The following is a 115,285-nucleotide window of genomic DNA, read 5'->3' on the forward strand; positions in this document are numbered from 1 at the left end:
GTTGCCGCTGACGTCGAGATAGGTCGGGGCGAGCGCGCCGGGATTCAGCTCTCCGGTGCCCGGATCCAGCGCGTAAGCCAGGGCGGCCGTCGACGACGCGAACAACGGCGCGTTCGCGGATGCCAATGCCGCGCCGCGGGCCAGCGCCATGTCCGGCTCTTCCGGCGCTATCACGTCCAGCGCAGTTTCCGCGTCGAGCACGGTCTTGATTCCGACAATGTCGACCCCACAGCCGACGATGAAAACGCCGTTCGCTCGCGGGTCCGTTGTGTCCAGGCCGGCGACCATCGCCGCCAGCTCGGCCGCGACGGCGTGCCGGCGGCCGGGTTCCCCCGTTCCCGGCACGGCCCGTCGGTGCAGCTCGACGATCGAGCCGTCGCCGATCTCGACAACGGCCAGCGTCGCGCTGTCGTGCTCGACGAACAGCAGCGCGATGCGCTCGTAGTCGATCGAAGAACCCACCGTCTGCGCCAAGGCAGCCGCGGCGAGCAGCGGGGAGACCAGCATGACGCCGCCGACGTCGCAGCGCGCGAGCGCATCGCGCAGCCCCGCGACCTCGGCGGGGTCCGTCCAGGTCACCCCTGTCGATGTCAGCCGATAGCCGCCCTCGGCGGCGCCTTCGCGAGTGCCGACGATGGCGCCGATCACCTGGTCGGCCACCCCGGAGGCCGCCGAGTCCGGTCCCGCAATCACGTCGAAGGCGTCCTCGTCGACGGTTACGCCGTCGCAGGCCTGCCCCTCGATGAGGATCATGCGGACCGTCGTGGGAGCCATCGACACCCCGAGAACGATCTCCAAATTGAGCCTCCAAGTCCTCCGCTGCCTCTCGACGACGCATCGGCACGACGGCATCTTCAAGAGGGCATTCAAAAGACAGCCCCTGGCCCGAATCGGGGCTTCTTCAACGCTACGCGCGTGCTGCCGGGCGCGCCGCTGGAGTGACTCGGTTCAAAGATCCTTGCTAGTAACCGGGGCTCAGGTACGGGTTCTGGGCGCCACCGCCACCCGAATAGTCCGGGTACTGCTGCGGGTATTGGGGGTATTGCGGGGCCTGCGGGGTCTGCGGCGCCTGATTCGCCGGAACCGGCACCGGGATGGGCACCGGTAGCAGCGGAACGTGGATCCACTGGGTGGTCATCGGCACCGTCGTGGTCGTGGTCGTGGTCGTCGGCTCGGTCGACGTCGGAGGCGCGGTCGTGGTCGTCGTCGTAGGCGGCGGCGTCGTGGTCATGGCCGTGGTGGTCGGCGGCTGCGTCGGCGGCGGCGGCGGCGGCGCCGGACGATGCGTGGTGACGACCGGGGGCTGCGTGGTCACGACCACCGGCGGCGGCGGCGGCGACGGTGGCTGCGGTGGCGGCGGCGGCACGGTGGTGGGCACCGGTTGCGCGCTGGGCGGTGGTGGCACCTCGGTGGGCGGCGGGGGAAGCGGCCTCGGCACCAGGGGGCTGACGACCGGCGGCGCCGGAGCGACGCTGGGCGCGGGCGGCGCCTGCCGGTGTTCGATGCCCGTGAGCGAGTAGGCCACGCCGCCGACCGCGGTCATGGCCACCAGGGCGGACAGCCCAATGATCAACTGGGACAGCCGGAATCGCCGCCAGGTTGGTTCTGGAGGCGGTTCGATCACGTTGAGACGCATCGACCAGCCGGACGGGCCGTCCTCGTCGTAGGCGGCCGGTGTATACGGCAACCGCACATCGCCGGGATATTCCGTTTGAGACCAGGCTAATTCGCGATCCGTCATCGCGTCGTGATCGATCACGAGCACGTCGCCGGCCGCGAGTTCGGTGACGTCGCCGCCGGCAGCCGTGGTGAGCAGGCCGATGGATGTGCGCGTGCGGAGGTCCCGTTCTTCACCGCGGGAAGCCAGCATCAAAGCGCCGACGGCAGCGGCGAGCGCCGGCTGCGACGGTGTGACGACCGGTCGGCGGGAATGTACCGAAAGGCGCTCGGTGACAAGCGGAATGCTGGCGCCGCCACCGACGGTGACCACCGCCGCGAGGTCCGTCCAGCTCTTGCCCTGCCGGGCCAGCATGTCGTCGAACGCATAGATGAAACCGCTCAGGCGATCCTGTATCAGGTCGCCCAGCTCGTCGCGCGTGAGCGTCATGCTGCATCGGCGGCCGCCGAGCTCGGCGGCGAATTCGGTCACCGTGTCGGTGGATAGCCGCTCCTTGGCCACGCGGCATTGCTCGCTGAGCAGGCCGAGCTGCCCGACAGCCGCCGTGCTGGCCGGGTCGATACCGCTGCCGTGTCCGAGTTCCTCGAAGACCCGAAGCAGCAGCGCTTGGTCGATCTCGTCGCCGGAGAACTCCGCGTAACGCAGTGTGGGGCTGACCGGCTCGAAATCGCCGGCGATGCTGACCAACGTCGCGGACGTGCCCGAGCCACCGAAATCGAGCAGCCCGACCACGCCGGTCGCCGCGAGACACAGCTCGGCGTTCGCGGCCGTCAACGACGCGATCGTGTCCGAGACCAGCCGGGGCGCCACTCCGCTGCGGACGAAGCCCAGATGCGTTCGTAGCCCGTCGCGCAGCGCCTGCACCGTCGACGGCTTCCAGTACGCCGGAACGGCAATGGAGATCTCCGAGGAGGCCGCGTCCGCGCCGGCGGCGAGCACCATCGCATCCAGGGCCTCGACCATCAGCAGGTCTGGGTCGTGAGCGGACCCGTCGGTGGAGATGAGCGGCACCGAATCACCAACGCGCTCCACGAAGCCGCGCATGAGCACGCCTTGTTCACTCAACGGCAGATTGTCGTCGAGCAGGCCGATTTTCGGCGCGCAGTGCGGATACAGAGTGAGCACGGCGCGGCGTGCAACCGGTGGGCTTCCGTTACTGGCGGCGACCAGGTTTGTGGTCCCGATCGACAACCCGAGCGGGTCGTACATAGATCGAAAACTTTCGTCTATAGGGGTCGGTGGCCAGCGTTAACCATAGTCGTGGACACGCTCAAAGCAGATGGCTTGCAATGCCATTGGTATCCGGTCGATGCGGTTGTGACACCGAAGCGGTACCGAAAACCCCTTGACAAGGGGCAGGACGTCACACCACGGTCAGCGGCAGCGAACGCCTCGGCTCGAACTCGAATGACGATCCGCGGCTGACTTTCGCCACCGATACCTCTGGCAGTTCGGCTGCGGGCGTGTCGGTTTCGATCAGTTCCGCGGTCCAGTCGGTATCGGTGCCGCAAACCTCAACGGCGAGCCGCGGATTCACGGCGGTCGCGATCGCTTGCAGCGGCTGCACGGATTCGGGCGAGCACAGCGATATCCACGCGCCGTCGGCGTGTGCCGGCGAGGCGTGCACGACTAGGCGGTTGGCCTCGGTCTCCGCCACGACATAGCCGGCGGGGTTCAGCAGCGGGTGCAGCTCGAGAACCCGCATCGCCCCGTCGATCCCGTTCGGTAAGCCGAGTGCGCGATGAATCCGCTCCGCGGCCAGCCCGGCCAGGCCGATCAGGCCGCGGGTGCCGATGGAGACGGCTTCGGCGTCATCGGCGGCGCGTGCCCGCACCGCGACCGCGAACGACAGGTACAGCAGGTGCATCTGCAGGCAGATCTCGTCGGCCATCCGGACCAGCGCCGAGTGGGAGAACGCGGCGAAGTCGAAGTCGGAGAGCAGCGGACCGGAGTAGTCCGACTGTCCCTCGTCGGATCGATCGATGGCGTCGAGTTCCCATGTCGCAGCGCGGGTTTGACGGACGATGTCCAGCGCCGGAATGCTCTGTGCCTCGGGATAGGACTCGTCGATGATCACCGTCCACGCGCAATGCGGATGCCGGTCCGCGGGAACCCGCGGCGGCCGGTGGATGGGGCGCATCTGCGCGCGGGGGTTGGTCGCCACCGCGGTGGCGTCGAACGTCGGGTCCTCGATGGTGTGGCACATCCCGAACACGTATTCCTCGCCCATCGGCTCCACGTCGAGCAGGGCGCCGCAGTGGTCGAGTTGAAATTCGCCGTGCCAGCGGTCGTGGACGGTGTAGCGGAAATCCATGAATTGCGGCGGCGCGCCGATGTCGAGCTGCAGGCCCTTGAAGATGGTGGGCACGTCGTCGCCCTCGTAGTTCAGCGCCCGCTGCATGCGCTTGGTGTAGATGGGGCTGGCGCCCGCCCACTCCTCGATGGCGATCTGCACCATCTCCTCGCGGCCGAACGCATTGATGCACCAGGCCATCCCGGAACGGTCAATCATGTGCCCGATCAGCAGCAGCTCGGGAACCAGGACGGTCAGCTGCTCGCGCGACAACTGCGCGTATCGGGATCCGCTCATCGCCCAAAAATAGACTCGACTATGTTATACAGTCAACAATGTCCATTGCCGCAGGCCAGACACCCGGGCGCACGGTCGGTCCCACCCGGCGCACCACCGCGCCGCGCAAGCGCGGCGACGATACCCGCGCCAAGATCATCGACGAGACGGTCCGCTGCATCGTGGAGGAGGGCTTCGCCGCCGCCACCGCCAAGCACGTGGCCGAACGCGCGGGCGTGACGTGGGGGGTCATCCAATACCACTTCGGCGACCGCCACGGGCTGTTGATGGCCGTCGTCGACGACGGAGTGGACAGACTCATCGAGAGCCTGTCGTCGGCGGACGTCAGCGAGCTGCCGCTGCGCGAGCGCATCGAAGTCGTCGTCGACACCGCGTGGAGCTGCTACAGCAGCCCGACCTCGATGGCGGCCTTCGAAATTCTGCGGGTGACGCGCGGCGGCGCGGGCGAATCCTCGCGGCGCCATCTGCTCGAGATGAACTCGGCGATCGGCCAGCTTGGCCGGCTGATCACCGAGGATCCCGCGAATGCCGGTGTGGCCGAGGTGATTTGGGCCGCGCTGCGGGGCGTGGTGCTGGCGCAGATGATCGCCGGGACGCCCATCGATTGGAGCCTGGAACGACGCGCCCTGATCGACATGGTCACCCGTGTGCTGCAATGACGGTCATGACCCCTCAAGACTTCGCGGACATCGAAGCCATCAAGCAAGTCAAATACCGCTACCTGCGCGCGTTGGACACCAAGCACTGGGACGACTTCGCCGACACGCTGGCCGAGGACATCACGGCCGACTACGGCCCGTCGATCGGCAACGAACTGCACTTCACCAACCGCGCCGACCTGGTCGAGTACATGCGTACGTCGCTGCCGGGCAACGTCATCACCGAGCATCGGGTGACCCATCCGGACATCACCGTGGACGGCGACACCGCAACGGGCAGCTGGTATCTGCAGGACCGGGTCATCGTCGCCGACCTCAACTTCATGCTGATCGGCGCCGCGTTCTACCGCGACACCTACCGGCGCACCGACGCCGGTTGGAAGATCAGCGGAACCGGTTACGACAGAACCTACGACGCGACGATGTCGTTGGCGGGCATGGACTTTAAGATCAAGCCCGGTCGCGCGCTGGCCTAACGCCCCGGAATCAGGCCGCGACCGTGAATGTCACGACGCGACACGCCGAGATCCCGTCGTATCTTTCACACTCGGGACCAAGGGCTATTTCGTAATCGCGATCACCGCGCCGGGCTGCAGCCACTTCATGATCGACACCAGCTGCGCGTCGTCGATCGCGACGCAGCCCTCGGTGGGGGCACCGTCGGTGGTGTGGAAGAAGAACGCCGCGCCCCCGCCGGGAACCTTGTTCTTGTTGACGCCCATCACGACCGCGTGCTTGTACTGCGGGATTTCCAGGTTCTCGCTGTCGGCCGTGTTGAACGGGCACTGCGACTTCTGGCAGACCTGCATGGAGTTGAACGTGGGGCTGTGGTCGTCGCCGCTCCACCAGTGGTTCGGCCCGACCTGCGTGTACGGCAGACCGGTGCCGGGATTCGGCGCGGTGCCGAAAGCGGAGTCGAGGGAGTAGACGCCCATCGGGGTGGCCGGAACCCCGCTCTTGGCCTGCGGCGCCATGCCCGCCGAGCCGACGTGGGTGGGAATGCCGCTCCGCAGGTCCTGCCAGCCGGCGCCGGTGCGCTGCCAGATGTCCATCGTCGCGTTCGAACCGCCGGTGCTCACCACCGAAACCACTTGTGTGGCATTGCCAACCGAGTTGGCGAACCAGGGGGTGGCCGCGCCGCTTACCGGCGCAAACAACACGTACGCACACATCACGCACGCCGCGGCGCACAGCAAACCCAGCAGTCGGCGCATGGAGTCAATGGTCAGGTGACGACAACCCCAGGTCAAGTTAAGTTTTGGGCCCGGTTGTGTCACCGTGGCGTGATCAACCGACGCCGAGCATGGCCCCAGCAGCCAAGCCGTCTCAGGCATACCGAGTCATACTGGCGTCATGGCGGTCTTTGTCCGGAGATTGTTCGGCATCGGCAAGCTGCCCGACGACCTGCACGCCCAGGTCGAAGCGGAGGGCCTTCTCTATCTCGCCGACTACGTCGCGGTGACCCGGCGGTTCAGCGGCGTCATACCGGGCGCGCGGTTGCCGCACAGCGTGGCCAGCTACTCGGGCTCGCTGGTGTTCACGTCGGAGCGGGTGCTCGCGACGTTGTCGATGCTGCCGAAGCTGGCCGGTCCGACCGTCGATGTGCGCTGGGACGTTCCCCAGACGGGCGCGGCGAAGGCAGAGATTTCGGCGACCGGACTGGAGGTCAACCTCGACGTCGCCGAGGTCGACCCGAAGTTCAGCGGCGAACTCGAGCTGCACTACAAGGCGACCATCCCGGACGACGTGCTCGACATGCTGCCGCTGCGGTCGCTGGCCTTCGACGTGCCGCCCGAATACGTCATTCGGGCCGTCGGCGTCACTTATAGTCCGTGAGCGTGATCCGGGGCCAGGGCGGCTGGCGGAGCACCGCCAAGCTGCCGATCACCGCCGCCAGCAGGCCGGTCAGCACGCCGATCAGCGCGACCCGGTTGCCATCCACGGCCGCCACCCAGCGCGCCTCACCGCCGCGGATCACGAAGACGCCGACCGGTTTGGAAACCGGGATCACGGTGGCGCCGTCGGCCGTCTGGTACGGCTGGCCGTAGCTACCTGCGACGCTGCCGTCGGTGGGCAACTGCTCGAATGCGGGGAAATTACCGGAAAGCTTCACGCGACACTCCCTTCGTGACGGACCGCTCTGAAGCATTTTCCTCCGCGGCGATTCTTACGATGGCCGTGTGAGTGATCACGCATTCAATCCGCAGGAGCGCCGTGCCGTGTACCGGGTGATCTCCGAGCGACGCGACATGCGCCGGTTCGTGCGGGGCGCCGTGGTACCCGACGACGTGCTGGTGCGTTTGCTGCAGGCGGCGCACGCCGCGCCTAGTGTCGGCCTCATGCAGCCGTGGCGCTTCATCCGGATCACCGATGACCTGCTGCGGAGGCGCATTCACGCACTCGTCGACGAGGAGCGCCCGCGCACCGCCGAGGCCCTGGGAGAGCGGGCCGAGGAATTTCTGGCGCTCAAGGTCGAGGGCATCCTGGACTGCGCCGAGCTTTTCGTGGTGGCGCTGGGTGACGACCGCACTCGGCACGTCTTCGGCCGGCGGACGCTGCCGCAGATGGATCTCGCGTCAGTGTCCTGCGCGATCCAGAACCTGTGGCTGGCGGCCCGGTCGGAAGGTCTCGGCATGGGCTGGGTCTCCCTGTTCGAGCCGCGCCGGTTGGCGGACCTGCTGGGGATGCCCGACGACGCCGAACCGGTGGCCATCCTGTGCCTGGGGCCCGTGCCCGAATTCCCCGACCGCCCGGCGTTGGAACTCGACGGCTGGACCGTCGGGCGGCCGCTGTCGGAGTTCGTCTCCGAAAACCACTGGGGCCAGCCGGCGCGGGACAACGGCGCGGTGACGATGTGACGGAAACGACGGGCGAGAACGTCCTGATCGTGCATTGGCACGACCTCGGACGCCACCTCGGTGCCTACGGCAACCCGGATGTGTCCAGTCCGTGCCTGGACAAACTTGCCGCCGAGGGCATCCTGTTCACCCGTGCCCACGCCACCGCACCGCTGTGCTCCCCGTCTCGGGGATCGCTGTTCACCGGGCGCTACCCACAGAGCAACGGGCTCGTCGGCCTGGCCCACCACGGCTGGGAATACCGCAGCGGAGTCCGCACCCTTCCCCAGATATTGTCCGGATCGGGTTGGTACTCAGCGCTTTTCGGTATGCAGCACGAGACGTCGTATCCCAAACGCCTCGGCTTCGACGAATTCGACGTGTCGAACTCCTACTGCGAATACGTGGTGGACAGGGTCCGGGACTGGCTGCACCAGGGCGCGCCGGTGCTGTCCGAGCAACCGTTCCTGTTGACGGCCGGGTTCTTCGAAACCCACCGACCCTTCCCGCGCGATCGCTATGAGCCGGCCGATCGCGCAGCCGTCGAGCTGCCCGACTACCTGCCGGACACCCCGGAGGTGCGCCAGGATCTCGCGGATTTTTACGGATCCATCGCCACCGCGGACGCCGCGGTGGGCGAGCTCCTGGACACGCTGGCCGAGACCGGACTGGACGCCAACACCTGGGTGGTGTTCCTGACCGATCACGGCGCCGCGTTCCCGCGCGCGAAATCCACGCTGTACGACGCCGGAACGGGCATCGCCATGATGATCCGCCCGCCCACCAACCGGAACATCGCGGCCCGGGTCTACGACGAGCTGTTCAGCGGCGTGGACCTGGTCCCCACCCTGCTGGACCTGTTGGGCCTCGAGATCCCGGCCGAAGTCGACGGCGTTTCGCACGCGCACGCCCTGCTTACACCGGACAACCACGCCGACCCGGTGCGCGACCACGTCTACACGATGAAGACCTATCACGACTCCTTCGACCCGATCCGCGCAATCCGCACAAAGGAATACAGCTACATCGAGAACTACGTGCCGCGGCCGGTGCTGGACCTGCCGTGGGACATCGAGGAAAGCCCGTCCGGCATCGCCGTCGCACCCTTCGTCAAGGCGCCGCGGCCACAGCGCGAACTCTACGATCTGCGCGCGGACCCCACCGAGACGGTCAACCTGCTGACCGGCGGCGGCACCGGGATGGAGGTGATCGCGGCCGATCTGGCTGTGCGCCTACATGATTGGCGCCAGCGAACCGGGGACGTCATTCCGTCGGACTTCGCCGGCACCCGCATAGCGCAGCGCTATACCGAGACCTATCTGCGGATCCACCACAGGGCACCCACCAGCCGCTCGGCGATCGCCGTCGACCGCGGTGTGGAGGAACAGGCAGTGCCGCCCGAGCAATAGTTGCGTTCAGCGTGAAGCTAATTCGCGGCGATTCTGCCGCAATGAGTTGCGCGGTAGGCTAATCCGATGGCCGCGACGTCCTATCTGGTCCTCGCCACACAGCGCAGCGGCAGCACACTGCTGGTGGAATCGCTTCGCGCGACCGGATGCGCCGGGGAACCGCAAGAGTTCTTCCAATACCTGCCGTCCACCGGCATGGCGCCCCAGCCCCGGCAGTGGTTCGCCGACGTCGAGGACGAGTCGATCTTGCGGCTGCTCGATCCCCTGGTTCCCGGCACCCCGGACCCCGCGACGCCGGAGGCGTGGCGCGAGCACATCCGTAGTTCCGGCCGTACGCCCAACGGCATCTGGGGCGGCAAGCTGATGTGGAACCAGACGCCGCTGCTGCTCGAGCGCGCGGCGAAACTGCCGGACCGCTCGGGTGACACCCTGGGCGCGGCGATCCGCGACGTGATCGGCAGCGAGCCCGTGTACGTGCATGTCTATCGACCGGACGTGGTGTCGCAGGCGGTGTCGTTCTGGCGCGCCGTGCAGACCCAGGTGTGGCGCGGCCAGCCGGACGCCGAGCGCGACTCGCGGGCCGACTATCACGCCGGCGCCATTGCGCACATCGTCAGGAACCTCCGCGGCCAGGAAACCAGCTGGCGCGCTTGGTTCGACGAGGAATCCATCGAACCGATCGACATCTCCTACCCGGTGCTGTGGCGCAACCTGACGTCGATCGTCGCCGACATTCTCGTCGCGCTCGGGCAGGATCCGAAGCTGGCTCCCCCGCCGATGCTGGAACGGCAGGCCAACCAGCGCTCCGACGAGTGGGTCGACCGTTATCGGGAAGAGGCGCCGACGTTGGGGCTACCCACCTGAGGGTTGCGAGCCGCCGACCTGGGCGACGATGAACACCCGCCGGAACGGGAAGATCGTCGTCCCGTCGGACCGGGCCGGATAGGCATCGTCGAGCAACGGGATGAGTTCCTGGCGAAATTCCTCCCAGCCCTCGTCGTCGAGGCGCTCGCGGACCGGTACCAGCGCGGTGCCGGTGATCCATTCCAGCACCGGGTGTTCACCGGTCAGCTGGTGCAGATACGTGGTCTCCCAGACATCCACCCGGCATCCGGCGTCCATCAGAAGATTGGCGTAGTGCGTCGGTGACTGGACCACCGCACCAACACGAAATGGTATGTCGCGCATGGTTTTTGCGTAGTGCTCACGGCGAGCCACCGCCCGCACCGCGGCATGCGACGGCGTGTCGAAGTTGGCGGGGATCTGGGCGCCGATCCAGGATCCCGGCACCAGTTCGCCGGTCCAGCGCAGCAGCAGGTCGGCGTGTTCGGGCACCCAGTGCAGCGCCGCGTTGCTGATCACCACGTCGGTGTCGGGCTTGGGCTTCCAGTCCCGCAAGTCACCGGTGGTGGCGTCGATGCCGCGCTCCCGGGCGGCCGCGACCATCTCCGGTGAACTGTCCATCGCCTCGATCACCGCACCGGGCCAACGCTTGGACAGGTACTTGGTCAGGTGGCCGGGGCCGCAACCGAGGTCGACGACGCGGCGCGCGCGCTCGGCACCTACCCGCGAAAGCAAGTCGTAGAACGGGCGGCTGCGATGGTCGGCAAATGCCAGGTAGACGTCGGGATCCCACATGGCGGTCCTCCTGATCGATACCGTCGCTAGTCCGCTGATAGACAAAACCGTATTACCGTATGCGCTCCCGGCGCCGCCCGAGTGGGCCCCATTCCACAGAGCCGATTCGAAACGGCCAAACGCCGCAGCCCGGCGGGCTAGCATCGGCGTTCGTGACGTTCGATCCCACGCCCATCCCCCTTCCCGACGCTCCCGGCGCCGACGTCCCGCCCGGCGCCGAGGGATTGCCGCCGCGCTCCGCGTTGTCGTCTCGCGATCGGATGGTCGTCGAGGCATCCGCTGTCGGGGATCTCGCGCTGCGCACCTGGGTCTCGTCGGTGTTGGCGACCACGGTTGCACCGGTGGTTCTCGCCACCTCGGTGCGCCAGGCCGCGTCCACCGAACGCGACAACCTGAACTTCTACGCCGAGCTGGCGGCCGAGCACGATCCGGTGGTTTCGTTTCCGGCGCCCACCGATCTGCCGCGGGTGTCGTCGCGGCCCGCCAGTCGGCTCGCGGAGTGGATTGCCCGCGGCACCGTGGACAACATCGCGTTCCCCAGCAGTTTCACGGCGATCAATCCGGCCATGCGCCGGCAATGGAGCGCGTGGGGGTCCAACAACATCGTGCGTGCGCAGCATTGGCGCCACGACGACGGACCGCGCCCGACGCTGTGCGTCATCCACGGTTTCATGGGCTCGTCGTATCTGGCCAACGGGCGATTCTTCTCCCTCCCTTGGTATTACCGGTCCGGCTACGACGTCCTGATGTACACGCTGCCGTTTCACGGCCGGCGGGCCGAGAGGTTCTCGCCGTTCAGCGGATTCGGCTATTTCGCCGGCGGCCTCAGCGGCTTCGCGGAGGCGATGGCCCAGGCCGTGCACGACTTTCGGTCCATCGTGGACTATTTGCGCCACACCGGCGTCGAGCGCATCGCGCTGACCGGAATCTCGCTGGGCGGTTACACGTCGGCGCTCGTGGCCTCCGTCGACGACCGGCTCGAGGCCGTCATTCCCAACTGTCCCGTCGTCACTCCCGCGACGATGTTCGATCAATGGTTCCCCGCCAACAAACTCGTCGGGCTCGGCCTGCGGCTGTCCCACATCAGCCGCGCGGAGTTAAACGCCGGGCTGTCCTATCACTGCCCCTTGAACTACCGGCCGCTGGTCGACCGCCGGATGATCATCACCGGCCTGGGTGACCGGATGGCCCCGCCGGACCAGGCCGTGATGCTGTGGCACCATTGGGATCACTGTGCGCTGCACTGGTTTCCGGGCAGTCACGTGCTGCACATCAGTCAGCTCGATTATCTGCGGCGGATGACCAGTTTCCTGCACGACTTCATGTTCGACTGACGGCCTCGGTCCGCGGTTCCCGGTGCTTCCCGGCCGCGGCGCTGGGCCAGCGCAACCGCGTCAGCAGGTCGGCGGGCGCATCCGTGTGCCCGTCGAGGCGTTGCGTGGACAACAAATCCAGCGCCGCCAATGCCGGCTGGTGGTTTCCGCGTTGCGGCGTCAATCCGTCCACCGGTGCACCGCTTCTCGGCGGGGCCTCGGTGAGGAATGCACATGCGGCCGCGATCGTGGTCCGGTTTCCCGGCCCGGAGGCGGCGATCTCCAGCGCCGTGCACGTCTCGCGCGCCGGATAGGACCGGATCGCGTCCAAGGTGTCCGCCAACCCGTCGTCGACGCTGACTTGGTATGCCGCAATGTGATCCGAGCCACCGCGCTGCACACCACGCCACGTCTCCCGGACATTCGGGGTGAGCAGCCGCGGCACGTCGTCGGGCCCGACCGTGCCCGCCTCCCAGCCGAGCTCACGAAGATGATCTGCGAGCCGGCGCACCGCGACCTCGGCCGTCTCCTGCAACGGGATCCGCGCCGAGCGGGCCTGCAGCGCCGTCAGGTTGTCGGCGGCCGATACCGTGAGCCCGATCCACGTCTCCCGGCGTGACACGTCGGATTCGTTGCCGCGGCTGGTGATTCGGATCTTGTCGGCACGAATGCCGTAGCGGTCCAGATACCCGGCGATCACCGGCAGCGGCAGCACATCCGAATCGCCGACCGGGGCTCCGATGCGCAGTAGCGCAGTGGTCTTGGTGGGCGGGCCGGACCGCGGCACGACCCCGCTCCGGCGCCCGATGATCGCCAGGCGGCGGCCCACGAGGGTGGTCAAGTACAGTCCACGCGACCAGCTGAACAGCACGAGCACCGCGAACACGGCGACACCGAGCAGCCAGTAGTCGCGGGTGGAGTGCCAGGGGTAGGCCAGCACCGCGGGCACAACGGCCAACGCCGCCAAGGTGATTCGGCCCCTTCCTGGAGTAGGTAGCGCACTCACGGGGTGGTCTCCTTTCGTCGGACGATCGCGGCGATGCCGGCGACGGCCGCGACGAGCAAAGCCAGCGCGGCGGTGCCGACGAACGCGACGGTCCGTGGTGTGTTGTCTCTCGGCGCAGGTGCCGGCGGTACGGCCACCGGCTTCGCCGCCGCCGCGCCGGGCCCGTTGCCGGCGGGCAGCTCCCAGGTCAGGGCCGCCACCGCGTCGACGCTGCCGGCGCCCACGACGTTCGACGGCGCGCGCGCACCGTTGTGCGCGGTCGCGGTGATGCGGTGGATTGCCTGGGAGGCCGTCAGATCCGGGTACTTGCTACGAACCAGCGCCGCGACGCCCGCCACATAAGCGGTCGCATAGCTGGTGCCGCTCAGCGCGATCTGCTGCTGGTGGTCGTCGGGCAGGCCGTTGGCGAGGCCGCCGCCGTCCCGGTTGCTCACCGACGCGATGTTTTCGCCCGGTGCCGCGATACCCACCCACGGTCCGGCCATCGTGAATTTCGACGCCTGGCCATCCGGTGTCAGCGACGCCGCTGACAGCACATACGGCTGCCACCACGACGGGATGGAAACCGACGCGACGCCGGCCCAGTTCCGCGGATCACCGGGACGGCCCAGGTCGGTAAGCGGGTTCGATTCGCAGGACGTTCCGCCGCCCACCGATCCGGTCGCCCCGGTGTTGCCCGCGGCGGCCACGATCACCGCGTCCTTGTCCACGGCGGCGTAGCGGATCGCCGCGCCCAGCGCGGCCTGGTCGACGGGCCGGTCGGCGGGCAGGCAGGTCACGGTCGAGATGTTGATCACCTTCGCGCCGAGGTCGGCCGCATGCACGATCGCGCGCGAAAGCGTCGCGACGTCGACGGCGGCGCGCGCCAGCATCGGATCCCCGCCCGCAGTCCTCGGTGAGAACTTGGCGGACATCGCGCGCAGCGACAGCACCCGCGCCGCGGGGGCGACCCCCGAAAAGCCGTCTTCGGCGACGGGCTGGCCGGCGATCAGGCCGGCGACCAGGGTGCCGTGCCCGTCGCAATCGGTCAGGCCGTCGGTCGTCTCCACATAGTCACCGCCGGGGTCGACGTTGGGCAGCCGCGGGCCGCGGCGCACCCCGGTGTCGATGACCGCGACCAGCTGCCCTTCGCCGCGGGAAAACTGCCAGGCCGCAGGCAGATTCAGCATTGCCTGGCTGCGCGTCACCACGCCGGGATCGGTGCCGGGGATGACACCGGAGGTGCTGCACGGGCCGCGCTGCTCCATCGGCTCCCCGGGTCCCGGCGTGCCGCCGGGCGGCGCCACGCCGGGGTCGACCGCCGGCGGACTCACCGCGAACGCGGGCGCAGCGGCCCACACCGCAACGGCCAGAGCCGTTGTGGCGCAGGCTAATCCGGATCGGATCATCGATTGAGCACCCAGCCGAACACACCCACCAGGTACGCCATGACCGGGATCAGCGAACCATCGAGACCGGCCGCGAGGAAGCCCAGCAGCCGGCGCGCCGGCAGCGAATAGCTTTCCGGCGACGCGATGCCCGGGTTCAGCGCGACGACCACCCACACGAGCATGAGCGCGGTGAGCACGAGCACCGCGCCCAGCGCGGCGCCGTAGCGTCCCGTCGCGGCGTAGAACACGACGAGGACGCCGGCCGCCAGATACGGCTGGGCGAGCAGCCAGGCCTTGCACGCGGCCGAATCCCACACTCGGGCACGCAGGACCGATGCGGCCGCCGTCGCGGCCACCACGTACCAGCCCACGCCGCTCAATGCCTCCGGGCGCAGGGCGATCGCCACCGATCCCAGGACGCTGAGCAGCACCGCGGCGGCTATGAAACCGCTCTGATGGGCGTCGCCTATGCGGACGCGGCGCGGGAAGTCCTCGAGCACCCGCAGGGACGGGGCCGACGGGGTTGGGTCGCCCGGCGCCGGGATGACCGGCAGCGGGAAGCGCGCCCACACCGCGGACAGCTGAGCCGCCTTGATGGTGACCAGCAGGGCCGCGACGATCAGGCCGCAGCCGATGGTCAATATCGGTAAGCGCCAAATCAATTCGGCACCGGACGCCAGCAGCACCCCGGCCCCGACCACCGCGGTGGCGGTGAAGAAACCGACGATCCGCTCGCGCTCGGCGCTCGGAACCACGAGGGCGATCAGCGACCACGCCGTGACGCCGGCCGCGACCAGCATCAGTTGTGCCGCTCCGAATTTCCCGGGCACCGCTAACGCCAGCGCCGCGCCGATCGGCGCCAGCGCCGTGATCGAGAGCGCCGTCCCCGTCCCCCGGGGCCTGACCAGCAACCCGGCCAGCGCGGTGAGGGCCGCGATCACACTGACCGCGATCAGCCCGCCCAGCGCGCCGGTCGCAAGCCGGTAAGCGACTCCCAGGCCGGTCGCCAGCAAGGCCACGGTGATCACCGCGGCCAGCGCGCCACGCTGGATGTGCGCTGTGCCCCAAGGCTTTAGCCGCGAGGCCGAGAAGATCATGGCGGCGTCCGCGATGTCCTCGACGATCCCCGGCGCGGCCGGCCCGACGGGCACCGGCTGCAACGCCAGCAGATCTCCGTCGACGACCCCGACGGTGTCGAGGCTGGCGTCCAGGCTGAACGGCGCCCCACCCACCGGGGCGAGGCTCAGCTGGGAACCGGCCTGGATGTCGCCGGCCTCCTCGGACTCGTCGTCAGTCGCCGCGGGAACCACCAAACGCTGTACCGCTGGCAGGATTTCGCGCAGCGGCAACTCCGCGGGCAGGGCCATCTCCGTCAACCTACTGTCCGCGAGGATGGCCACGCGGACGATGGGCATGACGGTGCCGGACGTCACTGGACCCTCGAATACTGGGGCCGTTCCTGGGACATCGTGCTCTCTTTCTATCTAGTTGCTGCTATGAGTACTGGGCGGAAAAGTCTCGGGACAGCCGCTGGCCGGGGAACCACTGGCCGTCCGGCAGCTGGGCGGTCAGCTGTTCGACCGCGCAGGCGATGGCAAAGGGCGTTCCCGGGCTGAAGGTCGAAACCCACTCGCCGTCGAACGCGCGCGACGGGCTGACCAGAACCCGGCCCTCGGCGGTGTCGACGATGCTCATTCCGACGTCGGTGGTGGCGTGCTGCCCGTCGCGGCGGCAGCCGGCGACGATCTCGACATAGCTGCGTGGACCGGCGAACACCGACTCCACCATGCGTCGTGCCGAGCCCGGGATGCCAAGGTAGTCAAGGACTTCGGCCAGCGGCGCGCCGGACCGCAGCCGCTCGTCGGCCCGGGCTCCCACGCGCGCCGGCATGCTGAACTCCTCGAAGCGGGCCGGCGGCCGCCCCGCCAGCCCGACGCCGAGGACCGGGACCAGTGCCCGGGGATCGTCGATGTCCATTGCGGTAAACGTGATCAACTGCGCGGTGCGCAACGCGACGATGGTTTTCGAGCCTGCGCCGGCGCGCTGCGCGACGACGCCGCGCAGCAGCTCGCCGGTGCCTGTGGCCGCACCGGGGCCGATATAGCGCAGGTCCAGCCACCGGTCCGGGAAGCACACCGCCCTGATCCAGTCCGCCACCGCCGGGTTGACGATGCCGGTCTTGGAGCCGTCATCGGTCACCAGACCCATGCGGGTCAGGTCGGCCCTTTGACGTTCGAGGAACGCGTCGCGTTGCGCGGCATCACGATACGGCGTGGTGATCGCCAGCACCCACGGGAAGCTCCCCGCCCCAATGCTTTCGGCGATGAACCACGCGTGATCGACCGTCAACTCGACGGCGTTGGGTTCGACGCTCATCTAGTCGGAACTAACCGCCCCATTTGGCGGCTTCGGCGGTGTCGCGAGCCAGCATGGCCATGGTGTTGGATTCGTGCGTGGTGGACATCGCCTGGTAGGCGCGCACGAGGTCTTCCATGGCCTGGTTCCACTGTGCCTGCCAAGCCTGGTAGGTCAGCCCGGTGTCGCCCTGCCACGCGTTCTGCAGCGCGGCCTGTTCGGTGGCGATATCGGCGCCCAGCCCCTGCAACGTGCCGGCGTAGCCCGACATGTCGCCGGCGTGGGCCAGCATTGCCGGGTAGTTGTACATAATCTGCGACATCACAAGTCCTTTCGTGTTGGTCGGTGGGATCAGAACCCGGTGTAGCTGGAGGCCGCCGCGGCGTCGGTGGCCACGTAGGTGCCCGCGGCGTCGCCGAGGTTAGCCTGGGCGATGTCGAGCAAGGTGTTGACGCGGGCCGCGACTTCCACGAAGCGGGCGTGGGCGGCCTGGAACGCGGCCGAGGCCTCGCCTTGGTGGAACGCCTGCGCCGACAGCGCCTCCTGCTCGGCCTGGCCGATTGTGCTGCGCATCAACGCCGTCTTGGCGCCGAACGCCGATTGCGCGGCCACCAACTGAGGAATATGAGCATCCAGAAGACTCATAGTGATTTCTCTCCCTTCGGATTTCGGTTACTGACTCCTGCTAGCCGTCTCGTGAACTATGTCGGCCCCCTTCCCCGTTGGGTTCGCTCGGGGCGTCGTGTTCCCAGGTTCCGGGCACCATCGGCATCCGAGGGCCGCCGCCGAACTCGTCGCCGGCCAGCTTGGCCAGCCCCGCCGCCTGCAGCGCCTCGTCCTTGCGCGCGGTCCCGGCAAACCCCATCCGTCCGGCGCCGTTCCCGGAGGCGATTGCGGCGGCGAGCCGCTCGTCGTCTCCGTAATCGGGAGGGACGCCGATGTCTGAATCCATGTCCGCGTATTCGTCGCCGTACTCGCGCATGGCCGCCCGCCGGCGCCGCCGCGCCCGTGCCTCGGCGCGGCTGGGCACCGCGGCGGCCGCTGCCGGGACGGTCGCCGCCGGCGCCTTGACGCCACCACGGCCACCCAGCGTTGGTCCGAGCCCGGTTTCGGGATCACCGCCGCCACCGACGATGTAGGCGAAGCTTCCGGTCGCCGCTACCGGCGCCGGCGCGCCCGCTGCAGCGGAACTCGCGGCGGCCGTGGATGCCGGTGCCCCAGCGGGACTCGCTATCGGCGATGCCATAGCCGCCGCCGGCAACACCGAGGAACCCTTGGGCGCCACGACTGCCGGCGCACCACCGACGCCCGCGGCGACCGGCGCGAGCTCGGGACCCATCAACAGGAAATAGCCGATGCCGATCGCCAGCGGCAGCACGAACGGGGCGCTCAGGATCATGGCCCACGTCGGCCAGCCAAGCAGGTTGGTGATCACCTCGTAGGCGACGAAGAAGAGGAATGGGAAGCCCCCCAGGGCCCCCGCCGGATTCGTCAGGAAGTTCTGCAGCAGGTTGATGAAATCTTGAACGACATCTTGGAGGAATTTGAACAGCTGCCGCAGCAGGTTGGTCAGCCAGGAAAAGGGGCCGTCTTGCGTGGCGGTGACCGCGGCGTCGTTGGTTTCACCGGCACCGGGATTCACCACGTTCGGCGCCGGTGCGGTTCGCGGCGCCGACGCCATCGCCAGTCCCGAGGCGGCCTGATACGTGCTCATCACGGTCGCGGCCTGACTCCACATCCGCACGTAGTCCGCCTCGTTGAGGGCGATCGGAATCGTGTTGATCCCAAAGAAATTCGTCGCCACCAAAACGCCGTGAATCATGTGGTTGGCGGCCAGCTCCGCCAGTGTCGGCATGGCCGCCAGAGCGGCGACGTAAGAGGCCGCCGCGACCTCGTGCTGCGCGGCCACACCCGCGCTGTCGACGCTGGCCTGCTCGAGCCACGCCAGATACGGCACGTGCGCGGACACATACCGCTCCGCGCTCGGGCCCTGCCATGCGGCGGCCTGCACCGCCCCCACCAGCCCACTGAGTTCGGCTGCCGCCGAAGAGTATTCGGCGCTGAGCGCGGTCCACGCGCCGGCGGCCGCCAGCAGCGGCCCCGGTCCAGGACCGGCGCTCAGCAGCGCCGAATGCACTTCCGGCGGCGAAGCCATCCAGATGGGCGAGGTCATTGTCAGCCGCCCGTAACCCCGTACGTAGCGGCCGCCGCGGCGTCGCCCGCGAGATAACTCGCCCCGGCTTGGCCGACGCCGACACCGGCACGGCCCAGTTCCTCGACACCCTGGGCGGCGACGGCCTCGTGCTCCTGGCCCTGGGCGCTGAACCCGGCGGCCGTCTGCAGGGACACCGGATCCGCCGCCGGCGGTACCACCGCGGTGATCGCCGGTGCGGCGGCGGCGTGGGCGGCCGCCAGCCGCGCGGTCAGCGCCTCCACCGCCGCGCTCGCCGCCGCCAGCCCCTCAGGAACCACTTGCAACGTCATGGCTACTCCTGTCCTCTCGTTTCACTAACCATCAGTGGGCGAAGCCGTCGCTGCCGCCCTCGATCACGGACTCGGCGACCAGCGGGTTGACCAGCTGCACATAGGCCGGAGTGTCGCTGTCGCCCAACAGGATTGCCCGCCCGGCGGGCAACCGGGCAAACCGCTGACCCCGGATCTTGCCGCTGTCCTGCGGGTTACCCGCGAGCATCAGCGTGGTCGCCTGCAAGTCGTTGAAACGGCGCAGCAACGGGTTGGTCATGAGCCCGTGCCCCGACCCGGTGGCACGTGCCGTGACGATCACCCGCAGCCCCAGATCCGCGGCCTGCGCGAGCTGCCCGATCAGCGGAGTCCACGGCCGCTGCCCGAGGTAGGGACCGCTCATCGCGGGGGCATCCGGCACCTGGTCGACGTCGTCGATGATCAGGTAGTGGGTGTGGCCTTCGAAGCGCCAGCGCGCCAGCTCGGCCGGCGACAGTCCCGCGGGCGGGCGGCGCGAATCGATGAGCTGGGACAGGCCCAGCATCGCGGGGATGATCCGGTCGATGTTGGCGGTGTATTCGTTGTCCGGGAACAGCGGTTCGTCGACCAGGTGCAGCCGCCGGTCCAGCACGGTGAATGCGACCTGGTCCGGTGTGGAGTTCTCGCGGATGGTGCGGATGATGTGCCGCAGCAGCGTGGTCTTCCCAGACTTGCTGTCGCCGAACACCATGAGCAACGGGTTGTCGGCGAAGTCGAGGACGACCGGTGCCAGGTCCTCCTCGCGCTGGCCGATAACCACCCGCTCCGGGCCTCGGTAGAGCGCCCCGACCGCCTCGGGAGTCAGGTTGGTGGGCAGCAACCGCACCGGCGGCGCGGCCATGTCGGGGTAGCGGGCGTTGATCGCGGCGACCTGGTCCAGCTCGGGAGCCGCGAACAGGAAATGTTCCGCGGCCATCGTCAGCCCGCGGCCCGGCTGGTCGTGCGGCACCGCATCGGCCGGGCGGCGCAGCGCGCCAACCACCCGCACGTTGCTGTCTCGCGCGTCGTGCAGCCTGAGCTCCAGGCGCAGACCCAGGCCGTCCCGCATCGCCAGCGGCACCTCCAGCCAGCTCGGCGTGGTGATGATCACGTGGATCCCGTACGCCAGCCCGACGTTGACCAACTCGGTTACCTTGGCCAGCAACGGATTCCGGGTGTTGAACTGGTCGGTGTTGTCACGGCCGAACGCGTAGAGGTTGTCGATGACCAGGAACACCTCGCCGAACCCGTCGTCGGGCGCCGAGCCGTACCTGTCCCGAAACGCCTCCCGCCGCTGCCGAGACAGCAGCAGCTGCTCGAGTTCGCCGAAGGTGCGGCGGATGCGCTCGGGTTCCAGCGCCGACGCGACGCTGCCGACATGCGCCAGGTCCTCCAGCGCCCGCAGCTGTCCGCCGCCGTAGTCGAGGCAATAGAACGTGACGTCGCGCGGCGAGTGCAGGCTGGCGGCCGACATAATGAACGTTTGCAGCGCGGTCGATTTGCCGGACTTGGCTCCGCCGTGGATCACCATGTTTCCGGCCGACGACGTCGCGTCGAACACCAATGGGTCGCGGCGCATCTCGAACGGTTTGTCGATCTCGCCGAGCGGCCAGCGCCACTCCCGCTGCGGTATCCCGGCCCGGGCCAGCGCCGCGGTGAGCGGGATGGGTTCGTCGAGCGGCGGCAGCCAAAGCTGCGGCGCCCGCGGCCCGTAGCGTGCCAGCTGTTCGCCGATCGTCGCGATCAGCTTGCGTGGCGGCCCGGTCGTCTCCTCGTCCGCGGCCTCGGAGATCACCGTTGTCTGATCCGGCTCCACCCGCGCCGCGGTGAACAGCTTAGGTTCGGGAACGGAGTGCACCACAAGCGCTTTGGCCGTTTGTGGCGGATCGTAGATTCCGTCGACGTAGGTGCTGCGGAATTTGATCGGGGCCGCTCCGGGGGCGGGCACCAGGAAGCCCACGCCCTTGTGTTCCTTGCCCGACTCGATGTGGTAGGCGTCCTCCACGCCGATGATCTGGCGAGAAACGCTGGGACTGGCCACCTTCAACCCGATTCGGTACGAGGTGTTCTTGTCGATGTCCTTGATCTTGCCCACGTCCAGCGTCTGGGACGCGAACAGGATGTGGATGCGGAACGAGCGGCCCTTGCGCGCCACGTAGTCGAACAGCTCCGCGTATTCCGGATGATCGGCGAGCATCAGGGTGAACTCGTCGGCGACCACGAACAGCGTTGGGATCGGCGGCAAGTCATGACCGGCGGCGATGGCGTTCTCGTACTCGACCACGGAGTTGAATGCGCTGCCCTGAACCTGGCGGCCGGCCTCGCGCAGCAGTGACTCGCGGCGGGCGACCTCGCCCCGCAGCGTGTCGGCGAAGCGGTCGGCCAGCGACTTCTTCTCGGCCATGTTCGAGATCACCGCGACGACCTGCGGGAAGTTGCGGAAACTGTCCGCGCCGGCCTCACCCTTGAAGTCGGCGTAGATGACGATCAGCCGGTCGGCCGAGTGAGTTGTCAACAGCGACAACAGAATCGACATCAGCGTCTGCGACTTCCCGGAGCCGGTCATACCGATCATCAGGCCGTGCGGGCCCATGCCGCCCTCGGCCTCGTCCTTGAGGTCGAAGAACAGCGGCTCACCCGTCGCGGTGACACCGATCGGCACGCGCAACTCGTCGTCGCGGCGGCGCGGCGCCCACAGCGTCGGCACGTCCAGCTGCGACGCGTCCGGGATGCCGAGCAGCGTGCTGAAGGTGGCGCCGCGGGTCGCCGCCGAGCGCAACCCGGTGTGGGTTGGGTTGGAATCCCACCGCGACAACTGACGGGCCAAGTGGGCGGCCTCGTCCGTGCTGAGTTGATCGGCGGCGTCGACATAGCGCTGCCAGCCGCCGGTCTGCCAGCGGTCGATGGCTCCGCCCGCCACGCGCAGGATCGGCTTTTCGGGATCCGAATACTGTTCGCGGTGTGGCGGGGTGTCCGAGCAGTGCACGACGGTGACCCCCGCCCGGCCCAGGGCCAGCGTGGAGGCGTTCACGTCGAAGTCGGGATCGTCGACGACAATCAGCAGATGGCGCAACGCATCTGCGGGCCCACCGGTGAAGGCGGGGCGATCGACTAGGGCCGGCCCCAGCAGCGAAATCAGCTCGTCGGGTTTGCTCGACAGGTAGCGCGCGGGGCCGACGCCGTCGAGCTCACCGGGAATGTCGACGTGCGGCAACCACTTCAGCCAGGACCAGTCGCGGCCCTCCGGGTCGCGGGTCGCCAGCGCCACCCCGAGCACGGTCGGGTCGTGCCACGTCACGGCCTGAGCAATCCACGCGCGCAACGCCGCCCGCAGCTCGTCGGCGTCACCCAGCACGGTGATCCGCGAGACCTTCGTCAGATCGATTCCGGTCGGCACGTCGCGGACGGTGCGCTGGGTGTCGAGCAGGCTGCGTAAAGCGCTGTGCGACACCGGTTCCAGATCGATCTCGTCGGCGGTGTCCTTGACTCGCAGCGCGGTCGCGAGCGGCGCCTCGTGCCGGCCCGCCCGCACCACCAGGAAGTCGGCGTCGTGCGGGTCCCGCTCCCACTGACGACGCGATCCGGGCACCGTCGCCAGGGCGGTGGGGTCCGGATGCGACCACTGGGCAGCCGCGCGCTGTTCGGCGGCCTGGGTGCGGATGTTGTCCCGCACCACCGACAGGTAGCGCAGGTAGTCGGCCCGCTCGGCGTCGACCTCTTCGGTGCGGTTCTTGTTGCCGGTGCCGCGATACATCGCGGTGGCCGCCAGCAGCAACACGAACGGGAAGAACAGGGTCTGCGGGGAGATCACCCGCATCCCGGTGGCGAACAACGCGACGACCATGCCGACGATCAGCATCACGATCACGACCGGCATCGCACGCCGCAGCAGCGACGGCGGGATCACCCTGGGCAGCTCCGGCGGCGGCTCGATGCTGATGCTGCCCTTGCGGGTGCTCGGCGGCGCCAGCCTGCGCCGGGCTTCGAAGATCAGTCGGCTCATCGGGGTTCTCCTTCGGCTCCCCGCTCAGCAGCAGCCGGCCGGCCGGGCCTGCTGTCGGGTGGCAAGCCGTCGTGGGCGAGCAGCGCGTCGGCGCGCGATAGCGTGGGGCCGTTCGCGAACAGCGACAGCATCGACCAGGGGATCGGAATGGCGGGCGCGTTGAGGCCAAGGGCTTCAACGGTTTTGCCGTGTCCGGCGGCTCCGGTCGCGGCGTCGGCCTCGTTGTCGATGCCGTAGCGCACCCCGGTATCGGAGACCCAGAACAACGCACCAGTGCCCGGCGACGTCGGGCCGCCGCCCACGGTCTGCGTGAAGTAGCCGGTCCCGGGCGCCAGCGCGACCCGGGTGGCCGTCGCCGGCGAACCGCCGCCGATCAGGTCGAGGGTGCGCACCGCGTCGGGCACCGGCAGCGCCGACCCGGACAGCAGGCTCAGCGAACTGGTGGCAGCGCCGGCCGGTTTGCTCCAGTACGCACACGTGACGGGGTTTTTGGAAGCGTCGACGAGGGCGATCTGGCGGTCGGGATAGCGCGTGGTGTCCAGCATCCGCGACACCGGGAGCTTGGCCACCTCGTCGGCCCCGAGCCGCGGCGGTTGGTCCAGGCCATAGGAATTGGTGTTGCGCAGGATCGCGGCGAGCACCGGCGAGATCGGCTGCAGGCCGTCGGGCAATACCGCGTAGTACCGCGCCGCGCCCGATGGGCTCTGCTCCAGGGCGTACGACACCACCACGGCACCGATCGGGGCGGGCACGCCGAAGTTCGCGGGCGCACCGGCATTGGGGATGCCCGGCGCCGTCAGGGACGGAGCCTCGGGGATCGCATTGAACAACCCCGCGGCGATGGGCCGCGGCGCGGGCAGGTCGGCGGTTCCCAGGCCCAGGGCGTTGGTGACCGCGTGGTTGGCCAGGTCGATCTGGCTGCGCCGGCCGCCCCACAGCAGCCAGGTGCTGCTGCCCTTGTCGTTGGCGAAGTCGACGAGGACCGCCTGCCCGGATTCGAGCGTCGCCGCCCGAGCGCCCCGGCTGTCAGGGGGGCCGGCCATCACGGTGACGCCGGTGCTGTGGGCGGCGTGTCCGCCTTGGGCGGGCTCGCTGACCGCGTCGCACACGGTCCAGTTCGCGTCGTGCGAAGCGTTCTGCACCATGCGTTCCGGGGCGCCGGGAATGCCGATCAGGTTGCCCCGCGGAAACCGGTCCAGCTCAGTGCTTTTCACGGTGGTCGGGTTCACCGGATGGCCGACGATCAGCCGGGCCGACGTCAGGTTGAGCACCGGGTGCAGGTCGTCACCGACTCGCACATACAGCGCTGCGGTGGAGCGATCCGCAAGGACCGCGTTATTGCCCACCTGCCCGTTGGGCCGGATCAACGAGAACACGAAACAGCCCGCCAGGCCGGTGGCCAGAATCAGGACGCCCATCAGCACCGCGCGCGACTGGGTGCGCAGCGGGTCGACGAGCATCCTGGTGTCGTGCAAGGCAATACCGGAGGCGATGCGGCGCATCACGAAACGCCAGCCGGTCACCTGATGACGGGTGACGAAACCGCGGCGGTAGACGACCTGATCGGGGTTGTCGTTGACCGGGGTTCGCGAGGAGAACGACCGCCGCTCCTCTGGTTGCTCCGGATTGGTCATGCCGGCTCCTGCAGACCGAGCCCCTGCAGCAGCGGCTCAACCGAATTGCGCACGTCCTCGGCGGTGATCGTTATCAGCTCCTCATCGGTGAACTCGCCGGTTTCGGCGTGCTGGGAGTGGTCCAGCCGGAATTCGCGTTCCTCTTCGGACTTTTCGACCACGTTGCGCACGAAGCGGCCGTTGCCCGCGATGTCCAGGCCGCGCCGTTCGACGCCGGCCGCGTCGGGTTTCGACGACTCGGCCAGATGCGCGAACAATGCCTCGAGATCCTGCAGCGCGGCCTGGTCGAACGCGCTGTCGCGCTTGGCGGCCATGAAGTTGGCGATCTCTATCAGCTCCGCCGGCTTGTATGACGGGAAGTCGATGCTGCGGGTGAAGCGCGACCGCAGACCCTGGTTGGTGTCAAGGAACCGATCCAGGTCGGCACGATAGCCGGCGACGATGACGACCAGACGGTCCCGGTCGTTCTCCATCCGCGCCAGCAGGGTATCGATGGCCACCAGGCCGAAGTCGTTCTTGGCACCGGTGGCCACCAGCGCGTAAGCCTCGTCGAGGAACAGCACTCCGTCCAGGGCGCTGTCGATGATCGCGTTGGTCTTGGCCTCGGTCTCCCCGATGTGCTGGCCGATGAGGTCGGCGCGGTGCACTTCCTTGATGTTTTCCCGCTTCAAAAGGCCTAGGCCGCAATAGATTTTGGCGACCACCCGGGCGATGGTGGTCTTACCGGTTCCCGGCGGCCCGGTGAAAACCAGATGGTGGGTGCGCTGCGCGACCTCGAGCCCGCGCTGCTTGCGCACCAGCTCCATGGCCACCGCGCTCTTCAACCGGGCCACCTGGTCCTTGACCTTGTCCAAGCCGATGAATTCGTCGAGCTCGCGTTCGGCCTCGTGCAGCAGGACGCGCTTGCGCTCCTGGGCCCCGGGGTCGACGAAATCGCCGGGACTGGGCTCAGTGTCCGGGTCCCATGGGTCGGTACGGGCTTCGATCCGGGCCGCGGTGGTAGTGACGATCCCAAAACTGGTGTCGGACAAGGCTTGTTCGACTTGCTCGTTCTCGGGGTGCGCCGCGTACAGATCCTGCAGCACTTCGGCCGCGGACTCCTCGTCGACGTGGGCCCGGAGCACCAGCGCTTTGGCCAGTGCGCCGTCGAGAGCCGCCACCGCGACGGGCCCCTCGGGCTCCTCGAGATACGACAGGGCCGGCGCGAACATGCCCAGCCGGGCCAGCGCGGTGCCCAGGGTGATCTTCGCCGCGTGGGAGAAGGCGTCGTCGAGGTCGGCGTCGTTGACGATCGGCGTCAAGAGCTTGACGACGTCCGACCATCGTTCGGCGCGGTAGTTGACCACCACCGAGACCCAGCGGGCCTCACGCCAGCTCGGGCGGCGCTCGGTGACGGCCGAAACCAACTTGTCGGCGTCGGCGAATTTCCCGGCGTCGGCCAGGGCCGCCGCGTAGGCGAGGGCGAAATCGTCCGGGTCCGTCGCGCGGAACTGCAAATACAGGCCGGTGTCGTAGCGGAAGCCCAATGCCCCGGGCGCCAGTTCCACTTCGCGCTGCAATACCCCGGCAGTGCTCGCGGTGCGCCACACGGCGTCGAGTACGCGGAGGGACAGGTCGCCGGCGGCGGCCAGCCCCGTCCACGCGTCGCACTGCTCGTGAGCGATCCGGGTCAGCGCGGTGAAGCCCGAACGCGCGGCCACCAGGTCGGCGGGACGCTGCCGTTCATAGATAGAGATGCCGAGCGCCCGGCAGCACGTGGCGAACCGGCTGACGATATCGCCGTCCACCCTCCCGTCGGGCCGGGAGTTGGCGGGCCGAGCCGTCAGCATTCCCGTGTCACCGCGTTCCACGGCAGCTTCCTCGCATTTATGTAGCCTCCCCTAACCTGACCGCCTGAAGTTAGCATTGCATAAGCTAACTGTCGAGGCTTCCGGGCTCCCTTGATTCGCCGCAGAACTGGTGGTCCGGGGGCCATTGATCAGGGCATTCGGCACGATCATCGACCCTCTTCCCGGTTGCGCCCTACTAAGCAGGGCAGCTTACTGAAAATGATTTTCATTAGCAAAACATTCAGGCTGGATCTTTCGGTGCGTCCGATTGCCAGGTACTGGGCACCATCGGCAGCGCCGGCCCATCGCCGAATTCGTCACCCGCGAGCGTGGCCAACCCGGTGGCCGCGCCCATCTCCTTGTGCGCCGTTCCGGCAAAACCCCGTGGCCCCGCACCACGCTCGGACGCCACCGCCGAGCTCAGCCGGCTCGCGTCGGGACCCGCACCCCGTTCGGAGTCCAGATCCATGAATTCGTAGCCGCGGTAATGGTCGTCCATCGTTGCGCGTCGCCGCCGGCGCGCCCTTCGCTCCCCGCGCGCTGACGCTGCGGCCGCCGCGGCGGCCGAGGCGGTATCGGGCTCCGGCGCCTTCCGCCGCGCACTGGTGCTCAGGCCGGTGTCCGTCCCGATCGTGGGTCCGCCAACCAGGTAGGGATAGGCGACGGCCTCGACACCGGTGACCGGCGGCGGCGGTGGGGGTGCGGGTACAGCTGTCGGGGCCGTCGCGGGCGCGGGCGCCGGCGTCGGGGTGGAGGACGGCGCCGGGGCCGCGGCCGCGGGAGCGCTCACGACCGGGGTGGCGGTGACGACGGTCGCGCCGGGCGCTTGGGGCGGCGGTGCGGGCACCGCGGCGGCGGGTGCGGGGGCCACGTCGGGCTGGATCTCGGCCAGCAGGCCGAAGCTTGCGATGCCTGCCCCAAATGCCGCCGGTACCAAGAAGGGAATCGTCGCAAGCTGGGGGAAGGTCTGCAGGGCCTCGCCGAGGTGCTCGAATTCGTCGGCGATGAGCAACGGAATGTCGCGGAACAAATCCTCCAGCGCATCGAGCGGGTCCGTCTGAAATTCCTCCAAATCCCTTCCGATGGTTTGGAATATCTCGAGGATGCGGTTGACCCACCAGCTCAGCTGGGTCGGGTCGCCGCCGTCGTTGTCGACGATTCCGCCGTCATCGTCGCTGTCATCGCCGCTGCCGTCGTCGGCGTGCATGATGACCGGCGCCGGACCGGTTTGCGGTGCAGATGCCACCGCCGCGGTGGACACCGCTTGATAGGTGGTCATCGTGGTGGCCGCCTGGACCCACATGCGCGCGTAGTCGGCCTCATTAACGGCGATCGGGATGGTGTTGATGCCGAAGAAGTTGGTGGCCACCAACACCGCATGGACGGCGTGGTTGGCGGCGAGCTCGGGCAGGGTCGGCATCGCGGCCAACGCCGCGGTGTAGGCGGCCGCCGCGACGTCGTGCTGGGCGGCCGCGGCCGCGCTATCGGCGCTGGCCCGCGTCAGCCACGCCAGGTAGGGCGCGTGCGCGCTGACATACTGCTCGGCGCTCGGGCCTTCCCACGCGCCGGACTGGACGGCCGCCAAGACCCCGGTCAGTTGGTCCGCCGTCTCGGCATAAGCGTCGCTCAGCGAACTCCACGCGCCACTGGCCGCCAGCAGCGCTCCGGGCCCCGGCCCGCTGCTCAGCAACGTGGAATGCACCTCCGGCGGCAGTGCCATCCAAACCGGCGCGGTCATTCGCGGCCTCCCGGGACCCTGGGGGTGAGATCAACGGCCGCCTGGGCTGTGAGGCGGCGCAAGCATCACGCCGCTAGTAGTCGGCGGGCGGCCGGGAAAAGTTCCCGGGCGCGGCCGATTCATCGGAGATTCTTCGCGCGGCCTCAGGCCTTGACGGCACTCACCAGGGTGTTACGGGCGATCATCGGGCCGGATTCGGTGTCCGGTTCGGGCACCGGCCTGCCGACTTCGCGCAGATAGTCGGCCAGCGGCGTGCCGACCGCGGTCCAGCCCCGCCCGCCGAACCATTCGTCGGCCGGCGCGCACCGCTCGTTGTAGACCAACCGGAAAAACAGGCGCTGGTCGCCCTCGGCAGCGGCGGCGCGTTCCTCCTCGACCGCGGCCTCGAACTCGTCGGGCGGCAGCGGCGCCCCGTCCTCGACCGCGACGTGGCTGCCCTGGCCTGCCAGGCCGTCGACGCCGGCGAACAGCTGCTCCTGTGCGTCGGCGGGGAGATAGATCAGCAGGCCCTCGGCAATCCAGGCCGACGGCTTGGCCGGATCAAAGCCGCTGGCCCGCAAAGCTTGTGACCAGTTCTCACGCAGATCGACAGCGACCTCCCGGCGCTCGGCACGCGGCTGCACACCGTGGCTGGTGAGCACCTCACGCTTGAAGTCGAGGACCTCGGGCCGGTCCAACTCGAAGATCGTGGTCCCGGCCGGCCAGTCCAGCCGGTAGGCGCGGGAGTCCAGTCCCGCGGCCAGGATGACGATCTGCCGCACGCCGGCGTCGGCGGCCCGACGGAAATATTCGTCGAAGTACCTCGTGCGAGCGCCCTGGAAGTTGACAAAATGCCGGCCAAACTCCGCGGTCTTCAGCGGGTGGTCGGGAGCCTTACCGTCGAGAACGTCGGCCGCGGGGCCGCCGACGGCGCGGCAAAACAACTCGGCATATTCATCGACCACCAGCGGCTCGGGCTTCTGCGCCTCGAGCGCCCGCGCGGTCGCCACGAACAACGCCGTCGCCCCGACACTTGTTGTGATATCCCAACTATCGCCTTCACTGCGCACCCAACCGACACTACGCGGACGGGCCGTCACGGCCCGTCTCGTCGCCGCAGTCCCAGGTGCCCGGCACCATCGGCATCGTTGGGCCGCCATCGAATTCGTCACCGGCCAGGGTGGTCAAGCCCGCCGCCTCGGCGGCCGCTCGCTTAGGCGCGGTGCCGGCGAACCCCAGATTGCCGGCGCCCCGTTCCGACGCCGCGGTCGGCGGCGACGCATCCCAGTCCGGGTCGACGTCGATGTTCATGTCCATGAACTCGTCGCTGTGGCCACGCTGTCGCGACCGCTGCCGCCGCCGCGCCCGCGCCGCGTCGCGTGCCGCACTCGCTGCGGCCAACGCGGCGGCATCGGGCTCGGAGGCCTTCTTCTTGGCGCTGGAGCTGGCGCCGGCGCCGATTGCCGTGCCGAGTCCGATGCGGGGAGGCCCCACGACGTACGGAGGCACGAAAGCCGTCCCAGTTGCGGCCGGCGGCGCCGACGGTGGCGCGGCGCTGGGCACCGCGCTCGCTGTGGGAGCGGGCGCGGGCGCCGGGGCCGGCGCAGCCGCCGCGGCCGGCGCGGTCACGGGGCCCGATCCGTGCACGGGCACCAAGGCGGGCGGGGCCGCGACAAGTGCCGGGGCCGGCACGACCGCGGGCGCGGGTAGTGCGGCGAGCCCGGCGAGCCCCGCGAAACCGCCGAGGGCCCCAAAGGGCGCCGCCACGATGAGGGCGGGAACCACCAGCAATGCCGGCTGGCTGCCCAACCAGCTGGCGATCTGGGCGAGATGTGTCGGCCAGTCGAACATCTCCAGGGAGACCAGGTACTGAAACGCCAACGCCGGATTCGTCTGGAGGTAGACGAAGAACTGCTGAAAATTCTCGAAGAGCTCGAGGGCGCGGACGACCCAGTAGATCGGTTCTCCCGGATTCGTGTATTCGTCGTAGGGAATGCCATTCACCATCGCGTGGGCGGGGTCCCAATTGATCCCGAAGTTCTTCAGGATGTTGGCGATGAAGTCATCGATCGGGTTGTCGACGGTGGGGTCGGGGAAGGGGTTCTCCCCCGAATCCTGGGTCGAGGCATCGCTTTTCACGATCTGCGGCGCGGGCGCGGTTTGCGGCGTTGCGGCCAACGCCGCGCTGGACACTCCTTGATAGGTCGCCATCGTGGTGGCGGCCTCGACCCACATCCGCGCATAGTCGGCCTCGTTGACGGCGATGGGGATGGTGTTGATCCCGAAGAAGTTGGTGGCCACCAAGACTCCGTGGACGACGTGGTTGGCGGCTAGTTCGGCCAGGGTCGGCATGGCCGCCAGCGCGGCGGTGTAGGACGTCGCCGCCGTCTCATGCTGAGCGGCGGCCGCAGCGCTGTTCGCGCCGGCCTGGGTCAGCCACGCCAGATACGGGGCGTGCGCGGCCACGTAGGACTCGGCGCTGGGCCCGTCCCACGCACCGGCCTGCACGGCGGCCAACAACGTGGTGAGTTCCTGTGCCGCAGAAGCGTATTCGGCACTCAGCGAGTCCCACGCCGCCGCGGCCGCCAGCAGCGCCCCCGGACCGGGGCCACCGCTGAGCAGCGCGGAGTGCACCTCAGGCGGTAGGGCCATCCAAATCGGCGCGGTCACGGCCACCCCTCGGGCTGGAGAGTTTTACCTGACCGACCCGAGCTTAATGAAAATGATTGTCGTTATCAACCGGACGCGCTCGGTGTCAGACCAGCGGGCGCCCCGTCCTGATCCGGCGGTCGACGTCCCACAGCAGGACGTTGAACGGGAACCGTCGAATGAATCGCGGCAACAGCCGGTTGGCCGTCCGCAAGACCGCCATCAGTCGGTCGAACCGCCGCTGCCTGGCGGCATCCCACGGCAACCGCATCTCGTCGCGAAACCGCTGCGGCAAGAACCCCGTCGTGATCAGCAGCGCGAAGTCGTCCGACATGCGTTGCAGCGGACCCGGCAGCGCTACCCCGCGCATCCGGCCCGCGGCGATCGGGTACAGGTAGTCGCGCACCGCGTCGTCGATGTGCACCTTGGCCAGCGACTCCTGCCAGTACCGGTCGAAGGCGGCGCGATCCGGCGGCCACATCTCGGGCGGCACCTGCAACGTGGTGGCCAGCGACATGCCCTCGCGGTAGTGGCGGTCGGCATCTTCGCCGTCCAGCTCACCGATGAAGATGCGGTAGATATCGACCCCGCCCTTGTACAGACACGCCCCCACCCACAACTGCAAATCCACGTCGAAAGCGTTGTATTGCACCGGGCTTTCGGGCGTGGAGTACACCTGCGCATGGGCCCGGTTCACCGCGCGGCGAAAGGCCTCCTTCTGCGCATCGCTGCCCGCGGTGGCCACCGCGAGGTAGGTGAAGGTGGTGCGCGCTCGTTTGATGGGGTGCAGATCGACCCGGCCACTCTCGACGCGACTCTCCAGCACGCCGTAGCCGACGCCGGGTCGCGCCAGTTGCATGATCACGTTCGCCGGCCCAGCCAGCAGTGCCACGCCCATCAATCCCTCGTCGATCCCCAGCGACCGGACGCGCCGCCGCGGCCGCGGACGGGGCGGATCGGCGATCGCCCGCTCGACGTGGCGCTGGTGGACATGCATTGCCAAGGTGAACCTCCTGCGGCCGCCGCCGAGCTAAATGTGAGAACGCTTGTTTCCTGATATTGTCCCCACGCCGCGCCGATGTCAAGATCGTCTTCATGAGCGAGAGCGCACGGCCCTACGGCGGGGTGAAGGCCGCCGAACGGCTTGCGGCTCGCCGCGGCCGGCTATTGGCCGCCGGCCTGGACCTGCTGGGGGCGGAGCGGCAGGACGTCTCGGCCCTGACCGTGCGCGGCGTGTGCCGCCGGGCGGGCCTGGCCGCGCGGTACTTCTACGAAAGCTTCGCGGACAGGGACGAATTCGTCGGCCACGTCTTCGATTGGGTCGTCGCCGATCTGGCCGCCACCACGCAGGCCGCGGTCGCGGCGGTACCCGTGCACGAGCAGACGCGAGCGGGGATGGCCAATATCGTGCGGACTATCGCCGGTGATGCCCGCGTCGGGCGCCTGCTGTTCAGCACCCAGCGCGCCGATCCCGTGATCGTGCGCAAGCGCGCCGAGTCCACCGCGCTGTTCGCCATGCTGCTGGGCCAGCACGCCGGCGACGCCGAGCGGATGCCGGCAAACGACCGCATGAAGGCGGGGGCGCACTTCGCGGTCGGCGGCGCCGGCCAAACGATCAGCGCCTGGCTGGCCGGCGACGTCCGGCTCGAACCGGACCAGCTGGTCGATCAGCTGGCCTCGCTGCTCGACCGCCTCGCCGACCCAAACCTGTACGGCCTCAGGGAAACAGCGGCAGCTGCCAGAGCCGCATCCCGGGCTTCAGCAGCCAAAAACGCATCATCGTAAGCCGCACGACTCGCAGCGCGCCGGTGATCAAAAGGACCGCCACCGGCACCTCGATCCCCAGCGCCGTGATCACCGAGAGCCGCAGGTCGTTGGGTCCGGCGGTCAATAGGTCGAACCATGCGTCGCAGATCAGCAACACGCCGGCGGTGAACGCGGCAAGCACCAGCAGCTGGCGACGCAGGTATCCCAACACGGCCGTGGCCGCCATGAACACGACCAGCAAAATATCGAAACCCACCCAGGTGACCGGCCAGTTGTGCGCGACGTAGTTCTCCGGCAGCGTCATCGAGAGGTAGACGAGCCAGGGGATCATGGCGATCGAGCCACCGATCATGACGCCCAACCGGATACGCCGAATCCGGCTGATCAACTCCGGGTCAATCAACTCGCTCAAGGGTTGCTCAAGACGGGAGATCAGCTCCCGCCGCTGTGCGGGCGTCAACGCCGCGATCTGTTCGTCGGTCAAAACCCCGTCGGTAATCATGGGCGTCCCCCGGGTTGCGCACGGTCTTGCCAGTCAGCCTACGGCCTGGACCCGAGGTCGCCGGTCGGCCGCCGTCTTCGGCACCGCCTGAGCGTCGCCGTCGGTGAATTCCTTTACCCAGCAAGCGAATTCCAGCGTGATGCCGTCGGGATCCTGAAAGTAGAACGAGCGCACGTACACGCCGGGATGCACCGTCGCCGACACCTGCATCTCACTCTCGTCGTGGTTGAGCACCGGGCCCACACGCACGCCCTTGTCCTTGAGTCGTTGCCGGTAGGCGTCGAACTTCTCGGCCGGCACATGAAACGCCAGGTGGTTCATCGTGCTCACCGCGCTGGTGATGTCGCCGATGCCCGGGATGGCGCCCGGCGACGAGATGCCGGGCACCCGGTCGGCCGCGTCGGCGAACCAGAAAAAGGCGACGCAGTCGCCGTTGCCGGCGTCGAAGAAGAAGTGCTGCCCCTGACCACCCGGCAGATCGAGCGATTTGATCAGCGGCATGCCCAGGACGTTGCTGTAGAAGTCCACGGTGCGTGCCATGTCGGAGCACACCAGCGCGACGTGATTGATTCCGCCGAGCTCGAATTCCGTGTTGGTGTTGTGCGGCTTGATCATCTTGCGGCTCCCAATCGAGGTGCAGGCCCTGGCCAAGATTCAGATCTGAATCTAACATCAGATTCAGTTTTGCTCCAGGGAGGTGTGCCACGTGTTGACCGCGGCAGAGCCCAATCGCCGGCCAGGCCAGTCCCCCGACTTCCCGACGCACCGGGGCCGCCGCACCCAAGCGGCGATCGACGCGGCAGCCCGAACGGTCATCGCGCGCAAGGGCATTCTGGCCACGACCATCGCCGACATCGCGACGGAGGCGGGCCGTTCGGCGGCCTCGTTTTACAACTACTACGACTCCAAAGAGGCGATGGTCCGGCAGTGGGCCCTGCGCTTCCGCGACGAGGCCAACCAGCGTGCGCTGACGGTGACCCGGCACGGCCTGTCGCATCGCGAGCGGGCGTACGAGGCCGCCGCCGCGCACTGGCACACCTACCGCCACCGGCTGGCCGAGATGATCGGCGTGTCCCAGCTGGCGATGGTCAACGACGACTTCGCCCAGTACTGGGCCGAAATATGTGCGATTCCAATCTCTTTCATCACCGAGACGGTGCGACGGGCCCAGGCCGAGGGATACTGCGCGGAAGATGACCCGCGGCTCATCGCCGAGGCGATCGTGGCGATGTTCAACCAGTTCTGCTACATCCAGCTCAGTGGGGCACGCTCCGGCGAGCCCGACGATCGGGCCTGCATCCAGACGCTTGCCAACATCTACTACCGGGCCATCTACTCCCCAGGAGAGCCGCTGAAGTGACTCGTCATACTCCTGCAGCTGGCGTTATCCGTGAGTTCGTCGGGCTGCCGTCTCCCACCGCGGGACGCGCCGGCGCGGGTGGCCATCCGTGCCAGGGCCTGTACCACCGCGCGGTCGGGCGCAAGCCGAAGGTGGCGATGATCGCCACGCATTACCAGATCGACTTCTCCGAGCACTATCTCGCCGACTACATCGCGACCCGCGGCGTCGGGTTTCTCGGCTGGAACACCAGATTCCGGGGTTTCGAAAGCAGCTTTCTGCTCGACCACGCCCTGGTCGACATCGGCGTCGGGGTCCGCTGGCTGCGCGAAGTCCAGGGCGTGGATACCGTTGTGCTGCTGGGCAATTCCGGCGGCGGCTCCTTGATGGCCGCGTATCAGTCCCAGGCCGTCGAACCCAACGTGACCCCGCTCGAGGGGATGCGTCCGGCGGCCGGGCTCGGCGAGTTGATTCCCGCCGACGGCTACGTGGCCACCGCCGCCCATCCCGGGCGTCCCGAGGTGCTGACGGCGTGGATGGACGCCGCCGTCGTCGACGAGAACGATCCCGTCGCCACCGATCCCGAGCTCGACCTGTTCGACGAGGCGAACGGTCCGCCGTACTCGCCGGAGTTCCTGGCCCGCTATCGTGCGGCGCAGACCGCGCGCAACCATGCCATTACCGACTGGGCCGAGATGGAACTCAAACGCGTTCGCGCCGCGGGGTTTTCCGATCGACCGTTCACCGTCATGCGAACCTGGGCCGATCCCCGCATGGTCGATCCGAGCATCGAGCCCACCAAGCGCCAGCCGAATCTGTGTTACGCCGGCATCCCGGCCAAGGCCAACCGCTCCGCACACGGCATCGCCGCGGCCTGCACGCTGCGCAACTGGCTGGGCATGTGGAGTCTGCGGGTCGCGCAAACCCGTGCCGAGCCGCATCTGGCCCGCATCTCCTGCCCGGCCCTGGTGATCAACGCCGACGCCGACACCGGCGTCTTTCCGTCGGATGCCCAGCGCATCTACGACGGGCTCGCCGCCACCGACAAGACCCAATGCTCGATCGACACCGACCACTACTTCAGCACCCCGGGCGCGCGCACCGAGCAGGCCGATACCATCGCCAAGTGGATATCCAAGCGGTGGCGCTAAGAATCTCGTGAGAGTACTGGCCCATTTTGTCCCCGGCGACAAGGTCCTTAATTTTGTTGCGCCCGAAGCGGATTGGCTGGACATTCGTTGGTGTGCCGACGATGACGACACCGCCTTCTACCGGGAGCTGCCGGACGCGCAGGTGATCTGGCATGTGCTGCGGCCCCTGTCGGGCGCCGACCTGCGGCGCGCGCCACGCCTGCGGTTGGTGCACAAACTCGGCGCCGGAGTCAACACCATCGACGTGGAAACCGCGACGAAATGCGGTATCGCAGTGGCCAATATGCCCGGTGCTAACGCACCGTCGGTGGCCGAGGGCACGGTGTTGCTGATGCTGGCCGCCTTGCGCAGGCTCCCGACGCTGGATCGTGCGGTGCGCCGCGGCTGCGGCTGGCCGGCCGATCCCGAACTCGGCGAGACCGTACGCGATATCGGCGGCTGCACCGTCGGCCTGGTCGGCTACGGCAACATCGCCAAGCGTGTCGGCGACATCGTCACCGCCATGGGCGCCACCGTGCTGCACACCAGCACCCGCGACGACGGGCGGCCCGGTTGGCGGCGGCTGCCCGAATTGCTGGCAGCCAGCGACATCGTCTCGCTGCACCTACCGTTGCGCGCCGACACCGTCCATCTGCTCGACCGGGACGCGCTGGCCCGGATGAAACCGGATGCGGTACTGGTCAACACGTCACGCGGAGCCGTCGTCGACGAAGACGCGCTCGTCGACGCGCTGCGCGGCGGCCGGCTGGCCGCGGCGGGCCTGGACGTTTTCGACGCCGAGCCGGTCGCCCCCGACAATCCCCTGCTGGGCCTGGACAATGTAGTGCTGACGCCGCACGTCACCTGGTACACGGCCGACACCATGCGGCGGTATCTGGTCGAGGCCGTTGCCAACTGCCGCCGGCTGCGCGACGGGCTTCCGCTGGCCAATGTGGTCAACCAACCCACCGGTTGTTAGCTTGGAAGGCGCTGGCCGAAACACAGAGTGTGGGAAGGCGACCAATGCCGATCGCGATAACTCCTGAGCATCAAGACCTGGCCGATTCGGTGCGATCCCTGGTGGCGCGCGTCGCGCCGTCGGAGGTGCTGCACGCGGCCATGGAAACACCCATCGAGAACCCGCCGCCCTACTGGCGCGCGGCGGCCGAACAGGGCCTGCAGGGGGTTCATCTGGCGGAGTCCGTCGGCGGACAGGGATTCGGCATCCTCGAGCTGGCCATCGTGCTTGCCGAGTTCGGCTACGGCGCGGTACCCGGACCGTTCGCGCCGTCGGCGATCGCCAGCGCGCTGATCGCCGCGCACGACCCGGAGGCAAAGGTGCTCGCCGACCTCGCGTCCGGCACGGCCATCGCCGCCTACGCGCTGGATTCCGGCCTGACCGCCACCAGGCAGGGTGACGCGCTGGTGATCCGCGGTGAAGCGCACGCCGTGCCCGCGGCGGCGCAGGCATCGGTGCTGGTGCTTCCGGTGGCGATCGACAGCGGTGACGAGTGGGTGGTGCTGCGCGCCGACCAGCTGGAAATCGAGCCGGTGAAAAGCGTTGACCCACTGCGCCCGATCGCGCATGTGCGGGCCAACGCTGTCGAGGTCGGCGATGACACGGTGTTGAGCAGCCTGACCATGGCGACCGCGCACGCGCTGATGACCACGCTGCTGTCCGCGGAGGCGATCGGCGTGGCGCGCTGGGCCACGGACACCGCCTCGCAATACGCCAAGATCCGCGAACAGTTCGGCAGGCCGATCGGCCAGTTCCAGGCCATCAAGCACAAGTGCGCGGAGATGATCGCCGACACCGAGCGAGCGACCGCCGCGGTGTGGGATGCCGCGCGCGCCATCGACGAGGCTAGCCAAAATGATTGGGACACAGCAGGTTCCGGAGTCGAGTTCGCCGCCGCCGTGGCGGCGACGCTGGCTCCGGCGGCCGCCCTGCGCTGCACACAGGACTGCATCCAGGTGCACGGGGGCATCGGGTTCACCTGGGAGCACGACACGAACGTGTACTACCGCCGGGCGGTGATCCTCGCCGCGTCGTTCGGACGCCGATCGGAGTACCCGCAAAGGGTGGTCGACACCGCGACCACCACGGGGATGCGTGCGGTGGACATCGACCTGGACCCCGATACCGAAAAGCTGCGGTCCGAAATCCGGGCCGAGGTGGCGGCGCTCAAGGCGATGGACCGCGAGCCCCGCAAGGTCGCGATCGCCGAGGGCGGGTGGGTGCTGCCCTACCTGCCCAAACCGTGGGGCCGGGCGTCGAGCCCGGTCGAGCAGATCATCATCGCCCAGGAGTTCACCACCGGACGGGTCAAACGGCCGCAGGTCGGCATCGCCGCCTGGATCATTCCGTCGATCGTCGCGTTCGGAACCGAAGAGCAGAAACAACGCTTCCTGCCACCCACCTTCCGCGCCGAAATGGTCTGGTGCCAACTGTTTTCCGAGCCGGGCGCCGGGTCGGATCTGGCCGGGCTGACCACCAAGGCGACGCGGGCCGACGGCGGGTGGCGCATCACCGGACAGAAGATCTGGACCACCTACGCGCAGTACTCGCACTGGGGCGCGCTGCTGGCGCGGACGGATCCGTCGGCGCCGAAGCACAACGGCATCACGTACTTCCTGCTCGACATGAAAAGCGAAGGTGTCACGGTCAAGCCGCTGCGCGAGCTCACCGGCAACGCGATGTTCAACACCGTCTACATCGACGACGTGTTCGTCCCGGACGAGTGCGTGCTCGGTGACGTCAACCGGGGCTGGGAGGTCAGCCGCAACACACTGACGGCGGAGCGGGTATCGATCGGCAGCAGCGACGCGAATTTCCTTGCCACCCTGCCGGAATTCGTCGAGTTCGTCCGCGACGGCCAGTTCGACCAGGTCGCGCAACACCGGGCCGGGCAATTGATCGCCGAAGGTCACGCCGCCAAGGTGCTGAACCTCCGCTCGACGCTGTTGACGCTGGCCGGCGGCGACGCCATGCCGTCGGCGGCGATCTCAAAGCTGCTGTCGATGCGCACCGGCCAGGGCTACGCCGAATTCGCGGTGTCCTCCTTCGGCACCGACGCCGCGATCGGCGACCCCGACCAGTTGGCGGGCAAGTGGGACGAGTACCTGCTGGCCAGCCGCGCCACGACCATTTACGGGGGCACGTCGGAGGTGCAACTCAACATCATCGCCGAGCGGCTCCTGGGCCTGCCCCGCGACCCGTAAAAGAATCCATGCCGACCCGAGGCCGGTCTCGGGTCGGCATGGATGCCTTTGGGTGGGGGGTCATGCCGGCCTCGCGGTGGTAGGCCGGCATGACGTTCCCCCCTCAGCGCGGGCGGGTCAACCTAAACGCTCGGCAGGACAAGGCTGACCGCGCCACACGAAGCTAGCGGCTTGGCTCACCACCACCAGTTCCACCAGTGCTCAGCGGGCCCCCACCAGTGCCCGGGAGCCCAGAAGCCGCGACCTGGCGGGATGTTGCCCCAACCGTTACCGGGGTGACCCCACCATCCGACATCGGGACCGTGCCAAACCGGGCCGGGAACCCAACCGGGGCCTTTACCCCAACCGGGACCAGGTCCGTGACCCCAACCGGGGCCGGGGCCAGGACCATGGCCTCCGCCGCCATGGCCACCTCCGCCCCCGCCGGGGCGGTCCGGGATCACGCCGGGACTAAGGGGTGCGCCGCCATGCGGCCCGACGGTGTCGAAGCTCGTCGCTGGAGTGGGCGCTGGCGCGGCTTGCGCCGCGGGAACGCCGCCGACGAGCATGGCTCCGGCGAGCGCGCCGGCGCCTACCGCGCTTGCGGCGGCGTTACGCATGGATCGCAGTGAAATCATTTTTCCGACCTCCCTCCACGATCCGTCCAATCTGATACGTAACAAGACTACCCCAGAAATTCTCAGGCAAACAACAGTTAATTAACACATTCGTGGAAGGATATGCCTGGACGACGTATTTAAGGACATCTCGAAATACTGAGATCAGTAGATTTCTTTTCAACATAAGACTAGGTAAGAGCCCATCTACTGAGGTACTGAGGTACTTATTTCCGACTTTACGTGACTCATGAATTGCGTAGTCAATCAATTGCGGCAGGTAGGCCGACGAGAATCACATAGCAAATTCTAAAATTACATTCTGCGGTGAATGCGGCAGCCGCCCCCCGGCCGGCCGGCGGCGTCTGTGGCTCGCGGCGCGACTCGGGGCGACTTTAGTGACAGAATCGGTAGCAGACACCTACTGATTTACTGACTTGTACCCCACGAAGGGACGGCCGCCGCAGTGAGCTTCAACCCCAGCCGCACACCGGGCACGCCGCCCGATGACGCGACGACGACCGAGCGCCTCACGAGCTTCCGGCAACCGCGTCCCCCACGAATCGGCTCAACCCCTCAGCCACGCGACACAGGCGACCGACCGATCCGCCTCCAGCGGACGCGGCGAACCGTGGATCTACCGGCGGCCACCCACCGGGCGCTCGACATTTGGCAACGGGACGCGGCCGACCGCATCGGGGTCGCGAGGGTAACCGGACAAGAGGTCCTCACCGCGCTGATCGACCGGCTACTGGCAGATCCCAAACTCGGGGCCGAGATCACCCGCGCCATCCAAGATCGGCGCTAGTCGATCTCCATCTCGCGCAGCTCGCGCTTGAGCACCTTGCCCGTCGGGTTGCGCGGCAGCTCGTCGAGGAAGACAACCTCCCGCGGCACCTTGTAGCGGGCCAGGTGGTCGCGCACGTAGTGCTTGACGGTGTCCTCGTCGAGGTCGGCGTCCTCCTTCTTGACGACAAAGGCGCGCAACCGGTGACCCCAGTCCTTGTCCTCGACCCCGATGGCCGTCGCCTCCACGACGTCCGGATGCCCGCTGATCAGATCCTCCACCTCAGCCGGGAAGACGTTCTCACCACCAGAGACGATCATCTCGTCGTCGCGACCGCTGACGTACAGCAGGCCGTGCTCGTCGAAGTAGCCGACATCGCCGGACGACATCAGGCCGTCGATGATCTGCTTGTGGCCGCCACCGGTGTAGCCCTCGAACGGGAAGGCGTTGCCGACGAAGATCCGCCCGACTTCGCCCTGCGGCTTCTCCTTGCCGTTGTCGTCGAGGATCTTGACCTTGACGCCCTTGACCACCGGTCCGACCGTCGCCGCATTCTTTTCCAGGTCCTTGGGACCGGCGATCGTGGCGAACGCGATTTCGGTCGAGCCGTACATGTTGTAGATGACCGGGCCGAAGTCTTTGAGGGCCCGGCTGGCCAGCTCGGCGCCCAGCTGCGACCCGGAGATGAAGATGATCTTCAGGCTGGACAGATCGGGCTTCTTGTCCATCTTCTCGATCGCGTCCAGCAGTCGCGACAGCATCACCGGCACCACGACCATCGCGGTCGCCTTGTGCTTCTCGATGTCCTCCAGCACCAGCGGCGGCTTGAACTTGCGCCGCAGCACCAGCGTCGACCCGAGGAACATCGCGATGGTGCCGTGCAGAAAACCCAGTGCGTGGAACATCGGCGCCGGCAGCGAGGTCACCTCGCCGGCCTTGAACGGAACGTGCGACAGGATGCCGCCGATTGGCGCCAGCGTCGGCGGGGTGCTGCGGTTCGCGCCCTTGGGCGTGCCGGTGGTTCCGCTGGTCAGGATGATGATCGACGCGTGCTTGGACGCCTTCGGGGCGGGTGAGTTGTCGCCGCGCTCGATCAGGTCGGCCAGCGTCTCGTCCTTGCTGCCCGACGGTTCGTCGGCGTCGGGGTTGGAACCGAGGGCGCGCAGGAAGCCCAGTTCCGGCTCCGCCTTGCTCACGGCCTTGGTGTACTCGTCGTCGTAGATGATCAGCTTGGCGCCCTCGCGCTCCGACACCTCCTTGATCTGCGGGCCGGAGAACTCGCTGTTGAGCAGGATGATGCGGGCCCCGACCCGGGCGGCACCGAAGTAGGCGATCAGGAACCAGCGGGTGTTGCGGGCCAGGATGGCGACGCCGTCGCCGCCCTTGATCCCCTTCTCAAGCAGCCCGTTGGCCACCGCGTGCGCGGCCTCGTCGAGCTCGCGGTAGGTGAATTCGCCCTCCTCGTCGATGCAGGCCGCGCGGTCGGGATGACGCCTGGCGTTGAGCGAGGGCAGCATGCCGAACTCGCCCCACTTGTAGATATCCGCGGCCATCGCGGCGTAGTTCTGCGGTGGCTCGATCCGGAAGGCACCGGATTCGAAGATCTTGCGCACGTAATGCAGTTCGGCCGAGCCCCGCTCGAGGTACTGCTGGATCTTGGAGACCGCCTGGCCGGGCAGGCCGATGAGGTTAGGCATGACTTCACCCTATGTGACGCAGGTCGCAATGGGCCGGGAAAATTTTCCCGGAATTACCATGAACCCCATGACCGCTCCGGTGTCACTGGACGTGGCCGGGCGCGAGGTCACCATTACTCATCCGGGCAAAGTGGTCTTCCCCGGCGGCGACGGCGTGGGCGGCTACACGAAGCTGGACCTGGTCCGCTACTACCTTTCCGTCGCCGACGGGGCGCTGCGCGGCGTCGCCGGCCGACCGATGATTCTGAAACGCTTCGTCAAGGGGATCTCGCAAGAGGCGGTGTTCCAGAAGCGTGCGCCCAAGAACAGGCCCGACTGGGTGGACGTCGCCGAGCTGCGCTACGCGTCGGGCACCTCCGCCGAGGAGGCCGTCATCCACGACCCGGCCGGGCTGGCGTGGGTGATCAATCTGGGCTGCGTGGACCTCAACCCGCATCCGGTGCAAGCCATCGACCTCGATCACCCCGACGAATTGCGGGTCGACCTGGACCCGATGCCCGGGGTGTCCTGGCAGCGGATCGTCGATGTCGCGCTGGTGGCCCGCGAGGTGCTGGAGGACTACGGCCTGACGGCGTGGCCGAAGACGTCCGGGTCGCGCGGCTTTCACATCTACGCGCGCATCGCGCCCCGCTGGGGCTTCCGTCAGGTGCGGCTGGCCGCGCAGACCGTGGCCCGCGAGGTGGAGCGGCGGGCGCCCGAGGCGGCGACGAGCCGCTGGTGGAAGGAGGAGCGCGAGGGCGTCTTCGTCGACTTCAACCAGAACGCCAAGGACCGCACGGTCGCGTCGGCCTACTCCGTGCGGGCCACCGCCGATGCCCGGGTGTCGACGCCACTGCATTGGGACGAGGTCGCCAACTGCAAGCCCGAGGCGTTCACCATCGCCACCGTGCCGGACCGGTTAGCAGACCTGGGTGATCCGTGGGCGGGCATGGACGACGCCGTTGGCGACCTGGATCGGCTGCTGATGCTGGCCGAGGAGCTGGGGCCCGCGGAGCGCGCACCGAAGGGATCGGGATCGCGCGGCGACGGCAGGCGTCAGTCCTCGAAGCCGCTCATCGAGATCGCCCGCACCAAAACCCGGGACGAGGCGATGGCCGCGCTGGACACCTGGCGCGGCCGCTACCCCGCCGTCGCCGACCGGCTACACCCGGCCGACGTTCTGGTCGACGGGATGCGCGGGCCGAGCTCGATCTGGTACCGGATCCGGATCAACCTGCAGCACGTGCCGGTCGACCAGCGCCCGCCGCAGGAAGAGCTGATCGCCGACTACTCCCCTTGGGAGGGCTACACGCCGCCGGCTTCCAGACGGGGCGTCGCGGATGCGGGACGATCGCCGCATGCAGGCGACTGAGCCGCCCCTGGGTCTGCGGGAGCGCACGAAAGTGATCAGCCGCCGAATCGGCTGGCCCGCAAGCGATTTCGAGGTCTGTTCGTCGGTGCGGTGACCGGCGCCATGATGGCCGCCTTCGACAATGTGCCGCTGACGGCCGAAACGGTCTATCGGGCCATGGACTTCGTGGATGCCGGCATGCCGCTGGGCTGAGCGGCGAAACCGCGCGGCGACGCAGGTGAGAGGGCGAAACGCGATACTCTCACGCGATGGAGAATCGGCGAGGATTCTTGCGGCTCGCCGGGGCCGCCGCGGCGGTCGGGGTGGCCGCAGTCTCGCCGGGTTGCTCGTCACCCAAGCCGGCGCCGGGTTCCGCTCCCCGCGGATCGGTGACGGTCAGTCACCTGTTCGGCCAGACCGTCGTCAAAGAGCCACCCAAGCGCGTCGTCAGCGCCGGCTACACCGAACAAGACGACCTGCTCGCGGTGGGCGTGGTGCCCATCGCGGTCACCAATTGGTTCGGCGACCAACCGTTCGCCGTGTGGCCGTGGGCCCAGCCCAAACTCGGCGCCGCGCATCCGGTGGTGCTCAACCTCGACAACGGGATTCCGGTCGACCAGATCGCCGGGCTGAAGCCCGATTTGATCGTGGCCGTCAACGCCGGAGTGGACGCCGACACCTATCAGAAGCTGTCGGCGATCGCCCCGACCATCGCGCAATCGGACGGCGACGCGTTCTTCGAGCCGTGGAAGGAGCAGGCCACCGCGATCGGGCAGGCGGTGTTCCAGGCCGACCAGATGAGGTCATTGATCGACGCCGTCGACAAACAGTTCGTCGCGGTCGCCCAGAAGAATCCGCAGTGGCAGGCCAAGAAGGCATTGTTGATGCAGGGCACGCTTTTTCAGGGCACGGTGGTCGCGACCACGGCGGGCTGGCGCACGGACTTCCTCAACCAGATGGGCCTCGTGATCGCCGACAGCATCAAACCGTTCGACACCGATCATCGCGCCGTCATCCCGCGCGACCAGATCAAGACGGTGCTCAATTCCGCGGACGTGGTGATCTGGACGACCGAGAGTCCGGACGACCAAAAGGCGATACTCGCCGACCCCGACGTGGCGGCCTCGCAGGCGACCGCGCAGAGCCGCCACATTTTCACCACCAAGGACCAGGCCGGGGCGATCGCGTTTTCCTCGCCGCTGAGCTACCCGTTGGTCGCCGACCAACTGCCCCCGCAGATCAGCAAGATCCTGGGTTAGATTCCACTGTTTGAGCGTTTGCTAAGGCACCTCTGGCAGTGCTCGAAAATCCCCGGGCATTCCCTCGACCTGCCCGGATTCCGAGGTTACCGTCGAGTAATGAGCGTGACTGACCTCAGCAGCGGCCTATCCCGGGGCCTGCCGACGGAGCTGGTCGGCAACACCGTACTCGACTACGGCGACCGAGCTCTGATGGTGCAATGTGGCAGCACCGCAGAGGTATTGGCGTGGGCCGACGCGTTGCGCGGCGCGGCGCTGCCCGGCGTGGTCGACATCGTCCCGGCCGCGCGCACCGTGCTGGTGAAGCTCGACGGCCCGCGCAACCAAGGGATCATCCGGCGGCGCTTGCGCAAGATGCCGGTCACCGCCACCGAGACCGCGCCCGCGGATCGCCGCGCCGACGTGGTGATCGACGTCGTCTATGACGGCCCGGACCTCGCGGAGGTCGCCAGCCACACCGGGCTGTCCACCGCACAGGTGATCAACGCCCACACCTCCACGCTCTGGCGGGTCGGATTCAGTGGATTCGCACCGGGTTTCGCGTACCTGGTGGACGGCGATCCACGCCTGCGGGTGCCGCGCCGCTCCGAGCCGCGGACCTCGGTGCCGGCCGGGTCGGTCGCCCTTGCCGGCGAATTCAGCGCGATATATCCACGCCAGTCGCCCGGCGGCTGGCAACTGATCGGCCACACCGACGCGGTGCTGTGGGACCTCGAGCGGCCCAATCCGGCGTTGCTGACGCAGGGCATGTGGGTCCAGTTCCGCGCGGCATGACCAGGGAGGGCGCCGTGACAAATCCAGACATCCAGCTCGAAATCCTGCGCACCGGACCACTCGCCGTCGTCCAGGACCTCGGCCGCGCCGGGTTGGCCCACCTCGGCGTCGGACGCTCCGGGGCCGCCGACCGCGGCTCGCACAGACTGGCCAACCGGCTGGTCGCCAACCCCGACGACCGCGCCACCGTGGAGGTGACGTTCGGGGGATTCTGCGCCCGGGTCCGCGGCGGCGACGTCGACATCGCGGTGACAGGCGCCGACACCAACCCCACCGTCGACGGAATCACGTTCGGCACCAACAGCATTCAGCATGTCCGCGACGGCCAAGTGATCTCCCTTGGCCCACCGCGAGCGGGACTGCGGACCTATCTGGCGGTGCGCGGCGGCATCTGTGTCGAGCCGGTGCTGGGCTCGCGCAGCTATGACGTGATGTCCGCGATCGGCCCGTCGCCCCTCGCGGCTGGAGACCGGCTGCCGGTCGGCGAGCACACCGACGACTACCCCGAACTCGACCAGGCGCCCGTGGCGGCCATTACCCGGCATCTGGTGGAACTGCAGGTGGTGCCCGGGCCGCGCGACGACTGGTTCGCCGATCCCGACGCACTGGTGCATACGATCTGGATGGCCTCGGACCGCAGCGACCGGGTGGGGATGCGCTTGGAGGGCCGCCCGCTGCAATATCGCTACCCGGATCGCCAGCTGCCCAGCGAGGGCGCGACTCGTGGCGCAATTCAGGTGCCGCCCAACGGTTTACCGGTGATCCTGGGACCCGATCACCCGGTCACCGGCGGGTACCCCGTCGTCGGCGTGGTGATCGATGAGGACGTCGACAAGGTCGCCCAGGTGCGGCCCGGCCAATACGTGCGCTTCCACTGGGCACGGCCCCGCATTCCGGTTGGTGCCGAGGCGCACGCGAACGAGGTGGGCTTGCAGTTCTCGTAGTACACAGCTATCGACAAGGCTGGTAGACAAGGGGTGTGACCGCCCAGGTCCACACCGCTCGCCTGGTCCATACCGCCGATCTCGACGTCGAGACTCGGCAAGACGTCTGCCAGATGGTCACCACCGCCTTCGCCGGCGACTTCACCGAAAACGATTGGGAGCACGCGCTGGGCGGCATGCACGCCCTGATCTGGCGGCACGGCGCGATCATCGCGCACGCCGCGGTGGTCCAGCGCCGATTGCTCTACCGCGGAACCGCGCTGCGCTGCGGCTACGTCGAGGGCGTCGCGGTGCGGGAGGACTGCCGCGGGCAGGGCCTGGTGCACGCGCTGCTGGACGGCGTCGAGCAAGTGGTGCGCGGGGCGTACCAAGTGGGGGCTCTCAGTTCGTCGACCCGGGCGCGCGGGCTCTACGCTGCACGCGGCTGGTTGCCGTGGCGCGGCCCCACGTCGGTACTGGCCCCGACCGGCCCGACCCGCACGCCCGAGGACGACGAGACGATATTCGTGCTGCCGGTGGGAATCAGTCTGGACACCTCCGCGGACCTGATGTGCGATTGGCGCGCGGGAGACGTGTGGTAAGCGCTATGGGGCGAAAGCCCGTATAGCACACAATGTATTGAACCTCACACCGGATTCCACAGCGGAGCCGCGCCATAGAACATTCGCGAATCCGGTTGTCCTTCAGCGATTTACCAGACAACTGGGATTCAACTGACAGGCGATTTCGGCGGAATCGAGTTGACGGCTTTCGGTCGCGAATGTGAGCATCGAAACCTGCGGCGCAAGACGCGGCCGCCTTACCGCGCCAACCCAAATCCCGTCCACGAAAGGCGAATACCGCATGGGCCGCAGCCACCGCATCACGGACTGGGATCCCGAAGACACCGCGGCCTGGGAGGCGGGCGAGAACAAAATCGCCCGCCGCAATCTGTTGTGCACGATGGCGGGTGACCACGCCGCGTTTTCCATCTGGTCACTCTGGTCGGTGATGGCGCTGTTCATGCCCGCATCCGTCTATGGCTTTTCCGCGGGCGACAAGCTGCTGCTCGGTGCGGTTGCAACACTGGTCGGAGGCTGCGCTCGCATCCCGTACACCCTGGGCATCGCGGCCTTTGGTGGCCGCAACTGGACGACCTTTTCGGCTCTCGTGCTGCTGATCCCCACCGTCGGCACCATCGTGCTGCTGGCCAATCCCGGCCTGCCGCTGTGGCCCTATGTCGTGTGCGCCGCGCTGACCGGACTGGGTGGCGGCAACTACGCGGCCTCGCTGGCCAACGTCAACGCCTTCTACCCCCAGCGCCTCAAGGGCGCCGCTCTGGCGATCAACGCCGGCGTCGGCAACCTCGGCGTCGCCGTGATCCAACTGGTCGGCCTGCTGGTGCTCGCCACGGCCGGTCACCAAGCGCCGTACATCGTGTGCGCGGTCTATCTGGTACTGCTCGCGATCGTCGGCATCGCGGCCGCGCTGTGGATGGACAACCTCGACCACGGCATCGAGGTGCACACGATGCGCTCGGTCCTCTTCGAACGCGACACCTATGTGATCTCGCTGCTCTACATCTGCACCTTCGGCTCCTGGATCGGGTTCGCCTTCGCCTTCGGCCAGGTGCTGCAGGTCAACTTCGTGGCCGGCGGCGAAAGCGCCGCGCAGGCATCGCTGCACGCCGCGCAGATCGCTTTCGTCGGACCGCTGCTGGGATCGCTGGCGCGGATCTACGGCGGGAGGCTGGCCGACCGGCTCGGCGGCAGCCGCGTCACCCTCGGCGTCCTCGCCGGCATGATCCTGGGCGCCGGGTTGCTGGTCACCATCAGCACGCTCGACGACCGCGGTGGCCGCGGCGGTCCGTTCGCGATGATCGGCTACGTCATCGGCTTCGTCGTGCTGTTCATCCTGTCGGGCATGGGTAACGGCTCGGTGTTCAAGATGATCCCGTCGGTCTTCGAGGCGCGCAGCCGCTCGCTCGACGCCGGCGAGGCGCAACGCCGGCACTGGTCGCGCGCGATGTCGGGATCGTTGATCGGCTGGTGCGCCGCGGTCGGCGCCCTCGGCGGCGTCGGGATCAACTTGGCGCTGCGCGAGTCCTACCTGCGCAGCGGCACCGAAACGTCGGCATACTGGTTGTTCCTCGCGTCCTATGTGGTGGCCGCGATCCTGACGTGGACCACGTATGTTCGCCGGCCGGTCACCGCGCAAAGCGTCGCGGGACCGGCGCTCGACGCCGAGCCGGCTCGGGTGTGATCGTGGTCGCAACGAGGGCAATGCGTCAGCAATTGTGCGGTAACGCGGCGGAAACGTCCTAGGCATACACAGTTGATATGGCCCAGCAGTCCTCTGCGCCACTAATCGGTTATCGGATCGCGGTGACTTCCGCGCGCCGCGCCGAGGAGCTGTCCGCGCTACTGCGCCGCAACGGCGCCGAGGTCTTCAGCGCGCCCGCGATCAACATGATCGCGCTGCCCGATGACGATGAATTGCACGGCAACACCGAGGCGTTGATCGCCAAGCCACCCGACATTCTCGTCGCGCATACCGGCATCGGCATGCGGGGCTGGCTGGCCGCTGCCGAGGGGTGGGGGCTGGGCCATCAGCTCGTCGCGGCGCTGGAGTCGGCCCGAATCGTGGCCCGCGGACCGAAGGCGACCGGCGCGCTGCGCGCCGCCGGCCTGCACGAGGAATGGTCGCCGAAATCCGAATCCTCCACCGAGTTGCTGAAATACCTGCTCGAAACCGATGTCTCCGGTATGCGGGTGGCGGTCCAACTCCACGGCGCCGCCGACGCCTGGGATCCGTTCCCGGAATTCGTCGGCGGATTGCGTTCGGCGGGTGCGGAAGTGGTGCCCATCCGGGTGTACCGGTGGAAATCGACACCGCTGGGCGGTGAGTTCGACCAGCTGGTCACCGAGCTCGCGCGACGGCAATTCGACGCCGTCGCCTTCACGTCCGCACCGGCCGCGGCGGCGGTTCTGGAACGCAGCCGCGACTTGGACATCGAGGACCAACTACTGAAGGCCCTGCGCACCGGCGTGCACGCTATGTGCGTGGGCCCGGTGACCTCCCAGCCGCTGATCCGGCAGGGCGTCCCGACGTCGTCCCCCGAGCGAATGCGGTTGGGGGCCTTGGCCCGCCACATCGCCGAAGAGCTGCCCCTGCTGGGCGCGTGCAACGTGAAGGCCGCCGGTCACCGCGTCGACATCCGGGGCACCTGCGCTCTGGTGGACGGTTCGGTCAAATCGCTGTCGGGGTCCGGGATGGCGATCCTTCGGGCGCTGGCGCGACGGCCCGGTGACGTCGTCGCCCGAGATGACCTGCTGCGGGTGCTGCCCGGCAACAGCAACGACCCGCACGCCGTCGACACGGCGGTGCTGCGGCTGCGGACGGCCTTGGGCGACAGGAACATCGTCGCGACGGTGGTCAAGCGCGGCTACCGGCTGGCCGTCGACGAACGGGCGGGGTGGTCATGAACCTGATACTGACCGCGCATGGCACCCGCGCCCCGGGGGGCGTCGCAATGATCGGAGACCTTGCGGCGCAAGTGAGTACGCTGCTGGACCGGACGGTGCAGGTGGCATTCGTCGACGTGTTGGGGCCCACGCCCAGCGAGGTGCTGTCGCAGGCCTCAGATGGGCAGTGCGAGCGCCGCGCCATTGTGGTCCCGGCGTTCTTGTCTCGCGGATATCACGTCCGCACCGATCTGCCCGCCCACGTAGCGGCCAGCGGACATTCGAACGTCATCGTCACCCCGGCACTGGGTCCGAGCGGCGAGATCGCGCGGATAGTCTTCTACCAATTGATGCAATCGGGTTGGCGCCCCGGCGATTCGGTGATCCTCGGTGCGGCGGGCACCTCCGATCACCGGGCGCGCGCGGACCTGCACACCACCGCGACGTTGTTGTCGGCGCTCACCGGATCACGGGTGAGCCTGGGCTTCGCGGCCGCCGGCGGTCCCTATGTGCACGAAGCGGTCGAGCACGCTCGCCGCGACGGCGCCCGCCGGGTCGCGGTCGCCTCCTACCTGTTGGCCGACGGGCTGTTTCAGCAACGGCTGCGCGATTGCGGCGCCGACATCGTCAGCCGACCGCTCGGCACCCATCCGGGCCTGGCGCGGTTGATCGCAAACCGATTCCGTAGGGCCGTGCCGCACCCGACCCAGCGGCCGCGGCTGAGGTCGAAACCCGTGGAGCACAAAGCCTTGCACGCAAGGCGCGCCGAGGCTCGCAACGCTTGATCTTTGCTCGCCGACGGGTGATCCTGGCACCATGTCCCGTCGCGAAGAGCCATCGCGTGGGCTCCTTGACCCGGTCGCCAAGATGCTGCGTTTGCCGTTCGGCACACCGGAGTTCATCGATCGAATAGTCACCGGCGGCGCCAATCAGGTGGGCCGGCGAACGCTGCACATGTTGATCACCACGTGGGATGCCGCCGGCGGCGGCCCCTTCGCTGCGAGTGCGGTCGCGTCGACCGGCATGGCCAAGACCGCCGAAATCGTCCAAGGCATGTTCATCGGCCCGGTTTTCGGACCGCTGCTGAAAATTCTGGGCGCCGACAAGGTCGCCGTGCGGGCGTCGCTGTGCGCCTCTCAGCTGGTCGGCCTGGGCATCCTGCGCTACGGCGTCCGATCCGAGCCGCTGCACTCGATGTCGGTGGACGCGCTCGTCGACGCGATCGGGCCGACGATGCAACGCTACCTGGTCGGGGATATCGACTAGCCGCGATTACGTGTCGACGCGCGCGATCTCGATGAGGCGATCGGTCGTGACGCGCACCGGGTACACCGGAACCGAGACCTCCGGGTCGTCCAGGCAAATGCCGTCGTCGAGCGCGAAAGCCTGCTTGAGGATGGGGGATTGGACGGTGGCGCGACCGCCGCGGTCCCCGACGATGCCGCGCGAGATCACCGCCGCGCCGGAGAACGGGTCGACGTTTCCGACCGCGTGCACCGATCCGTCGTCCAGCCGGAACAGCGCCACCTGCGAGCCGTCGTCGAGCAGCACGCCGACACCGCGACCCGGAATGAGGTGGTCGTAGGCGCAGGCGATGGTCCACACCTGAATGTCGTTGAGAAGTGTCATGATTCCTCCCTCGTCACCCGCGGACCCGCGGCATCCCAATAGGCACAGGTACTTTGCGACCGGCGCGCTCGGTGAACGCCACCGTCGAGTCGACGGCATCCGGGGCATTGACGAAGGACACGAACCGCGACATCTTGTCCGGGTCCTCCAGCACGCCCTTCCATTCGCACTTGTAGTTCTGCACGTGTCGCGCCATCGCGGCCTCGAATTCCTCGGCCAGGCCCAGCGAGTCGTCGCAGACGACCTCGCGCACGTGATCGAGCCCGCCTTCGAGCGATTCGACCCAGGGCGCGGTGCGCTGCAGCCGGTCGGCGGTGCGGATGTAGTACATCAAGAACCGGTCGATGTAGCGGACCAGCGTCTCGGTGTCGAGGTCGCTGGCCAGCAGCTGCGCATGCCTGGGAGTCATGCCGCCGTTGCCGGCGACGTAGAGGTTCCACCCCTGCTCGGTCGCGATGACGCCGACGTCCTTGCTGCGCGCCTCGGCACACTCCCGCGCGCAACCCGAGACGCCGAGCTTGATCTTGTGCGGTGCCCGCAGACCCCGGTAGCGCAGCTCGAGGTCGATGGCCAGCTGCACCGAGTCCTGCTGCCCGTAACGGCACCAGTCGCTGCCCACGCAACTCTTCACCGTGCGCAACGCCTTCCCGTAGGCATGGCCGGATTCCATGCCGCCGTCGACCAATCGCTTCCAGATCTGCGGCAGCTGATCCACCCGGGCGCCGAACAAATCGATGCGCTGCCCGCCGGTGATCTTGGTGTAGAGCCCGAAGTCCTGGGCGATCTGCCCGATCAGGATCAGATGCTCGGGCTTGATGTCGCCGCCGGGGACCCGCGGCACCACCGAGTAGCTGCCGTTCTTCTGAATGTTGGCCAGGAAGTGGTCGTTGGAATCCTGCAGCGATGCTTGCTCGCCGTCGAGGATGTGGTCGGAGCCGGTCGAAGCGAGGATGGATGCGACCGCGGGCTTGCAGATGTCGCAACCCTTTCCGCGGCCGAAGCGCTCCAGCAGGCCCGAGAAGGTCCTGATCTCGGTGGCGGAAATGATCTCGAAAAGTTCGGCCCGCGACTGGCTGAAGTGTTCGCACAGCGCCTTGGACTGTTCCACGCCCTCGGCTTCCAACAGCTGCTTGAGCAGCGGCACGCACGACCCGCACGAGGTGCCGGCGGCGGTGCACGACTTCAGCGAGGGAACATCGGCGCAGCCGTCCGCGATCGCGCACTTCAGATCGCCCTTGGTGACGTTGTTGCACGAGCAGATCTGCGCCGCGTCCGGAAGCGCCCCAACCCCCAAAGTCGAAGCGCCCCCGGCGGATTGCGCCGGCGCGATCAGCGCGAGCGGATCACCGGGCAGCTCGCTGCCGACCATCGGCCGCAGCACCCCGTACGACGAGGCATCGCCCACCAGCACCCCACCCAGCAGGGTCTTGGCATCGTCGGAGAGCACCAGCTTGGCGTACGTCTGGTTCACCGCGTCGTTGATGGCGACCTCGAGGCAATTCTCGGTCGTACCCATCGCGTCCCCGAAGCTGGCGACGTCGACACCCAGCAGCTTGAGCTTCGTCGACAGGTCCGCATCGGGAAACTCCGCGGCGCCGTCCAGCAGCCGGTCCACCACAACCTCGGCGGAGGTGTAGCCGGGGCCCACCAGGCCGTAGCAGCGCCCCTCGATCGCGGCGACCTCACCGATGGCGTATATGTTGGGATCGCTTGTACGACAAGATAAATCGGTCATTACGCCGCCCCGGTCGGCGATCGTCAGCCCGGCCGCCCGGGCCAACTCGTCGCGCGGCCGGATGCCGGCCGCGAAGATCACCAGGCCAGCATCGATGACGTCGCCGTCGCTCAGGCGTACCCGCACGGAGGTCGAGCCGTCCGGATGCTCGATGTTTTCGATCGAGTCGGTGCCCGTGCCGACGTGCACCGCGATCCCGAGCTCGGTGATCATCCGGGCCAGCAGCGCGCCACCGGCCTCGTCGATCTGTTGCGCCATCAGTCGCGGCATCATCTCGATGACGTGTGTCTGCAACCCGAACTGGCGCAGCGCATTTGCGGCCTCGAGTCCCAGCAGGCCGCCGCCGATCACAACGCCCGCCAGGTTGTGAGCGCTGTCACGGGCGCGCTCGGCGCCGGCGCGGATGGCGTCGAGGTCGTCGAGAGTGCGGTAGACGTGGCACGCGGGCAGGTCGTGACCCGGCACCGGCGGCACGAAGGCGAACGAGCCGGTGGCCAGCACCAGGGCGTCGTAGCTGTGCCGTTGGCCGCCCGCGGTGATCACCGACTTTGTCGCCCGGTCGATTTCGGTGACGCGAGTGTTCAGCAACAGGCGCACCCGCTCGTCGCCGGCGTAGTCGTTACCGGGCAGGGCCAGCAGGGCGCGGTCCCAGCTTTCGGTGTACGAAGTCAGGCCGACACGGTCGTAGGCCGCATCGCCCTCCTCGGCCAAAACCGTAACCCGCCAAGACCCGTCGGCGTCGCGGGCACGGAGCGCCTCGACGAAACGGTGCCCCACCATGCCGTGCCCCACCACGATTATGTGGCGGGCGGCACAGTGTGCGGACGGAGTTCCGGCGGAAGCCATGCCAAGAGAGTAGAAGCGAGAAATTAAGGAAACGTCGCCCAATGTGACACTCGTATGACGGCCACCTCACCACCTCACACGGGCGGCTGTGAATGTGTTCTCGCACGGCGAACGGCCAGGTGGAACTTTAGCGTCATCGACTCATGTTTGTACTAGTAGCCGGCCGGCAAGGCGCCGGTCACAGCAAACTCACAACAGAGCTCAAGGAGACGAACATGAGTAACCTCGCATTGTGGTCGCGACCGGCCTGGGACACCGACCGGTGGCTGCGCGACTTTTTCGGTCCCGCCGCGACGGCGGACTGGTTTAAGCCGGTAACCAGTGGGTTTACGCCCGCCGCGGAGATCGTCAAGGAGGGCGACGACGCGGTGGTGCGCTTGGAACTGCCCGGCGTCGACGTCGACAAGGACGTCAACGTCGAGGTGGAGAATGGCCGCCTGGTTATCCATGGCGAACACCGTGACGAGCGCTCCGAGGAGGAGAACGGTCGCACTTTGCGTGAGATTCGTTACGGTTCGTTCCGCCGGTCGTTCCAGCTGCCCGGCCACGTCACCAGCGAGGCCGTCGCGGCTTCCTACGACGCCGGCGTGCTGACGGTCCGGGTCACCGGCGCGTACGCGGGGGCCCAGGCACAGCGCATCGCGATCAGTAAGTAATTCGGGAAATCAAGAGTGAATCCGGCGGGGCCGCAACGGCTTCGCCGGATTCATTGCATTCGGCCAATACCAAAACCTTTGACCGACAACGATTCCCGTTCCTGCGGTCAACTCCAGCGGGCGAGCAGCTCGCGCGCCCTGCCGGCGAGTGCGGCCTGCAGGAACGGGCCGAAGCTGATCCGGCCGACGCCCAGCGGGCCGAATGACGCCGGGTCATCCTGATCGGGCAGCGCGATCGCGTTGATCGGCAGCGGCAACTCGGTGGCCAAGCGCCGCAACGTCTCCGGGTCGTGCCGTCCCACCGGGTAGAGCACATCGGCGCCCGCGGCGGCGGCCTCGGTCAGGCGCGCCACGGCCCTGTCGACGCGGTCGGCGTCGTCGCCGTCCCTGCGCAGGAAGAGATCGGTGCGGGCGTTGATCACGACATGGACCCCGGCCGCGTCGGCGGCCGACCGCAGCGCGCCCACCAGTTCGGCGTGTTCGGCGGCCGACCGCAGCCGCTTGCCCTCGGAGTGCACGGTGTCCTCGATGTTCAGCCCGACGGCGCCCACGCTGAGCAGGCCCTCGATCAGACGCCCGGCCGGCTGGCCGTAGCCCGACTCGATGTCCACCGATACCGGGGCGTCGACGGCCGCGGTGATCTGGGCGACCCGGGTCAGGACGTCGTCGAACGACATGCCCTCGCCGTCCGGTTTGCCGATCGAATCCGCAAGCGGATGGCTGCCGACGGTCAGCGCGACGAATCCCGCGTCCGTGGCGAGGCGTGCGGACCAGGCATCCCACACGGTCGGAAGGATGACCGGGTTGCCCGGCCGATGCAGTTCGAGCAGCGCGGCGGCGCGCCGCGCCAGTGCGGTCTGACCTGTCATGGTGTTTGCCCCCTAGGGCGTGCGGGGTGACCTGCCTCACGTGCGGTCGGCGGGGTGGATAGTATCGGGAGCGTACTGTGATCCGTAACACTCGTCCGCACTAGGAGATCCGTTGTCGAGCCCCGCTGACACCACCGAACTCGCCGAACTTCACGACCTCATCGGCAGTTTGCGGCGGTGCGTGAGCTCCTTGAAGGCGCGCTACGGCGACAGCCCGGCGCTGCGGCGCATCGTGATCGACGCCGACCGGATCCTGTCCGACATCGAACTGCTCGATACCGACGTCTCCGAATTGGATTTGGCTCGCGCCACGGTGCAGCAGTCCGGCGAGAAGATCACCATTCCCGACACCCAGTACGACACCGACTTCTGGCGCGATGTCGACGACGAGGGTGTCGGGGGTCACAGCAGGTCCTGACAACCCAAGCCCCCCGTAAAAGGGAGGGCTCTGTCTGTGTACCCTTCGACCAACAGCCCGTTCGAAGAGGAACACTAGATGAGCGCACCCACGGCGAACCGTCCTGCGTCGGGTGTCTTTTCACCCACGCGCGCCCAGATCGAGCAACGGACCCTACGCACCGACCGGTGGTGGATGTCGCCACTGCGGGTCGACCTGGGCTTCGCCGCGTTCCTCATCTACGCGATAGCGCGGGGGTTGCAGAAGAACTACTTCTTTGTCCCGCAGTACCACTACCTGACGCCGTTCTACTCGCCGTGCATGAGCAAGGCCTGCGGTGCGGCCAGCGAGTTCTGGCCGCAGTTCCTGCCGAACTGGTGGTTCGTGCCGTACGCGGCGATGTCACTGCCGTTCCTGCTGCTGTTCAGGCTGACCTGTTACTACTACCGCGGCGCCTACTACCGCTCGGTGTGGCAGTCGCCCACCTCCTGCGCGGTGGCCGAGCCGCGCGTCCACTACACCGGCGAGACCAGATTGCCGCTGATCATTCAGAACAGCCACCGGTACTTCTTCTATGTCGCCGCCATCATCTCGGTGATCAACTCCTACGACGCGATCGTCGCGTTCCAGTCCGAATCCGGCCCGCACGGCTTCGGCTTCGGGCTGGGCAACGTCATCCTGGTCGGCAACGTCGTCATGCTGTGGATCTACACGCTGTCCTGCCACTCGTGCCGGCACGTGACCGGCGGGCGACTCAAGCACTTCTCCAAAAACCCTGTGCGGTATTGGATCTGGACCCAGGTCAGCCGCATCAACACCCGACACAAGATGTACGCCTGGATCACGCTGGGCACGCTGATGCTCACCGATTTCTACATCGCGCTGGTGGCCAGCGGCACCATCACCGACTTGAGATTTGTTGGCTGAAAAGCCAATTCGCTGATTACTAGACTGAGCGAGGGTTTTCATGGCTGAGGTCGAACGGCACAACTACGACGTCGTCGTCATTGGTGCCGGCGGCGCTGGTTTGCGTGCGGTCATCGAGGCGCGCGAGCGTGGCCTCAAGGTCGCGGTGGTGTCCAAATCCCTGTTCGGCAAGGCCCACACGGTGATGGCCGAGGGTGGCTGCGCGGCGTCCATGGGCAACACCAACCCCAAGGACAATTGGAAGACCCACTTCGGCGACACCATGCGCGGCGGGAAGTTCCTCAACAACTGGCGGATGGCAGAGCTGCACGCCAAGGAGGCACCGGACCGGGTCTGGGAGCTGGAGACCTATGGCGCGCTGTTCGACCGCACTAAGGACGGAAAGATCAGCCAGCGCAACTTCGGCGGCCACACCTACCCCCGCCTGGCACACGTCGGCGACCGCACCGGCCTGGAGCTGATTCGCACGATGCAGCAGAAGATCGTCTCGCTGCAGCAGGAGGATTACGCCGAACTCGGCGACTACGAGGCGCGCATCCGGGTGTTCGCCGAGTGCACGATCACCGAGCTACTCAAAGACGGCGACGTGATCTCCGGAGCCTTCGGCTATTGGCGCGAAAGTGGAAAGTTCGTCGTGTTCGAGGCCCCGGCCGTGGTGCTGGCCACCGGCGGAATCGGCAAGTCGTTCAAGGTGACCTCGAACTCCTGGGAGTACACCGGTGACGGGCACGCGCTGGCGCTGCGGGCCGGCGCGTCGCTGATCAACATGGAGTTCGTGCAATTCCACCCGACGGGCATGGTGTGGCCGCCGAGCGTGAAGGGCATCCTGGTCACCGAAGGCGTCCGCGGTGACGGCGGCGTGCTGAAGAGCTCCGACGGCAAGCGGTTCATGTTCGAGTACATCCCGCCGGTGTTCAAGGGCCAGTACGCCGAAACCGAGCAAGAGGCCGACCAGTGGCTCAAGGACAACGACTCGGCCCGTCGCACCCCGGACCTATTGCCCCGTGACGAGGTTGCGCGCGCGATCAACTCGGAGGTCAAAGCCGGCCGCGGCACCCCGCACGGCGGGGTTTACCTCGACATCGCCTCCCGGCTCACACCCGAGGAGATCAAGCGGCGGCTGCCGTCGATGTATCACCAGTTCAAGGAGCTGGCCGGGGTCGACATCACCAGGGAGCCAATGGAAGTCGGGCCGACCTGTCACTACGTGATGGGCGGTGTCGAGGTCGACGCCGACACCGGCGCGGCCACGGTCCCCGGGCTGTTCGCCGCCGGCGAGTGCTCCGGCGGCATGCACGGCTCCAACCGGCTGGGCGGCAATTCGCTGTCGGACCTGTTGGTGTTCGGCCGCCGCGCCGGCCTCGGCGCCGCGGACTATGCGCGGGCGCTGAGCCACCGCCCTGCCGTCTCCGAGGAGGCCATCGACGCCGCGGCGAAACGGGCGCTCGCCCCCTTCGAGGGACCGACGAACGGCGACACCGCCGAGAACCCCTACACGCTGCAGCTCGAACTGCAGCAGTCGATGAACGACCTGGTGGGCATCATCCGCAAGGCGGACGAAATCTCCCAGGCCCTCGAGCGGCTCGACAAGCTGCGCAAGCGTTTCAAGAACATCCACGTGGAAGGCCATCGCCAGTACAACCCGGGCTGGAACCTGGCCCTCGATCTGCGCAACATGCTGCTGGTCAGCGAGTGTGTCGCGAAGGCCGCGCTGGCGCGCACCGAGAGCCGCGGCGGGCACACCCGCGACGATCACCCGTCGATGGACCCGTCGTGGCGCAAGGTGTTGCTGGTCTGCCGTGCGGCCGGCGGCGATGCCGTCGTTCCCGACGTCGAGATCACCCGCGAAGACCAGGTGCCGATGCGCGCCGATCTGCTGGAGCTCTTCGAGATCTCCGAGCTGGAGAAATACTTCACCGACGACGAGCTGGCCGAGCACCCAGGACGGAGAGGCGAATGACCTACAACGCGACCATGCGGGTGTGGCGCGGCGACGAGGCCGGCGGCGACCTGCAGGACTTCACTGTCGAGGTCAACGAGGGCGAGGTGGTGCTCGACATCATCCATCGCCTGCAGCAGACGCAGACCCCCGACCTCGCGGTGCGGTGGAATTGCAAGGCGGGCAAGTGCGGTTCCTGCTCCGCGGAGATCAACGGCATGCCGCGGCTGATGTGCATGACCCGGATGTCCACGTTCGCCGAGGACGAGATCGTGACCGTCACACCGCTGCGGACCTTCCCGGTGATTCGCGATCTGGTCACCGATGTCTCGTTCAACTACGAAAAGGCGCGCGAGATCCCGTCTTTCACGCCACCCAAGGAACTGCAGCCCGGCGAGTACCGCATGGCGCAAGTCGACGTGCAGCGCTCGCAGGAATTCCGCAAGTGCATCGAATGCTTTCTGTGCCAGAACGTCTGCCACGTGGTCCGCGACCACGAAGAAAACAAGAAGGCGTTCGCCGGGCCGCGCTTCCTGATGCGCATTGCCGAGCTGGAGATGCACCCGCTGGACACCCGGGACCGGCGCAACGACGCGCAGCAGGAGCACGGTTTGGGCTACTGCAACATCACCAAGTGCTGCACCGAGGTCTGCCCGGAGAACATCAAGATCACCGACAACGCGCTGATCCCGATGAAGGAACGCGTCGCCGACCGCAAATACGACCCCGTGGTGTGGTTGGGCAACAAGCTGTTTCGCCGCTGAGCGGCTTCAGGCGCCGAGACGCCGGAACCCGCTGCGGTGGAACACAATCGGCGCCACGTCGGCATCCACCGTCACCTCGCTGACGCGCAGCACCACGATGGTGTGATCCCCGGCCGGGATCATCTGCTCGATCGCGCTCTCCAGCCACAGCCCGGTGCCCTTGATGAAGACCGCGCCGGTGGTGGTGGACACCGTCTCCAGTCCCGCGAACCTGTCGCCGGTCTTGGCGGCCAGGGCGCGCGCGGCTTCGTCATGGGCCTCACCGAGCACGCTGATGCCCAGCATCGGCAGGTCCTTGAGCTTGGGCCACGTCGTCGACGTGTTCTGCACACAGAACGACACCAGCGGCGGGTCCAGCGAGACGGGAACAAAGGTGCTGGCCGCCAGCCCTTCCCGGGTTCCGTTGATCTCGGCGGCAATCGCCACCACACCGGACGGAAAATGTCCGAAGGCCTCACGGAGTGAGGACGGGGTCAGCTTCTTCGTTGAGTTCACCGGAGTTGATTCGCCCCTCGAGCCGACGACGGATTTCTCCTATCCGACCCTACTGGACGAGTATCCGTGCGCGTCAGCCACATCCGGGTGCGCCCGCAGTCTGCTCTTCCACGCGTTGCGGCCGTAAACAGCGAAGATCGGATCCGACGGGTCCGCGCTTGGGGACCAGTGCGCGTCGGTGCGCGCCGCGAGGTCGGCGGGTAGCGACAGCACCGGTATCTGCGCGTCGAGTCGCGGATTGAAGAAGAACGGCACCGAGATCCGCTCGGCCGCCGCCCCGCGCAGACTGACCCGGTGCTCGGTGGCGCGCAGGTAGCCCCCGGTGGCGACCTCGAGCAGCTCGCCGATGTTGACGATGAACGCCCCCTCGAGTGGTGGCACGTCGATCCAGCCGTCGTCGCGTCCCCGGGCGCGCCGCACCTGCAAGCCCGCGCTGCCCGGCTCGGCCAGCAGCAGCGTCAGCACCCCGGCGTCTCGGTGCGCACCCACGCCCTGCGGGCTGGACGCGCGGGCCGGGTAGCGGATGATCTTGATCAGCGTGGCCGGCGTTTCGGCGAAGGCCGCCTCGAACGCATCCGGCGGGCTGCCCAGCGAGGCGGCCCAGTGCCGGAGCAGCGTGCGCGCGACCGAGGAGAGTGCGGCGTCCCACTCGTCGACGATTCCGGGCAACTCGGGCAGCCCGGCGGGCCACTGGTTCGGGCCCTGCAACCATAGGTAGTCCGGCTTGCCCGGTCCCCCGATCGACGGGCGTTCAGGCCCGATGTCGATCTGCTCGCGCCAGTCCACCTCGCCGCGGGTCAGCTCGCCGCCCAGCCGGGTGTAGCCGCGGAAATGCGGGCTGCGGACCATCGCCACGGCGTCTTTGTCGGCCTGCGGCAGCGCGAACAGCTTGCGGGCGGCGTCGAGCACGCGGCGTGCCAGCGCCTGCGGCACGCCGTGGCCGAGCAGATAGAAGAACCCCACCTCGTGGGCGGCCTCGCGCAGGCTGCTGCGAAGTTGGCCGGAAGTGTGTCGCAGGTCCACCACGGGCACCGCCGTGGCGCGCCCCACACCAGTCATCCGTCCACCATAACCGCAGGTAGAAGGGGCACCACAACGCTGCCCAACCAGTTGGTTAATTAGATGGTGAAATCTAGCTCACACTCGCTTGCATCGGGCCGCCCGACCGCTATAGTTTGGCTGTGTTACTGGTGGGTAACTTAAGCCCAAGTACCCAACCACAACGTGGCAATTCTCAACGAGGAGGAGAGTAGTGAGCCACTACAAGAGCAACGTCCGTGACCAGGTATTCAACCTGTTCGAAGTGTTGGGCGTTGACCAGGCATTAGGCCAAGGCGAGTACGGCGACATCGACGCCGAAACCGCCCAGGAAATGCTCAACGAGATCAGCCGGCTGGCCGAGGGGCCCATCGCGGAATCCTTCGTCGAGGGCGACCGCAACCCGCCCGTTTTCGACCCCGCGACGCACTCCGTGACGCTGCCGGAATCCTTCAAGAAGTCGGTCCATGCCGTTCTGGAAGCCGGTTGGGACAAGGTCGGCCTCGACGAGGCCCTTGGCGGCACCCCGCTGCCTAAGCCGCTGCTGTGGGCGCTGCACGAGCACCTGTTGGGCGCCAACCCGGCGGTCTGGATGTACGCCGGCGGCGCGGGTTTCGCGCAGATCCTCTACCACCTCGGCACCGAGGAGCAGAAGAAGTGGGCCGTGATCGCCGCCGAGCGTGGCTGGGGATCGACCATGGTGCTCACCGAGCCGGACGCCGGCTCGGACGTGGGCGCTGGACGGACCAAGGCCATCCAGCAGGACGATGGCTCCTGGCACATCGAGGGCGTCAAGCGCTTCATCACCTCAGGTGACTCCGGCGACCTGTTCGAGAACATCTTCCACCTGGTGCTGGCCCGCCCCGAGGGCGCCGGCCCCGGCACCAAGGGCCTGTCGCTGTTCTTCGTGCCCAAGTTCCTGTTCGACTTCGAGACCGGTGAGATCGGCGAGCGTAACGGCGTCTTCGTCACCAATGTCGAGCACAAGATGGGTCTGAAGGTTTCCGCGACCTGTGAACTGTCGCTGGGCCAGCACGACGTGCCCGCCAAGGGCTGGCTGGTCGGCGAGGTGCACAACGGCATCGCGCAGATGTTCGAGGTCATCGAGCAGGCCCGGATGATGGTCGGCACCAAGGCGATCGCCACCCTGTCGACCGGTTACCTCAACGCGCTGGAGTACGCCAAGTCGCGCGTGCAGGGCGCCGATCTGACCCAGATGACCGACAAGACCGCGCCGCGCGTGACCATCACGCATCACCCCGACGTGCGCCGGTCGCTGATGACCCAGAAGGCTTACGCCGAGGGTCTGCGTGCGCTGTACCTCTACACCGCGACGTTCCAGGACGCGGCGGTCGCCGAGGCGCTGCACGGCGTGGACGCCGAGTTGGCCGTCAAGATCAACGATCTGATGCTGCCGGTGGTCAAGGGTGTGGGCTCCGAGCAGGCCTACGCGAAGCTGACCGAGAGCCTGCAGACGTTCGGTGGGTCCGGCTTCCTGCAGGACTACCCGATCGAGCAGTACATCCGCGACGCCAAGATCGACTCCCTCTACGAGGGCACCACCGCCATCCAGGCGCAGGACTTCTTCTTCCGCAAGATCGTCCGCGACAAGGGTGTGGCGCTGGCCCACGTGTCGGCCGAGATCCAGAAGTTCGTCGACAGCGAGTCCGGCAACGGGCGGCTGAAGACCGAGCGCGAGCTGCTGGGCAAGGCCCTGGCCGACGTCCAGGCGATGGCGGCCAGCCTCACCGGCTACCTGATGGCCGCGCAGGAGGACGTCACCAGCCTCTACAAGGTGGGCCTGGGCTCGGTGCGGTTCCTGATGAGCGTCGGTGACCTGATCATCGGCTGGTTGCTGCAGCGGCACGCCGCGGTGGCCCTGGCCGCGCTCGACGCCGGCGCCAGCGGTGCGGACCGGTCCTTCTACGAGGGCAAGATCGCGGTGGCCGCGTTCTTCGCGAAGAACTTCCTGCCGCTGTTGGCCAGCACCCGCGAGGTGATCGAGACGCTGGACAACGACATCATGGAGCTCGACGAGGCCGCCTTCTAGGTCGCTTCAAACAGGGTCCCCCGTTTCCACAGCGAAGCGGGGGATCCTGTGTTTGCGGGTGTCCGGGGTCGCCCGGGCGCACGAAAAAGGCCGCCGCTGGATCCCCTCACTCCAGCGGCGGCCCTTCTCGTACGCCCGTCGTACGTCTCTGACCGGCGGTCGCCTATGGGATACCCCGTGTTGCCGTCGGGGTCGGGGGGTCAGACCACAACACGGGGTTATCCGGCACATCGGATACCCAGGCGATTGCGTTACTAACCGACTGTGACGAAAATCATTTGCCCTGGCAGGCGCGCTGGGGCCCGGCGCCGGTTTAGCGCGGTCAAGCCTCCAGAATCGCGGCCACGCCCTGGCCGCCGGCCGCACAGATCGAAATCAGCGCCCGCGCCGGCCCGCCGCCGTCCGCCTTCTTCTCGGCGAGCTGCTTGGCCGCCTGGGCGAGAATCCGCCCCCCGGTCGCCGCGAACGGGTGGCCCGCGGCCAGCGACGAGCCGTTGACATTGAGCTTGGAGCGATCGATTGACCCCAGCGCGGCGTCCAGGCCCAGCCGCTCCTTGCAGTACTCCTCGGACTCCCACGCGGCCAGATGCGTCAGCACCACCGAGGCGAACGCCTCATGGATTTCGTAGAAGTCGAAGTCCTGCAGGCTGAGACCGTTTCTCGCCAGCAGCCGCGGCACCGCATACGTCGGTGCCATCAGCAGGCCGTCGCGCCCGTTGACGTAGTCGACGGCGGCGGTCTCGGCGTCCACCAGGTAGGCCAGCGGGGCCAGCGAATGTTCCTCGGCCCATTGTTCGCTGGCCAGCAGGGCCACCGAGGCGCCGTCGGTCAGCGGGGTCGAATTGCCCGCCGTCATCGTCGCGTCTCCGGCCTTGACGCCGAAAACCGGCCGCAGCGTGGCCAGCTTCTCGACGTTGGCCTCGGGCCGCAAGTTGTCGTCGCGGTACAACCCCAGGAACGGTGTGACGAGGTCGTCGAAGAAACCGCGGTCGTAGGCGTCGGCCATTTTGCGATGGCTGGCAACCGCGAGCTCGTCCTGGTCGACGCGCTTGATCCCCATTTGCTTGGCGGTGATGGCGGCGTGCTCGCCCATCGACAGCCCGGTGCGCGGCTCGCTGTTGGCGGGAATTTCGATGCCGAGGGTGGCCGGCAGCGTGCCCACCAGCTTCAGCCGCTGGACGTTGGACTTGGACCGGCGCAACTTCAGCAGGGTGCGACGCAGGTTGTCGCCCAGGCCGATCGGCGGGTCGGAGGTGGTGTCCACGCCGCCGGCGGCGGCGACGTCGTATCGGCCCGCCGCGATGCCGTCGGCGGCGGCGATCGCCGCCTGCAGGCCGGTACCGCAAGCCTGCTGCACATCGAACGCGGGGGTGTACGACGACAGCTCCGAACCAAGCACGCATTCGCGGGTCAGGTTGAAGTCGCGGCTGTGCTTGAGCACCGCGCCGCCGACCACCACGCCCAGCCGCTGGCCGCCCAGCCCGAACCGGTTCACCAGCCCGCCCAGGGCGGCGGTGAACATGTCCTGGTTGGACGCCTCGGCGTAGGCGCCGTCCGATCGCGCGAACGGGATGCGATTGCCGCCCAGCACGGCGACTTTCCGCCTGGCGGGGTTGGATTCAGAGCTTGCAGAGGCCACGTTTATCTCCGGTTATCAGTTTGGGGTCGGCCATTTAGGGCCATCCTACCCACTGTTCTTACCCTCCTTACTCTGCAGTAAGTTCGTCCTCGATACCGTTGGCCTAGACGGCACTGGTCGACCTAAAAAGAAAGCGGAAGGCAGCTCAGTGGCTCCCAATCGTTCGTCCGATCTGTTCTCGCAGATCGTCAATTCCGGACCCGGATCGTTTGTGGCGAAGCAACTCGGCGTGCCGCAACCCGAGCCCCTGCGCCGGTACGCCGCCGGTGATCCGCCGCTGACCGGATCCCTGCTGATCGGGGGTGCGGGCAGAGTGGTCGAGCCGCTGCGGGCGGCGCTGGAACGCGACTACGACCTGGTTGGCAACAACCTGGGCGGCCGCTGGGCCGACCAGTTCGGCGGGCTGGTTTTCGACGCCACCGGAATCACTACGCCGGCCGGACTCAAGGCGCTGCACGACTTCTTCACCCCTCTGCTGCGCAACCTGGGTCACTGCGCGCGCGTCGTGGTTGTCGGCACCACACCCGACCTGGCGGCAAGCACCGACGAGCGGATCGCGCAGCGCGCCCTGGAGGGCTTCACCCGCTCGCTGGGCAAGGAGGTCCGCAACGGAACGACGGTCGCGCTGGTGTACCTGTCGCCGGACGCGAAGCCGGCCGCGACGGGCCTGGAATCCACGCTGCGGTTCCTGCTGTCGGCCAAGTCGGCCTACGTCGACGGGCAGGTCTTCTACGTCGGCGCGGCCGACTCCACCCCACCTGCCGACTGGGACCGGCCGCTGGACGGCAAGGTCGCCATCGTGACCGGCGCGGCGCGGGGCATCGGCGCCTGCATTGCCGAGGTGTTCGCCCGCGACGGCGCCCGTGTGGTCGCGATCGACGTGGAGTCCGCCGCGGAGGCCCTCGCCGAAACCGCCAGCCGGGTCGGGGGCACCGCGCTGTGGCTCGATGTCACCGCCGACGACGCGGTCGACAAGATCACCGAGCACCTGCGCGACCACTACGCCGGGCACGCCGACATCTTGGTCAACAACGCCGGGATCACCCGCGACAAGCTGTTGGCCAACATGGACGATGCCCGCTGGGACGCCGTCCTGGCCGTCAATCTTCTCGCCCCGCAACGGCTTACCGAAGGACTGATCGGCAACGGCAGCATCGGCGAAGGCGGGCGGGTGATCGGCCTGTCGTCGATGGCCGGCATCGCGGGGAACCGCGGTCAGACGAACTATGCCACCACGAAGGCCGGCATGATCGGGCTCACCCAGGCGCTGGCTCCGGGACTCTACGACAAGGGCATCACGATCAACGCCGTCGCACCCGGATTCATCGAAACCCAGATGACGGCCGCCATCCCGCTGGCCACCCGCGAGGTGGGCCGCCGGATGAACTCGCTGCTGCAGGGCGGCCAGCCCGTCGACGTCGCCGAGACCATCGCCTACTTCGCCAGCCCGGCGTCAAACGCGGTGACCGGCAACGTGATTCGGGTCTGTGGCCAGGCGATGCTGGGCGCATAGGTTCGAGGGGAACGCGATGAATCAGCCAAGCGGCCTGAAGAACCTGCTGCGCGCCGCCGCCGGGGCGCTACCGTTGGTGCCCCGCTCCGACCAGTTGCCCAGCCGGACGGTGACCGTCGAGGAACTGCCGATCGACCAGACCAACGTGGCCGAGTATGCGTCGCTCGCCGGCCTGCGCTACGGCAACAACGTGCCGCTGACCTATCCGTTCGCGCTGACCTTTCCCGCCATGATGTCGCTGGTGACCGGGTTCGACTTCCCTTTCGCCGCAATGGGATCGGTGCACACCGAGAACCAGATCACGCAGTACCGGCCGATCGCGGTCACCGATACGGTGGGCGTGCGCGTGCACGCCGAGAACCTCCGCGAGCACCGCAAGGGCCTGCTGGTCGACCTGGTGACCGACGTAAGCGTCGGCAACGAGACCGCGTGGCACCAGGTGACGACCTTCCTGCACCAGCAGCGCACCAGCCTGTCCGACGAGCCCAAGCCGCCGCCGCAGAAGCAGCCCAAGCTGCCCCCGCCGAGCACGGTGCTGCGGATTACCCCGGGCCAGATCCGGCGCTACGCCGTCGTCGGCGGGGATCACAATCCGATCCACACCAATCCGATCGCCGCCAAGCTGTTCGGATTTCCGACGGTCATCGCGCACGGGATGTTCACTGCCGCAGCGGTCTTGGCCAACATCGAAGGCATGCTTCCCGACGCCGTCACGTACTCCGTACGGTTCGGCAAGCCGGTGCTGCTGCCCGCCACCGCGGGACTCTACATCGACAGGGGCGACGACGGCGGCTGGGATCTTTCGCTGCGCAACATCGCCAAGGGCTACCCGCACCTGACCGGGACGGTCCGCGCGCTCTAGCCCGGGTGCGTCGAACCGCGGCCTAACACAAGCACTTTCAGGCCGTGCGCGCCGCAGGCGGTCAGCAGGAAAACGAGGAACAGCCAGAGCGGGGGCCGCGCGAGTTCCCAGACGAAGATCGCGGCCCAGATCGGTGAGCCCTGGGTAACCGCGAGCACGCCCGCGGCGCCGCTCAGCGACACCGCCGGCACATGCAGGTGCGTCCCGGCCAGCCAATTGACCGTCAGCACCAGGACCGCCCCCGCCGCCGCGCCGGTCGCCAGCGACGGAGTGAGCATTCCGCCGGCGCCGCCGGCGCGCAGGTACAGCGCGGTCAGCAGCGGCTTCAGGACCAGGATGACGGCGGCCGCCGACAGCGTCATCCCGCTGGCCAGGCTGACCGTCAGGATGCTGCGGCCGTTGCCGGGCAGCTCGGGCCACCAGTGCGAGCAGATGCCCGTCGCCAGGCCCGCGACGGCGAGGGCGGGGATCAGCACCCAGGTCCGCATCAGGCGGGCCGGGCGCGCGGCGGCCATGAGCCGGTTGAACGCCAGCCCAACCACCATGGCCAGCGGCGCCAACGCCAGCCCGTGCGCGGTCACGAGATACGTCGACTCGCCGACGGGCCACTTGAGGTCGGGTTGATCGCCGGTGAGGGCCGAGCCGATCGCGACCGCGAGGCTGGACGACAGCAGCGCCGCGCCCACCGCTCGCGGATGCCAGGTGTTGAGCATGATCCGCGCCGAGAACAGCGCGCCGGCCAGCGGGACGGCGTAGACCGCACCCAGCCCCGCGCCGGCGGCGCACGCCAGCAGGATCTCGCGGTCGCGCGCCGACAGCCGCCTCAGCCACTCGGTGCCCAAATCGCCTAAGGCAGCGGCAAATTGGCGTGGTGCTCCCTCCCGGCCGAGGGATGCCCCGGAGCCGACGAGCAGCACCTGCAGCATGGCATCGACGCTCCACGACAGGCGCGGAATCCGGCCACCGCCCGCAATGGTTTCCGCCAGCGGTGGCACGTCGCTTCGGCGCCGCAGGATCCACCAGCCGACGGCCGCCAGCACGCCGCCGACCATCGGCCCCACCGCGCGGCGGACGGGGCTGCTGCCCGTGATGCCGGCCAGCAGCGTGCCGAAGCTGTAGTGGTAGGTGACGTGCTCGACGAAGCGCAGCACCTCCGTCGTCGCGAGTCCGGCGAACCCGGCGAGCAGGCCGACGATGACCACCGCGCAAAAGAACTCGAGGTTGCGGCGGCGCAGGGGTTCGGCCACCGCACGAATGTATGTCTAGCCGGCCGCGGCGTTTGAGCCGCCCGCCTCGGCGGCGGCTTCGCGGCCCTCGGGCCCGCCGCGCAGGCCGTGCCAGAACAGGTCGATCATCAGCTGGGCCGCCTCGTCGACGTCGATGTCGCCGGTGGACAGCCGGTTGGCCATCGCTTCGCCCGCGCCCACCAGCGCCACCGCCATCATCTGGTAGTCGGTGTCCGGTCGTGGGGCGCGACTGCCGGCCTGCACCAGCCCGGCCACCAGCTCGATGATCTGCTCGCGTCCCTCGCGCACGGTATGCGCGAACGCCTGCGAGCTGATGGCCTGGGTGTACATCACGATCCACGACGCCCGATTGGCGTCGATGTAGCGCAGGAACGCCCCGATCGTGTTGCGCAGCATGTCCCTTGGGTTTTGCGTGAAGTCGATGTCGGCGCGCACCGCGTCGATGAACCGGCTCAGCTCGCGGTCCAGGCACGCGCCGAACAAGTCCTCCTTGGAGCCGTAATACAGGTACAGCATCGGCTTGGAGATCTCCGCCTCGGCGGCGATGGCGTCCATTGAAGTCTCGTGGTAGCCGTTGACCGAGAACATCTGCACGGCGGCGTCGAGCATCTGCTGTTCGCGGACGGCACGCGGTAGCCGCTTGGTCCCACCTGCCATCGCTAAGCCTCTCTAGCCCTCTGACTCCAGAGTAACGATGCCGTGGCGCGCTAGTGGCCGCACGCCTTATTGGGGCCCTTCATCGTCGCCACCCGCTGGAGCGACTCGTCCACGGCCGGCATCGTCAATTCGCCTGCGGCCACTGCCTTCTCGAGCCGGTCCAGGACTGCGGGCACCTCTTCGATGCTCACCCACAGCGCGACGTCGGTGCCCGCCTGCAGGGTGCGCAGCACCGCGTCGGAGACGCCGTACCGATCGGAGATCGCGGCCATGCTGGACAGGTCGTCGCTGAACACCGGCCCATTGAAGGGCGGCGCGCCGTATCCGGTGCCGGTGCGCAGCAGCTGCACCGCGGCCCGGCTCAGGCTCGCCGGGTCGTCGCCGGTCAGCCCGGGAACCTGCAGGTGACCGATCATGACTGCGACCGGGAGCTGACTCACCAGCGTCCGGTAGGGCACCAGGTCGTTGGCCTCCAGGTCGCTGAGCGGCGGCGTGACGACGCCGCCCTTGTGTGAGTCACCCGAGCCGTGCCCGTGGCCGGGGAAATGCTTGAGCACCGGCAGCAGTCCGGCGTCCCGCAGACCCTGCGCGTAGGCCCCGGCGTACGCGGTGACCGTGCCGGGATCGGCGCTGAACGAGCGGTCACCGATGACGCCGTCCGGGGCGTCAGTGACGTCGACCACCGGGGCGAAGTCGACGGTGATGCCCAGCTCGCGCATCTTTTTGCCACGGTCCAACTCCAGGTCGTGGACTTGCTGCACCGTCATGGTCTGCGCCAGCTGCCGGGCCGAGGGGGCCACCCCGATCAGCGACTTCAACCGCGAGACCCGGCCACCTTCTTCGTCGACACCCACCGCAAGCGGGAGGGGCCCCGCGCTGCGGGCGACCTCGGCCAGCCCGCCCTGGAAAATCGACAGGTCCGTCCAGCCGCCGATGATGATGCCGCCGACGTGGGAGTTGTTGACGACGGTCCGGGCCTCGTCGGCGTTCCGCACGCCCACCATCAGCAGCTGTGCCAGCTTGTCGCGGGTCGACAGCGCGGTCGTCGGGTCGCCGCACACCGGTGGCGCGGGAGCGGCCACCGGCTTGCTGACCGTCGACGAGGGGTGCCCTGCGGGGCCGTGGCCGCAGGCCGCCAGTACCGTCATGGCGGCCAGCACGGCCAGGATGCGCGGAAAAGCCATCGGGACATGTTGTCACGAACGGCGTTTCATCTCCGACGTCAGGGGGCATCAGCGGTACGTTGCCCTTCGACGGGGCCGGTACCCCAGTTGACTGGCAGGGAGGAGCCAGCGATGACCGGGTTCACACTGGCCGTCGCGGCCAGCATCGCGGCGGGCCTCTCGATCGGCGCCGCGGCGACCGTTGGCGTCACCCTCGCCGTGCACGACCACAGCGCGGCGCCCGTGCAAGGCCCACCACCTCCGTCCGCACCGCACCTGGTGAACTACGGCGACCGGTGCTTGCACGGGCATTGCATACCGTGGCCGTGAGGACGACTCGGGCACCGGGGCCGCGGCCGCGCTTCTGCTAGGTTGACGTTTGGGTTGCCCACCGTCCCGACCGCGAAGTCAAGGAGCCATCGATGAACCGGATCATTGCGCCCGCCGCCGCGAGCGTCGTGGTCGGACTGCTGCTGGGCGCGGCCGCGATCTTCGGGATCACGCTGATGGTGCAACAGGACACGAAGCCGCCACTCCCCGGGGGCGATCCGCAATCGTCAGTGCTCAACCGGGTCGAGTACGGCAACCGTAGCTAGCGGCGATCGCAAGCGCGGCGAAGCCGGGCGCAGCGGGTCGCCGCCATCGGACTCTGCGGCGGCGGGTTCGGCACACGCGGAGCCCCCGGAAACGGCGCCGGGCTCGTCGGCGGCGCCGCTGTCGCGCCGGTGGTTGGCGTTAGTCTCCGCGATCGCGCTGGCGCTGACCTTCGCCCAATCCCCGGGGCAGGTGTCCCCCGACACCAAACTCGACCTCACCGCCAACCCGCTGCGCTTTCTGGCCCGGGCGACCAACTTGTGGAACAGCGACCTGCCCTTCGGCCAGGCGCAGAACCAGGCCTACGGCTACCTGTTTCCGCACGGCACGTTCTTTTTGGTCGGCCACTTCCTGGGGTTGCCCGGATGGGCGACCCAACGGCTGTGGTGGGCGCTGCTGCTGACGGTCGGCTTCTGGGGGCTGCTGCGGGTCGCCGAGACGCTGGGCATCGGCAGCCCGACGGCACGGCTGATCGGTGCGGCGGCGTTCGCCCTGTCCCCGCGCGTCCTGACCACCCTCGGGTCGATCTCGTCGGAAACCCTGCCGATGATGCTGGCGCCGTGGGTGTTGCTGCCCACCATCTTGGCGCTGCGGGGGTCGTCCGGCCGCTCGGTTCGGGCGCTGGCCGCCCAGGCGGGCCTGGCCGTCGCGTTGATGGGAGCGGTCAACGCGATCGCGACGCTGGCCGGGTGCCTGCCCGCGGTGATCTGGTGGGCCTGTCACCGGCCGAACCGATTGTGGTGGCGCTACACGGCATGGTGGTTGCTGGCCTTGTCCCTGGCGATGCTGTGGTGGGTGGTGGCGCTGGGGCTGCTGCGCAGCGTCAGCCCCCCGTTCCTGGACTTCATCGAATCGTCCGGCGTGACCACGCAATGGTCGTCCCTGGTGGAGATGCTGCGCGGCACCGAGAGCTGGACCCCGTTCGTGGCGCCGACCGCCACCGCGGGCGCGCCGCTGGTGACCGGGTCGGCGGCCATCCTGGGCACCTGCCTCGTCGCCGCGGCGGGGCTGGCCGGGCTGGCCAGCCCGGCGATGCCGGCGCGGGGACGGCTGGTCACCATGCTGTTGGTCGGCGTGGCGCTGATGGCCGTCGGCTACAGCGGCGGGCTGGGCTCACCGCTGGCCCACCAGGTGCAGGCATTCTTGGACGCCGCCGGCGCGCCCCTGCGCAACGTGCACAAGCTGGACGTGGTGATCCGGATCCCCATCGCGCTGGGCATCGCACAGTTGCTGGGGCGGATACCGCTGCCCGGCAGCGCGCCGTTGCCCGTGTGGCTGCGGGCGTTCGCCCACCCCGAACGCGACAAGCGGGTCGCCGCGACGGTGGTGATCCTGACCGCCCTGGCGGTCAGCACCTCGCTGGCATGGACGGGCCGGCTCGCCCCGCCGGGCACCTTCAGCGCGATACCCCGGTACTGGCAGGAGGCCGCCGACTGGCTCAGCGAACACAATTCGGGTTCGCCGGCCCCGGGGCGGGTGCTGGTCGCCCCGGGGGCGCCGTTCGCCACCCAGGTGTGGGGCACCAGCCACGACGAGCCGCTGCAGGTGCTCGGCAGCAGCCCGTGGGGGGTGCGCGACTCCATCCCGTTGACACCGCCACAGACCATCCGGGCGCTCGATTCGGTGCAACGCCTGTTCGCCGCCGGACGCCCCTCGGCGGGCCTGGCCGATACCCTTGCCCGCCAAGGTATTTCGTATGTGGTGCTGCGCAACGACCTGGATCCCGAGACATCGCGCTCGGCGCGCCCCATCCTGGTGCACCGCGCCGTCGAAGGCTCGCCGGGGCTGCGGAAGGTGGCACAGTTCGGCGAGCCGGTGGGGCCCGGCACGCTCGCCGGGTTCGTCGCCGACAGCGGGCTGCGGCCGCGGTACCCGGCCGTGGAGATCTACCGCGTCGCGGGCGCCGGCACTCCCGGCGCGCCCTACTTCGCCGACGCGGATCGGCTGGCCCGGGTCGACGGCGGCCCCGAAGCGCTGCTGCGCCTCGACGAGCGCCGACGGCTGCTGGGCCGGCCGCCGGTGGGTCCGGTGCTGATGACACCTGATTTGAAGGACGCCCGGGGAGCCGGGCTGGCGGCGCCCCTGGTCACCATCACCGATACCCCGGTGGCCCGCGAGACCGACTACGGCCGCGTCGACCAGCATTCGTCGGCGATCCGGGCACCCGGCGACGCGCGGCACACCTTCAACCGGGTGCCCGATTACCCCGTGCCCGGCGCCGACCCGGTGTTCGGGGCCTGGACCGGCGGCCGCATCACCGTGTCGAGTTCGTCGTCGGACTCCACCGCGATGCCCGACGTCGCGCCGGCAACCTCCCCCGCCGCCGCGATCGACGGCGACTCCGGGACCGCGTGGGTGTCCAACGCGCTGCAGTCGGCCGTGGGGCAGTGGCTGCAGGTGGACTTCGATCACCCGGTGGCCAACGGCGCCATCACCATCACGCCGAGCGCGACGGCCGTCGGCGCCCAGGTCCGCCGCATCCTGGTCGAGACCGCCAACGGCAGCACCACGCTGCGGTTCGACGAACCCGGCAAGCCGCTCGCGGCGGCGCTGCCCTACGGCGAAACCCCGTGGGTGCGGGTCACCGCCGCCGGCACCGACGACGGGTCCCCCGGCGTGCAGTTCGGCATCACCGACCTGTCGATCACCCAATACGACGCTTCGGGATTCGCCCATCAGGTCAGCCTGCGGCACACCGTCCGCGTGCCCGGCCCGCCGCCGGGTTCGGCGATCGCGGGCTGGGACCTGGGATCGGAACTGCTCGGCAGGCCGGGCTGCGCCCAGGCGCCCGACGGCGTGCGCTGCGCGGCGTCGATGGCGCTGACGCCGGAGGAGCCGGTCAATTTCAGCCGCACCCTGACCGTCGCCGCCCCGGTGTCGGTGACGCCGACGGTGTGGGTGCGGCAGCGGCAGGGTCCCAAGCTGGCCGATCTGGTCGCCGAGCCGAATACCACTCGGGCCCAAGGTGATTCGGACGCGGTGGACATCCTCGGCTCGGCGTTTGCCGCCACCGACGGCGACCCGGCCACCGCGTGGACGGCGCCGCAGCGGGTGGTGCAACACAAGTCGCCGCCGACGCTGACCGTCACACTGCCGCATCCCACCGAGGTGGCGGGGTTGCGCGTGGCCCCCAGCCGGTCGGCGCTGCCGGCGCACCCGACGATGCTGGCCGTCAACCTGGGCGACGGCCCGCAGGTCCGGGCGCTCAAGCCGGGTGAGCCGCAGTCCCTGTCGCTGAAACCGCGCCTGACCGACACCGTCACCATCAGCCTGCTGGACTGGGAAGACGTCATCGACCGCAACGCCCTGGGCTTCGATCAGCTCAAGCCGCCGGGCCTGGCCGAGGTGGCGGTGCTCGGCACCGACGGCAACCCGATCGCGCCCGCCGACGCCGCCCGCAACCGATCGCGCGAGATCACCGTCGGCTGTGACCACGGCCCGGTCATCGCCGTCGCGGGGCGGTTCGTACACACCTCGATCCGCACCACCGCCGGCGCCGTGCTGGACGGCGAGCCGGTCGAGGCGATGCCCTGCGAACGCGATCCGATCGCGCTGCCCGCGGGCCAACAGGAGCTGTTGATCAGCCCCGGGGACCAATTCGTGGTGGACGGGGCCCAGCTGATGACCCCGGCGGCCGCCGAAATGCCCAGCGCCTACCCGGTTCCCGCCCAGACCGGGGCGTGGGGTCCCGACCGGCGCGAGGTGCGGGCTCCCGCGTCGGCCACCGCACGGGTGCTGGTCATTCCCGAGAGCATCAACCCCGGCTGGGTGGCGCGCACCGGCACCGGGACCCGGCTGACGCCCGTCGCCGTCAACGGGTGGCAGCAAGGCTGGGTGGTGCCGGCGGGTGACCCCGGCACCATCACGCTGACCTTCGCCACCAACTCGCTGTACCGGGCCGGGCTGGCGGTGGGGCTGGCGCTGCTGCCGCTGCTGGCCGCGCTCGCGTTGTGGCGCACGCGGCGGGGGGGCGACGACGACCCGCCCGCGATGCCGTGGCGGCCCGGCCCCTGGGCGGGGGTCGCGGTGCTGGCCGTGGGGACGGTGATCGCCGGGCCCGCCGGGCTGGTCGTCGCCGCGGCGGCCCTGGGTCTGCGGTATGCGCTGCGTGAGCGGCCGCGCTGGCGCGACGGTGCGACCGTCGCGCTCAGCGCCGGCGGGCTGATCCTGGCCGGGGCCCAGCTGTCCCGGTACCCCTGGCGGTCGGTCGGCGGCTACGCCGGTCATTCCGCGAATGTGCAACTGCTGGCGCTGATTTCGCTTGGCGTGCTTGCGGCCTCGGTGGTGGCCCTGCCCGATCGGACGCCCTCGCGCCACGACGAATGACGACGAAGGAGTTGGCTACCGGTTTACCTGCTGGTTGACTGGATATGCGGGTTGGTGCAATCGCCACCGTCCGAGGAGTTACGGCCATGGGATGGATCTCCGCGCCCGAATACTGGCTGGGCAGGCTGGTGCTCGAGCGCGGCGCCGCGGCGTTGTATCTGATCGCGTTCCTCGCGGCGGCCCTGCAGTTCCGCGCCCTCATCGGCGAGCACGGAATCCTGCCGGTGCCCCGGTTTTTGGCCGGGCAGACGTTCTGGCGGACTCCGAGCATCTTCCATCTGCGCTACTCCGACCGGTGGTTCGCGGGTGTCTCGTGGTTCGGTGCGGCGCTGTCGGCGGCCATTCTTGCCGGCGCGGCCAACCTGGTGCCGCTCTGGGCGGTGATGCTGATGTGGCTGACGCTGTGGGTGCTCTACCTTTCCATCGTCAATGTCGGGCAGACGTGGTACTCGTTCGGCTGGGAATCGCTGCTGCTGGAGACCGGCTTCCTGGCGATCTTTCTCGGCAACGACCGCGTCGCGCCGCCGATCCTGACGTTGTGGATGGCGCGCTTGCTGCTGTTCCGGGTGGAGTTCGGCGCCGGGCTGATCAAGATGCGCGGCGATCCGTGCTGGCGCGATCTGACCTGCCTGTACTACCACCACGAAACCCAGCCGATGCCGGGACCGTTGAGCTGGTTCTTCCATCACCTGCCCAGGCCGCTGCATCGGATCGAGGTGGCGGGCAACCATTTCGCCCAGCTCGTGGTGCCGTTCGGGTTGTTCGCGCCGCAGCCGGTGGCCAGCGTCGCCGCGGCGATCGTGGTCGTCACCCAGCTGTGGCTGGTGGCATCGGGCAACTTCGCGTGGCTGAACTGGGTGACGATCATCCTGGCTTTCAGCGCCGTCGACGATTCGTCGGTGGCGGCGGTGCTTCCGATGCCCGCGCGCCCGGCGCTGTCGGCGACGCCGCAGTGGTTCGCCGCCCTGGTGGTCGCCTTCACCGCGGCGGTGCTGTTCATGACGTATTGGCCAGTGCGCAACATGCTGTCGTCGCATCAGCGAATGAACATGTCGTTCAACCCATTTCATTTGGTGAACACCTACGGCGCCTTCGGCAGCATCGGTCGCGTGCGCCGCGAGGTGGTGATCGAAGGAACCCAAGATGAGCGGCTTACCCCGAACACCGTCTGGAAGGAATACGAATTCAAGGGCAAGCCCGGTTCTGTACGACGGCTGCCCGGGCAGTGGGCGCCGTATCACCTGCGGTTGGACTGGCTGATGTGGTTCGCCGCCATCTCACCCGGCTACGCCCACCAGTGGCTGACGCCCCTGCTGCAGCGGCTGCTGCGCAACGATCGACCGACGCTGCGTTTGTTGCGGCGCAACCCTTTCCCCGAGTCAGCACCCACGTATGTGCGCGCGCAGCTCTACCAGTACCGCTTCACGACGTGGGCCGAGCTGCGCCACGACCGGGCATGGTGGCATCGCGCGCTGATCGGTGGCTACGTCCGGCCCATGGCGCTAGATCACAGCGTCTCGTCCAGCTCGCCGAGCCGGTCGGTCAACCGCAGGTTCTCCGAGTAGTCGACCGGGCAATTGATCAGCGACACGCCGTCGTCGTCGAGCGCGGCCCTCAGCGTCGGCAACAGTTCGTCGGCACTCTTGATCTGATATCCCTTGGCGCCGAAGCTTTCCGCGTAGGTGACGATGTCGGGGTTGGTGAACCTCACGTAGTGATGCTCTCCGAGTTCGAGGTCCATCTTCCATTCGATGAGGCCGTAGCCGCCGTCCTCCCAAATCAACACCACCAGCGGTATCCGTTCCCGAACGGCGGTCTCGATCTCCTGCGAGCTCATCATGAACGCGCCGTCGCCCACGACGGCCAGCACCTTGCACTCGGGTCGCGCCAGCTTGACACCCAGCGCGCCGGGCAGCGCAAAACTCATGGTGGACAAGCCGTTTGAGACCAAACACGTGTTGCATTCGAACGTCGGGTACAGCCGCGCCATCCACATCTTGGTGGCACCGGTGTCCACCAGGACGACGTCGCTGCGGCCCAGCGCGGCGCGGGTGTCGGCGACCACCCGCTGCGGAGCCAGCGGGTAGCGCGAATCCTGTTGTCCCCGAGCGAATTCCTCGGCGAGCAGGCCGGAGCCGGGTATCTCCGGGTCGGCGTCGAAGCGGTGTTCGCCGAGCGCCTCCCGCAGCGCGTCGAGCGAGGCGCTGATGTCGCCGACGATCCCGACGTCGACGGAATAGTGCGCGTCGACCTCGGCCGGGAATCGATGGATGTGGATGATCTTCTTGTCGGCCTTCGGGTTGATCCTGACCGGGTCGAATTCCTGCAGCTCGTACCCGACCGCTATGACCACGTCGGCGTTGTCGAATCCGAAGTTGACGTAGTCATGGCGCATGAACCCCAGCGTCCCGATGCTGTTGGGATGGTCGTCGGGCATCACGCCCTTGCCGTGAAAGGTGTTGGCCACCGGGATGCCGAACTCCTCGGAGAACCGCACGAGGGCCGCCGTCGCGTCGCCGCGGGCCGCCCCATGCCCGGCCAACACCACCGGTCGCTTGGCCTCGCGCAGGATGTCGACCGCGCGCGCGACCTGCCGGAAGGCCGGAGCCTCGGCGCGGACGACGTTGCGCGGCAACGGGGTCAGGTCGTAGTCGGTCTCGTCGGCGTCGATGTGTTCGGGCACCGCCAGATAGACGGCGGCCGGGCGTTCGGCCTCGGCGAGCTTGAACGCCTTGCGGAACATCTCCGGTATGGCGCGTGTGGTCGGGATACCGGCGGCCCACCGGGTGATCGGGGCGAACATCGACACCAGGTCGACGTACTGGTGCGACTCCTTGTACTGGCGGTCCTGGCCCACCTGCGCGGAGATCGCGACCATCGGGGTGCTGTTGGTGGTGGCGTCGGCGACCCCGAGCTGCATGTTGATCGCGCCCGGACCCAGGGTGGACGACACCACCGCCGCGCGGCCGGTGACCCGTCCGTACATCTCCGCCATGAACGAGGCCGCCTGCTCGTGCCGGGTGAGCACGTAGCGGATGTCCGAGGCGGCCAGCGCCTGCACGAAGCGGATGTTCTCCTCGCCCGGTAGCCCGAAGACCACGGAAACGCCCTCGTTTTCCAGGCACTTGACCATCAGCTCGGCGGCTTTAATCATCCGGCACCTCCCTTTGGCCACAGTAGTGGCGGCACCGCGGCTTCAGTCGCGGTGTGGCCCCGTCGGGATCAGCGCGAGGACGGGGATCGTGCGGGTGGTCTTGCGTTCGTACTCCGCGAATCCGGGGTATCGCTTGGCTTGTTCGGCGTATTTCTCGTCGCGCTCGGCGCCGGTGAGTTCGACGGCACGCACGTCGAGGTGTTCGTCGCCGACCTCGATGCTGGCGTTGGGGTTGGCCACCAGGTTCCAGTACCAGGCGGGGTTGCGGTCGGCGCCCGCTGCGGAGGCGAAGACCAGGTAGCGGTCACCGTCGGGCAGGTACATCATCGGGCTGACCCGTTCCTCGCCGCTGCGGGCCCCGACGCTGTGCAGCAACAGGACCGGGGCGCCTTCGAACTGGCCGCCGATCCGGCCGTGGTTGGCGCGAAACTCCTCGATGTTGCGCCGATTGAAGTCACTGACGTCGCTGCCGGTCATGATGCCTCCTGCGGTGGGTGGGGATGTTCATGTCGAAGTGGCAGGCTGGTAGCAGACGCCCCCGCCAACCCACCAGATGAAGGATGCCAACGTGCCCATCGCCACGATCAACCCGGCCACCGGCGAGACAGTCCAGACCTTCACCCCGGCAACCGACGACGAAGTCCAGGCGGCGATAGCGCGCGCCCACGAGCGGTTCCTCGACTATCGGCACTCCACCACCTTCGCCCAGCGCGCGCAGTGGGCCAACGCCACCGCCGACCTACTGGAGGCCGAGGCGGACAAGACCGCCGAGATGATGACCCTGGAAATGGGCAAGACGCTGGCCTCGGCGAAGGCCGAGGCGGTCAAGTGCGCCAAGGGTTTTCGCTACTACGCCGAGAACGCCGAGAGGCTGCTGGCCGACGAGCCGGCCGACGCGTCGAAGGTCGGCGCCAAAAAGGCGTACACCCGCTACCAGCCACTCGGGGTGGTGCTGGCCATCATGCCGTGGAACTTCCCGCTCTGGCAGGCCGTTCGCTTCGCTGCGCCGGCGCTGATGGCCGGCAACGTCGGGATCCTCAAGCACGCCTCGAACGTGCCTCAGTGCGCGCTGTATCTCGCCGACGTCATCGCCCGCGGCGGCTTCCCGGACGGCTGCTTCCAGACGCTGCTGGTTCCCTCCAGCGCCGTGGAGACCATCCTGCGCGATCCCCGCGTCGCGGCGGCCACCCTCACGGGCAGCGAACCGGCCGGCCAATCCGTCGGCGCCATCGCCGGCGACGAGATCAAACCCACGGTGCTCGAGCTCGGCGGCAGCGACCCGTTCATCGTGATGCCCTCGGCAAACCTCGACGAGGCGGTCAAGACCGCGGTCACCGCCCGGGTCCAGAACAACGGGCAGTCCTGCATCGCGGCCAAGCGGTTCATCGCGCATGCCGACATCTACGACGCGTTCGTCGAGAAGTTCGTCGAGCGCATGCAGGGGCTACGGGTGGGCGACCCGACCGACCCGGACACCGACGTGGGGCCGCTGGCCACCGAGTCGGGCCGCGACGAGGTCGCCAAGCAGGTCGAGGATGCCGCCGCCGCCGGCGCGGTAATCCGTTGCGGCGGAGAGCGTCTCGACCGGCCCGGCTGGTTCTACCCGCCGACGGTGGTCACCGACATCACCAAGGACATGGCGCTCTACACCGAGGAGGTGTTCGGCCCGGTCGCCTCGATCTACCGCGTCGAAAGCGTCGAGGAAGCCATCGAGATCGCCAATGCCACGACCTTCGGGCTGGGGTCCAACGCCTGGACCGACGACGAGGCCGAGCAGCAGCGCTTCATCGACGGCATCGAGGCGGGCCAGGTCTTCATCAACGGCATGACGGTGTCGTACCCGGAGCTGCCGTTCGGCGGCGTCAAGCGCTCCGGCTACGGCCGCGAACTCGCCGGCCTCGGGATCCGCGAATTCTGCAACGCCAAGACCGTCTGGGTCGGATAGGCGCTACGCGGACGCGCCCGCCAGCGCCTTCTCGTCCTCGTCGGCGAAGGTGTCCTCCAGCTGCACCGGCGAGTAGTCGAGGTCGATCTCGGCGACCGGTCGCCCGCGTGCACTGTTGATCGTGCCGAACCGCCGCATCCCCTTGTCGGCGGCGTACTGCATGAACTCGTCCACCGACAGGCCGAACGGCATCGGATCGTAAAGGGCGAAGCCCTCTTCGATGAGGCGCAGCCCGAGCGGCATCAGCTCGTTCATGCGGTTTTCGAAGACCTCCCAATTGGAGTCGTCGGCGGCGACGTGGCGCCGGCAGGTGAAGGTGCCCCACGCCATGTGGCGCCGTTCGTCGTCGCCGATGCGCCGGACCAGCTCCTGCATGCCGGGCAGGATGCCGCGTTCCACGCAGATCTTGTGCCAGCCGAAGTAGCCGGTCAGCGCCAGCATGCCCTCGACCATGTGGTTGTAGGTGACGGATGCGCGGACCTGGGCGGCCGGTGAGGGGTCGGTCGTCAGGGCGTTGAGGCAGGCCGGCAGCTCCTCGTAGAAGATCGTGCGGTACGTGGGGACGTCTTCGAGATACTCGTGCAGGTCATCGGTGATGCCGACGGCGTCGAGCCACATCCGGAACACCTGCACGTGCTTGGCCTCCTCGAACGCGAACTGCGTCAGGTACATCTCATCGCCCAACCGGCCCTCGGCGCGCATGGCGGCCATGAACGGCTGAATGTCCTCAGTCACCGCCTCCTCGCCCGCGATGAACTCGGCGCACAGCCGGGTGGCGTAGTGGCGCTCGTCGTCGGTCAGCGCCTCCCAGTCCGCGCGATCGCGGGAGAAGTCGATATCGGCCGGATTCCAAAACTTGGCGTTGCCGCCCGCAAACAGCTTGAGCGGCAAGCTGTCCCAGTTGAGCCCGCCCCGAACCATGGAACCTGAACTCGTGCGTGTCATGTGACCTCCTTGATCTGGACGGCTTGAGGGGAGAACGCGGCGGACAGCACCGCGACGAGCCGGCGCACGGCCAGGGCCGGCTGCTCCGGGGTGGGCTCATCGAGCCCGAGGACCGGGTCCAGGCCGCGCATGTACGGAGCCAGCGCGAGGTGCGGAAAGATCAACAGCAGCAACGACAGCAGCGCGTCGGTGTCACAATCCGCACGCAGGTCGCCGCGCTTGTGCGCGTCGCGCACGAGCGGGCGCATGACATCCAGATAGTGGCGGTGGATGACGTTCTGCACGCTGACGCGGGCCTCGGTGTCAACTTCCAGAGTCGCCGCGGCGTGCAGCGCGCGTTCATGCGGGTGGTCGGCAAAGTAGGCCACCCACGCGTCGAGCCAGTCGGTGAGAAAGTCGAAGAACGGCCGGCTGGGGTCGAGCTCGCGGATGCGGTCCTCCATGTAGGCGCGCACCCGCTGGCTGCCGATGTCGGCGATGAACGCGTAGAGGTCGCGCTTGTCCGCGAAGTACTGGAAGAGGCTGCCCTTCGCGACCCCGGCCTTTCGGGCGATGACGTTCAGGCTGCCCCGGGAGAATCCGTGCGCCCCGAACTCGGCTTCCGCGGCTTCGATGACGGCCGCGCGGCGGGCCGGGTCGACTCGTGCCCATGTCACCGTCGGCAATGTGGCCTCCTCGCGTCGATGACCACTGGTCATTCTACGGTGAGCTAGCTCACAGTCAAGGTGTTTGGTGCACGAGTGTGCGGCCAGCCGCACGCTGGGCGCCGAGCGTGCGGCCAGGCGCACGTTCGGCGGGGCTCGACGTCAGGGGCGCATCGCGTACGCGCCGCTGATCGGCAGCACGTGTTCCTTCCAGATCTGGTCGTAGCGCGCGCGGTCGTGGGCCGGACGGCGGATCATCCGCGTCGCGAAGCGGGCCTGCGCGTCGGTCGTCGAGGGCTTGTCGTTGAGCTCGACCGCGTAGCCGTTGAAGTCGCGGACCAGCACGGCGAAGATCTCGTCGATCAGCGCGTCGTCCACCCCGGACAGCGCCGCCTCTTCGAGGATGAGTTGGGCGTAGGGCACCGTCGCGAAGAGTTGACCGACGGCGAAGGCGAAATCAATGTCCTTCTGCTGCACCGCATCCGGGGTGGCGCTGGCGAGCATGTCGGTGAGCACGTCGATCTGCTCGCGCAGCAGCCCGACATTGGCGAGGTGGGCGAAGCTGTCGAATGACGCGCGCCAATCGTGGAAGCGCACCTTGCCCAGTCCGCCGGTGGGTCCCTGGGCGAACAGGAACGAGTCGTCGGCCGCGTCGTCGCGGCGGCCGATCACGGGGAGCTCGCCGTTGGGGGCGAACAGGAAATTGGGCATGAACTTGGCGAGCAGCCCGATGTTGATGTGGACGGTGCCTTCGAGGCGGGGCAGCAGGCCGATCTCGCGCGCCATCGCCTCGAAGATGGTGTCCTTCTCCACGCCCTTGGCGGCGATGACGTCCCACAGCGCGGTGATCACCCGCTCGCCTTCGCTGGTGATCTTCGCCTTGGTGAGCGGGCTGTACAGCAGGTAGCGGCGATCCTCGGCCGAGGCGCTGCGCATGTAATCGGACGCGCGGGTGGCCACCAGCTTCATGGCGATCAGTCGGACGTAGGCGTCGGTCAGCAACCGCCGCACGTGGCTGAAGTCGGTTACGACGGTCCCGTACAGGTAGCGGTTGGACGCGTGGGTGACCGCCTCGTACATGGCGTGGGTGCACATGCCGACGGCCCCCCAGCCCAGGTTGTACTTGCAGACGTTGACGGTATTCAGCGCCGCGTGGAAGGCGCCGGGCCCGCGGTGCAGGATGTCGGCCTCGGTGACCGGATAGTCGCGCAGCGCGTAGTTGGCGACGAAGTTCTGCGAGTTCACCACGTTCTTGATCAGGTCGTAGCGGTCGTGCTGGGAGTCGGCGGCGAAGAACACGTACTCGTCAGAACCGTCGATCTTGCCGAAGGTGGAGACCATCCGGGCGACGTTGGCGTTGCCGATGTAGTACTTCTCGCCGTTGGCGACCCAACCGTTCTCCGATGGCGTCAGGATCATGTCCGTCTGGTAGACGTCGGCGCCGTGGGTCTGCTCGGACAGGCCGAAGGCGAACACCTCGCCGGCCTCCAGCTGCGCCGCGGCCTTGCGCTTGGCGTCCTCGTTGGCGCTCATCCAAATCGGGCCCAGGCCAAGGGCGGTGACCTGGAACGGATACCAATAGCTCAGCCCGTAGAAGCCCAGGATTTCGGCGAACTCGCTGATCCGATAGGTGTCCCAGCGACAGTCCGGCGCGCCGTACGCGGCCGGCGTCAGCAGCGACGCGAAGATTCGCTCGCGTCCCACGTGGTCCAGAAAGTCGGAGTACCACGTGCGCTCGTGGTCGTCGTGCTTGAGCCGGGCCTTTCCGCGGGACTCGAAAAAGTCGACGGTCGCGGCCATGATCTCGCCCGAGCGACGGTCCGGGTAGCGGCGTTGCAGGTGGTTGGGATTGAGCAACATGCGCTGGACGGTACTGCACTAACGCAGCCGTCGGGGAGCGCCCGGCAAATCTGCGGGCTGACCATCAGCGCGTCGCGCGCGCCAGCAGGTAACTCCGCTCGGGCAGGCTGCGAGTGCGCTGGGCCGCCCGAAGGTAGTACTCGCGCGCAGCCTCTCGGTCGCCGAGCTCATCGAGCAGATGAGCCCGCACGGCATCGACGCGATGATGTCCGCTAAGGGCGGGGTCCGCCGCCACGTCGTTGAGTTCGGCGAGGGCGGCGGCCGGACCACGCACCATCGCAATGGCGACGGTTCGATTGAGCGCGACCATCGGTCCAGGCGCGAGCGCCGCGAGCACGTCATACAAAGCGAGGATCTGCGGCCAGTCGGTCGCGCCGGGGTCGGCGGCCTCGTCGTGCACGGCGGCGATCGCCGCCTGCAGCTGGTAGGGCCCGGGCTTTGCGACTGGCAGCGTTGCCTCGATGATCGCGACTCCCTCGGCGATGGCGGTCCGGTCCCACCGGCGGCGGTCCTGCTCGGCCAGCGGAATCAGCGACCCGTCCGGGCCGGTGCGGGCGTCGCGTCGGGCGTCCGTGAGCAGCATGAGCGCAAGCAACCCGGCGACCTCGCCCTCGTCGGGCAGGCTCACCCGGAGCTGCCGGGTCAATCTGATGGCTTCGGAAGTCAGCTCCACGCGATTCAGGGCCTGGCCCGACGTCGCGGTGTAGCCCTCGTTGAAGATCAGGTACAGCGTGTGCAGCACCGCGGGCAGCCGCTCGTCGCGCTCGCACGCGGTGGGCATTCGAAACTCTGCACCCGTATCGCGGATGCGTGCCTTCGCCCGGCTGATGCGCTGCCCGACGGTCGCCTCCGGCAGGAGCAGGGCGCGCGCGATCTCGGCCGTCGTCAGGCCGCCGAGTGCGCGCAGCGTCAGCGCAACCTGTGACGGGACGGCCAGCTCAGGGTGACAGCACAGGAACAGCAGGGCCAACGTGTCGTCGGACTGTGACACGTCGCCTGGCGCGGGCTCGAGCGCGTACGCGTCTTCGCGGCGCCGACGTGCGGCCTCCTTCCGCCAGATCTCGACCAGCCGCCGCGACGCCGTCGTGATCAGCCAGCCGGTCGGGTTGTTCGGTACGCCGTCGACCGGCCAGCTGACCGCGGCGGCGAGCAGCGCCTCCTGCACGGCGTCCTCGCAGTCGTCGAAGTTGCCATTACGGCGCACGAGCACACCAAGCACGCGTGGAGCGAGCTCGCGCAGCAGGCCGGCGATGGCAGCCTCGCTTGGCGTCACATCTCCCACCCGCTCAAATCGAGCACCGGCCGGACCTCTACGAAACCCCAGACGGCGTCGGGCACCCGCGCCGCGATCGCCAAAGCGCGGTCCTCGCCGTCGCAGTCGACGAGCAGGAAGCCGGCCAGGTGCTCCTTCGCCTCGGCGAACGGCCCGTCACTGATCATGGTCTGGTCGCCCGCGACGGTGACGCGCTTCGCGAGCGCCGGATCCGCAAGACCTTCGCTCGCCACCAGTTCGCCGGACTCGGCGAGCTCGGCGGTCAGCGCGAGGTGGTCGCGGCCGAACCGATCACGCTGCTCCTTCGGCAGTGCCTGCCAGCGCTCGACGAACTGCGGGTTGCTCTGAATCAAGATCATGTATTTCACGACGGCCTCCGGTGAGTTTGGACGAAGTATTGCGCTCCTGTGTCGAAACTGGCTCGCCGGTTTCGTCACCCCTTTAAAGGCTCCGCTTCCTGGAGCCCGGGAGAAGGGATCCAACGATGAAGTCAGACCTCGCAGCGACTCGAGGCGCTGCTCTGCTGTCGGAGGTGGTGGAGGCCCATGGCGGAGCCGCGCGCTGGGCCAAGGCTCAAACTGTCAGCTCACACGTACAGGTGCGTGGGTTGTTGCCGACGTGGAAGTTCCCGGGTCGGCCACTCGAGGACTACCACTACCACCAGCAGGTGGATATTCACGGCCTTCGCAATGTGATGCATGGCTTCCCGAGCCCCGAGCTCACCTGCATCTTCTCCCACGACGAGGTGCTGGTGGAGGCGCACGGCGAGGCAATCGAGCGGCGCACCCAAGCCCGCCGTGGGTTTGGCGGCCTCGGCGCGTTCCGCCGCATCCGCTCGTGGGACGTCATCGATTCGGCCTATTTCGTCGGGTATGCGATGTCCAATTACATGTCACATCCCTACCGCATGACGCAGCCAGGATTTCAGGTGCGACGCGGCGAGGACTGGCGAGGCGACAACGAGATCTGGCGTCGGCTCGAGGTCGAATACCCACAAGGATTTGACTCGCATTGCCACCGCGAGACCTTCTACATCGATGATCGTGGGCTGATACGCCGCCACGACTACTTACCCGACGTGTTCGCCGAAGCGCGGTTGCTCGCCCGGCTGTTGCCGATCCCGCTGAAGGCCGCGCATTTCACCTGCCGCCACCGCGAGGTCGACGGGCTGATTTTTCCGACCTTTCGCCGGGTGATGTTGGCGATGCCCGGGCATCGACCCATCCCCGGGTTGACGATGATTTGTGCTCAACTCAGCGACATTTCAGTGTCATTTGCTGCCGACGAGGACCAAGTATTGCGCTCCCGTGTCGAAACTGGCGAGCCAGCTTCGACATCCGGTTAAAGGCGCCCGTCGTGGTGCCCACGGAGAAGGGATCACACCATGAAGATCAGCCACGCTGGAACCGAAGTTCACGCCGTCCTCGACAAGTTCGCGGCCGCGCATGCGGCGCATGACGCGGACGGCCTGTTCGCGCTCTATGCCGACGATCTGGTGGCGTATTCGCTCGCGCCGCCACTTCAGCAGGGCCCCGGCACGCCGTACGGCACCGTCGACGGTATTCGCGCCTGGTTCGCGGGATTCGATGGTCCGGTCCAGATCACCTTCCGCGACCCGGTCGTGAGCCAAGACGGCGACCTTGCCTTAGCGCACACCCTCACCCAGATGAGGATGACGCCCGTTGGTCAGGATCAATTGATCACGTTGTGGATCCGCTCGACCTTCGGTCTGCGCCGCGTCGACGGGTCGTGGCTCATCACGCACCGACACGACTCGACGCCGTTCTACATGGACGGCTCGTACCGCGCGGCCACCGACCTTGAGCCCTGAGTCGCGCCAAACCACTTACCACAGTCGTTCGCCACGCCCTAGCATCAGTCACGTGTCAGAACTCAATACCGCGCGCGGCCCCATCGATACGGCCGATATCGGCGTGACGCTCATGCACGAGCACGTGTTCATCATGACCACCGAGATCGCCCAGAACTATCCGGAGGCCTGGGGTGACGAGGACAAGCGGGTGGCCGACGCCATCGACCGGCTCAACGAGCTCAAGGCCCGCGGGGTGGACACCATCGTCGACCTCACCGTCATCGGGCTGGGCCGCTACATCCCGCGCATCGCGCGCGTCGCGGCCGCGACCGACCTGAATATCGTTGTGGCGACCGGGCTTTACACCTACAACGACGTCCCGTTCCGCTTCCACTACGTGGGGCCGGGTACGCCGATGGACGGCCCGGAAATCATGACCGACATGTTTGTCCGCGACATCGAGGAGGGCATCGCCGACACCGGCATCAAGGCCGGGATCCTCAAATGCGCCACCGACGAGCCCGGAGTGACCCCGGGCGTGGAGCGCGTGCTGCGCGCCGTCGCGCAGGCCCACCGGCGCACCGGCGTGCCGATCTCCACGCACACCCACGCCGGGATGCGGCGCGGGCTCGAGCAGCAACGCATCTTCGAAGAGGAGGGCGTCGACCTGAGCCGGGTGGTGATCGGCCACTCCGGCGACACCACCGACCTCGACTACCTCGAGGAGCTGATCGGCGCCGGCTCCTACATCGGGATGGACCGATTCGGCATCGACGTGTTCCTGCCGTTCGAGGACCGGGTGAACACGGTGGCCCAGATGTGCGAGCGCGGTCACGCCGACAAGATGGTGCTGTCCCACGACGCCAACTGCTACTTCGACGCGATCCCGGAGGAGCTGTTGCCGGTGGCCGCGCCCAACTGGCACTACCTGCACATCCACAACGACGTGATCCCCGCGCTCAAGGAGCGCGGCGTTACCGACGAACAGCTGCACACCATGCTGGTCGACAACCCGCGCCGCATCTTCGAGCGACAGGGCGCGTACTAAATGACCGAGCCGGTCCCCCCGATCGGTTCGCAGATATCGGCGCTGGCCGAACTCGCTCCCGACGAGCCCGCGGTCACGTGCGACGGGCTGACCATCACCCGCGCCGAGCTCGACCGCTCGACGAACCGGCTGGCCCGCGCCTACGCAGAGCGCGGCGTCGGCGTCGGCGACTACGTGACGATGGTGCTGCCCAACTCGATCGAGTGGATCCAGGCGGCGGTGGCGTGCTGGAAGCTGGGCGCGGTGCCCCAGCCGCTGTCCGCGCGGCTGCCGGACGCCGAGCTGGCGGGCCTGCTGGACCTGCGCCCGCCCGCATTGCTCGTGGGCCGCGAGCGCGCCGGCATCCCAAGCGTGCCAACCGGTTTCGCCCCCAACCCGGCTTTGTCCGACGCCGCGTTGCCGGAGGCGGTCTCGCCGGTGTGGAAAGCGATGGGCTCGGGCGGCAGCACCGGGCGGCCCAAGCTCATTGAATCCGGCGGCGACAGCCGGATTCCGCCGGCCATCGGGTATCCGCTCGGCGCGCAGGAGGGCGACACCACCCTGGTGCCGATCCCGCTGTCCCACAACACCGGCTTCACCACCGCGACGATCGGCTTACTGATGGGCCACCACCTGGTGTTGATGAGCCGGTTCGACCCGCATGGGTTCCTCCGGCTGATCGCCGATCATCGCGTCACGTTCCTGACGGTGGTGCCGACGATCATGCAGCGGGCCCTGCCTGTCTACCACGCCGACCCCGGCTCCTATGACCTGTCGTCGATCCGGCGGTTCTGGCACATGGGCGCGCCGTGCCCGCCGGCCGTCAAGCAGGCGTGGATCGAGTTGCTGGGCCCCGAAGCCGTCTGGGAACTCTACGGCGGCACCGAATTACAGGCTTTGACGTTCATCTCCGGCGACCAATGGCTGACCCACCGCGGCTCGGTCGGGGTGGTGGTCGCCGGGGAGATGAAGGTGCTCGACGACGACGGCAACCCCTGCCCGCCGGGGGTGGTCGGCGAGATCTATATGCGGCCCAGCCCGGGCAGCGCGCCGACCTACCGCTACATCGGCGTGACGGCGAAGTCGCGCGACGGCTGGGACTCGCTGGGCGACCTCGGCTACTTCGACGAGGACGGATACCTCTACCTATCGGACCGCCGCGTCGACATGTTCACCGTGGGCGGCCGCAACGTCTACCCCGCCGAGATCGAGAACGCCCTGTCGGCGCACCCGGATGTGTTGTCCTGCCTGGTCGTCGGCGTTCCCGACCCGAACGCCGGCGACCTGGGTCAGGTGCCATATGCCCTGGTGCACACCGCCGACGGGTCGGCGCTGGACGAAGCATCCGTGAAAGACTTTCTGCGCGAACGCATTTCGTCGTACAAGGTGCCGCATACCGTGGAATTCGTCGGCTCCCCGCTGCGCGACGATGCGGGCAAGGCGCGGCGGTCGGCCGTCCGCGCCGAGATCATGGCGCGATTGCGTCCGCCTCAGCGTCTATGACCCTGGCGTCCGCAGGCTTCTCGCGTTTCTCCCAGCGCCGCAACGCTTCCCGGCAGGGCGACTCGACCAGCCCGTAGCTGACGGCGGCGATCGCCCAACCGAAGATCAGCGTCAACGCCAACACCTCGACCATTCGCCCGGTGAACGGGAAGGTCCCGATCACGGGGAACACCATGGCCAATGCGGCCAGGTGCCAGATGAAAAGCCCGTAGGACCAGCGCCCCAGCGTGACCATGGCGGTGGTGCCCAGCACCCGGTGCGGCGTATCGGGCCGGTCCAGCACCAACGGCGCGACCAGTGCGAAAGCGACGAGGGAACCCGCCGCCGTCTTCACCGCGAACTGCGTGGCGGTGCCCGGAATCAACCCCTCGGGGCCGGCCAGCGGGGAGGCCGCGACCAGGTACGCCAGCGCGGCGATCACGGCCATCAGCACGCGGCGTCGTGCCAGCCGATGCGCCAACCCGACCCCGCTATAGACCAATTCCGCCAGCAGCATGCCCGCGGCGAACCACGAGAAGAACGCCGGCGGCCAGTTCAGCGGATTGATACCGGAGCCGGCATGCGCGAACGGCACCCAGCCCCAGGCCCAGCTGAGCACGCCGAACGCGGCGATCACCGGTATCCGGGCGCCGACCGGGATGCGGCGGGCCAGCAGCGCGAGGACCGGCAACGCCAGATAGAAACCGACCTCGACCGAGAGGCTCCACATCTGGGTCAGGCCGCCGGTCAGGGTGAGCGGCACGTAGATCTGGGTGAGCGTCAGGTTCGCCAGCCACACCGTCGGGCTGGCGTGATCGGAGTCGGGCAGCAGGCACAGGATGACGACCACCGCGACGAGATAGGCCGGCATGATGCGGACCACCCTCGATCGCAGGTAGTGGCCCGTGCGCGGGCGCGATCCCCGATCCCGTGCGGCCGCCGCGTGGCCACGCCACAGCAGGAACCCCGACAAGGCGAAGAACACCGCCACCGCCAGGTCGAAGCGACCGAACAACCTGCCGGTGACACCGCTCGAATGGCCCGTCTGAAAGGCGACGTGCGTGACGACCACACCCATGGCCGCGCACGCGCGCATCCCCTCCACGGCGGGCAGGAAGCTGCGGACGCCGCCCACCTGCTGGTCATCGTTCACGTTGACAGTCTGCCTGTCGCTAGGTTCGTAAGCCGAGACCTTAAATTCTGCTGTTAGGGTCAAACGGGTTTGCCGCTGCTTGGTCAGGCCAGAGGGGGCGGCCGAAGAGTCTGAGAACTTTGAGGACCACTAGGAGGACACAGCAACGTGAACCGAGCAGTCATGTTGCGGTTCGCCGCATGCGGAATCATTGGACTCGGAGCCGCCCTGCTGATCGCCGCCCTGCTGCTGTCGACCTACACCAGCAGCAGGATCACCAAGGTCCCGCTCAATCTCGACACCACCTTGATCAGCGACGGCAACGGCACCGCGCTCGACTCCGCGTCCTTGTCGAGCGATCACCTCGTCGTCAACCAGAACGTGCCGCTGGTGTCCCAGCAGCAGGTCAGCGTCGAATCCCCCGCCAACGCCGACGTGGTCACCCTGCAGGTCGGCACGTCGGTTCGGCGCACCGACAAGCAAAAGGACAGCGGACTGCTGCTGGCGATCGTCGACACCGTCACCCTCAACCGCAGGACCGCGCTGGCCGTCTCGGACGACACCCACACCGGCGGCTCGGTGCAGAAGCCGCGCTCCTTCAGCGACGAGAACCCCCCCACCGCGATCCCGCTGCGCCACGACGGGCTGTCCTACCGGTTCCCGTTCCACACCGAGAAGAAGACCTACCCCTACTTCGACCCGATCGCGCAGAAGGCCTTCGACGTCAACTACGAAAGCCAGGAAGACGTCAACGGCCTGACCACCTACCGCTTCACGCAGAACGTCGGCTACAACCCGGATGGCAAGCTGACGGCTCCGGTGAAGTACCCGTCGCTGTACGCCGGCGACGAGGACGGCAAGGTCACCACGTCCGCGGCGATGTGGGGGGTGGGCGGCGATCCCGCCGAGCAGGTCACCATGACGCGCTACTACGCGGCGCAGCGGACCTTCTGGGTGGACCCCGTATCGGGCACCATCGTCAAGCAGACCGAGCACGCCAACCACTACTTCGCGCGTGATCCGCTGAAGCCCGAGGTGACGCTGGCCGACTACCGCGTCACCTCGACTGAAGACACCGTCGAAGCCCAGGTCAATGCGGCCCGCGACGAACGCGACCGGCTGGCCCTGTGGTCGCGGGTGCTGCCCATCACCTTCACCGCGGTCGGTTTGATCTCGCTGATCGGCGGCGGATTGCTGGCCTCGTTCAGCCTGCGAACCGAAAGCGCGCTGACCGATCCCGGCCTGGACCGCGCCGATCAGGACTTCTTCGGCCGCACCGGGCTGGAGGAACCGGTGCCCGGCGCCGAGGCCGAGACCGAGAAGCTGCCCACCCAGCGTCCCGCCGCGCGCCCGGACGCGGCGGAGCCGGGATCGGACCCTCCGGCATCGGAAGAGCCACCCGATGCCGGGCCGCCGGAACCGCCGGGCGGTCCGCCCGAACGGGCCTAACTTCCCGACGTGCGTTGGACCCGGCCGGGGTACGCGCTCGCCTTGGCGCTCCTGGTGGCCGGGCCGCTGCTGAAGCCCGGATACCTGCTGCTGCGCGACGCGGTATCGACGCCGCGGTCCTACCTGTCCGACGGCGCGCTGGGTTTGACGGCGGCGCCGCGGGCGACGCCGCAAGATTTTGCGGTGGCGCTGGCCTCGCACGTGGTCGACGGCGGCGTGGTGGTAAAGGCGCTGCTCGTCGCCGGGCTGTGGCTCGCGGGATGGGGTGCGGCCCGGCTCGTTGAGACCGCACTGCCCGACGCGGGCGCGGCCGGCCAGTTCGTCGCGATCACGCTGGCGATCTGGAATCCCTATGTCGCCGAACGGCTTTTGCAAGGCCACTGGAGCCTGCTGGTCGGCTACGGCTGCCTGCCCTGGGTTGCGACGGCGATGCTGCGGCTTCGCTTCGCGGGGCGTGCCGCCTTCGGTTTGATTTTCTGGGTCGCGTTGGCCGGGCTGACGCCCACCGGATTGATGTTGGCCGCGACGGTCGGGCTGGTCTGCGTGGCCGCGCCCGGTCCCGGCTGGCCGCGGTGGGTCTGCGCCGCAGCGACTTTGGGTGTTGCGGTGGTGGCCGCGCTGCCGTGGCTGACCGCGGCCGCGCTGGGCCCGTCGTTGAGCGCGCAGAATGCGCTCGGGGTCAGCGCGTTCGCGCCACGTGCCGAGCCCGGTCTCGGCACACTCTTCAGCCTGGCCAGCCTGGGCGGGATCTGGAATGGCGAAGCCGTACCCGCTTCGCGGACAACGCTTTTCGCGGTGTCCTCGGCCCTGGTGTTGCTGGGGATCGTCGTGGCCGGGCTGCCGGCGGTGGCGCGCCGGCGGGCGGTCGCGCCGCTGCTGGTGCTGGCGGCGGTGTCGGTGCTGGTGCCGGCCGCGCTGGCGACCGGTCCCGGCCTGCACGCGCTGCGCGCGGTGGTTGAGGCCGCGCCGGGGTTCGGGGTGCTGCGCGACGGGCAGAAGTGGGTGGCGCTGGCGCTGCCCGGATACGCGTTGGCGGGTGCGGGCTCGGTGCTGACGCTGCGCCGGTGGCTGCGGCCGGCGCAGACGGCGCTGGTCTGTTGCCTCGCGCTGATCCTGGCGCTGCCCGACCTGGTTTGGGGCGTGTGGGGAAGGGTCGAGCCGGTGCGCTACCCGTCCGGCTGGGCCGCGGTCGCGTCGGCGATCAACGCCGACCCACGGACCGTCGCCGTACTGCCCGCCGGCACCATGCGCCGCTTCCCCTGGTCCGGCCCGGCGCCGGTGCTCGATCCGCTGCCCCGCTGGGTGCGCGCCGACGTGCTGATGACCGGGGACCTGGCCATCTCCGGGGTGACGGTTCCCGGGGAGGGCAACCGCGCCCGGGCGGTGCAGGAGTTGCTGCTGGCGGGGCCGGATCGCGCCGCGTTGGCCGCGGCCGGCGTCGGGTGGTTGGTCGTCGAATCGGACAGCGCCGGTGACATGGGTGCGTCCGCCCGCACCCTCGGCGCGCTGACACCGGATTTCCGCAACGACGAACTCGCCCTGTATCGGATCGGCGGCGACACCGCCGGTGTGTCCGCCGGGCGCCGCCGGGCGACGGCGATCGCGCATCTGGGGTGGCTGGCGTTGCTGATCATCGGCGCCGCCGGCGCCGGGGTCCGCCCGGTCAGACGACGCCGCTGACGAACTCGCCGGCGCGCACCGCTTCGAGCACGGTGCGCATCGCATCGGCGCTTTGCGTCCAGGAGAATTCGCCGCTGCGCGTTTGCGCCTTGGCGCCAAGCTGGTCACGCAGCACGGGATCGCAGAGCAGCCGCTCGAGCCGGTCCACCAGCTCGGCCCGAGTGTCCACCAACACCCCGGTCACGCCGTCGACGATTGAGTCGGACAGCCCGCCGGAGGATCGGTAGCCGATGGTGGGCACCCGGTGCTGGGCCGCCTCGACCACCGCCAGGCCCCAGCCCTCCTTGCGCGACGGCAGCACGTGCACCCAGGAGCGTTGCAGCACATGGTGTTTGGTCACGTCGTCGACGTGGCCGTGGAAGGTCACCGCGCCGGAAAGGCCGAGCGCGTGCGCGTGGTCGACCAGTCGCTCCCGCCACCAGCCGTCGCCGAGGATGTCGAGATGCAGGCCCGGGACCCGCGGTCGCAGGGCCGCGACGACGTCCAGCGCGTCCTCGATCTGCTTGTGCGGCACCAGCCGCGACAGCACCACGACGCGCGGCGCGTCCGCGCGGGGCCCGGACAACGACAGCGGCGGGGCCTCGTCGAGACCGTTGCGCACCACCGCGATGCGCTCGTTGTCGACCCCCAGGGCGACCAGATCGCGGGCCGACGGCAGCGACACCGTCACGTACTGGTTGCTGCGGTTCACCCTGGGCGACAACGTCGACTCGACGAACCAGCCGAGCCGGCCGAGCAGCGGCCCGGCCACCGGCCACTGCTCGCGATGGCAGTGGTGCACCAACACCACCACCCTGCGGCCGTAGAGCAGCCGGGCCAGGAACGGCAAGCCGTTCTGGGTATCGACGACCACGTCGGGCCGCACCCGGCGGAGCGGACCGAGCCCGAGCCGGGCCAGCGCCATGGCCAGTAGCGCCCACACATACACCGAGTAGCGGCCACCCGCGCGGCTGATCCGCACCCCGTCGACAACCTCGTGCCGCGGCGCACCCGGATAGCGGGCGGTGCGGAGTGTGACGGCTGTTCCCTGGGCGGCCAGCTGCGCGCCGATGCGCTGCAGGTAGGCCTCGCTGCCGCCGCCCTGCGGGTGGCCGGTGTCGCGCCAACACAGCAGCAGCACGGAGCGGAGGGCAGACATTACCGGTCAGCCTAGCCTGGCGACGACGCTGCGTAGGGTATGGCGGTGGCCGTCACCGACGTTTTCGCGCGGCGCGCAACCCTGGCCCGCTCGGTGCGGCTGCTGTCGGAATTCCGCTACGAGCAGTCCGATCCGGCGCGCTTCTATGGCGCGCTCGCGGCCGACACCGCGGCAATGGTGGGCGACCTGTGGCTGGGCGTCCGCGGCGAACCTCCGGTGGGGCGCACGCTGCTCGACGTCGGCGGCGGGCCGGGATATTTCGCGGCCGCATTCGGCGACGCCGGTGTTCGCTACGTCGGCGTGGAACCCGACGAACGCGAGATGCACGCGGCGGGACCGGCTTTCGGCGGGCACCCGGCGGACACCTTCGTCCGGGCGTCGGGCCTGGCGCTGCCGTTCGCCGACGACTCGGTGGACATCTGCCTGTCGTCCAATGTCGCCGAGCACGTGCCGCGACCATGGCAGCTCGGCGCCGAGATGCTGCGGGTGACCAAGCCGGGCGGGCTGGCGGTGCTGTCCTACACCGTCTGGCTCGGCCCGTTCGGTGGGCACGAGATGGGCCTGAGCCACTACCTGGGCGGGCAGCGCGCCGCCGCCCGCTATGCGCGCAAACACGGCCATCCGGCCAAAAACGACTACGGGTCGTCGTTGTTCGCGGTGTCCGCCGCCGACGGGCTGACGTGGGCGGCCAGTACCGGCGCGGCGGTCGCCGCATTCCCCCGCTACCACCCCCGATGGGCCTGGTGGATGACGCGGGTGCCGGTGCTGCGCGAGTTCCTGGTGAGCAATCTCGTGCTGGTGCTCGTACCTCGATAATGGAACATGTTCTCGTTTTGCGTCGGCTTGGGTAGGGTGGCGCCCATGCCCGCCGGCGACGATGCGGTGGGGGCACCTCCCGCTTGCGGGGGACGGAGCGATGAGGAGGAGCGGCGGAATGACCGACATCAAGACCGAGTACGACAAGCTTTTCATCGGCGGCAAGTGGACCGAGCCGTCGACCGACCAAGTCATCGAGGTGCACTGCCCGGCCACCGGCGAATACGTCGGGAAGGTGCCGCTGGCGGCGGCGGCCGATGTCGACGCCGCGGTGGCCGCGGCCCGCGCGGCATTCGACAACGGCCCGTGGCCCACCACGCCACCGAAGGAGCGCGCGGCCGTCATCGCGGGCGCGCTCAAGCTGATGGAGGAGCGTAAGGACCAATTCACCAAGCTGCTCGGCGACGAGACCGGCCAACCGCCGACCACCGTCGAGACGATGCACTGGATGAGCTCGATCGGCGCCTTGAACTTCTTCGCCGGACCCGCCGTCGATCAGGTCAAGTGGAAAGAGATCCGCACCGGAGGCTATGGGCAGAGCATCGTCCACCGTGAGCCCATCGGCGTTGTGGGCGCGATCGTGGCATGGAATGTCCCGCTGTTCCTCGCCGTCAACAAGCTGGGCCCGGCGCTGCTGGCCGGCTGCACCGTGGTGCTCAAGCCCGCAGCCGAAACCCCTTTGAGCACAAATGCTTTGGCGGAGGTGTTCGCCGAAGCCGGCCTGCCCGAGGGGGTGCTGTCCGTGGTGCCGGGCGGCATCGAGACCGGGCAAGCACTGACGTCCAATCCCGATATCGACTTGTTCACCTTCACCGGCAGTTCGGGGGTCGGCAAGGAAATCGGCCGCCGCGCCGCCGAGGCGCTCAAACCGTGCACCCTGGAGCTCGGCGGCAAGTCGGCGGCCATCGTCCTTGAGGACGTCGACCTGGCCGCGGCAATCCCGATGCTGGTGTTCTCCGGGATCATGAACACCGGGCAGGCCTGCGTCGCGCAGACCCGCATCCTGGCACCACGGTCGCGCTACGACGAAATCGTCGATGCGGTAAGCACTTTCGTGCAAGCGTTGCCGGTCGGCACGCCGTCCGACCCGGCCGCCCAGATCGGGTCGCTGATCTCGGAGAAGCAGCGCGCCCGCGTCGAGGGCTACATCGCCAAGGGCATCGAGGAGGGCGCGCGGCTGGTGTGCGGCGGCGGCCGGCCCGAGGGACTGGACAAGGGTTTCTTCGTGCAGCCCACGGTCTTCGCCGACGTCGACAACAAGATGACGATCGCCCAGGAGGAGATCTTCGGGCCGGTGCTGTCCATCGTTCCCTACGACACCGAGGAGGACGCGATCAAGATTGCCAACGACTCGGTGTACGGCCTGGCGGGCAGCGTGTGGACGTCCGACATCCCCAAGGGCATTGAGATTTCGGAGAAGATTCGTACCGGCACCTACGCGATCAACTGGTACGCGTTCGACCCGTGTTGCCCGTTCGGCGGGTACAAGAACTCGGGCATCGGCCGGGAGAACGGGCCGGAAGGTGTCGAGCACTTCACGCAGCAGAAGAGCGTGCTGATGCCGATGGGCTACACCCTCGACAGCTAGGCACTTGCCGCGAGCGTGCGGCCAGCCGCACGTTGGGGGCCGAGCGTGCGGCTAGCCGCACGTTCGGCGCTGCGGCCCTAGCGGCCGACGAACCGGGCCTGCCGCCTTTCGACGAACGATTGCACGCCCTCGGCGGCGTCCTCGCTGGCGAACAGCTCGGCGACGGCGGACCGTAGCCGACCGACGGCCGCCGCCTCCCCTTCGCGGCGGGCCAGGTGCGCCGAGGCGAGCGTAGCGCGCACCCCCAGCGGCGCGGCGCGGTCGGCGACGGTGTGCGCGATCTCGCGCGCCCGGGCCAACGCCGCCGCCGGATCGTCGGCCACTTCCTGGACCAACCCGATGCGGTGGGCCTCGGCGGCGTCGAACTCATCGCCGGTGAGCAGCCAGCGCATGGCATTGCCCCACCCCGCCTCGCGGGGCAGCCGGATGGTCGCGCCGCCGAAGGGGTAGATGCCGCGCCGCACCTCGAGCTGGGTGAATCGCGTTCCGGCGGCCGCGACGCGGATGTCGGCCGCGAGCAGCAATTCGATGCCCAGCGTCATGCACCAGCCCTGCGCGACCGCGACCAGTGGGGTGGTCCACGCGCCGTCCAGCCGCCAGGGGTCCCGGCCGTCGTCGGGCACCGGACTCTGCCCCGCCGCGATGCCCGGGCCGACGTCGACGAGGTCTAGGCCCGCGGTGAAGTGGTCGCCGTGTGCGAACAGCACGCCCGCCCACACCGACGGGTCGGATTCCAGCACCGCGTAGGCGCGGGCCAGGTCGGCAAGCATCGCCCGGTCGAAGGCGTTGCGTTTATGCGGCCGGTTCAGGCCGATCAGCAGGACGTGCCCGTCGCGCTCGAGGGACACGGTGTCGAGATTTGGTAGCGCCATCGTCACAGTGAAGCGCAGGCGGAGAAATTATGCAATACAGCATAGAAACGCTACGGTTACCTTCCCGTCACAGTAGGCCACTCACGGCTCGCCTACGCCATTAGCCGTGCTGTCGGGTTTATATAGGGAATAAAACTTGCTTACTCGACCGATGTCTTATATGATTCTCAGCATAATCATGGGCCGCACCTAGGCCGGGAGAAAATCATGTGGATTATCGAGCTCAACGTCGCTGGCTATCAGTACACCCGCGAGATGCCTGACCTCAAGCGCCGCTCGTTCCGGTTCAGCCCCCGCAACCTGCACTGGCCGGTACCGCGGCACTCGCACGCTGCATGACGCCGGCCGGAGGAGGTACGGCAGTGCCGACTGTCACCGACCCCATGCGGGGCACCGCTACGACCAAGCGGTGCGACACCAAGAAGAAGATGCTGATCAGCGCCGCTGAGGTGATGCGCGAGCGCGGAGCCGCCGGAGTGACGATCGACGAAGTGCTGGCCCGCAGCGGCGCGCCGCGCGGCTCGGTCTACTACCACTTCCCCGAAGGCCGCAACCAGATTCTGGCGGAGGCGCTGCGGTACTCCGGAGATGCCATCACCGCCATGATCGACGACGCCGCGGGCTGGGGCGCCAAGGCCCTGCTGCGCGAGTTCATCGAGTACTGGGAGCGCCTGCTGACCGACGGTGACTTCACCGCAGGCTGCCCGGTGGTGGCGGCGGCCATCGGCTCGGACGACGACGAACCGAAGCTTTCCGCCGAGGCCGGCGCCATCCTGGACCGCTGGTGCACCGCCATGACCCACGCGTTCGCCAACGACGGCTTCAATGACGACGACGCCGCGTCGCTGGCGGTGATGTCGATCGCCGCCCTGGAGGGTGCGATCGTGCTGTCCCGCTCGACGCGCAGCGTGAAACCGCTGAGCCAGGTTGCCGAGCAGCTCGAATTCCTGATCAAGGCAAGGGAATTCGTCAGCCGCAACGGAATTCCCGGCGCGTAGCCGACTCTCAGTCGCTGGCCGGTAGCGGCTTGACCTCTTTGAGCTGAAGGGCGGTCTGCCCGACGCTCAGGCTGCCCGCGCCCGGCTTGGTCACCAGCACCTCCGCGCCGGTTTCGTCGACGTAGCGCTTGCCCATCACGGTGCCGTCGGAGAACGCCGGGTCGAGTTCGCCCGACCGCTCCGCCCCGATCTCCACCATCGGCACACCCCCGCAACGCAGGTCGTCAAGGCTGTCGGCACTTCTGACGACGATGACCTGGGTGTCACACACCTGACTGGCCAGGCGGGTTCCGTTCTTGATCATGATTTTTCCTCTGCTCACTGCTCGGCCGGTGCGGCACGCAGCTCTTCGACGATCTCTCGGCGAAGCACCTTGCCCGTGGGTGTGGTTGGCAACCCGTCGCGGAAGACTACCCGGTCGGGGGTGCGCGACCCGCGCAACGTTTTGCGGACGTACTCGCGCAGATCGTCGGGATCCGGGACGCTGCCGGGCGCCGGCACCACCACCGCGGTGATGGCCTGGCCCCACTGCGGGTCCTCGACGCCGACCACCGCGACGTCGCGAACGTGCGGGTGCTCGATCAGCACCTCCTCCAGCTCCGCGGGCGCGATGTTCTCGCCGCCGCGGATGATGGTGTCGTCGCTGCGGCCGCCAATGAACAGGTAGCCGTCCTCGTCGAGGGTGGCGATGTCGCGCGTCGGGAACCAGCCGTTCTCGTCGAGCACCGAGCCGATCCCGGTGTAGCGTCCGGAGACCTGCTCGCCGCGCACGAACAGTTCGCCGGTCTCGCCCGGCCCCAGCACCCTGCCGTCCTCGTCGCGGATCTGCAGCTCGATGCCCGGCACCGCGCGCCCGACCGACCCCAGCCGCTTGGCGACGCCGGCCGCCGAGGCGGCCTGGGCCTCGCGGTGGTCGTCGGGGGTCAGCACCGCGATCGTCGAACTCGTCTCCGTCAGGCCGTACGCGTTGACGAAGCCCACCCGCGGCAACAGTTCGAGTGCACGGCGGACCAGCGGCAGGCCGACCTTCGAGCCGCCGTACGCCAGGTTGCGCAGCGACGGCAGGTCGTGGCCGCCGGTTTCCAGCACCGTGACTATTCGGTCCAGCATCGTGGGCACCACAGTCGCGGTGGTCACGTTTTCGGCCTTGATTAGCCGCACCCATTCGTCGGCGTCGAAGTTGGGCAGGTAGACCATCTTGCGGCCGGCGTAGAGGTTTGACAGGGCGGCGCTGATGCCGGCGATGTGATACGGCGGCACACAGATCAGCGCGGCGTCGTCCGGCGCGGCGGACTCGAATTCGACCGTGCCGGTGACGTAGCTGGTCAGGTTGTTGTGCGAGAGTTCGACGGCCTTGGGCGCCGACGTGGTGCCCGACGTGAAGAGCACGATCGCGACGGAATCGGGGTCGGCAAACGCCGCTTCGAAGTCAGCCGCCTCGCGCGCGGCCGTCAGGAAGTCGTCAGTGAGCATCACCCGCCGCGAGGCGTCGCCGAGCATCTCCCGGTAGCGCTCGTCGACGATCACCACCGGATCGGGCAGCCGATCGATCAACGTTTGGATGCCGTCGGCCGAAAGCCGGTAGTTGAGTGGGGTGAAGGGCAGGCCGGCCCGCGCCGCGGCGAAGATGAGCAGCGGCAGCATCGCGCCGCCGGTCCCGACGTAGACGACGTGCCTGGCGCCGGATTCCGCGAGGACTCCCGCGCCGCCGTCGGCGAGATCGCTGAGCTGCTGCGTGGTCAGGCGCACGTCCTCGGAGACGACGGCAATGCGATCGGGGTTGCTCGACGCGGCCATCTCAAGCAGCAACGAAATGCTCATCCTCGATCCTTCTGGGGATCCCCACCCCCTTTACAAACTGAGGCCATAGTGTAACCGACGCCGGGTGGGTGGACGGGATGCGGTCAGGGCGCCAACGCGGTTAACCGCCGGAGCCTGCACCGGACGGAGCCGCGAGAACGGCCGCGGGCGAGCCGGGACCCGCAGGCGCCGGGACGGCGGGAGCCGGTGGGCCGCCGGGAGCCGCAGGGCCGCCGGGACCCGCCGCGGCAAGGTGATCGGCCGCGAAGGCCGCGCCCTGGTCGATAACCGGGACGTTGCTCGAATACGACTTATGCACGTCGAAACTCCCCCCGTCGGAACAGATCGGGTCGCCGGGAGCGCACACCACGATGGTCTTGGCCTGATAAAGCGGGCCGATGACGACCGGCGGCGCGCCGAAAAGGTGCATCGTCTTGTCGCTCGGCAGTGCGTAGAGGACGACCGAGGAGACGTGGTTGGCCACCTCGGGGTCCAAGGGTTTGGGCACGCTCGCCGGATCGATTCCAGCGGGCACGTCGGCCGAGGTGACGAAGCCCATCACGGCCGCGCCTGAGGAGTAACCGCCGAGCACCATCTTGGTGTTGGGGCAGTCGTGCGCCATCGAAACGATATGCGAACTCGCGTCCCTGATTCCGACCTTGGCCGCGTTCGTAAAGTCATACGTCGCGGGGTAGTCGACCGGATATACGTTGAACGACCTTGTGCCGACGCGCGGGCGCAGGGAGTCGAGGAAGGCCTGGCCGGTGGGGCCGACACCGGGAGGATCGTCGGTGCCGCGGGCAAAGACCACCTGAGCATCCGGACACGGATCGGCGGCGGCGAAGGGGATTGCAGACGCCAGGACGGGAGCAGTAGCGCCCGCCGCCGCGACTAACGCGGGAGCAAGGAAACGAAGGACCTGGTGTGGGGGCATGCCTAGAGGTGCCCGCACTCGCGATTTGCTAAACCGCCAGTTCTATGTGCCCGGGGTCCAGGCCGTGATCCGGGGGATCCAGCGCGGGACGTTGCGCCGGTAATCGACGTATTCACTGCCGTAGCGCTCGGTGAGATGGGGCTCTTCCCAGAACCAGATGGCGGTGGCCTGGAAAGCGAAGAAGATCGCGTACCAGGTCAGCAGCCCGCCGGATGCGGTGATGGCCGCCTCCCCGAGCAGGATGCAGAGCACGCCGGTGATCATCGGGTTGCGCACGTGCCGGTAGGGGCCGCGCACCACCAGGTGGACCGGCTCGCCCATCACCTTGCCCAGCCCGAGCGTGCCCTCGCCGACGCGGTCGAACAGCACGTTCGTCCACACCATCAGCGCCAGACCGGCGGCGATCAGCAGGCAGCCGACGGTCACCAGCACCACCGTCAGCGCGGTGCCGAGGTGCGCGGTTCGCACCCCGGCCGGGATCACGATCAGGGCCGGGACGACGAGCGTCACGGTGACCGGGAAGAGCAGGACGGACATCAGGTGTCGCCACCAAAGGCGTCGACCCGCGGTTGTCACCATGTCGGACCTCCTTTACTTCAACCTCCGTTGAAGAACAACGTACGCCGACGCGCGGTATTCATCAACGGTTGTTGAAGTATTGTGACGTCATGGTCGAACCGCGGCGGGCCGGCCGGTGGCGGACCGGTCAACAGAACCGACAGCGAATCCTCGACGCCGCGCGCGAACGCTTCATGCGCGAGGGATACGAGGGGGCCACCGTCCGCGCCATCGCCGCCGACGCCGGCGTGGACGTCGCGATGGTCTACTACTTCTTCGGCAACAAGGAAGGTCTCTTCACCGCATCCACGCTGACCGGACCCGAGCACCCGCTACATCAGCTCGCCGCGCTCCTCGACGAGGGGACCGAGCGGATCGGCCCGAGGCTGGTGCGCCGCTTCCTCGAGCACTGGGAGGAGGGTGCCGTCTTCGAGCCGTTCCTGACGCTGTGGCGTTCGGCGGCGATCCACCCCCAGGCGCGAAAGGTGTTGCACGACAGCCTTGCCGGGCCGATCGCGAAGCGGGTCGCGGCGGAGTTCGGGGTGGCCGACGCCGAGCTGCGCGTCGAGCTGGTGGCCAGCCACCTGGCGGGCCTGGCGTTCGCGCGCTACCAGCTGCGAATCGAGCCGATCGCGTCGGCCGCGATCGACGATGTGGTCGGCTGGCTGGGGCCGACCGTGCAGCGCTACCTGGCCGACCCGGACCCGTAGGACCTACGTTCCGGTCCAGCGCGGCGGGCGCTTCTCCGCGAACGCGATCGCGCCTTCCTTGGCGTCGTTCGACGAGAACACCGGGGCCAGAATCTTGATCTGCTCAGTGAACATGGTGTCTCGGCTCCAGCCCCGGGATTCGGTGATGATCCGCTTGGTGGCGGCCACCGCGAGCGGTCCGTTCGCGGTGATCTTCTCCGCTAACTCGATTGCCGCGTCCAGCGCCTTGCCCGGCTCGGCCAGGACGTTGACCAGGCCCAGCTCGTGAGCGCGCTCGGCCGAGAGGTTATCGCCGGTCAGCGCCAGCTCCATCGCGATCGCGTAGGGAATGCGTTCGGGCAACCGCAGCAGTCCCCCGCCGCCGGCGACCAGGCCGCGCTTGACCTCGGGGATGCCGAACGCCGAGTCCCTGGACGCGACGATCAGATCGGTGGCCAGCGCCAGCTCGGTGCCGCCGGCCAACGCGAACCCTTCCACCGCGGCGATGAGCGGCTTGGCCGGTGGGCGTTCGGTGAAGCCCATGCCGCGGCCCTCGACGACGACGTTCTCGCCGCGGGCGAACGCCTTGAGATCCATGCCGGCGCTGAACGAGCCACCCGCCCCGGTCAGGATCCCCACCGACAGGCCGTTATCGCCGTCGAGCCGATCCATGGCGTCGGCCAACCCGCGGCTGACGGCGGCGTTGACGGCGTTCTTGGCCTTCGGCCGGTTAATCGTGATGATCAGGATTCGATCCCGTTGCTCGACGAGAACTTCGGGTTCGTTATTGGGGGCTTCGTCGCTCACGGTGCTGCGAGTCTCCTTTGAATCGCTGGTGTCCGACCGATGGTAACGGCCGCCGCGCCCGGAGCTTCGACTACCGCCCGTCAGGCCGGCGCCATCGCGGCCTCGATGACCGTCAGCTCTTCGGAAAGCCCTGCGGCCCGGCGTATTTCGATGAAGTCCGCGATCATGGCCTCGGTCACCTCGTGCGGGTCCTTGACGGTGGCACCGTCGGTGAGCACCGAGATGTTGATCTGATCGACGTAGCTCCACACGGTGATGTTGAGACCGCTGCCGGCGGTCAACGGCCCCACCGAATAGATCTCGGTGACCAGGGCGCCGCCCACCCGGCCGCGCTCGCGCGGACCGGGAACGTTCGAGATGTTCAGGTTGAGCACCTTGTTCTGTCCGTCCCGGCCGGACGCCCACCGGAAGAAGGCTTCCGTCCCCACCGGCGGCATGTACGCCGCCCAACGGCTGACCAGCTCCGGGCCCATGAGCTGGTGGCCCTCCTTGGCCGAGATCGCGTTCTCGTGGCTGCACCGCACCCGCTCCAGCGGATCGTCGGCATCGGTCGGGAGTGCGACCAGCATTCCGCTGAAGCGATTTCCGGAGATCCGCTCCGGCGAGAAGTCGAAGCTCACCGGAACGGAGGCCAGCAGGGGCTCGGCCTTGCCGTCGTAGCGCAACAGCAACGTGCGCAGCGCACCGGTCGACATGGCCAGCACCATGTCGTTGATGGTCGCGCCGAGCCGCTTGCCGGTCTCCTTGACGTCGGCCAGCGCCAGCGTCGCGGTCGCGAACCTGCGCTCCGGGGTGATCATGTGGTTCATGAACGTCGGCGGCGGCTCGAAGGGTCGGCTCAGTTCCGGCGAGAGCTTGCGCGAGCTGCGTCGCACCCGGCCGATGCCCTGCGCGGTGTAGCGAAATGTCGCCGGCAGCTTGCCGGCCTGCCGGAGATGGTCGACGAACGCCGACGACAGCAGCTGGCGTTTGGTGGGGGCCGGGTCGTTTTGCGGCGGACCGCCCTCCGGTGTGGGCAGCAGGTCCATGCCGCGCGCCAGCAGGTTGGCCGAGGCGACACCGTCGGCGAGCGCGTGGTGGATCTTGCCGACGACGGCTACCCGGTTGTTGGCCAGGCCCTCGACGAAGTACATCTCCCACAGCGGGCGGTCGCGGTCCAGCGGGGTGCTGGCGATCCGCCCGATCGCCTCGTCCAACTCGCGGCGCCCGCCGGGAGCCGGCAGTTGCCAGGGCCGGATGTGGTATTCCAGGTCGACCTCGCAGTGCTCGCGCCACATCGGATGGTGAAACTTCCACGGGATCTCGACGAGCTGATAGCAAAACGGCTCGAGCTTGTGCAGCCGGGCGCCGATGACGCGGCGAAACGACTCCAGGTCGAGGCTGCGACTCGCCGGGTCCAGCTCGATCACCGCGGCTTTGATGGTGTGCATGTGCACGTTGGGCGTCTCGCTGTACAGAAGTACGGCGTCCCAGCCGCTCAGCCGTTTCACCGCTGCCCCTTGCTCATAGAGGGGACCCTACTCAGCGGGAGGAGCTCAGATAACCTCTTTGGCACCGATTGTCTTGGCGCGGTAGACCTGATTGAGGAACAGCGATGTCGCGTGGGCCGCCACGCCCGCCCGCTCACCGTCGATGAGGTCGAAGCCGTGGCCCGCCCCGGGCAACTCCAGGTAACCGACCATCGAATGCGAGACGGTCCGCAGCCGCTCGACGAAGGCGCGCGCCTGCTCGACGGGGATGACGCTGTCCTTGCTGCCGTGAATCACCAAGAACGGCGGAGCGTTTCGATGCACCCGCGCGATCGGCGACGCGTCGCGGAACACCTCGGGATGACGCGCGATCGTCTTCTTGACCACCACCCGCTCCAGGAAATCGACGAAGTGGTCCCGCTCGGGAGTCGAACGGTCCTCCCAGTCGTAGCGGCCATAGATCCCGACCACCGCGTCCACCGAGCTGTCGGAGCCCTCGGGCAACCTCGCCTGAAGTTGGGGATCGTCGGGGGTGAGTCCGGCCAGCGCGGACAGGTGCCCGCCGGCCGAACAACCGGCCACCGCAACGAAATTGCGGTCACCGCCGAACTTGTCGACGTTGGCGCGCGCCCACGCGATGGCGGTCTTGACGTCGGTGATGTGGCGCGGCCAGCGGTGCAGCGGGGCGACGCGGTAGTCGATCGCGAGGCACACCCACCCCTGCTCGGCCAATCGCGACATCAGGGCGGACCCCTGCAGGACGCTGCGGCCGTGGACCCAGGCGCCGCCCGGGACGAAGATCAGCACCGGCGCGGGTTGCGCCGGCAGGTCCTTGCGGCGCCACACATCGAGCACCTGCGCGGGGTGGTCGCCGTAGTGGACCGCACGGCGGTAGAGATAGCGGCGTTGGCGCAGGGCCTCCCAGATCGGGGGCGTCCGCTCCGCCGCGGGCCACTCGGTTTCCAGCTCCGCGGCTGACACCACCCCTCGCAAGGCAGCGATCGAGACCTGGTGCGTGCTCGCCCGATCCCGCCGGCGCTCGTCGTTGATGCCCGGTGTCAGCCAATCCCTTTTCATGGCGGATATCGCGTTCGGTGCGTGGCGGGCACCCCACACGCCCATGGCGGTCATGCCGCCCAGGGGCTCGAGGTGCTTACCGATGACCGGTAGCGAAGCTCCGGCGACGCTTAACGCCAGCATGTAGTCGCCGGGCCGGGCTCGTAGCAACCATTTCATACATGTCATGCTCGGGACCCGCGCCGTCATGTAGGGCACTGTACCCCTGCCGGCTCACCGGAAACCAAGAATCCGTCAGCCGTGTCATGTGGGCCCGAAATCGCCGTCTGACGGGGTTGCTGACGCCGACGTCTGCGCTGTTGACGGTGATTCGGGTGTTTTCTGTACGCTGGGCCGGCGCCGCGCCGCGCCAAGCCGCGCGGCGTAGCCGGCCGCGCTGACGGCGAACATGGCCGCGGTGAGCAGCAGCCATCGGCCCAGGAACGGCTGCTGGGTCTCCCCGGTCGCTGCCTGGTAGGTGGGCCCGCCCTGTTCGATGATGCCCGGCAGGAAAACGAGCAGTGTCAGGCCCGCTCCCAGCGCTGGCACCCGAATGTAGTTGCGGGCCAGTACTTTCGGGTGTCCCCGCCGCCGGCTGGAGCGCGCCGTGATGACCCGGTCGGCCAGTGCGTACAGCGGATACAGCACCAAGTCGTGAGCGACGACGGCGGCGGCGAACCACACGGCTATCGACTGCCACCAGGTGCCGGCGTTCCACAGCGTCGCCGGGTTGAAGGTGATCAGGATGTAACCCAGCAGCGCGAAACCGGACACCATCGTCAGCAGATGCAGCGGATGGGAACCATAGATCGCGCTGAAACGTGTTGTGAATCGCGACATCTCAATCCTGCAAGAATTCGATGGACGCCACCCACTTGGTGTTGTGCACGCCGGGCAGGGCGGGGACGATGATCCGCGCCGGGTAGCCGTGGTCCAACGTCAGGTCGGCGCCGTTCACCCGCAGCGCCAGCAGCGCTTCGGGATCGCGAATCTGGTTGGCCTGCAACGTCGCCGCGCCGAACGCACCGCCCCGCTGCAGCGATACCACCAGCGCCGAGCGCGGTGCGGGTGCGCCGGCGACCCGGGCCAGATCGGCCAGCCGCACGCCGCTCCAGGTCTGCACGGTCGACCACCCTTCGACGCAGGCGATCGGCAGCCGCGCGCTGGTTTGTGGCATGCCGGCCAGCGTGGCACGGTCCAGCATCACCACCGAGGCGCCGGCCCGCAGCATCAATCGCCAGCCCGCGCCGACGCTCTCCGGGCTGATGCCCGCGGCGACGGCGGTCTTGTTGACCGGGAAATCGCGGCCGCGGCCCCGCGGCACCAACAGGGCAACGCCGCGGGCGGCGCCGCCGAGGGTTTGGCCCGCCGTCAGCATGGCGATCAGCGCCACGCCGGAGCCGACCAGCGCCAGCGCGCCGCGGCGGCTCATCGTCGGTTCGGCCGGATCGGCGGCCACCAGCCCGTCGGGATCGGGCGGTTGTGGGCGGGTGTCACTTCGGTTGGTGCGCAACACCTCCCGCAGCGGCAGCGACCGCAACCCCGACACCATGCGGGGGATCTTCAGCGTGATGTGCATGGCGAAGCCTGCGATGAACACCCACGCCCCGAAGTAGTGGGCGTCGTAGAAGCTGAACCCGAAGATGTAGTCGTACTGGATGTTGAGCACTCCGGTGACGATCTCAAAGAGTATCCCGCCGACCAGCATCAGCAACGAAATCCGTTCCAGCGCTTGGGCTATCGATCGGAACGGCGGAAAATCGAACAGCCTCGGGATCACCGACCAAAGCTTGGCCAGCACCACCGGGATGAGCACCAGGCCGAGCCCGACGTGCAGTCCCTGGGTCAGCCGGTACAACCACGATGGGCGCGTCGGCCAGTCGAACATGGGCAGGCGCAGCCAGCCGACGTCGGCGGGGATCGCCTGGCCGAGCCGCGGCCCGTAGGCGATGTAGGAGAGCAGCCCGGTGAGGATGACGATCGGCAGGGTCACCAACAGCACCAGCCCGAACACCGACGTCAACCACGGGCCGCGCAGCGGGCTTCGGAACCTCGGCAGACGGCCTGGCCCGTTCACATCGCCGCCAGGCTCGCAACCACCCGGCCGCCGACCATGCGGACGCCGGTCAACGTCAAACCCACCTGCGCGGCCAGCGCGGCGGCGCTGTCCACCCCGACCGACGCCCACCGAAACCACGGCCCGACATCGTGCGCCGACTCCAGCCGCACCCAGCGCGACCGGATGCCGATGGCTTCGCGGTCGAACTCGGCCACGCATCGGCCGCCGCGGCCCAACAGCTCGGCCGCGCGGCACAGTATTCGGCGCGGGTCGCCGCCGAGGCCGACGTTGCCGTCGACCAGCAGGACCGTCTGCCATCGGCCCATCCAGGGCAGCGGCTCGAACACATCGCCCAGCAGCGCGGCCGCACCGCCGCGACCGGCAAGGCGGATCGCGGTCGCCGACCGGTCGATGCCGAGCGCGGGGACGCCCCGGCGGATGAGGCGCGCGACCAGCCGGCCGGGCCCGCACCCGAGCTCGATGGTCGGCCCGATGCACATCTGCGTGACTTCTTCGTCGAACACCTCATCGACGCAGGCAGCATCGGGTGCACGGGCCCCCAGCCAGCGGTGCGCCGGTAGCGGACGCACCTCGCCGTCGTCGTGCCGAATCCAACATCGCTCGCCGTCGAGCGCCCGATCGTAGAGATGGCCCAGCATTTCACGCCTCTCGCATCGCGCCCGACCGCGCCGCCCGGACGCGCCCCGACCCCGGGGCGTTGCAAACCCGAATCGCCGACATGCTGATGTCCGCGGGACACGCCAGCATTTCGATCACCCGGATCGATACCCGGATCTCGGCTCGGCTAATCCACGAGTGATTCGGTGCCGACGCAGGCGCGGATGGGTGGGGTAGCTCAGAAAAGTAGTCGTGGGCGACGGCGTATGCCGCCCGGGCGACCCTAAGCCGGGTGAGAAGCCGCGCCGTTGCGGCGCGGTCGATGCGCCTCGCCGCCCAGGTGCAGCCGGATCGTCCCAGCGCTGTCGGCGTGCACGGGATAGGCGGTCACCGGCACGCCTTCGTTGGCGACCTCGCATCCGGTTTCCAGGTCGTAGGTGAAGCCGTGCAGCGGACAGACAACCACCCGGGTGTCGATCAGGCCGTCGGCCAGGGGGCCCCCGCGGTGCGGACATACCGCGTCGAGCGCGCGCAGCGAGCCGTCGCGCCGGCGGAAGACCGCGATTTGGCGCCCGTCGATCGCGTAGGCGCGGCCCTCGCCCACGGGGATGTCGTCGATGGAGCCCAGCGCGATGGATTTCATCTGACCGGCACCTGGGGCAGCGGGATCAGCGGCAGCGAAGTTCGAAAGTTCGTCGATGCAGCGGGATTTCGGCTCTCGCTCCACGGATCGCGGTACGACTCCACCGACTTCTGCATGCGCGCATCGAGGTCGGCGCCGATGCGCTCGCTGTCCTGCACCACGACCGCACGGATCCGTTCGATGCCCAGCCGCGGCACGAAGTCGTAGGTGCGTTCCAGCCAATTGGCGTTTTCCCGGTAGTACTGCAGGAACCGCCCCGTCAGCCCGATGACCTCGTCCGGAGTGTCCACGGTTGTCAGCAGATCGCCCTTGCGGACGTGTGAGCCGGCGGCGCCGCCCACGTAGATCTGCCATTGCCCGCCCTCGATCGCGACGACGCCGACGTCCTTGCACAGCGCCTCGGCGCAGTTGCGCGGACACCCCGTCACCGCCAGCTTCATCTTCGCGGGACTGGGCAGGCCCTGGAACCGATCTTCGATCGCAATGCCGAGCGCCGTCGAGTCGCCCAACCCGTAGCGGCAGAAGTCGCTCCCCACACAGGTTTTCACGGTTCGGAAGCTCTTGCCGTACGCGTAGCCGGACGGCATCCCGAGATCGGCCCACACCGCCGGAAGGTCTTCCTTGCGCACGCCAAGCAAATCGATTCGCTGGCCGCCCGTGAGTTTGATCATCGGAATCTGGTATTTGTCGGCGACGTCGGCGATCTTGCGTAGCTGGTCGGAGCTCGTCACCCCGCCCTTGAGTTGCGGCACCACCGAGAAGGTGCCGTCCCGCTGGATGTTGGCGTGCACCCGGTCGTTGATGTAGCGGCTGTCGCGCTCGTCGATGAACTCGTCGCCCCACATCATGTGCAACAGCGAGGCCAGCGCCATCTTCGAGGCGGCGTCGTCGCGGCCTTCGGGCGCCAGCGCGGCGAACACCGACGACACCGAGTGCAATTCCAGCTCGCGGATCAGCCGCATCAGCTCGGGCTTTTCATAGGGGACGCCGGGCACGTACCAATTGGCCGCGGCGTCTTCGGAAATCGCGGCGCCGGCCTCGGAGGCCGCCCACTCGACGACCTGGGCCACGAGGCCCTTGCACGAGCCGCAGCCCTTGCCCGCCCGCGTCGCCGACATCACGCCCGCGAGCGACGTCTGGCCATCCCTGACGCAGGAGACGATGGCGGCCTTGCTCACCCCGTTGCAGTTGCACACCTGTGCGTCATCCGCCAATTCCGCGGCACCGGTGGCAACGTCGGGTGTGCCGATGTCGAACATCAGCGAGACCCGTTCGGGCGGAAGCGGAAGACCGCGGTCGAAGGCCTGCATCAAGAAGGCCACCTTGCTGACGTCGCCGACCAGGGTGGCGCCGATCAGCTTGTCGTCGCGCACCACCACGGTTTTGTACACGCCGTGCTTGGGTTCGCAATACTGCACGAATTCGTCGTCGTCGCGCTCAGGACCCTTCAGGCCCATCGCCGCCACATCGACACCGGCGACCTTCAGCTTCGTCGCCGTGCGTGAGCCGTGATACGCCGCATGGGGATTGGCGCTGGTCAGATGATCGGCGAGCACGCTCGCCTGTTCCCACAGTGGCGCGACAAGCCCGTAAACCTGCCCGCGGTGCTGGGCGCACTCGCCGACGACGTAGATGTCGTCGTCGTCGACCGATCGCATCTGGTCGTCGACGACGATGGCGCGTTCCACGGTGAGCCCGGCGCGCTGCGCCAGCCCGACATTGGGCCGGATGCCCGCGGCCAACACCACCATGTCGCAGGGCAACTGGGTGCCGTCGGCAAATTCGATCGCCGACGGCAGGCCGTCCAGGGTGAGCATCCTGGTCGTCCTCTTGCCGGTGTGCACCTCGATGCCCAGCTCCTCCACCAGGCGGCGCAGGATGGCGCTGCCCTGGTCGTCGAGTTGTGCGTTCATCAAGGTGGGGCCGCCCTGTACGACACCGACGTGCAGCCCCCGATTCTGCAGTCCCCGTGCGGCTTCCAGTCCCAACAGTCCACCACCGATGACGACGGCTTTGCTTCGCCCCTTGGCGAATTCGATCATGGCCGCGCAATCGTCGAGGCTGCGGAACCCGAAAACGCCGCGGGCCAACGTCTTGTCGTCCTGCCAGATGCCGTCGACCGGGGGGAAGAATGACCGGCTACCGGTGGCCAGAATCAGCTTGTCGTAGCGGACCGTACTGCCGTCGTCGGCGTACACCAGGTGTGCGAAGCGATCGATCCGCACCACCCGCACCCCGGCGCGCAGTTCGATGTTGTTCTGCGCGTACCAGTCCAGCGGATTGAGGTAGATTTCGCCCGCGTCGTCGGACCCGGCGAGCACGTTGGACAACAGAATTCGGTTGTAATTCCCGTACGGTTCGTCACCGAAGACAGTGATGGCAAACCGCTCGTTGCCACCGCGCGCGAGGACCTCTTCGATCGCGCGGGCGCCCGCCATGCCGTTGCCGACCACCACCAGCCTGGCCAGCGCGGCCGCGCTGTGGCCATTCGTTTCGGGTTGGACCAATGTAGTCATGGCGACTCAGACTTCGACCAAGCCGATATCGATGAAGACCGTGCCGCTCAGTCCGTCGGGGGCCGCGACGAACACCTCGATGACGGTGTCGGCGATCAGGTCTTCGACGACCCGAAGCGGTACGTGCACAGCGTCTTTGGCACCCACGGGGAAGTACCGCATGGGGGTGCCGTCACGCATCACGACAATGGTCACCAGCTCGTCGGTGCTGTTGCCGCCGCGAAAGTATACCGGCTGGGTGATCGCCCCGGCCGGCACGACGTAGCGCAGGGACGCATCGAGCAGGGACGGCGAATCGTATCCCTTGCCGTCGAACGTGAACGCCCCCTGCAGGAATCGGGGGTTGCTGCCATCACTCATGCGTTACCTCTCCCTCCGGGCAATCGGTGGTTTCCGCGCGGGTCACCGCGACCGCGCAGACCTTGAAAGACGGCATCCGCGAATGCGGGTCAAGGACCGGATTCGTCAGCCGATTGATGCTCGCCGCACCGCCCCAGTGGAACGGTGCGAACACGGTGTCCGGGCGCATCCCGCGGGCCAGGCGCACGGTCATCACGACCTCGCCGCGGCGGGTGCGCAGCCGGACCTTGTCGCCGCCGCGGACACCGAGCCGTTGGCCCAGCGTCGGGTGTATCTCGGCCACCGGCTCCGGATCCGCCTCGGAAAGCGCTGCGACCCTGCGCGTTTGGGTCCCGGACTGGTACTGCCGCAAGGTGCGGCCGGTCGTCAGGTAGTAGGGGAATTCGTCGTCCGGCAGTTCGGCGGCCGCGGGTTGCTCGACAGGATGGAAGTGGGCCCGCCGGTCTTGTGTCGGGAAATCCTCCGCGAACATTCGTTGGGTGGCCTCGTACCGGGCGGACGGGCAGGGCCAGAACACCCCGTGTTCGGCCTCGATCCGCCGGTAGCTGATGCCGCGGTAGTCGGCCTTACCGCCCGCGCTTGCCCGGGTCAGCTCGTCGAACACCTCCTCGGCATCGGCCGAAAACCCGTGTACCCCTAGCCGCTTGGCCAGGTCGGCCATCACGTCGAGGTCGGTGCGGACCTCGTCGGGCGCCCGCACCGCGCCGCGACGCAGGACCACCCGGCCCTCCAGGTTGGTCATGGTTCCTGTCTCTTCGGCCCATTGCGTGGTGGGCAACACCACGTCGGCCATCGAGGCCGTCTCGGACAGAAAAAAGTCGGAGACGACGAGGAATTCCAGCTCCTTGAGCTTGTCGGCGACATGGAGCGCATTGGGCGCCGAGACCGCGACGTTGGATGCCATCACCCACAGCGCGCGCACACCGCCGGGTGAGCCGATGCCGCTGAGCATCTCGTATGCCGACAGTCCGGACGACGGCAATTCGGCCGGGTTGACGCCCCACACCTGCGCGACATGGGCTCGGGCGACAGGGTCGTCGAGTTTGCGGTAGCCGGGCAGCTGGTCGCATTTCTGACCGTGTTCGCGGCCCCCCTGACCGTTGCCCTGACCGGTGATCGTCGCGAAACCGCTGTACGGACGGCCCGGCAGTCCCAATGCCAGGGCCAGGTTGATGAAGGCCTGCACGGTGTCGGTGCCCGAAGTGTGTTGTTCGGCGCCGCGGGCGGTCAGGATCATCGCCCGTTGCGCGCTCGCCAGCATCCGCGCCGCGGCGACGATCTCGTTCTCGGGCACGCCGGTTATCCGTTCCACGCGGTCGGGCCAGTACAACCGAACCGCGCGGCGCACCGCCTCGAATCCCGTGGTTCGTTCGGCTAGATACTTCTGATCCAAAAGCCCTTCTCGGACAATGACGTTGAGCATCCCGTTGGCCAGGGCGAGGTCGGTTCCGGGGACTGGCTGCAGGTGAAGGTCGGCGTGGTCGGCGGTCGCCGTGCGCCGCGGATCCACGACGATGTGCCGGGCACCGCGGGCCCGTCCTTCGTCGAAGTACTGCATCGCCGGCGGCATCGTCTCGGCGGGGTTGCCGCCGACCAGCAGAATGACATCGGCCCGCGCGACGTCGGCGAGCGGAAACGGTAACCCCCGGTCGATGCCGAACGAGCGGTTGGACGCCGCAGCCGCCGATGACATGCAGAACCGGCCGTTGTAGTCGATCGCGGAGGTGCGCAACGCGACGCGCGCGAATTTGCCGAATTGATAAGCCTTTTCATTCGTCAGGCCGCCGCCACCGAAGCATCCTATCGCGTCACGACCGTGGTCGGCCTGCGTTTTCTGGAACACCGCGACGACTCGCTCCAGCGCCTCGTTCCAGCTCGCCGGTCGCAGCGGGGCATCGCGGTCGTCGCGAACGAGCGGCGTGGTCAGCCGTTCCGGATGCGCCAGGAGGTCAGCCGCCGCCCAGCCTTTCGCACAAAGCCCGCCGCGATTGGTCGGGAAGTCCTCTTGTGGCGCAAGCGCCACATCTCCCCCCGACGCGTCCAGGGTCATCCCGCATTGCAACGAGCAATAGGGGCAATGCGTTTTCGTCGGCGCCGGCGCCATCGGCGATCACCGCTCAGGTGCGCAGCCGGTGCGTCCTCCGCCGGCCCCGCTGGGTAGACATCCCATACCGCCTCCCGATCGGCCTATGACCGAAGCTACGGCGCGTGTGTTGCAGGGGGATTTCCGCGGATTGTCCGGGCGACTACCGCGGGCTCACGGTGCCGGCGGGGAAGGTGCGTTCCGCGTCGGTGATACTGGATCGGTGCCGAACACCGACGTTCACCCCGATCTGCGCCGCATCGCCCGCCTCACCCCCCACCAGCTCGTCGGCCGGCGGACCCTGCCGGTGGTACGCACCTTGGATCGGGTACGCGTGCGGCTGCGTAAGCCGAGCTCACCGGGTGACGTCGAGGTCGTCGCCCTCGGATCCGGCGCGGGGGGGCCGGGGGTTCGCCCCCCCGGGGGGGCCCCCCCCCCCCCCCCCCGGGGGGGGGGGCGCGGGCGCGGGGGGGGGGGGGGGGGGGGGGGGGGGGCCGCGCGGGGGGGGGGGGGGGGGGGGGGGGGGGGGGGGGGGGGGGGGGGGGGGGGGGGGGGGGGGGGGGGGGGGGGGGG

Annotated in this window: 102 protein-coding genes and 3 pseudogenes; 48 read left to right on the forward strand and 57 right to left on the reverse strand. The window is 68.3% G+C overall.

The annotated features are described in order from the left end of the window. From A5745_RS10910 to A5745_RS10920, 3 genes and pseudogenes are all read right to left on the reverse strand, one after another. Window positions 1-798 (reverse strand): annotated as a pseudogene (locus A5745_RS10910) (hypothetical protein); the annotation flags it as partial. A gap of 163 nt (window positions 799-961) precedes the next feature. Continuing rightward, the gene (locus A5745_RS10915; protein ID WP_076116039.1) at window positions 962-2,887 is read right to left on the reverse strand and encodes an Hsp70 family protein; all 1,926 of its coding nucleotides are present in this window, start codon (window positions 2,885-2,887) and stop codon (window positions 962-964) included. A 154-nt stretch (window positions 2,888-3,041) separates the two neighbouring features. Beyond that, window positions 3,042-4,268: a hypothetical protein gene (locus A5745_RS10920; protein ID WP_076058359.1), complete on the reverse strand. Its 1,227-nt coding sequence runs from the start codon at window positions 4,266-4,268 to the stop codon at window positions 3,042-3,044. 38 nt (window positions 4,269-4,306) lie between these two features. Between A5745_RS10920 and A5745_RS10925 the strand changes: the two genes are divergently transcribed. Both A5745_RS10925 and A5745_RS10930 read left to right on the forward strand, forming a co-directional pair. Next, window positions 4,307-4,927: a TetR/AcrR family transcriptional regulator gene (locus tag A5745_RS10925; RefSeq protein ID WP_076058357.1), complete on the forward strand. Its 621-nt coding sequence runs from the start codon at window positions 4,307-4,309 to the stop codon at window positions 4,925-4,927. Continuing rightward, window positions 4,914-5,403, forward strand: a pseudogene (locus A5745_RS10930) (nuclear transport factor 2 family protein). The gene A5745_RS10925 and the pseudogene A5745_RS10930 overlap by 14 nt, the downstream one beginning before the upstream one ends. Window positions 5,404-5,487: 84 nt before the next feature. Here A5745_RS10930 and A5745_RS10935 read toward each other — a convergent pair. After that, on the reverse strand, window positions 5,488-6,141 hold the full coding sequence (locus tag A5745_RS10935; protein WP_076058355.1) for a L,D-transpeptidase: 654 nt from the start codon (window positions 6,139-6,141) through the stop codon (window positions 5,488-5,490). A gap of 139 nt (window positions 6,142-6,280) precedes the next feature. Between A5745_RS10935 and A5745_RS10940 the strand changes: the two genes are divergently transcribed. Further along, on the forward strand, window positions 6,281-6,763 hold the full coding sequence (locus A5745_RS10940; RefSeq protein WP_076058354.1) for a hypothetical protein: 483 nt from the start codon (window positions 6,281-6,283) through the stop codon (window positions 6,761-6,763). On the opposite strand, the gene A5745_RS10945 is transcribed toward A5745_RS10940, so the two are convergent. Continuing rightward, window positions 6,747-7,040 (reverse strand): hypothetical protein, encoded by a 294-nt coding sequence (locus tag A5745_RS10945; protein WP_371336904.1) that lies wholly within the window; start codon window positions 7,038-7,040, stop codon window positions 6,747-6,749. The genes A5745_RS10940 and A5745_RS10945 overlap by 17 nt on opposite strands. Window positions 7,041-7,107: 67 nt before the next feature. Between A5745_RS10945 and bluB the strand changes: the two genes are divergently transcribed. The 3 genes from bluB (at window position 7,108) to A5745_RS10960 (ending at window position 10,037) form a co-directional block, all read left to right on the forward strand. Beyond that, window positions 7,108-7,785, forward strand: coding sequence for a 5,6-dimethylbenzimidazole synthase (gene bluB / locus A5745_RS10950; protein WP_076058352.1), 678 nt, complete (start codon window positions 7,108-7,110; stop codon window positions 7,783-7,785). Then, window positions 7,782-9,173, forward strand: a complete 1,392-nt coding sequence (locus A5745_RS10955) for a sulfatase (RefSeq protein WP_076058350.1) — start codon at window positions 7,782-7,784, stop codon at window positions 9,171-9,173. The genes bluB and A5745_RS10955 overlap by 4 nt, the downstream gene beginning before the upstream one ends. 66 nt (window positions 9,174-9,239) lie before the next feature. Next, window positions 9,240-10,037, forward strand: a complete 798-nt coding sequence (locus A5745_RS10960; protein WP_076058349.1) for a Stf0 family sulfotransferase — start codon at window positions 9,240-9,242, stop codon at window positions 10,035-10,037. Here the strand turns inward: A5745_RS10960 and A5745_RS10965 are convergent. Beyond that, the gene (locus tag A5745_RS10965; protein ID WP_076116040.1) at window positions 10,026-10,811 is read right to left on the reverse strand and encodes a trans-aconitate 2-methyltransferase; all 786 of its coding nucleotides are present in this window, start codon (window positions 10,809-10,811) and stop codon (window positions 10,026-10,028) included. The two genes, A5745_RS10960 and A5745_RS10965, sit on opposite strands and share 12 nt — an antisense overlap. Before the next feature lie 152 nt (window positions 10,812-10,963). Between A5745_RS10965 and A5745_RS10970 the strand changes: the two genes are divergently transcribed. Further along, complete coding sequence (locus A5745_RS10970) at window positions 10,964-12,145, forward strand: S9 family peptidase (protein ID WP_076116041.1); 1,182 nt, start codon at window positions 10,964-10,966, stop codon at window positions 12,143-12,145. Here A5745_RS10970 and eccE read toward each other — a convergent pair. The 15 genes from eccE to A5745_RS11045 all read right to left on the reverse strand — a co-directional run bounded on the left by eccE (window position 12,132) and on the right by A5745_RS11045 (window position 32,165). Beyond that, a complete protein-coding gene (gene eccE / locus A5745_RS10975; protein WP_076116042.1) occupies window positions 12,132-13,130 on the reverse strand; it encodes a type VII secretion protein EccE in 999 nt (332 codons plus the stop codon). The two genes, A5745_RS10970 and eccE, sit on opposite strands and share 14 nt — an antisense overlap. After that, window positions 13,127-14,518 carry a type VII secretion-associated serine protease mycosin gene (gene mycP, locus A5745_RS10980; RefSeq protein ID WP_076116043.1) on the reverse strand — a complete coding sequence of 464 codons (1,392 nt, stop codon included), beginning with the start codon at window positions 14,516-14,518 and terminating at the stop codon, window positions 13,127-13,129. Before mycP ends, eccE begins: the two co-directional genes overlap by 4 nt. After that, window positions 14,515-15,915, reverse strand: a complete 1,401-nt coding sequence (eccD, locus tag A5745_RS10985; RefSeq protein ID WP_139329552.1) for a type VII secretion integral membrane protein EccD — start codon at window positions 15,913-15,915, stop codon at window positions 14,515-14,517. Before eccD ends, mycP begins: the two co-directional genes overlap by 4 nt. Before the next feature lie 79 nt (window positions 15,916-15,994). Continuing rightward, window positions 15,995-16,876, reverse strand: coding sequence for an ESX secretion-associated protein EspG (locus A5745_RS10990; protein ID WP_076116045.1), 882 nt, complete (start codon window positions 16,874-16,876; stop codon window positions 15,995-15,997). A 10-nt stretch (window positions 16,877-16,886) separates the two neighbouring features. After that, the gene (locus A5745_RS10995; protein ID WP_076116046.1) at window positions 16,887-17,177 is read right to left on the reverse strand and encodes a WXG100 family type VII secretion target; all 291 of its coding nucleotides are present in this window, start codon (window positions 17,175-17,177) and stop codon (window positions 16,887-16,889) included. A gap of 29 nt (window positions 17,178-17,206) precedes the next feature. Further along, window positions 17,207-17,500, reverse strand: coding sequence for a WXG100 family type VII secretion target (locus A5745_RS11000; RefSeq protein WP_076058335.1), 294 nt, complete (start codon window positions 17,498-17,500; stop codon window positions 17,207-17,209). 40 nt (window positions 17,501-17,540) lie between these two features. Beyond that, entirely contained in the window at window positions 17,541-19,028 is a 1,488-nt protein-coding gene (locus A5745_RS11005; protein WP_076116047.1) for a PPE family protein, read from the reverse strand. 2 nt (window positions 19,029-19,030) lie between these two features. Beyond that, window positions 19,031-19,339 carry a PE family protein gene (locus tag A5745_RS11010; RefSeq protein ID WP_076058332.1) on the reverse strand — a complete coding sequence of 103 codons (309 nt, stop codon included), beginning with the start codon at window positions 19,337-19,339 and terminating at the stop codon, window positions 19,031-19,033. Window positions 19,340-19,370: 31 nt separating this feature from the next. Continuing rightward, window positions 19,371-23,339: a type VII secretion protein EccCa gene (gene eccCa / locus A5745_RS11015; RefSeq protein WP_076116048.1), complete on the reverse strand. Its 3,969-nt coding sequence runs from the start codon at window positions 23,337-23,339 to the stop codon at window positions 19,371-19,373. Then, on the reverse strand, window positions 23,336-24,973 hold the full coding sequence (gene eccB, locus A5745_RS11020; protein ID WP_076116049.1) for a type VII secretion protein EccB: 1,638 nt from the start codon (window positions 24,971-24,973) through the stop codon (window positions 23,336-23,338). Before eccB ends, eccCa begins: the two co-directional genes overlap by 4 nt. Next, window positions 24,970-26,823, reverse strand: coding sequence for a type VII secretion AAA-ATPase EccA (gene eccA, locus A5745_RS11025; RefSeq protein WP_076116050.1), 1,854 nt, complete (start codon window positions 26,821-26,823; stop codon window positions 24,970-24,972). The genes eccB and eccA overlap by 4 nt, the downstream gene beginning before the upstream one ends. A gap of 220 nt (window positions 26,824-27,043) precedes the next feature. Further along, a complete protein-coding gene (locus A5745_RS11030) occupies window positions 27,044-28,540 on the reverse strand; it encodes a PPE family protein (protein WP_076116051.1) in 1,497 nt (498 codons plus the stop codon). Between the two features lie 143 nt (window positions 28,541-28,683). Beyond that, the gene (locus A5745_RS11035) at window positions 28,684-29,589 is read right to left on the reverse strand and encodes a class I SAM-dependent methyltransferase (protein ID WP_076116052.1); all 906 of its coding nucleotides are present in this window, start codon (window positions 29,587-29,589) and stop codon (window positions 28,684-28,686) included. Between the two features lie 10 nt (window positions 29,590-29,599). Beyond that, a complete protein-coding gene (locus tag A5745_RS11040; protein ID WP_076116093.1) occupies window positions 29,600-31,189 on the reverse strand; it encodes a PPE family protein in 1,590 nt (529 codons plus the stop codon). An 85-nt stretch (window positions 31,190-31,274) separates the two neighbouring features. After that, on the reverse strand, window positions 31,275-32,165 hold the full coding sequence (locus A5745_RS11045) for an oxygenase MpaB family protein (RefSeq protein WP_076116053.1): 891 nt from the start codon (window positions 32,163-32,165) through the stop codon (window positions 31,275-31,277). A gap of 89 nt (window positions 32,166-32,254) precedes the next feature. Here A5745_RS11045 and A5745_RS11050 point away from each other — a divergent pair, with 89 nt between their 5' ends. Beyond that, window positions 32,255-32,953 (forward strand): TetR/AcrR family transcriptional regulator, encoded by a 699-nt coding sequence (locus A5745_RS11050; RefSeq protein WP_083662887.1) that lies wholly within the window; start codon window positions 32,255-32,257, stop codon window positions 32,951-32,953. Here the strand turns inward: A5745_RS11050 and A5745_RS11055 are convergent. Then, window positions 32,886-33,434, reverse strand: a complete 549-nt coding sequence (locus A5745_RS11055; RefSeq protein WP_076058378.1) for a hypothetical protein — start codon at window positions 33,432-33,434, stop codon at window positions 32,886-32,888. The genes A5745_RS11050 and A5745_RS11055 overlap by 68 nt on opposite strands. A gap of 36 nt (window positions 33,435-33,470) precedes the next feature. Next, the gene (locus A5745_RS11060; protein ID WP_076058320.1) at window positions 33,471-34,052 is read right to left on the reverse strand and encodes a VOC family protein; all 582 of its coding nucleotides are present in this window, start codon (window positions 34,050-34,052) and stop codon (window positions 33,471-33,473) included. A gap of 91 nt (window positions 34,053-34,143) precedes the next feature. On the opposite strand from A5745_RS11060, the gene A5745_RS11065 reads away from it, so the two are divergent. The 6 genes from A5745_RS11065 (at window position 34,144) to A5745_RS11085 (ending at window position 40,532) form a co-directional block, all read left to right on the forward strand. Continuing rightward, window positions 34,144-34,797 (forward strand): TetR/AcrR family transcriptional regulator, encoded by a 654-nt coding sequence (locus A5745_RS11065; RefSeq protein ID WP_076116055.1) that lies wholly within the window; start codon window positions 34,144-34,146, stop codon window positions 34,795-34,797. After that, entirely contained in the window at window positions 34,794-35,927 is a 1,134-nt protein-coding gene (locus tag A5745_RS11070; RefSeq protein ID WP_076058315.1) for an alpha/beta hydrolase, read from the forward strand. Before A5745_RS11065 ends, A5745_RS11070 begins: the two co-directional genes overlap by 4 nt. 7 nt (window positions 35,928-35,934) lie before the next feature. Beyond that, entirely contained in the window at window positions 35,935-36,885 is a 951-nt protein-coding gene (locus A5745_RS11075; protein WP_076116056.1) for a 2-hydroxyacid dehydrogenase, read from the forward strand. A 44-nt stretch (window positions 36,886-36,929) separates the two neighbouring features. Next, on the forward strand, window positions 36,930-39,128 hold the full coding sequence (locus tag A5745_RS11080) for an acyl-CoA dehydrogenase (RefSeq protein WP_076116057.1): 2,199 nt from the start codon (window positions 36,930-36,932) through the stop codon (window positions 39,126-39,128). A gap of 404 nt (window positions 39,129-39,532) precedes the next feature. Next, the gene (locus A5745_RS24670; protein WP_170874411.1) at window positions 39,533-39,739 is read left to right on the forward strand and encodes a hypothetical protein; all 207 of its coding nucleotides are present in this window, start codon (window positions 39,533-39,535) and stop codon (window positions 39,737-39,739) included. Between the two features lie 451 nt (window positions 39,740-40,190). After that, window positions 40,191-40,532, forward strand: coding sequence for an ATPase (locus tag A5745_RS11085; RefSeq protein WP_076116058.1), 342 nt, complete (start codon window positions 40,191-40,193; stop codon window positions 40,530-40,532). Here the strand turns inward: A5745_RS11085 and fadD2 are convergent. Then, window positions 40,529-42,208, reverse strand: coding sequence for a long-chain-fatty-acid--CoA ligase FadD2 (gene fadD2 / locus A5745_RS11090; protein ID WP_076116059.1), 1,680 nt, complete (start codon window positions 42,206-42,208; stop codon window positions 40,529-40,531). The two genes, A5745_RS11085 and fadD2, sit on opposite strands and share 4 nt — an antisense overlap. Window positions 42,209-42,266: 58 nt before the next feature. Between fadD2 and A5745_RS11095 the strand changes: the two genes are divergently transcribed. The 9 genes from A5745_RS11095 to A5745_RS11135 all read left to right on the forward strand — a co-directional run bounded on the left by A5745_RS11095 (window position 42,267) and on the right by A5745_RS11135 (window position 51,224). Next, the gene (locus A5745_RS11095; RefSeq protein WP_076116060.1) at window positions 42,267-43,559 is read left to right on the forward strand and encodes a DNA polymerase domain-containing protein; all 1,293 of its coding nucleotides are present in this window, start codon (window positions 42,267-42,269) and stop codon (window positions 43,557-43,559) included. A 248-nt stretch (window positions 43,560-43,807) separates the two neighbouring features. Beyond that, complete coding sequence (locus A5745_RS11100) at window positions 43,808-44,797, forward strand: ABC transporter substrate-binding protein (RefSeq protein ID WP_076116061.1); 990 nt, start codon at window positions 43,808-43,810, stop codon at window positions 44,795-44,797. A gap of 99 nt (window positions 44,798-44,896) precedes the next feature. Continuing rightward, window positions 44,897-45,571 (forward strand): allophanate hydrolase subunit 1, encoded by a 675-nt coding sequence (locus tag A5745_RS11105; RefSeq protein WP_076116062.1) that lies wholly within the window; start codon window positions 44,897-44,899, stop codon window positions 45,569-45,571. Between the two features lie 29 nt (window positions 45,572-45,600). Further along, window positions 45,601-46,515 carry a 5-oxoprolinase/urea amidolyase family protein gene (locus A5745_RS11110; RefSeq protein ID WP_254848548.1) on the forward strand — a complete coding sequence of 305 codons (915 nt, stop codon included), beginning with the start codon at window positions 45,601-45,603 and terminating at the stop codon, window positions 46,513-46,515. 35 nt (window positions 46,516-46,550) lie between these two features. Beyond that, a complete protein-coding gene (locus A5745_RS11115) occupies window positions 46,551-47,096 on the forward strand; it encodes a GNAT family N-acetyltransferase (RefSeq protein ID WP_076116064.1) in 546 nt (181 codons plus the stop codon). 262 nt (window positions 47,097-47,358) lie between these two features. Then, the gene (locus tag A5745_RS11120) at window positions 47,359-48,756 is read left to right on the forward strand and encodes a NarK/NasA family nitrate transporter (RefSeq protein ID WP_076116065.1); all 1,398 of its coding nucleotides are present in this window, start codon (window positions 47,359-47,361) and stop codon (window positions 48,754-48,756) included. A 77-nt stretch (window positions 48,757-48,833) separates the two neighbouring features. Continuing rightward, window positions 48,834-49,979 carry a uroporphyrinogen-III synthase gene (locus A5745_RS11125; RefSeq protein ID WP_076058300.1) on the forward strand — a complete coding sequence of 382 codons (1,146 nt, stop codon included), beginning with the start codon at window positions 48,834-48,836 and terminating at the stop codon, window positions 49,977-49,979. Then, window positions 49,976-50,743 (forward strand): sirohydrochlorin chelatase, encoded by a 768-nt coding sequence (locus A5745_RS11130; protein ID WP_076116066.1) that lies wholly within the window; start codon window positions 49,976-49,978, stop codon window positions 50,741-50,743. The genes A5745_RS11125 and A5745_RS11130 overlap by 4 nt, the downstream gene beginning before the upstream one ends. Before the next feature lie 31 nt (window positions 50,744-50,774). Next, window positions 50,775-51,224, forward strand: coding sequence for a hypothetical protein (locus tag A5745_RS11135; protein ID WP_076058296.1), 450 nt, complete (start codon window positions 50,775-50,777; stop codon window positions 51,222-51,224). A 6-nt stretch (window positions 51,225-51,230) separates the two neighbouring features. Here the strand turns inward: A5745_RS11135 and nirD are convergent, their stop codons facing one another. Further along, complete coding sequence (gene nirD, locus A5745_RS11140; RefSeq protein ID WP_076058294.1) at window positions 51,231-51,587, reverse strand: nitrite reductase small subunit NirD; 357 nt, start codon at window positions 51,585-51,587, stop codon at window positions 51,231-51,233. A 13-nt stretch (window positions 51,588-51,600) separates the two neighbouring features. Continuing rightward, entirely contained in the window at window positions 51,601-54,168 is a 2,568-nt protein-coding gene (gene nirB, locus A5745_RS11145) for a nitrite reductase large subunit NirB (RefSeq protein WP_076116067.1), read from the reverse strand. 215 nt (window positions 54,169-54,383) lie between these two features. Between nirB (A5745_RS11145) and A5745_RS11150 the strand changes: the two genes are divergently transcribed. Further along, a complete protein-coding gene (locus A5745_RS11150) occupies window positions 54,384-54,824 on the forward strand; it encodes an Hsp20/alpha crystallin family protein (RefSeq protein WP_076116094.1) in 441 nt (146 codons plus the stop codon). 107 nt (window positions 54,825-54,931) lie between these two features. Here A5745_RS11150 and A5745_RS11155 read toward each other — a convergent pair whose 3' ends face one another. Beyond that, window positions 54,932-55,693 (reverse strand): isocitrate lyase/phosphoenolpyruvate mutase family protein, encoded by a 762-nt coding sequence (locus A5745_RS11155; RefSeq protein WP_076116068.1) that lies wholly within the window; start codon window positions 55,691-55,693, stop codon window positions 54,932-54,934. A gap of 112 nt (window positions 55,694-55,805) precedes the next feature. Here A5745_RS11155 and A5745_RS11160 point away from each other — a divergent pair, with 112 nt between their 5' ends. From A5745_RS11160 to A5745_RS11175, 4 genes are all read left to right on the forward strand, one after another. Then, window positions 55,806-56,111: a hypothetical protein gene (locus tag A5745_RS11160; protein ID WP_076058289.1), complete on the forward strand. Its 306-nt coding sequence runs from the start codon at window positions 55,806-55,808 to the stop codon at window positions 56,109-56,111. A gap of 78 nt (window positions 56,112-56,189) precedes the next feature. After that, on the forward strand, window positions 56,190-57,017 hold the full coding sequence (locus A5745_RS11165) for a hypothetical protein (protein WP_076116069.1): 828 nt from the start codon (window positions 56,190-56,192) through the stop codon (window positions 57,015-57,017). Between the two features lie 40 nt (window positions 57,018-57,057). Next, window positions 57,058-58,977: a fumarate reductase/succinate dehydrogenase flavoprotein subunit gene (locus tag A5745_RS11170; RefSeq protein WP_076116070.1), complete on the forward strand. Its 1,920-nt coding sequence runs from the start codon at window positions 57,058-57,060 to the stop codon at window positions 58,975-58,977. Then, on the forward strand, window positions 58,974-59,720 hold the full coding sequence (locus A5745_RS11175; protein ID WP_076058283.1) for a succinate dehydrogenase/fumarate reductase iron-sulfur subunit: 747 nt from the start codon (window positions 58,974-58,976) through the stop codon (window positions 59,718-59,720). Before A5745_RS11170 ends, A5745_RS11175 begins: the two co-directional genes overlap by 4 nt. Window positions 59,721-59,726: 6 nt before the next feature. On the opposite strand, the gene A5745_RS11180 is transcribed toward A5745_RS11175, so the two are convergent. After that, window positions 59,727-60,215, reverse strand: a complete 489-nt coding sequence (locus tag A5745_RS11180) for a flavin reductase family protein (protein ID WP_076058281.1) — start codon at window positions 60,213-60,215, stop codon at window positions 59,727-59,729. 39 nt (window positions 60,216-60,254) lie between these two features. Next, window positions 60,255-61,274 carry an isopenicillin N synthase family oxygenase gene (locus A5745_RS11185; RefSeq protein WP_076116071.1) on the reverse strand — a complete coding sequence of 340 codons (1,020 nt, stop codon included), beginning with the start codon at window positions 61,272-61,274 and terminating at the stop codon, window positions 60,255-60,257. 193 nt (window positions 61,275-61,467) lie between these two features. Here A5745_RS11185 and A5745_RS11190 point away from each other — a divergent pair, with 193 nt between their 5' ends. Further along, the gene (locus A5745_RS11190) at window positions 61,468-63,303 is read left to right on the forward strand and encodes an acyl-CoA dehydrogenase (protein ID WP_076058278.1); all 1,836 of its coding nucleotides are present in this window, start codon (window positions 61,468-61,470) and stop codon (window positions 63,301-63,303) included. Between the two features lie 322 nt (window positions 63,304-63,625). Here A5745_RS11190 and A5745_RS11195 read toward each other — a convergent pair whose 3' ends face one another. Further along, window positions 63,626-64,942: an acetyl-CoA C-acetyltransferase gene (locus A5745_RS11195; RefSeq protein ID WP_076116072.1), complete on the reverse strand. Its 1,317-nt coding sequence runs from the start codon at window positions 64,940-64,942 to the stop codon at window positions 63,626-63,628. Window positions 64,943-65,090: 148 nt separating this feature from the next. On the opposite strand from A5745_RS11195, the gene A5745_RS11200 reads away from it, so the two are divergent. Together A5745_RS11200 and A5745_RS11205 are read left to right on the forward strand one after the other, a co-directional pair. Further along, window positions 65,091-66,455: a 3-oxoacyl-ACP reductase gene (locus tag A5745_RS11200; protein WP_076116073.1), complete on the forward strand. Its 1,365-nt coding sequence runs from the start codon at window positions 65,091-65,093 to the stop codon at window positions 66,453-66,455. 16 nt (window positions 66,456-66,471) lie between these two features. Further along, a complete protein-coding gene (locus A5745_RS11205; protein ID WP_076116074.1) occupies window positions 66,472-67,317 on the forward strand; it encodes a MaoC/PaaZ C-terminal domain-containing protein in 846 nt (281 codons plus the stop codon). On the opposite strand, the gene A5745_RS11210 is transcribed toward A5745_RS11205, so the two are convergent. From A5745_RS11210 to A5745_RS11220, 3 genes are read right to left on the reverse strand one after another with little or no spacing between them, the layout of a single operon-like run. After that, window positions 67,314-68,564 (reverse strand): chloride channel protein, encoded by a 1,251-nt coding sequence (locus tag A5745_RS11210; protein WP_076116075.1) that lies wholly within the window; start codon window positions 68,562-68,564, stop codon window positions 67,314-67,316. The genes A5745_RS11205 and A5745_RS11210 overlap by 4 nt on opposite strands. A gap of 15 nt (window positions 68,565-68,579) precedes the next feature. Next, window positions 68,580-69,221, reverse strand: coding sequence for a TetR/AcrR family transcriptional regulator (locus A5745_RS11215; RefSeq protein ID WP_076058269.1), 642 nt, complete (start codon window positions 69,219-69,221; stop codon window positions 68,580-68,582). A gap of 50 nt (window positions 69,222-69,271) precedes the next feature. Next, entirely contained in the window at window positions 69,272-70,405 is a 1,134-nt protein-coding gene (locus A5745_RS11220) for a glycoside hydrolase family 3 N-terminal domain-containing protein (protein ID WP_076116076.1), read from the reverse strand. Window positions 70,406-70,516: 111 nt separating this feature from the next. Here A5745_RS11220 and A5745_RS11225 point away from each other — a divergent pair, with 111 nt between their 5' ends. The 4 genes from A5745_RS11225 (at window position 70,517) to A5745_RS11240 (ending at window position 76,869) form a co-directional block, all read left to right on the forward strand. Continuing rightward, window positions 70,517-70,714 (forward strand): DUF2613 domain-containing protein, encoded by a 198-nt coding sequence (locus A5745_RS11225; protein ID WP_076058265.1) that lies wholly within the window; start codon window positions 70,517-70,519, stop codon window positions 70,712-70,714. 92 nt (window positions 70,715-70,806) lie between these two features. Beyond that, window positions 70,807-70,980: a DUF2613 domain-containing protein gene (locus tag A5745_RS11230; RefSeq protein ID WP_065443914.1), complete on the forward strand. Its 174-nt coding sequence runs from the start codon at window positions 70,807-70,809 to the stop codon at window positions 70,978-70,980. Between the two features lie 118 nt (window positions 70,981-71,098). Further along, complete coding sequence (locus A5745_RS11235; protein WP_076116077.1) at window positions 71,099-75,304, forward strand: alpha-(1->3)-arabinofuranosyltransferase; 4,206 nt, start codon at window positions 71,099-71,101, stop codon at window positions 75,302-75,304. Window positions 75,305-75,390: 86 nt separating this feature from the next. Beyond that, complete coding sequence (locus tag A5745_RS11240) at window positions 75,391-76,869, forward strand: lipase maturation factor family protein (protein ID WP_076116078.1); 1,479 nt, start codon at window positions 75,391-75,393, stop codon at window positions 76,867-76,869. Here the strand turns inward: A5745_RS11240 and A5745_RS11245 are convergent. Both A5745_RS11245 and A5745_RS11250 read right to left on the reverse strand, forming a co-directional pair. Continuing rightward, entirely contained in the window at window positions 76,812-78,458 is a 1,647-nt protein-coding gene (locus A5745_RS11245; RefSeq protein ID WP_076116079.1) for an acetolactate synthase large subunit, read from the reverse strand. The two genes, A5745_RS11240 and A5745_RS11245, sit on opposite strands and share 58 nt — an antisense overlap. 42 nt (window positions 78,459-78,500) lie before the next feature. Next, complete coding sequence (locus A5745_RS11250; RefSeq protein ID WP_076116080.1) at window positions 78,501-78,935, reverse strand: nitroreductase family deazaflavin-dependent oxidoreductase; 435 nt, start codon at window positions 78,933-78,935, stop codon at window positions 78,501-78,503. Between the two features lie 91 nt (window positions 78,936-79,026). On the opposite strand from A5745_RS11250, the gene A5745_RS11255 reads away from it, so the two are divergent. Further along, window positions 79,027-80,403, forward strand: a complete 1,377-nt coding sequence (locus A5745_RS11255) for an NADP-dependent succinic semialdehyde dehydrogenase (protein WP_076058373.1) — start codon at window positions 79,027-79,029, stop codon at window positions 80,401-80,403. A gap of 3 nt (window positions 80,404-80,406) precedes the next feature. Here the strand turns inward: A5745_RS11255 and A5745_RS11260 are convergent, their stop codons facing one another. The 5 genes from A5745_RS11260 to A5745_RS11280 form a co-directional block, all read right to left on the reverse strand. Further along, window positions 80,407-81,348, reverse strand: a complete 942-nt coding sequence (locus A5745_RS11260) for a R2-like ligand-binding oxidase (RefSeq protein ID WP_076058256.1) — start codon at window positions 81,346-81,348, stop codon at window positions 80,407-80,409. Continuing rightward, a complete protein-coding gene (locus A5745_RS11265) occupies window positions 81,345-82,013 on the reverse strand; it encodes a TetR/AcrR family transcriptional regulator (RefSeq protein WP_076058254.1) in 669 nt (222 codons plus the stop codon). Before A5745_RS11265 ends, A5745_RS11260 begins: the two co-directional genes overlap by 4 nt. Before the next feature lie 141 nt (window positions 82,014-82,154). Next, window positions 82,155-83,852 (reverse strand): acyl-CoA dehydrogenase, encoded by a 1,698-nt coding sequence (locus A5745_RS11270; RefSeq protein WP_076116081.1) that lies wholly within the window; start codon window positions 83,850-83,852, stop codon window positions 82,155-82,157. A gap of 64 nt (window positions 83,853-83,916) precedes the next feature. Continuing rightward, a complete protein-coding gene (locus tag A5745_RS11275) occupies window positions 83,917-85,125 on the reverse strand; it encodes an RNA polymerase sigma factor (protein WP_217695280.1) in 1,209 nt (402 codons plus the stop codon). After that, window positions 85,122-85,484 (reverse strand): YciI family protein, encoded by a 363-nt coding sequence (locus tag A5745_RS11280; RefSeq protein WP_240562950.1) that lies wholly within the window; start codon window positions 85,482-85,484, stop codon window positions 85,122-85,124. The genes A5745_RS11275 and A5745_RS11280 overlap by 4 nt, the downstream gene beginning before the upstream one ends. Window positions 85,485-85,609: 125 nt before the next feature. Here A5745_RS11280 and A5745_RS11285 point away from each other — a divergent pair, with 125 nt between their 5' ends. Genes A5745_RS11285 through A5745_RS11300 form a run of 4 tightly spaced genes read left to right on the forward strand, consistent with a single transcriptional unit; the run spans window position 85,610 to window position 89,468 of the window. Then, entirely contained in the window at window positions 85,610-86,470 is an 861-nt protein-coding gene (locus tag A5745_RS11285) for a hypothetical protein (RefSeq protein WP_139329551.1), read from the forward strand. A 39-nt stretch (window positions 86,471-86,509) separates the two neighbouring features. After that, window positions 86,510-86,956 carry a nuclear transport factor 2 family protein gene (locus A5745_RS11290; RefSeq protein WP_076116083.1) on the forward strand — a complete coding sequence of 149 codons (447 nt, stop codon included), beginning with the start codon at window positions 86,510-86,512 and terminating at the stop codon, window positions 86,954-86,956. Between the two features lie 52 nt (window positions 86,957-87,008). Further along, window positions 87,009-87,986: a phosphotriesterase-related protein gene (locus A5745_RS11295; protein ID WP_076058245.1), complete on the forward strand. Its 978-nt coding sequence runs from the start codon at window positions 87,009-87,011 to the stop codon at window positions 87,984-87,986. After that, window positions 87,987-89,468, forward strand: coding sequence for an AMP-binding protein (locus A5745_RS11300; protein WP_076116084.1), 1,482 nt, complete (start codon window positions 87,987-87,989; stop codon window positions 89,466-89,468). On the opposite strand, the gene A5745_RS11305 is transcribed toward A5745_RS11300, so the two are convergent. Beyond that, on the reverse strand, window positions 89,434-90,543 hold the full coding sequence (locus tag A5745_RS11305) for an acyltransferase family protein (protein WP_371336913.1): 1,110 nt from the start codon (window positions 90,541-90,543) through the stop codon (window positions 89,434-89,436). The two genes, A5745_RS11300 and A5745_RS11305, sit on opposite strands and share 35 nt — an antisense overlap. A gap of 204 nt (window positions 90,544-90,747) precedes the next feature. Between A5745_RS11305 and A5745_RS11310 the strand changes: the two genes are divergently transcribed. Beyond that, window positions 90,748-92,028 (forward strand): DUF3068 domain-containing protein, encoded by a 1,281-nt coding sequence (locus A5745_RS11310; RefSeq protein ID WP_076058239.1) that lies wholly within the window; start codon window positions 90,748-90,750, stop codon window positions 92,026-92,028. A 9-nt stretch (window positions 92,029-92,037) separates the two neighbouring features. Then, complete coding sequence (locus A5745_RS11315; protein WP_076116086.1) at window positions 92,038-93,708, forward strand: hypothetical protein; 1,671 nt, start codon at window positions 92,038-92,040, stop codon at window positions 93,706-93,708. Here the strand turns inward: A5745_RS11315 and A5745_RS11320 are convergent. Further along, window positions 93,692-94,846 carry a glycosyltransferase family 4 protein gene (locus A5745_RS11320; protein ID WP_076058235.1) on the reverse strand — a complete coding sequence of 385 codons (1,155 nt, stop codon included), beginning with the start codon at window positions 94,844-94,846 and terminating at the stop codon, window positions 93,692-93,694. The genes A5745_RS11315 and A5745_RS11320 overlap by 17 nt on opposite strands. 45 nt (window positions 94,847-94,891) lie before the next feature. Between A5745_RS11320 and A5745_RS11325 the strand changes: the two genes are divergently transcribed. From A5745_RS11325 to A5745_RS11330, 3 genes and pseudogenes are all read left to right on the forward strand, one after another. Next, window positions 94,892-95,662 (forward strand): class I SAM-dependent methyltransferase, encoded by a 771-nt coding sequence (locus A5745_RS11325; RefSeq protein WP_076116096.1) that lies wholly within the window; start codon window positions 94,892-94,894, stop codon window positions 95,660-95,662. Between the two features lie 42 nt (window positions 95,663-95,704). Beyond that, window positions 95,705-95,779: pseudogene (locus tag A5745_RS24340) on the forward strand (16S rRNA (guanine(966)-N(2))-methyltransferase RsmD); the annotation flags it as partial. A 1-nt stretch (window position 95,780) separates the two neighbouring features. Further along, window positions 95,781-97,250, forward strand: coding sequence for an aldehyde dehydrogenase (locus tag A5745_RS11330; protein ID WP_076058233.1), 1,470 nt, complete (start codon window positions 95,781-95,783; stop codon window positions 97,248-97,250). A gap of 77 nt (window positions 97,251-97,327) precedes the next feature. Here the strand turns inward: A5745_RS11330 and A5745_RS11335 are convergent, their stop codons facing one another. Further along, window positions 97,328-98,122, reverse strand: a complete 795-nt coding sequence (locus A5745_RS11335; protein ID WP_170874410.1) for a crotonase/enoyl-CoA hydratase family protein — start codon at window positions 98,120-98,122, stop codon at window positions 97,328-97,330. A gap of 207 nt (window positions 98,123-98,329) precedes the next feature. On the opposite strand from A5745_RS11335, the gene A5745_RS25190 reads away from it, so the two are divergent. Both A5745_RS25190 and A5745_RS11340 read left to right on the forward strand, forming a co-directional pair. Continuing rightward, a complete protein-coding gene (locus tag A5745_RS25190; RefSeq protein ID WP_255376708.1) occupies window positions 98,330-98,461 on the forward strand; it encodes a hypothetical protein in 132 nt (43 codons plus the stop codon). 44 nt (window positions 98,462-98,505) lie between these two features. After that, the gene (locus A5745_RS11340) at window positions 98,506-99,120 is read left to right on the forward strand and encodes a TetR/AcrR family transcriptional regulator (protein ID WP_254848549.1); all 615 of its coding nucleotides are present in this window, start codon (window positions 98,506-98,508) and stop codon (window positions 99,118-99,120) included. A gap of 7 nt (window positions 99,121-99,127) precedes the next feature. Here A5745_RS11340 and A5745_RS11345 read toward each other — a convergent pair whose 3' ends face one another. The 4 genes from A5745_RS11345 to A5745_RS11360 all read right to left on the reverse strand — a co-directional run bounded on the left by A5745_RS11345 (window position 99,128) and on the right by A5745_RS11360 (window position 102,433). Beyond that, window positions 99,128-99,424: a hypothetical protein gene (locus tag A5745_RS11345; RefSeq protein ID WP_076058230.1), complete on the reverse strand. Its 297-nt coding sequence runs from the start codon at window positions 99,422-99,424 to the stop codon at window positions 99,128-99,130. A gap of 14 nt (window positions 99,425-99,438) precedes the next feature. After that, window positions 99,439-100,941, reverse strand: coding sequence for a class I adenylate-forming enzyme family protein (locus A5745_RS11350; protein WP_076116087.1), 1,503 nt, complete (start codon window positions 100,939-100,941; stop codon window positions 99,439-99,441). Window positions 100,942-101,041: 100 nt separating this feature from the next. Beyond that, the gene (locus A5745_RS11355) at window positions 101,042-101,854 is read right to left on the reverse strand and encodes a cutinase family protein (protein WP_076116088.1); all 813 of its coding nucleotides are present in this window, start codon (window positions 101,852-101,854) and stop codon (window positions 101,042-101,044) included. Between the two features lie 42 nt (window positions 101,855-101,896). Further along, window positions 101,897-102,433: an isoprenylcysteine carboxylmethyltransferase family protein gene (locus A5745_RS11360; protein WP_076116089.1), complete on the reverse strand. Its 537-nt coding sequence runs from the start codon at window positions 102,431-102,433 to the stop codon at window positions 101,897-101,899. Window positions 102,434-102,522: 89 nt separating this feature from the next. On the opposite strand from A5745_RS11360, the gene A5745_RS11365 reads away from it, so the two are divergent. Continuing rightward, window positions 102,523-103,122, forward strand: a complete 600-nt coding sequence (locus A5745_RS11365; RefSeq protein WP_076058222.1) for a TetR family transcriptional regulator — start codon at window positions 102,523-102,525, stop codon at window positions 103,120-103,122. Between the two features lie 3 nt (window positions 103,123-103,125). On the opposite strand, the gene A5745_RS11370 is transcribed toward A5745_RS11365, so the two are convergent. From A5745_RS11370 to A5745_RS11415, 10 genes are all read right to left on the reverse strand, one after another. After that, on the reverse strand, window positions 103,126-103,908 hold the full coding sequence (locus A5745_RS11370; RefSeq protein WP_076058220.1) for a crotonase/enoyl-CoA hydratase family protein: 783 nt from the start codon (window positions 103,906-103,908) through the stop codon (window positions 103,126-103,128). Window positions 103,909-103,988: 80 nt separating this feature from the next. Next, on the reverse strand, window positions 103,989-105,398 hold the full coding sequence (locus A5745_RS11375; protein WP_076058218.1) for a wax ester/triacylglycerol synthase family O-acyltransferase: 1,410 nt from the start codon (window positions 105,396-105,398) through the stop codon (window positions 103,989-103,991). 45 nt (window positions 105,399-105,443) lie between these two features. Continuing rightward, window positions 105,444-106,643, reverse strand: a complete 1,200-nt coding sequence (locus A5745_RS11380) for an alpha/beta hydrolase (protein ID WP_170874409.1) — start codon at window positions 106,641-106,643, stop codon at window positions 105,444-105,446. A 54-nt stretch (window positions 106,644-106,697) separates the two neighbouring features. Continuing rightward, window positions 106,698-107,273, reverse strand: a complete 576-nt coding sequence (locus A5745_RS11385) for a hypothetical protein (protein ID WP_076058215.1) — start codon at window positions 107,271-107,273, stop codon at window positions 106,698-106,700. A 1-nt stretch (window position 107,274) separates the two neighbouring features. Further along, the gene (locus tag A5745_RS11390) at window positions 107,275-108,510 is read right to left on the reverse strand and encodes a molybdopterin-dependent oxidoreductase (RefSeq protein ID WP_076058213.1); all 1,236 of its coding nucleotides are present in this window, start codon (window positions 108,508-108,510) and stop codon (window positions 107,275-107,277) included. Beyond that, entirely contained in the window at window positions 108,507-109,151 is a 645-nt protein-coding gene (locus A5745_RS24345) for a class I SAM-dependent methyltransferase (protein ID WP_076116090.1), read from the reverse strand. Before A5745_RS24345 ends, A5745_RS11390 begins: the two co-directional genes overlap by 4 nt. A 242-nt stretch (window positions 109,152-109,393) precedes the next feature. Continuing rightward, complete coding sequence (locus tag A5745_RS11400) at window positions 109,394-109,753, reverse strand: Rieske 2Fe-2S domain-containing protein (protein ID WP_076058209.1); 360 nt, start codon at window positions 109,751-109,753, stop codon at window positions 109,394-109,396. Further along, window positions 109,750-112,269, reverse strand: a complete 2,520-nt coding sequence (gene nirB, locus A5745_RS11405) for a nitrite reductase large subunit NirB (RefSeq protein ID WP_076116091.1) — start codon at window positions 112,267-112,269, stop codon at window positions 109,750-109,752. The genes A5745_RS11400 and nirB (A5745_RS11405) overlap by 4 nt, the downstream gene beginning before the upstream one ends. A 6-nt stretch (window positions 112,270-112,275) precedes the next feature. Next, window positions 112,276-112,629 (reverse strand): molybdopterin oxidoreductase, encoded by a 354-nt coding sequence (locus A5745_RS24675; protein WP_076058206.1) that lies wholly within the window; start codon window positions 112,627-112,629, stop codon window positions 112,276-112,278. Next, on the reverse strand, window positions 112,622-114,733 hold the full coding sequence (locus A5745_RS11415) for a molybdopterin oxidoreductase family protein (protein ID WP_076116092.1): 2,112 nt from the start codon (window positions 114,731-114,733) through the stop codon (window positions 112,622-112,624). Before A5745_RS11415 ends, A5745_RS24675 begins: the two co-directional genes overlap by 8 nt. Window positions 114,734-115,285: the final 552 nt, after the last annotated feature.

It is taken from the genome of Mycobacterium sp. IS-2888 (assembly GCF_001954215.1).
GTDB lineage: Bacteria > Actinomycetota > Actinomycetes > Mycobacteriales > Mycobacteriaceae > Mycobacterium.

Excerpts from the sequence above, each read along its gene's own strand:
- A5745_RS11385 (WP_076058215.1), bottom strand. The coding sequence starts at position 107,273 with ATGTCGCGATTCACAACACGTTTCAGCGCGATCTATGGTTCCCATCCG.
- A5745_RS11340 (WP_254848549.1), top strand. The coding sequence starts at position 98,506 with ATGCGGGGCACCGCTACGACCAAGCGGTGCGACACCAAGAAGAAGATG.
- fadD2 (WP_076116059.1), bottom strand. The coding sequence starts at position 42,208 with ATGCCTAACCTCATCGGCCTGCCCGGCCAGGCGGTCTCCAAGATCCAG.
- A5745_RS11280 (WP_240562950.1), bottom strand. The coding sequence starts at position 85,484 with ATGATCTTGATTCAGAGCAACCCGCAGTTCGTCGAGCGCTGGCAGGCA.
- A5745_RS11250 (WP_076116080.1), bottom strand. The coding sequence starts at position 78,935 with ATGACCGGCAGCGACGTCAGTGACTTCAATCGGCGCAACATCGAGGAG.
- A5745_RS11205 (WP_076116074.1), top strand. The coding sequence starts at position 66,472 with ATGAATCAGCCAAGCGGCCTGAAGAACCTGCTGCGCGCCGCCGCCGGG.
- eccCa (WP_076116048.1), bottom strand. The coding sequence starts at position 23,339 with ATGAGCCGACTGATCTTCGAAGCCCGGCGCAGGCTGGCGCCGCCGAGC.
- A5745_RS11030 (WP_076116051.1), bottom strand. The coding sequence starts at position 28,540 with ATGACCGCGCCGGTTTGGATGGCACTGCCGCCGGAGGTGCATTCCACG.
- A5745_RS11045 (WP_076116053.1), bottom strand. The coding sequence starts at position 32,165 with ATGCATGTCCACCAGCGCCACGTCGAGCGGGCGATCGCCGATCCGCCC.
- A5745_RS11380 (WP_170874409.1), bottom strand. The coding sequence starts at position 106,643 with ATGACGGCGCGGGTCCCGAGCATGACATGTATGAAATGGTTGCTACGA.
- A5745_RS11170 (WP_076116070.1), top strand. The coding sequence starts at position 57,058 with ATGGCTGAGGTCGAACGGCACAACTACGACGTCGTCGTCATTGGTGCC.
- A5745_RS11240 (WP_076116078.1), top strand. The coding sequence starts at position 75,391 with ATGGGATGGATCTCCGCGCCCGAATACTGGCTGGGCAGGCTGGTGCTC.
- A5745_RS11100 (WP_076116061.1), top strand. The coding sequence starts at position 43,808 with ATGGAGAATCGGCGAGGATTCTTGCGGCTCGCCGGGGCCGCCGCGGCG.
- A5745_RS11230 (WP_065443914.1), top strand. The coding sequence starts at position 70,807 with ATGAACCGGATCATTGCGCCCGCCGCCGCGAGCGTCGTGGTCGGACTG.
- A5745_RS11355 (WP_076116088.1), bottom strand. The coding sequence starts at position 101,854 with ATGCCCCCACACCAGGTCCTTCGTTTCCTTGCTCCCGCGTTAGTCGCG.
- nirB (WP_076116091.1), bottom strand. The coding sequence starts at position 112,269 with ATGACTACATTGGTCCAACCCGAAACGAATGGCCACAGCGCGGCCGCG.
- A5745_RS11010 (WP_076058332.1), bottom strand. The coding sequence starts at position 19,339 with ATGACGTTGCAAGTGGTTCCTGAGGGGCTGGCGGCGGCGAGCGCGGCG.
- A5745_RS11300 (WP_076116084.1), top strand. The coding sequence starts at position 87,987 with ATGACCGAGCCGGTCCCCCCGATCGGTTCGCAGATATCGGCGCTGGCC.
- A5745_RS11000 (WP_076058335.1), bottom strand. The coding sequence starts at position 17,500 with ATGAGTCTTCTGGATGCTCATATTCCTCAGTTGGTGGCCGCGCAATCG.
- A5745_RS11350 (WP_076116087.1), bottom strand. The coding sequence starts at position 100,941 with ATGAGCATTTCGTTGCTGCTTGAGATGGCCGCGTCGAGCAACCCCGAT.
- A5745_RS24675 (WP_076058206.1), bottom strand. The coding sequence starts at position 112,629 with ATGAGTGATGGCAGCAACCCCCGATTCCTGCAGGGGGCGTTCACGTTC.
- A5745_RS10965 (WP_076116040.1), bottom strand. The coding sequence starts at position 10,811 with ATGTGGGATCCCGACGTCTACCTGGCATTTGCCGACCATCGCAGCCGC.
- A5745_RS10935 (WP_076058355.1), bottom strand. The coding sequence starts at position 6,141 with ATGCGCCGACTGCTGGGTTTGCTGTGCGCCGCGGCGTGCGTGATGTGT.
- A5745_RS10940 (WP_076058354.1), top strand. The coding sequence starts at position 6,281 with ATGGCGGTCTTTGTCCGGAGATTGTTCGGCATCGGCAAGCTGCCCGAC.
- A5745_RS11360 (WP_076116089.1), bottom strand. The coding sequence starts at position 102,433 with ATGGTGACAACCGCGGGTCGACGCCTTTGGTGGCGACACCTGATGTCC.
- A5745_RS11335 (WP_170874410.1), bottom strand. The coding sequence starts at position 98,122 with ATGGCGCTACCAAATCTCGACACCGTGTCCCTCGAGCGCGACGGGCAC.
- A5745_RS11155 (WP_076116068.1), bottom strand. The coding sequence starts at position 55,693 with ATGACAGGTCAGACCGCACTGGCGCGGCGCGCCGCCGCGCTGCTCGAA.
- A5745_RS11215 (WP_076058269.1), bottom strand. The coding sequence starts at position 69,221 with ATGGCAGGTGGGACCAAGCGGCTACCGCGTGCCGTCCGCGAACAGCAG.
- A5745_RS11130 (WP_076116066.1), top strand. The coding sequence starts at position 49,976 with ATGAACCTGATACTGACCGCGCATGGCACCCGCGCCCCGGGGGGCGTC.
- A5745_RS11125 (WP_076058300.1), top strand. The coding sequence starts at position 48,834 with ATGGCCCAGCAGTCCTCTGCGCCACTAATCGGTTATCGGATCGCGGTG.
- A5745_RS11185 (WP_076116071.1), bottom strand. The coding sequence starts at position 61,274 with ATGACTGGTGTGGGGCGCGCCACGGCGGTGCCCGTGGTGGACCTGCGA.
- A5745_RS11415 (WP_076116092.1), bottom strand. The coding sequence starts at position 114,733 with ATGGCGCCGGCGCCGACGAAAACGCATTGCCCCTATTGCTCGTTGCAA.
- A5745_RS11225 (WP_076058265.1), top strand. The coding sequence starts at position 70,517 with ATGACCGGGTTCACACTGGCCGTCGCGGCCAGCATCGCGGCGGGCCTC.
- A5745_RS10920 (WP_076058359.1), bottom strand. The coding sequence starts at position 4,268 with ATGAGCGGATCCCGATACGCGCAGTTGTCGCGCGAGCAGCTGACCGTC.
- A5745_RS11290 (WP_076116083.1), top strand. The coding sequence starts at position 86,510 with ATGAAGATCAGCCACGCTGGAACCGAAGTTCACGCCGTCCTCGACAAG.
- mycP (WP_076116043.1), bottom strand. The coding sequence starts at position 14,518 with ATGATCCGATCCGGATTAGCCTGCGCCACAACGGCTCTGGCCGTTGCG.
- A5745_RS11175 (WP_076058283.1), top strand. The coding sequence starts at position 58,974 with ATGACCTACAACGCGACCATGCGGGTGTGGCGCGGCGACGAGGCCGGC.
- A5745_RS10995 (WP_076116046.1), bottom strand. The coding sequence starts at position 17,177 with ATGTCGCAGATTATGTACAACTACCCGGCAATGCTGGCCCACGCCGGC.
- A5745_RS11135 (WP_076058296.1), top strand. The coding sequence starts at position 50,775 with ATGTCCCGTCGCGAAGAGCCATCGCGTGGGCTCCTTGACCCGGTCGCC.
- A5745_RS10960 (WP_076058349.1), top strand. The coding sequence starts at position 9,240 with ATGGCCGCGACGTCCTATCTGGTCCTCGCCACACAGCGCAGCGGCAGC.
- A5745_RS11165 (WP_076116069.1), top strand. The coding sequence starts at position 56,190 with ATGAGCGCACCCACGGCGAACCGTCCTGCGTCGGGTGTCTTTTCACCC.
- A5745_RS11270 (WP_076116081.1), bottom strand. The coding sequence starts at position 83,852 with ATGTTGCTCAATCCCAACCACCTGCAACGCCGCTACCCGGACCGTCGC.
- A5745_RS10990 (WP_076116045.1), bottom strand. The coding sequence starts at position 16,876 with ATGAGCGTCGAACCCAACGCCGTCGAGTTGACGGTCGATCACGCGTGG.
- A5745_RS11345 (WP_076058230.1), bottom strand. The coding sequence starts at position 99,424 with ATGATCAAGAACGGAACCCGCCTGGCCAGTCAGGTGTGTGACACCCAG.
- A5745_RS11285 (WP_139329551.1), top strand. The coding sequence starts at position 85,610 with ATGAAGTCAGACCTCGCAGCGACTCGAGGCGCTGCTCTGCTGTCGGAG.
- eccB (WP_076116049.1), bottom strand. The coding sequence starts at position 24,973 with ATGACCAATCCGGAGCAACCAGAGGAGCGGCGGTCGTTCTCCTCGCGA.
- A5745_RS11120 (WP_076116065.1), top strand. The coding sequence starts at position 47,359 with ATGGGCCGCAGCCACCGCATCACGGACTGGGATCCCGAAGACACCGCG.
- A5745_RS11220 (WP_076116076.1), bottom strand. The coding sequence starts at position 70,405 with ATGGCTTTTCCGCGCATCCTGGCCGTGCTGGCCGCCATGACGGTACTG.
- A5745_RS11365 (WP_076058222.1), top strand. The coding sequence starts at position 102,523 with ATGGTCGAACCGCGGCGGGCCGGCCGGTGGCGGACCGGTCAACAGAAC.
- A5745_RS11150 (WP_076116094.1), top strand. The coding sequence starts at position 54,384 with ATGAGTAACCTCGCATTGTGGTCGCGACCGGCCTGGGACACCGACCGG.
- A5745_RS10915 (WP_076116039.1), bottom strand. The coding sequence starts at position 2,887 with ATGTACGACCCGCTCGGGTTGTCGATCGGGACCACAAACCTGGTCGCC.
- A5745_RS11305 (WP_371336913.1), bottom strand. The coding sequence starts at position 90,543 with ATGCGCGCGTGCGCGGCCATGGGTGTGGTCGTCACGCACGTCGCCTTT.
- A5745_RS11330 (WP_076058233.1), top strand. The coding sequence starts at position 95,781 with ATGACCGACATCAAGACCGAGTACGACAAGCTTTTCATCGGCGGCAAG.
- eccD (WP_139329552.1), bottom strand. The coding sequence starts at position 15,915 with ATGCCCATCGTCCGCGTGGCCATCCTCGCGGACAGTAGGTTGACGGAG.
- A5745_RS24670 (WP_170874411.1), top strand. The coding sequence starts at position 39,533 with ATGGCCACCTCCGCCCCCGCCGGGGCGGTCCGGGATCACGCCGGGACT.
- A5745_RS10925 (WP_076058357.1), top strand. The coding sequence starts at position 4,307 with ATGTCCATTGCCGCAGGCCAGACACCCGGGCGCACGGTCGGTCCCACC.
- A5745_RS11080 (WP_076116057.1), top strand. The coding sequence starts at position 36,930 with ATGCCGATCGCGATAACTCCTGAGCATCAAGACCTGGCCGATTCGGTG.
- A5745_RS24345 (WP_076116090.1), bottom strand. The coding sequence starts at position 109,151 with ATGCTGGGCCATCTCTACGATCGGGCGCTCGACGGCGAGCGATGTTGG.
- A5745_RS25190 (WP_255376708.1), top strand. The coding sequence starts at position 98,330 with ATGTGGATTATCGAGCTCAACGTCGCTGGCTATCAGTACACCCGCGAG.
- nirB (WP_076116067.1), bottom strand. The coding sequence starts at position 54,168 with ATGGCTTCCGCCGGAACTCCGTCCGCACACTGTGCCGCCCGCCACATA.
- A5745_RS11245 (WP_076116079.1), bottom strand. The coding sequence starts at position 78,458 with ATGATTAAAGCCGCCGAGCTGATGGTCAAGTGCCTGGAAAACGAGGGC.
- A5745_RS11060 (WP_076058320.1), bottom strand. The coding sequence starts at position 34,052 with ATGATCAAGCCGCACAACACCAACACGGAATTCGAGCTCGGCGGAATC.
- nirD (WP_076058294.1), bottom strand. The coding sequence starts at position 51,587 with ATGACACTTCTCAACGACATTCAGGTGTGGACCATCGCCTGCGCCTAC.
- A5745_RS11320 (WP_076058235.1), bottom strand. The coding sequence starts at position 94,846 with ATGTCTGCCCTCCGCTCCGTGCTGCTGCTGTGTTGGCGCGACACCGGC.
- A5745_RS11095 (WP_076116060.1), top strand. The coding sequence starts at position 42,267 with ATGAACCCCATGACCGCTCCGGTGTCACTGGACGTGGCCGGGCGCGAG.
- A5745_RS11260 (WP_076058256.1), bottom strand. The coding sequence starts at position 81,348 with ATGACACGCACGAGTTCAGGTTCCATGGTTCGGGGCGGGCTCAACTGG.
- A5745_RS11400 (WP_076058209.1), bottom strand. The coding sequence starts at position 109,753 with ATGAAATCCATCGCGCTGGGCTCCATCGACGACATCCCCGTGGGCGAG.
- A5745_RS11005 (WP_076116047.1), bottom strand. The coding sequence starts at position 19,028 with ATGACCTCGCCCATCTGGATGGCTTCGCCGCCGGAAGTGCATTCGGCG.
- A5745_RS11105 (WP_076116062.1), top strand. The coding sequence starts at position 44,897 with ATGAGCGTGACTGACCTCAGCAGCGGCCTATCCCGGGGCCTGCCGACG.